We start from the raw sequence: 108,213 nt of genomic DNA on the forward strand, positions 1-108,213 counted from the left end.
CTCGAGCCATACCCCTAGGCAAGCATGCACGTACAAAATCTTAAGATTGTATTTAAATAGATATTGTTAACGATTTTGTAAAGTGCGGACGTCTAAGGGAATAGTATGTGTGAGAGACTACAGGCTCGAACCATACCCTAGGCAAGCATGCACGTACAAAATCGTAAGATTGTATTTAAATAGATATTGGTAACGATTTTGTAAAGTGCGGACGCCTGAGGGAATGGTATGCGTGAGAGACTACAGGCTCGAGCCATACCCCTAGGCAAGCATGCACGTATAAAATCGAATACTTTATAAAAATATGCATATCTCTGGAAACTTAAAGAAATCAAAACAAATGAGTAATTTTTCATATTTTTTAATTTATAATTATAATTATTTTTTGATTATTCACAATTTTAGAACTTATTAAAATTTTATTGAATTTTCTAAATTATAGGGTTAAAATGTTCAATAAACTCACTTGAATTTTCGGAGAAGTTTGGAAAGGAAGCGATTTATTATGAGCAAAATGACGCGAGAGGAAATGGTAAAAACAGTTCCTCAGCATGGATTTTTTGGTCATCCACGCGGGCTAGGAATTTTATTCTTTGTAGAATTTTGGGAACGTTTTAGTTATTACGGAATGCGTGCAATATTACTTTATTATTTATACTTTTCTGTAAGTCAAGGCGGACTTGGATTAGATAAAATTACAGCGCAACAAATTATGGCAATGTACGGTTCACTTATATTCATGACAGGTATTTTAGGTGGATGGGTTGCCGATAGATTAATCGGTTCTCGTAGATCACTCATGTATGGTGCTGTATTAATCATGTTAGGTCATTTAGTCTTATCTTTACCATTCGGTTTAGGTGCCTTTTTAATATCTATGATACTTATAATCGTAGGTTCAGGATTAATGAAACCTAATATTTCAAACGTTGTTGGAGGTTTATACCACAAGAACGATAATAGATTAGATGCAGGATTCGTTATATTTTATATGTCAGTTAATATGGGTGCGTTACTATCACCACTTATTATTGACAAAGTACGTGTAAGCGTAGGCTTCCATCAAGGTTTCTCTATCGCAGCCTTTGGTATGCTTCTAGCTTTAATAGCATACGTATTATTCCAAAGAAAAAGTCTTGGAGAAGTTGAAAATCATCCTTCAAACCCATTGAATCATAAAGAAAAAGTAAAATATGCTAAAATTTTTACATATAGCACGATAGGAATCATTATCCTACTAGGTATTTTATATCTAGTTGGACAACTTACATTTAATTCAATCAGTTTAATCGTATTAATCGTTGGTATAGTTGTACCATTTATATATTGGTCAATTATGTATCGAAGTCCTGATATTGATGGAACTGAAAAATCAAGACTGTTAGCATATGTACCATTATTCTTAGCTTCCGTGTTATTCTGGAGCATTCAAGAACAAGGGTCAAATGTACTGGGCGTATTTGCGCAAGAGCATACTCAATTAGATTTAAACGCTTATGGTATTAATTTTGTTATACCAGCAGGTTGGTTCCAATCTATAAATCCATTCTTTATTGTTATATTTGCACCAGTTATCTCATTCTTGTGGCAAAAGTTAGGGAAATACAATCCCTCTACCCCACTTAAATTTGTAATTGGTTTAGCATTTGCAGGTATTTCATTTATTGCAATGATGATTGCAATGTCTATGCAACAAGCAGAACTTATGAACCCAATATGGTTAATACTTAGCTTCTTCTTATGTGTTATTGGGGAACTTTGTTTATCACCTACTGGATCAAGTGTTTCAGTTAAACTTGCACCAAAAGCATTCTCAGCCCAAATGTTAAGTCTATGGTTCTTAACAAATGCAACTGCACAAGGTATTAACGGACAACTCGTTAAACTTATAGAACCACTAGGACAACAAAATTACTTTGGATTGATTGGTGCAATTGCAATCGTCGTGTCACTAATCGTATTATCCATGACACCAAAAATCAAAAAACTTATGCAAGGTATACATTAGTATATTTTAATTTAAAACGCACGATATCTCGTGAGTCTTCGTGCGTTTTTGCCCGATTTAGTCCGAATCGCACGATATCTTCTGAGTCTTCGTGCGTTTTTGCCTGATTTAGTCTGAATCGCACGATATCTCGAAAGTCTTAGTGCGTTTTTGCAGGAATGGAATCGTCATCCACCTATATCAAAAAAGCACGACATCAGCCTGAATGTGCCGATGTCGTGCTTTTATTTATTTTGATGTTTCTGATACTGCTTCATTAGATTTAGCATATTCGCCGTTCTCGCCTAAGAAATATTCTTCTACTTCTTTCCAACTATGAACTTTTGGCCATTTATTATAATCTCTATTATGATCTGCTGCATACATAATAGAGTGATTGTTAAAGCTTTCTAATTGTTTAGGATTGTCATCAATTAGGTAGTCTGTATTGACGATGCCTTTATCACCACAAAATACAAAATGTTGTGGGCTTAAAAATGGCATATGTTCTCTAAGCCAAGCATATTTATCTGCAAATGATGTTGGTACGTCCATTGCAGCTGTAACAATATATACATCATAATATTCGTTTAATTTTTGAACCACTTCAATCGCATTTGGAAATACTTCTAAATCTCTAAAAAATCCATCTTCCCTTAAAATCTCAGTAAGAACGCCTTGATGTTCAGGCATCATATTACGGATTTTTGTACCTTTAAGTTCTTCCATTGTAACATTTGAAGATGTTTCTTCATTGTAACGTCTTAGTAATTTTTTAATAGTGTCAGCTAGGACTTCATCCATATCAATACCGATTGTTTGCTTCGTCATTGTACCTTCTCCTTTATATATCAATGTCTACTAGTATATCAAAGAAGTTACTGACTTTCCTTTCTTATGACCCCTACTCCTCAAAAAAAGTTTCTAATACTTGTAACATTTTATCATTATGCTCACTAAATCCTATCGTGATTCGAACACCATTCGGAAATGGTCTTGTTATAAATCCTTCTTTAAGTAAATAATCATATAATACTTGAGGTTGGTCAGTATTTACATAGATAAAATTCGTCTGACTATCATATATATGCTCTTTGAAAGAAGCATTTAAAAATTTCTCGATTTCTTGTCTGTTTCTTTGTGTAATATCTTTTAAATAGCTTTGATCTTTTATTGCTGCATCTGCCGCAACTGCTGATAATGATGTTACGTTAAATGGTAGTCTTACTATATCTAGCTGGTCTAATAAAGATTCGTTTGCTATTGCATATCCTATACGTTGCGATGCTAATCCATACGCTTTAGATAAAGTTCTTAATAGGACCACTTGGTTATATTGTGACAACAATTCTAAACTGTTTGGAACATCATGAGCAACCGCAAATTCTATGTACGCTTCATCAATCAACACAATAATATCGTCAGGCACTTTTTTAATAAAAGCTTCTATATCATCATGTGATAAATAAGTACCAGTTGGGTTATTAGGATTACATATCCATATTAATTTTGTCTTATCTGTAATTTGTTCATACATAGCATCTAAATCAAAATAACCATCTTTAAGAGGTGTTGTTTTAACTTGTGCGCTTTCTATGATGGCATGATGTTTGTATTGTCCAAACGTCATATCACTCGTTAATATTTCATCTCCAGGCTCTAATACAGTTCTAGAAATAATCATGATAACTTCATCCAAACCTGAACCGAAAAAGATTTGCTCTTTTTTTACGTTGAGGAATGTACTTAATGTTTCTTTTACTTCAAACTGTTTTACTTCTGGATAATAAAATAATTCATCTAAATTATTTTTAATGGCTTCTTTAACTTTTGGTGAAGGACCATATAAATTTTCATTTGAAGCAAGCTTGACCATTTCTCTATCTATGCCATACTTTTCTTTTAATTGTCTCGGTGATAATCCCGGTTGATATGCCTGTAATTCACTTAACTGTTGCTTCATAATCTAAGACCTCCAAATTGAAATATAAAAAACGGTAAATCGAAATTTACCGTTTTTTTAATTTATTAGTATTATAGACCTAATCATTTTCATAAATCAATGGTATTTAGTTAATCAGATCATTCTTCTCTAAATATTCTTTTGCTACTTGATACGCATCTTCATCTTTAATCGTTACTCTATGATTCATTTCTTGCATCTCTTCATCAGAAATTTTGCCTTTTAATTTATTCATTGCTTTAACAACTTCAGGATGCTCTTTTACAGTTTCTTTCTTCATCAAAGGCGCACCTTGATATGGTGGGAAGAGCTTTTTATCATCTTCTAAAACAACCATACCATATTCTTTAAGCTCAGCATCTGTAGAATACGCATCAATCAAATCAATATCTTTACTTTCAAGTGCTTGATAACGCAATTTAGGTTCCATAGTTTTTACATCTTTAAAGTTCAAATCATATTTCTTCTGAATGCCTTTATAACCATCTTCACGGTCGTTGAATTCTAATGTAAAACCAGGTCTAATATCATTTTCAACTTTTTTCAAATCAGAAATTGTTTTGATATCATGTTTCTTTGCATACTCTTTTTTAACAGCTAAAGCATAAGTGTTGTTATATTTCATCGGTTCAAGCAATTGCATATCAAACTTTTTGTCTAAGCTATTATTTGCTTGCTCATAGACGCCTTTTTCTGATGTAGATTTTGGCGTTTCTTTAGTTAATTCACCTAGCACCGTACCTGTAAATTCTAAATAACCATCTATTTCATCAGATTTTAATGCATTGAACAAGAATGACGTTTTACCCATACCTGCTTTAACTTCTACTGTATTATCAGTTTCTTCTTCGATTAATATTTTATACATATTCGTAATGACTTCAGGTTCAGAGCCTAGTTTACCTGCTAAAGTAATTTTGTCACCTTTTTGAGCAAATAATGGAATCGTTACGGATAATAAGAATATCAACAATATTGTGCCTAAAATAATTAATGATTTTTTATATGAGATTTTCTCTAATATTCTTAAAAATACATCAAAGAAAATAGCTAATATTGCCGCTGGAATAGCACCTAATAATATTAACGAAGTATTATTTCTATCAATACCTAAAAGTATTAAATCCCCTAATCCACCAGCACCAATTAAAGCAGCTAGAGTTGCAGTACCAATGATAAGTACCATGGCAGTTCTTATACCTGCCATCATAACTGGCATAGCAAGTGGTAGTTCAACTTTAGACAATCTTCTTCCTGTTTTCATACCAATGCCTCGTGCCGCTTCAATAAGAGATGGGTCGACTTCTTTAATACCTGTATATGTGTTCCTTAATATCGGCAATAAAGCATAAATTACAAGTGCAATAATTGCAGGAATACGTCCGATACCAAATAGCGGAATCATTAAACCTAATAAAGCAAGAGACGGTATTGTTTGTAATACTGCAGCTATATTAATAATGACTTCTGCTAATTTTTTAGTCTTAGTTAGTAAAATACCTAATGGCACTGCTATTACAACTGCTATTAGCAATGCAATAAATGATAGTTGAATATGTTCTAATAATGTCTCTAATAACTGACCTTTTCTACTTGCAAGTGTCTCAAATAATGCATTCATTATGAAACACCTCTATTCTTTTCTGCCAAATAGCTAAATACATATTGTCTAGTCACGATATGGCTAGGGACATTGTCGCCTTTATCCATTATGATAGCTTCGTGTTCAGCTAATAGCCCATATATATCATCAATTGTTTTAGATGGGTCTACTTTTGGATATTGTTCAATTGAATCTGTATGTACTTCTGATATCGGTTGTGCTATATCACCTAACTTAACTTGCTTTAATACATGTGCATCTACATTACCAATAAATGATTTTACAAAATCATTTTTAGGTCGATGAATAAAATCATCTGCCGTTCCAATTTGTTCTACATGACCTTGATTTAACAAACAAATACGGTCTCCCATTTTCATCGCTTCTTCAATATCATGTGTTACAAAGACGATTGTTTTTTTAATTTTAGACTGAAGTTCTAATAAATCATCTTGTAAATTTTTTCTACTGATTGGATCCAATGCGCTAAATGGCTCGTCCATTAATACAACTGGTGGGTCTGAAGCAAGTGCACGTATTACACCAATACGCTGTTGTTGACCACCAGATAATTCGCTTGGATATCGATTTCTAAAAGTTTCTGGATCTAAACCAACCATATTTAACAATTCATCTACTCGATTAGCGATTTCTTTCTTTTTCCATTTTTTCATTTCTGGAACTTGAGCTATATTCTCTTTAATCGTCATATGTGGAAATAGCGCTATTTGTTGGAGTACATATCCAATATCCCATCTCATTTCAGAAACATCATAATCACTAATCGGTTTATCATTAAAATATATATATCCTTCCGATAATGAAATGAGTCTATTAATCATTTTAAGAGTTGTTGTTTTTCCACAACCTGATGGCCCAATTAAAACAAAAAATTCTCCTTCGTTAATATTGAAACTTATATTATCTACTGCTTTTTTATCCCCGTATATTTTTGAAACCTCTTCAAATTGGATCATTCATAGACACCACATTTCTTTTTATTGTCTGTAACTAAATTACTTTTTAATTATTTACCCTAATGTCACAATAAAATGCCTATAACGCCTTATATTGGTTGTTTATAATTTTTAATAGTATCAATAAAAATTGGACAATAATGTTTCAACTTATAACTTCCAATTCCATCAATTAAAATCATTTCTTTTTTAGATTCTGGCAACTTCTTAGCAAATTGTTCTAAAATTTGATCTGAGAAGATAGATAAAGGTGACACTTCTAGCTCTTTACTTAAATCTTTTCTAACCTCAATTAAGCGTTCAAATAAAGAACGGTCAACATCTGTAATTGTTTGTATGTCTACTATTTCTTTTGGCTTAGTCTTGAATGGTGTGGTCATAATTTCGACATTTCCTCTAAGTACTTCCATAGCATCTTGGTCTACGCTTAATATTTCTTTATGCTCATTTAAATAACCTTTATAACGTAATTCATCTAATAAATGATGACATTCATTTGTTGTATAGTCTTTTAATATACCATACGTACTTAATTCATCGTATCCTAGTGATGAAATTTGAGGGGTTTGTTCACCTCTTAATACTTGTATAATCATATTTCTTTTTTCTTTTTGTTTTAATCTTGCTACACAACTCAATATTTTTTGAGCTTCTGTTGTCATATTGTATGATTTTTCAGATTGAATACAACTTGAACATCTACCACATTCTTCTAATTTCTCATCAGGGTTGAAATAATGTATCATCATTGCTTCAAGACATTTAGTTGTCTTAGTATATTGAATCATTTGTCTAAGCTTTTCACCTTGTTTTTCTTTATACTCATCATCAGCAGGGCTAGAAGATATAAAGAATTTTTGTAGGTCAATATCTCTATCTGAGAACAATAGAATACATTCACTATCTAATTGATCTCGACCAGCTCTACCCGCTTCTTGATAATAAGATTCTATATCTTGAGGCATATTGTAATGAATGACAAATCTTACATTGGATTTATCTATCCCCATCCCAAATGCATTTGTAGCGATTGCTAACTTTATGTCATCTTCAATAAATTTACGTTGGGCACGTTCTCTTTCTTCTTTAGGAAGCCCTGCATGGTACATAACATTTTTAATATTCATATCATCAAGCGTTTCACTCAACTGCTCTACTTGCTTTCGTGTGGAGCAATAAATAATTCCTGATTGGTTAATGTTTGTTCTCACATAGTCTTTAACAAAATTAAGTCTTTGATATGTATTGTTCACTTTAAATGTTAAATTTTCACGTTTAATAGATGTTTCAATAATATCATTTTCAGCAATCCCTAATTTTTGAGAGATATCTGCTTGAACTTCTTTTGTAGCCGTTGCAGTTAAAGCCACTAGTCTAAAGTGATGAGGTAAACTCATGACGTGTGTGATTACTTCTTGGTAACTTGGTCTAAAGTCATGTCCCCATTTAGAAATACAATGTGCTTCATCAAATGCTATAAGTTGAACATCACACTTATTAATCATTTGGATAAAATGTGGTTGGTTAAATCGTTCTGGTGCAATATATAGAAAATCTAACTGTCCTGAAATGAGCTCGCTCTCAACTCTTTTCTTTTCTTTACTCGTTAAAGTACTATTTAAAAATTCAGCCTTAATACCCATCGATCTCAAGCTATCAACTTGGTCTTTCATTAAAGAAATCAACGGACTAATGACAATTGTAAGTCCATCTAAATATAGACCTGGCACTTGATAACAAATTGATTTACCTCCACCAGTAGGCATAACACCTAAAGTGGGACGATGATTGATAACTTTATCTATAATTTCTTTCTGTCCATCTCTAAATTGCTGATATCCGAAATACTCTTTTAAAATATTTTGCATCTATATATACACCTCTATACGCTTATAATCTGTCTGATAAGGATGACCAACGCATATAATCTTCTTCATATTGCGCTTCAATCGATGTTTTTTCATTTGTTAGTTCGTTTAATTTTTCATAATTAGTCGCATGTTCAACCATTTCTTGCTCAAGCTCTACTAATCTTGATTCTATATATTCAATATTTTCTTCTAGTTGTTCAAGTTCTCGTTTTTCTTTAAATGACAATCTAGTAGTTGTTTTAGATTTTACTTCAGCTTTTTGAGCTTCTTTATATTGTTGTGTTGCTTTTTTATCGACTGTTTTTTTATATGCTAAATAATCTTCAAAAGTACCTAGCATTGGTTCTATTTGCTTATCATGGATATACCAATATTTATTAGCCACTTTATTTAAGAAATATCTATCATGGCTTACAGTGATAACTGTTCCACCGAACTCATTAATATAAGCTTCTAAAATTGTTAATGTTTCAGTGTCTAAATCATTTGTTGGCTCATCTAAAATTAAAACATTAGGCTCATGTACTAATAATTTAAGTAAGTAAAGTCTCTTCTGCTCTCCACCTGATAGTTTATTAATTTGTGTGCCATGTGTTTGACTTGGAAATAAGAATCTTTCTAACAATTGTGTAACTGACACAACAGTACCATCTTTCTCTTTAGCTACTTCACTTTCTTTTCTCAAGTAATCTATCATTCTGTCATCAGACGTCAAGCTTTCATCTTGCTGTTTGAAATAAGCTATTTTTACTGTTTGACCAGTAATCAAGTTACCATCAAAAGTCTGGTCTAAGCCACTTATAATGTTAAGGAGTGTTGTCTTACCAGCACCGTTTTCTCCAACAATTCCAATTCTATCGCCCTTTTGTATAATTGTCGTAAAGTCCTCGAATAAAGTTCTGTCACCGATGGACTTCGAGATATCATCTAATTCGAAGACCTGTTTCCCTAATCGAGAATGTGCTAAATTCAAGCTCGCTTCTCCTTGTGTCTTCTTGTTAGACAAATCATCTTCTAAATTATTAAATCTTTGAATTCTCGCTTGTTGTTTAGTTGATCTAGCTTTTGCACCTTGTCTCATCCAATGCAATTCTTGCTTATACAGTGCTTTTTTCTTAACATGTTGCTGAGCTTCTATTTCTTCTTTTTCAGCTCTTGCTTCAATATAAGATTCATAATTACCGGGATAACTTGTTAATTTACCATTTGAAAGTTCAACAATTCTAGTTGAAACTTGATTTAAGAAGTGACGATCATGTGTAACAAACATGATTGTATGAGGGTATTGTTTGATATAATTAACGAGCCATTCTATTCCTTCAATATCTAAATGGTTTGTAGGCTCATCTAACAATAATAAATCAGGTTTACGTATCAATTCTTTAGCTAGTGCAACTCTCTTTTGTTGTCCACCACTCAAAGTAGAAACCTTTTTAAGATAGTCATTTATACCTAGTTTTGATAGAATAGTTTTAACGTCTGCACTGTAATCCCAAGCATTTAATCGATCCATATCAGATTGGTATTGCATCATAAGATCTAAATCTTTAGATTCACCAGTTTGCTGATATCGATTTAAAGCGCTTTCGTATTGGGCAATGACTTTTGTCATTTCAGTTTCATTATTTAATACTTCATCTATTACAGATAAAGATCCATCAAGTTCAGGCTTTTGGCTTGCATATGCTATTTGATATTGGTTAGGATAAGATGTCTTTGCATCATAATCATCATCAATATTTGCTATAACTTTAAGCAAAGTACTCTTACCTGTTCCATTAATACCAACTAGTCCAATGCGTTCTTTGTAAGATACGGATAAATCTAAATCATTAAAAATAACTTTATCACCATATTGCTTATTAAGTTTTTCAATTTTATATGCTTCCATGAATTAACATCCTTTAATTTTCTCAGTTTTCAATTAATATATTATACACTTTTTTTCAAACAAAAGATACGAAGGAGCAAAAACTATGCAAGACTTTTTTACAGAACTACCCCCATATTTACAAGCATTATTCGCAGGTATTATCACATGGCTGTTAACTGCATTCGGTGCATCATTCGTTTATTTGTTTAAAAATATAGACACAAAAGTAATCAATACGATGCAAGGTTTCGCAGCTGGCGTGATGATTGCAGCTAGTTTTTGGTCACTATTACAACCTTCAATTGAGCAAAGTTCTGACTCGGCAATGCCATGGTTACCAGCGGCAATTGGCTTTTTATTAGGTGGATTATTCATTAGATTATTAGACTTTGTTATACCACACGCACACCAAAATGCTGTAGACAAAAGTCAAAAAGTCGAAGGACCTGATACTAAATTAGGTAAAAATACATTACTATTTTTAGCAATCACACTTCATAATATTCCAGAAGGTCTAGCAATAGGTGTTGCTTTTGGTGGAGTAGCAACTGGTAATGATGGTGCTACATTATTAGGCGCACTTGGTTTAGCAATAGGTATCGGTATCCAAAATATCCCTGAAGGTGCAGCACTTTCAATGCCAATACGTGCCTCAGGTTTAACAAGATGGAAATCCTTTAACTACGGACAAGCATCGGCATTAGTTGAACCTGTATTTGCAATGTTAGGTGCATTATTAGTCGTTGTAGCGACACCAGTTTTACCATATGCACTCGCATTTGCAGCTGGTGCTATGATATTTGTAGTTGTAGAAGAATTAATACCCGAATCACAGTCTGGAAATAACACAGACTTAGCCACATTAGGTCTAATGGGTGGATTCACTATTATGATGATTCTAGACGTAGCATTAGGATAAAGACAATCCCCGAAGTTTTGATCAAAACTTCGGGGATTTTTATGAATATATGCTGTAACTAGAGATTTCAGTATGGAAATAGTATTCTATTTATCATGTTGGGCAAGTCTTGATAAGTTCAGCTCGTCTATTTATCATGTTGAGCAAGTCTTGATAAATTCACGGGCTCTATTTATCATGTTGGACCTGTCTTGATAAATTCACGGGCTCTATTTATCATGTTGGACCTGTCTTGATAAATTCACGGGCTCTATTTATCATGTTGTGCCAGTCTTGATAAATTCACGGGCTCTATTTATCATGTTGTGCCAGTCTTGATAAATTCACGGGCTCTATTTATCATGTTGGACCTGTCTTGCAACATTCAGCCTCTCTATTTATCATGTTGGACCTGTCTTGATAAATTCATTTATTCACAATAGAAAAGCCGGGACAAATTAATTTGTCCCGGCTTTTTAATATTAATTTTATTCTTCTTGATAGCCATTACCTGATTTATACTCAAAGTCTGATGGCTTGATTTTCTTGAAGTCTGGATTGTCATAGAACCTGAATAAGTCTCCGTGTAATAATTGATCGGATAATTCTAGTTCTTTTTCAACATTACTCTTGTTTTCTTCTAAATCTTTAGGTTTAGTCTTCATAGGTTTATTGGTCTTGTTGTCGTATGTTGTCGTTCCAATCGATTTATATTCTGGTGTGATAAAGTCACCATTTCTAAATGCGACTGTTTCATCATGTCCTTTAGATAATAAATCTGTACCAAACATTAAGTAGTTATTTGATTTTATACCTAAAACATCAAGTAAAGTAGGCATAACATCAGTTTGACCACCGTATGTTTCATCAACTCCACCTTCTAAACCTGGAACTTTCATAAAGAACGGTGTTCTGTTTAAGTCCATAAATTTAGCTGGTGTGATTTCATCTTCACCTAATAAGTTAGCCATTGCTTTATTATGGTTCTCTGAAATACCATAATGGTCACCATAAATGATGATAACTGAATCATCATACAGGCCTTCTTTTTTAAGTTGTGTCATAAATTTCTCTAATGACTCATCTAAATAACGTGCTGTTTGTACATAACCATCTAATGTTGTACTACCAGTATCTGGTTTCTCAATAGTTGCGTCTTCTTTACTCACTGTGAATGGGTAATGATTTGTTAACGTAATTAAATGAGAATAGAAAGGTTGTTTTTGTTCTTTTAAATGTGATATTGATTCATCAAAGAATACTTCATCTTTTAAACCTAAGTTTTCAAGATTTTTTTGTTGCATATCGTAATAAGTTGCATCATAGAACTTATCTACACCAAAATGTTTGTACACTTGATCTCTGTTCCAGAATGTTTTGTAATCGCCGTGCATGACTGATGTTTCATAGCCTTGCTTTTGATTTAATATTGCTGGTAAGGATTGATAAGTATTGTCGCCTTTCAACGAGAACGCTGATCCTTGTGGTAAGCCATAAATACTATTATCCATCGTTAATTCTGAATCGGCAGTTTTACCTTGACCGGTTTGATGGAAGAAGTTTGGATAATATTTATAACCTTTATTACCTTTTGCTAACGAGTTTAAATAAGGTGTTACTTCTTCCCCATTTACTTTAAAATCAATTAGGAAAGATTGAAAACTTTCTAAATGAATCTTAATAACGTTTTTATCTTTTGCGATACCAAATGTTTCTTTGTTTGGTTCTTGATATTTTTGTTTCGTAAAGTTTTTAACTTCTGTTAAATCATCTTCACTTGCTAAAGCTTTTTGTGAATTATTTTGAATCGTTTTAACACCGTCATATACAGTGAAGTTGTAAGGCCCTAAATATTTAACTAAATATTTATGGTCAAACGTTCTTGTTAATAATTCTGGTCTATCTGACTCAGCAAAAGCTAAGTTTAAGAAAAATAGTGCAACTGCTACGCCCATAACAACTGGGACGAATTTTTTCGGAAATGCTTTTGTAGTAAACCATTTGCTTTTAAAGATAAGTACAAATAAAAACACAATTGTATCTGTAAAATATATAAAATCGTACCAAGAGAACGAGCTATATACTGCACCAGACATAGATTCAACATTACTCACTTGGTTTAAAGTGCTGAATGTTAAGAAATCAGAAAAGAATCTGAAGTATACAACGTTTGCATAAAGCAAGAACGATAATACAAATCCCGTTATAAAAATAAACCAAAATGACTTCTTCCCTTTAAAGAATAAGAACACACTTAGAATTAACGCAATTAAGCTATATGGGTTCATTAATAAAATCAAGTTCTGTACGAGTCCCTTTACCCCGAGTGACAAGTCTACATAATAGGCAAAATAAGTCTTTAATGCTATTGCTAAAATCGTTAGCAAGAAGAATGTAAAGACGCCTATCTTCCTATTTTTAGTTTTCATACCTTTCCTCCGTATCTCAACTCATATCAATTATCATTATTATTTCATTACATATTATTGAAGGTTGTAATATTCTCGTAATATTTATTTATGTTCAGTATTATAATTTATACTACTTTACAATAAATTTCAACTAATAACCATAAATTAATCCAAAAAATGTGTAAAAAGTGCATACAAAAGACACAATTTACACATGTGCATTATTTATTTAATTCTTCATTTAACTTATATTTTATCCCTGTTTTAATTTGTTTTATAAACTGAGCGTGTTTTTTTAAATTTAATTCAGTTTCTTGAATTGTGAGTTTCTTAAAAATCATTTTAGAGTTATGTTTTTTTTGCGCTAATTTATCAATATGATAAGAAGCAATTGTACCTATTTGAGGATAACTTGATAATGATTGATGATCGTTTAACATTACAACAGGTTGATTTTCTTGATTTAATAAAACAGTACCTTTTTTTACACTTAAGAATGGTTGATCCACAATTTTACGATTGATAACAGACTTACCTTCTAATGTTAATCCTGTTCTATTAAAACGATTTGTTACTTTATAAACTTGATTTTCAAGATGCTTTATTTCTGCTTCATTAAAGTGCGTCATGCCTTCTCCAGAAACTACATGGAATATATCTGTAAAATAATTTAAGGCTAACGTATATTGATCAACACCCCAATCAGCAGTCTTAGTTTCTTCTAAGTTCTCGAATAGTTTCTTTTGTAATGATGTATAATTTCTACACATTTCTATCTCATCACCTACTTGCAGTATACGACCGTTGTGGCCACCCATTTGCAAGCGTATACTCGTTGACTTAGAACCTAACCATTCTTCTGCTACAATGCCACCAGCAATCGCTAAGTATGCTCTTGTGCCTTTTGCGGCTTCACCAAAACTTAGTACCTCACCTTTATTCATTAAATGAATCTTATATGGTGTTATTTTTTCATTATCTTTATATGCGGGGAAATTAGCGCCAGTAAAAGCAATTAAAGTTGGTTCAGTAAATTGAATGGCTGGTAACTTAAATGTCATTTCAATTAATGCTTCATCTTCATTATTTCCAACTAGCATATTAGCTAATCTATGATTAAATTGATCGATAGAACCATTTTTAACAATCCCTATATGTTGATACTTTTGTCTACCTAAGTCTTGTATTGAAGTGTATAATCCAGACTCTCTAATAATTACTGACATGGGTTATACCCTCCATCCTTGCTTTCTAATTGTTCAACTACATTTAAAATGACATCATCACCAAAATTAAGTTTACATTCACTACTCTGTCTATCAAAGATCTCAACGTTCGTCCAACCAATAACTGGCCAGTCTCCGCTCGTATCAGTAGTAGTGATAAATAACTTATCTCGTTCTATACATAATGAGCCTTTAGGAATAAATTGTTTGTAATTGCAGTTGTCCGAAAATAAACGGTGACTTAACCCAGACAAATAAGGGCATCCTGGTGTGTGACCTATCATGGAAACAAAATAAGTTCTCGATTCGAGTACTTGTAATTGTTCGTCTGTTGATAAATCTGTTAAATGGTCAAAATCAATACCATACTTACCACCAATTACGACATCTATTGCAATAGATTTTTTTATGATTTCTCTATTATTTAAATCCTTTTTCTTCTGATAAATAATACGTTCAACAAATTCTGTCATATATTTATATGGCTCATTGATTTGATGATTCATCATCATACTATATGGATGGTAAACAACCATTAAACTATTTTCACTTGGAATGACCTCATCTATAAAAGGCATTTCTTGATTCAATATTTCTAATCTAAATTCATTTATTTCATGCGTTAACTGTCTTGAAGGTTCACGATCACTCATTACTGTGAGTGCAGAATCCCCCTTAGGATATATGCGCATTTAAAGACACCTCATTCTATTTTGCTATATAAAGCATCATTGTTTACGATAAAATACATCTGTTAAATCAATAAAAACATGCGTTAACTGATTAACAAATAAGCCTACAAAAACAATTGCTACGGCAAATCCAATATATAAATACGCAAAACTTTGCTTATTTTTTTCTTGTCTTAATTGACTCAAGACTACACGTTTTAAGTAAAATGCTATTAAGATCACTATTACTAAATATAATAATGCTAAGAACATATCTTTTCACCCGTCCTTATATGATGTTTACTATTTTACTATTTGTATCTTTAGATTACCATCAAAATTTAAAATCTATTTTAGTCCATTCTCTCAAACTATTAATCATAAATACTTCGTAATTACCATTTTTTATATGTTCTAACATTGTATTCTTATCAATAGTTTGTTCTTTAATGTATCCTTCTTCTAGCAGTTCTTGTCTCATACAACCATTTAAAATTTGTTCTTTATATAAGGGTGTTATGTAAGTTTCTCCATCTTTAATAACAACATTGCCTATATCAAATTCGGTTATTTCATTCTCTTCATTATAATATAATATGACATCAGTATCCTGTTCATGAATAAAATGATTACGTTCAGTTGTTTTATTTCTAATATACTTAGAAGCGATTGGCTTAGCTTGTTTTAATTTTGCTGTTAGTGGTTTCATAGATTCAACTAACTCTTTAGTTTCCATATTAAATACACCATCTGAAGTCAGTTCTATTCTTAATTTATACGTTCCATCTCTTTGACTTTGTTCGGCATTATCAAGTAATTCGTTCCATTTTTCAAGTTCAAATGGTATTTCTAAATCTTTAGCACTTTTTAAAATTCTTTCTCTATGCTTATAACGTCTTTGTATAATTCCCTGTTCTATTCTCATCGTTTCTATCAAATTCACTTTAGGTATCTTAAGAATTCTAGTTTTCATTTTAAATTCCTCGATTTCCGCTTCAGCAACTGAATCAATTGTTATACCTGAACCAACTCCATAAATAGCTCTATGCTCATTATTATGTATCGTTCTAATAGGCACATTAAAAATCATTTTCCCATCTGGTAATAATACACCAATCGCGCCACAATAAATACCTCTAGGCTTTTTCTCTAAACTTTTAATAATTTGCATAGTGGATTCTTTAGGTGCTCCCGTTATTGATCCACATGGGAATAGCGCTTGAAGAATATTAAACAAAGTAAGTTCATGTTTTATTTGGCTACGTATTGTGCTCGTCATTTGATAAACCGTTTTATATTTTTCGATTTTAAACAAATCTATCGTTTCTACTGTTCCAACTTTTGAAATTTTACTTAAATCATTTCTTAATAAATCAACTATCATTACATTTTCTGCTCTATCTTTTTTAGAATGCTTTAATGTATTGAGATTTTCTTGATCTTCAGTTTCATTATTACCTCTAGAAATCGTACCTTTCATTGGTTTAGTTAACAATGAATTTGCTAAATGCTGATGCGGCCCAAGTTGAAAGAAGAGTTCTGGAGAAATAGAAATAATCGTTTCATTATCGTGTTCAATATATGCTTGGTAATCACCATTAGATTCTTCAGTTAATGATTTAAAATAAGAATACCCATCTTGAATTGAATTAGAAGTTAATTGCGTCGTATAGTTCACTTGATATGTATTACCTAATCTTATTTCATCTTGTATAGCATGTATATTATGAGCTAACTCGTCATTAGTGTTCATTGCATGCCATTCAATATTGTTATTGGATTGATTATGACTAACTAATTCACTAAATTGTTGAACAGGTTTGTCATACACTTGAATTGAGCCATAATTATCCCCAGTTCCGTACACCTCTAGAGATGGATCAAACGCTATAGCACTTTCATATGGCAAAGTTATCACAACGTAGAATCCTTTACGTTGATAATAACTCGCTTTATCAACTAATGATTGCACTTCATCTATACTATTAGCAGTAAGTGTATCAATTGGATTTTGAAATTTTAAGTCTAATTTTTCTTCATTTTGCAAGTCACTAATATATTTAAACTGAATATGTGTTTTCAATTTGAATACCTGCTTTCCTTAAGAAGTTCGCTAATTGTTCTAAACCAAATTCACTTAATATTGATTCAGGGTGATATTGAACAGCTTCAATTGGTAAAGACTGATGTCGAATTGCCATTGGTATTCCGCTCTTTGTACGCGCCGTGACAATAAATTCTTGCGGAATCTGTTGATTATCAGCTATTAAAGAATGATATCTAGTAACTTGAAATGATTGAGGTAAGTCTTTAAACAACCCCATTCCATCATGTGTTATTTGAGCAGTATGCCCATGAACTGGTCGTTCACCTTTTATCACTTTGCCTCCAAATGTAGAAATTAACAATTGAAAACCTAGACATACGCCAAGTATCGGTACATCTTTATAAATATTGTAGATACAAGACTTTAACTGTGTATAATCATCAGGATGCCCAGGTCCAGGCGAAATAATAATCACGTCCGGATTAATAGCCTTAACTATTTCTGCAGTTACCTCTTCAGACTTCAAAACTTTTATTTCAATATTTTTAGTAATTATTTTTATATATTCAATAATGTTATATGTAAATGAATCGTGGTTATCTATCATCATAATCATAAGTTTACACGCTCTTCTTTCCTTAATTTCAAATTAATCATACCATATCATAAACTTGCTTTTACAAAATGATTATATTATCATTTGTATATTCAATAAACTAAGAGGTTACTAGCTTACACCCTCTATAAAAAACTAGACTCCTACGTCTACCTTTTTATAGAAGGCAGGCTTTTTTTATGCCTTTATAAAGGAGAAACATTATGTCAGAAACATTAAAAAATGCAAAAGCACTTGTCGTATTTAGTGGAGGACAAGATAGTACAACATGCTTATTTTATGCAAAAGAACATTTTAAAGAAGTAGAATTAGTTACGTTCCAATATGGGCAAAGACATGATTTAGAAATTAAGGTTGCTGAGGACATTGCTAAAGAACAAGGATTAAAACACCACGTACTTGATATGTCTTTACTTTCACAACTTTCTCCAAACGCATTAACAGATCATAATATGAAAATAGAAAATGATGAAAATGGAATTCCAAATACATTTGTACCTGCTAGAAACTTACTGTTCTTATCATTTGCTGGTGCGTTAGCCTATCAAATAGGTGCTAAACACATTATTACAGGTGTTTGCGAAACAGATTTTAGTGGCTATCCTGATTGTAGAGATAGTTTCATCAAATCTATGAATTTATCACTTAACTTATCAATGGATAAAGACTTCGTTATACATACACCACTTATGTGGTTAAATAAAAAAGAAACATGGGCATTAAGTGACCAATTAGGCGCACTAGACTATGTTAGAGAAAAAACATTAACATGTTATAACGGTGTTATGAGTGATGGTTGCGGTGAATGTCCTGCTTGTAAATTAAGAAACCAAGGTCTAGACCAATACCTACAAACGAAAGGAAGTTTATAATGCTACAACAAATTTATCCAAGTGTTCAACATCCTTATGCCTTTGAACTCAATAAAGATTTCAACTTTTCTAGTGCTCATTACATTCCTTATGAAGAAGCTGGAAAATGTGAAAACATCCACGGTCATACTTACTTTGTAAACTTAACAATCGCAGGTAACGAGCTAGATAAGATGGGATTTTTAGTAAACTTCAGCGAACTTAAGACATTAATCCATAAAAGATATGACCATAGACTATTAAATGACTTTGAAGAATTTAAAGATAACAGTCCTTCTACCGAACAAGTTGCACAAACAATATACAATATCGTACAAGAATCTTTAGACAAAAGAGTAAACAAACCTAAATGTGTGCAAGTCTTTGTCAGAGAAACACCAACAAGTTATGTCGTTTATCGTCCTTTAAAAAACGGTGACAATAATGCCTAAAATACCTGTATTAGAAATTTTCGGTCCTACCATTCAAGGTGAAGGATCAGTCATCGGACGAAAAACGATGTTTGTTAGAACAAGTGGCTGTGATTATAGATGTAGCTGGTGTGATTCTAGTTTCACTTGGGATGGTTCAGCTAAAGATGATATTCGACTACTTGAACCAGAAGATATTATATCTGAATTAGACGCACTTGCTCCAAACAAATATCAACACGTAACTATATCAGGTGGTAATCCAGCACTAATAAAAAATATAGGTCCATTAGTAGAAACTCTTAACGACAGAGGTATTAAGACTGCACTCGAAACACAAGGATCAAAATTCCAAGCTTGGATGACACTAATCGATGACTTAACAATTAGTCCAAAGCCACCTAGTTCTGGAATGAAACCAAATTTACCAATTCTTGATGAAGTTATAACACAATGCGTTCAAGACAGTCTTTCACTTAAAGTTGTCATTTTCGATGAAGACGATTATCAATTCGCAAAAGACATACACAACCGTTACCCTTCAATACCATTTTATCTACAAGTTGGTAACCCATATTTAGACGACAGCGTTTCAAATCATACAGAAAAACTATTAGAAAAATACGAACAATTAATAGATAAAGTCATGAACGATACATTAAATGACATTTACGTCTTACCACAACTGCACACTTTATTATGGAGTAATAAAAAAGGCGTTTAATATTTCTCAGGAAATAATTTTTAATGATGTGAGTGGGCTAGAATTAAGATTCTTGAAAAAATGAGATGAGTTGTAGATTAAGTCAGGAGTTAATCGAAGAGTTTGGCCAAGTTGTAGATTAAGTCAGGAGTTAATCGAAGAAATCGACCAAGTTGTAGATTAAGTAGGCAGTTAATCGAAGAAATCGACCAAGTTGTAGATTAAGTCAGGAGTTAATCTAAGAGATCGGCCAAGTTGTAGATTAAGTCAGGAGTTAATCTAAGAGTTCAGCCAAGTTGTAGATTAAGTCAGGAGTTAATCTAAGAGTTCAGCCAAGTTGTAGATAAAGTCACAAGTTAATCTATGACATTCTCAAAATCAACACTATAAAACGAAAGCCTGGGACAACTATTTTGTCTCAGGCTTTCATTATATTGAGATTAGACTTCTGTCCAACCCTCTTTTATGCTATTTTCTTTTTATTCTGCGACATTTTATATAGTCCAAAAATAGCGATACCTATTAACATGAATATCCACCATGGAATATAAACTTTCATCATATCTTTAAATATAATGTTTGGTGTTAATATTAATAAAGCTGGAATTACGCCAACTAATAAACCTGCATAAACTGTTTCTTTCAGTGTCTTATATTTAGATTTATCAAATATATATCTTTGAATAATATTGAATAGAATTTTCACTATAAAGAATCCACCTATTGGAACTAGTATTAATAGCGAAATCATGGATATTATCGGTGACTTATAGTCTGCAAAAATACCAGCTATACCTGAGACAATAAAATAAATACTATAGAAGTAAGCAACACCCATCATTACCATCTTCATAATTGCTTTGTTAGATTCATTAGGCAGCTCTTCTAAAATTTCATCAGCATGTCCTTTAACGTCATGTCCAAAAAATGTTATAGCTGATGTACCGTGAGAAGTAGCTTCTAATAAATGATCTAATACATCCATCAAAATAACTTCTGTCTCATGTTCACTAACTCTTAAGTCTGTTCTTACATATAATAAGAAGTCTTCATATACTTCTAAATCTCCTTCATTTAATTGCTTTCTTTTAGTATTATTTTCATCAATCAATTGTTTAGTTGTTCTTGTCATCGTCAGTACTCCCTTTTAACAATTTAGTAATTGGGTCTTTTATTTTTAGCCATTCGTTACTAACTATTTCTAACTCTTCTCTTCCTTTATCAGTTATATAGTAGTATTTTCTCTTTGGTCCTTGTTCACTATATTTAAATTCACTATAAATAAATTCTTTGTTCAACAACCTCAGTAAAATCGGATAAATCGTTCCTTCGCTTACTTCTGTAAATTGATGTTCATTTAGTTTACGAGATAATTCATAACCATATACTGGTTGAGATTGAATAATAGACAAGATACAAGCATCTAACAAACCTTTTCTCATTTGTGTCTTTATAGACGACATAGTAATAACCTCTTCCAATTTTTACTACTACTTTGTATTACAAGATAGCTTACTTCAATACTAGTAAATTACACTTATAATGTCAAATACTCTTGCAAAATCTTTACATAAATATATATTTAGTGATTAAATGTTAAGGAATTGTTATAATTCGTAGATGAGACTAGTTTAAGGTAGGAGACAGATATGGCATTTCTCGTTTCAATTAATATCATTCTGTGTATCGTCCTAATGTCATATAACTTTATAGTAATGAATAAGAAAAAGCGTATAAATCATTTCGCTATTTCAATAACAATTGCTTTGAATGGTTTAGTTTCCTTTATAATCATCAAAGAAATTAACTTCATCACGATAGCTGTAACAATTATGTTACTTATATGGGCATTCTTGCATACATGGATTCAAATTAAATATGCTCCAAACTATATTGAAAATCAATTTTTTGTACTTTATATCATTACTATTGTATTTAGTGTGTCTTTAAATGTCGTTTATTTAGACAGTAAACTTTCAATATATCAATCTGTGCCATATTTTGGTGTCAGTTTATTTATATTTGGGCAAATCATTGCTTACCTTTCATTGTTTACTCAAGCAATCGAAGCAGATGGTAAAAGACTTTCAAAAATCTACCAAAAAGGTATATACAGATACTTTATACATCCTCGATTAGTAGGAGAAATCTTATCAATTGTAGCAATAATATGTATGATTGTACTTACTCCACACTGGTTTATATTAATACCAGTATTCCTGTTTTATATTTTGTTTATTTTATGGCAAAAGTTATTTAAAACATCTTATTATGTTTCAAATGCAAAATAACTGGGTACTTAATTATAGAAATAGAAATATAATAAGGAGGTACACTCAATGGGCTTTATATTAATGTTAATCGTAGGCGGACTTATAGGTTGGCTAGCAGGTGTTATTTTAGGTAAAGATATTCCAGGCGGTATTATCGGTAACATTATTGCCGGGTTAATAGGTTCAGTAATTGGTGGTTCTTTACTAGGCGATTTAGGTCCAGTATGGGGTGGAGTAGCAATTATACCAGCACTTATCGGTTCAATTATATTGATACTCGTACTATCATTTATCTTAAAATTGATTAGAAAATAATATTTATAATTTTAAATAAAAGAAAACACAAAAGAGCAATCATCCATACAGATGATTGCTCTTTTGTGTTCGTTAACCGGTTCAATATAGTCATTAATGTAAATAAATCGATCCAATGATTAACACGAATATAGAGTTTGCTATTTCTATCAACCCTACATGCATTATTTTTATTTTCTTTCCATATAAAACTATTGCACGAATTAAGCTAGGTAAATACATTATCATTATTAAAGGGTTTACTAGTAATCCTATAACTACGATACATAAATGATAAATCCATGAACTCCATTTATATTTAATTGATTTTTTCTCTCTTATCATTGTTTTTACATATAAGATTGTTCCAAAGAAATACATAAAGCTCAATATAAATACAGGTAACCAAGCATTAATATTAGATAATGCTGTATTTAGTAATACACTTATTACGCCAAACAAACAAAAGATAATGACAGCTATTAAATCATTTGTAAATGCTCTCTCGTTTTTCTTTTTAGCGAAAAATGCATTGATTAACGATAATGGAATCATTAATAAAAATATCCAAAATGTTTCAAATTTATAAAGTACTATAGGTATAAATGATATAAGTACTATTATTCCAAATAAACTCGCTGTATAGATGTAGCCAATTTCTTTTTTTCTTTTCTTTAAATAGAAAAACACTTGATCACTCATGAAATAAGCTGCTAATACGCCCAAATATAAAAATATATGTAAAAATGTAAAGCCGCTTACTGCTATACCGAATGCGATGGGCAATATAATCATTGACCAAACGCCATGTTGATTTGGTTTCTTAAATTTAAACAAAAAAAACACCTCCACACATTTATTCTACTAAAAGATATATATGAAATACATCTTAATTCAAACAAATATGTGAAAGTTTTTTATATTATTTCATATCTCCAATTTTAACTTCATCAGGATCTCTAAATTGTCTTTCGTTTGTATGAAAACTATCAATTTCAGCTAAATCTTCTTCAGTTAATTCAAAGTTAAATACATCAAAGTTTTCTATAATTCTTTGGTCATTTTGTGATTTTGGAATAACGATTCTGCCTTGTTGTAAGTGCCATTTAATGATGACTTGTGCTGCAGTTTTATTATATTTGTCTGCTATTTCTTTCAATACTGGGTTATTGAGCCATTCTCCTCCTCTCATTAACGGACTCCACGCTGTAATTTTAATACCTTTACTTTCGCAATATGCTTGTAAATCCTTTTGATTAAATATTGGATGGAATTCTACTTGATTTACTGCAGGTACGATTTCTGTTTCGGCTAATAATTTTTCTAAGTGATGCTCTTTAAAATTACATACACCTATAGCTTTAATTTTGCCTTCTTTATACAATTGCTCCATCGCTTTGTATGTTTCAATGAACAATTCATCTTCTGGACACGGCCAATGAATTAAATACATATCTATATATGTTAGTTGTAACGATTCTAAAGAGTCATTAAAAGCTTTAATTGTTTCTTCATATCCTTGAAAATCATTCCATAATTTAGTCGTTATAAAAAGTTCTTCACGGTCTATATTAATTTCATTTAATGCTTGACCTAATGCTTTTTCGTTTTTATAGAACCAAGCAGTATCGATTGCTCTATAACCTGCTTCAATTGCCGTATTCAATACTCTCTCAACATCTGCTTCATCTATTTTATAAATACCTAATCCTAATTCTGGAATATTTACATCATTATTTAATTTGACCATTTTAATAACCCCTTTATTTAGATATCATTCGCTCTCTTTTTGGTTTATAGGAAAGTGACTGCGTTAGTTCTTCAAATTCTTCTTTTGTTAAATCTCTCCATTCACCATATTTAATTCCTTCAAGTTTAATATTCATAATTCGTATTCTTTTTAATTTTTTAACTTCATATCCTAAAGCCTCACACATACGTCTAATTTGACGATTTAATCCTTGTGTTAAAATAATTTTAAATGTTCTATCATTTAGTTGCTCTATTTTGGCTGGAAGCGTCTTCTGCTCTAATATTTCTACCCCTTCAGACATTTGTTTAACGAAATCTTTAGTGATTGGTTTATCTACTGAAACGACATATTCTTTTTCATGATTGTTCTCAGCACGTAATATTTCATTTACGATATCTCCATCACTCGTAAGCAACAGCAGCCCTTCAGAATCTTTATCAAGTCTACCAATATGAAAAATTCTTTCTTGATGATTCACATAGTCAACAACGTTACCTTTAATATGTCGTTCTGTAGTGGATGTAATACCACGAGGTTTATTTAATGCGATATAAACATAGCCTTTATCAATCGTTATGATTTCATTATCGACCTTAACAATATCGAATTCTTCTACTTTTGATCCTAAGGTTGCCAACTCATCATTGATCTTTACACGATTAGCACTTATCCATTTATCTGCACCACGCCTTGAACAAACGCCTGCTTCACTTAAATATTTATTAATTCTCATACACATGTGTTCCTCTCTCAAACAATCTACTATGATTTCTATTTTACATGATGCGCATCGTTAAGACAAAAAAGACACGTTTGTATTTAATTAAAATAAGCAGTAGAAGTCCAATTATTATGGATTTCTACTGCTTGATAATTAAACTATTTTTTAATCTTCATCTTCTTCATCGTCATCAAAAATACTTCTACGTTCTTTCATGAATTCTTTGTGTAATGCTACCGTTTTAATTTGGTGATTCTCAACATCAATTACAACCCATTTGTCATATTCAGTGTCTACGTAATCATCTTTTTCAATTTCTGGTTTATGTGCTTGTAACCATCCACCGATAGTATCTATATCATCTGAATCTTCAAATTCAATTCCGAACTTTTCTTCAAGTTCTGATAAAGTTACACGACCATTAATTTGGTAAGTATCTTCGCCAGTCTTAATGATGTCATTTACCTCATCATCATCAAATTCGTCTCGTATTTCCCCAACAATTTCTTCTAGAATATCTTCCATAGTAATGACACCAGCAGTGCCACCGTACTCATCGATTACTAATGCCATATGGACATGATCTTTCTGCATTTTCACTAATGCATCACTGATTCTCGTAACTTCGTGAATAAGTGGTAAATCATGTATATAGCTATTAATTTTAATTGAGTTACCAGAAGCATATTCTGTTAAAAATTCTTTAACGTTAATAAAGCCTTTAATATGGTCTTTATCGCCATCTTCAGAAATTGGATAACGTGTATAATGATGTTCGTTTATAATTTCTAATAATTCTTCGATATTAAATGGTTCAGTTAAAGTAACCATTTGCGTTCTAGGTACCATGATATCTTTGGCTAATCTTTCATCGAATGAGAAAATATTTTGCATATAAGCTAATTCTGTATGGTTAATTTCACCACTTTGATAGCTTTGAGTCATGATAAGCTTTAGTTCTTCTTCTGACATTGCCTGTTCTTCGTTAGTAGGTTGAATACCTATTGCTCTTACTAAAATACGTGCTGTTCCATTCATAGACCAAATTAAAGGTTTCATAACAACACCAAAGTAATATAGCGGTCTACCAAAAACTAGTGTTAATCTTTCTGCTTGTTGTATAGCAACCGTTTTAGGCGCTAATTCACCAACTACAACATGAATAAATGTAACAATTAAAAAACTGATTACGATGGAAAAAGTTGTTGTTAATGCATCTGGTAAACTAAAGAAATCTAGTACTGGATGAATAAGTACTTCAAATGTTGGTTCACCAATCCAACCTAATCCAAGTGATGTAACTGTAATACCAAGTTGACATGCAGATAAATAATAATCTAGTTCTTTTACCATCTTGTGAACAATTTTAGCTGTTTTACTACCTTCAGATATCAACTGTTCAATTCTAGTCATACGTACTTTAACAAGTGCGAATTCAGATCCTACAAATACCATTGTAAATGCAATTAATATAAAGAATACAATAAAGTTCATTATGGTCGAAATTTCCAATTAGTTCCCTATTTCTAGGGATTCACCTCCAAATATTTTGCGGTGACACTATGGCCACCTTTTTATTACGTTTTTCTATAGGTTTTATAATAAAATATGAATTTAAAACTAAATCCTTCCCATTGAGTGTCACCTCCCCCGATATTAGCATATTATTTCCAGTATATCACAATTTAATCTCAATTTAAATAATCTATAAAAGAATAGGCTTTGCTAAATGCTTCATAATAAATTCAGAACTTACTTGGTTAAAAGCTTCAGGCTGATCAATATTACATACATGACCAGCTTCTTCTATTATTTCTAAAGTAAAATTTTCATTCTCTTTAACTAGTTTCTCAACTGGTGGCATAAATAAATAATCTTCCTCACCCATTATAAATAAAGTTGGAATGTCTCTCGTAGCAACTTGTAAATGGGCTAAATATGGATTCACTAGTTTTGTCAGCTTAACCCATTTAATAAAATGCTTTTGGGAAACTTTTTTAGCTTCGTTCACAAACCTTAATCTTGATTCTTCATGTGCTTTTTTCGGCATAATAATGTATGCAAAAAGTTTATAAAGTAACATGTAAGGTACAAAATTCATTATTGTACGTCCTACAGCAAGTAAAAACTTTGTTCTTAAATTCACATTTATAATGGCTCCGCCTAACACTAAAGTTGAAATTCTTTCTGGATAAGATTCAGCCATTGCTTGACCAACTATTGTACCTAGACTCATACCAATAATATGAGTTTTATCAATTTTTAAATAATCTAATACATCTACAACTTCTTTCGCCAGATGTTTAAAAGAATCATTTTTCTTCCATTCTTTATTTGCAGATTTTCCATGGCCTCTCAAATCAACTAATAAAATATTAAAATGCTTTCTATAATATCTCATCTGCTTAAACCAAATCGAAGAACTACCACCTGCTCCATGTAATAATGTAACCCACTCTGATTCATTTGATTTTATTATCGTCTTGTAATATAACATTTTTCGCTCTTTCCTTATATTTACCATATTCTACTTAAATGAGAATATTTTAAATTAATCATATAAAATATTCCCTGAGAATTCAATTTTAAACACGTGATTTTAGTATCATACTTTTGACTGAGACGAATGTATTTGCATGTTTACAATACAAAATTATTTATAGACCACCTATATTCACACAAGTTGGGAGAAGTGTAAGCATGGGTATCTATATTCACACTAGTCAAAAGAAGTGTAAGCATAGGTATTTATATTCACACTAGTCGAAAGAAGTGTAAGCATGGGCATCTATGTTCACACTAGTCAAAAGAAGTGTAATCATGGGTACCTATATTCACACAAGTCAGAAGAAGTGTAAGCATGGGTATCTATGTTCACACTAGTCAGAAGAAGTGTAAGCATAGGTATCTATATTCACACAAGTTGGAAGAAGTGTGAAAGGTTCTTATAAAAAAAAGAGCAGAATTTCATTTTTACAATGAATTTCTGCTCTTTTTTGATTTTATTATTCTACTTCTTCAACCATTTCTAATTGTTCTTGAGTTAATTTTGGTTTAAGTAATCCGTACATTATGGCAGCTACTAATGCTCCAATTACTACTGCTAATAATGTTTGTAGTACGTGTCCAAAGTCAGTTGCAAATATTACAAATATTCCTCCGTGTGGTGCTTGAATACTTGAACCTAATCCTAAAGCAATTGCACCACCGATTCCTGAACCTACCATCATTGATGGTATTACACGTAATGGATCTGCTGCTGCGAATGGAATGGCACCTTCAGTTATAAAGGATAATCCCATTACATAGTTTGGAATGATTGAACCTTTTTGTGCTTTTGTAAATTTTCTTCTGAAGATAAGCATAGCTGTTGCGATAGCGATTGGTGGAATCATACCACCAACCATAGCTGCTGTTATCGCAGCTGCATTACCTTCTGTTAAGGCTGCTGTAGCAAATACATAAGCTGCTTTGTTAAATGGTCCACCCATATCAATTGCCATCATGGCACCTAATACTAAGCCAAGTAACACTATATTTGAGCCTGATAAATTGTTTAATCCATCTAATAATAAATTATTCAACCAAGATGTTGGTGGATTTATAACATACACCATTAATAGTCCAGTTAATGAAACTGATAAGATTGGATAAATTAAAGTTGGTTTTAAACCTTCAAACATTTGAGGTAGATTTTTAAATGCATATTTAACACCTTCAGTTAAATAACCTGCAAGGAAACCTGCAATAATACCACCTAAGAATCCTGAACCACCGGCTACTGCTAACATACCACCGACAAGACCAGATGCGAATCCTGGTTTATCAGCAATACTTCGAGCGATAAAACCAGCTAATATAGGTACAATTAATTGGAATGCACTTTCACTACCAATAGCCCATAAATTTGCAGCGAATTCATTGTATTGATCACTCTTAGGATCAAATGAATTCTCTCCAAATAAAAATACAATTGCCATTAATATACCACCAGAAATTACAAGTGGTAACATATTAGAAACACCATTCATTAAGTGTTTATAAATTGTTTTAGATACACTTTGCTTTTCATTGCTTGTAGAACTACTTTGTTTTCCACCTTTTGCAACAAATGGTTTACGTGAAGTATCTTGTGCCATATTTATAAGTTCTTCTGGTCGTTTAATACCATCAGCTACTGGAACTTGCACAACATTCTTACCATCGAAACGAGCTGTTTCAACATGTACATCTGCAGCTACAATAATACCTGAAGCTTTTTCAATTTCTTCGTCTGTTAAATGATTCTTAATACCACCTGAACCATTTGTTTCTACTTTAATAGGAACGCCCATTTTTTTAGCTTGATTTTTCAAAGAATCTGCAGCCATATAAGTATGTGCAATTCCTGTAGGACATGCAGTTACAGCTAGCACTAATCCTTCTTCTTGAGAAGCTGTTCCATTAGATGCAACAGCTGGTTCTTCTGATTGTTCGTCCGTTGCTTCGTCATCATGCTTGTTAATAATGTTTAATACTTCTTCTTCATTTTTCGCTTGTAATAATTCTGCTCTTACATCTTCGTCCATTAAAATTCCAGAAAGTTTTGCTAATGCATCTAAATGCGTTTGAGCACCACCTGCAGGAGCTGCAATCATAAAGAATAAGTGTGCTGGTTGCATATCTAAAGATTGATAATCAACACCATCAATCGATTTACCGAATGCAATAGCTGCTGATTGAACAGCATCTGTTTTTGCATGAGGAATTGCTATACCTTCACCAATACCAGTCGTACTTTGTGATTCTCTACTATGAATTGCTTCTTTAAAAGTAGCTTCGTCACTTAATTTACCTGCTTTATTTAACTGTGTAACAAGTTCATCTATTACTTGATCTTTACTAGTAGCTGATAAATCCATTGCTATCGTTTCTTTAGTCAATAGTTCAGTAATTCTCATTTTAATGACCTCCTTATTTTAAATATGTTTAATAACCACTTCTGAAGTTATTTTTTCTATATCTTGATATTCTGCTAAATCAGCATTGAAAGCTGTTGCCGTTCCACAACTTACTGCTAATTTAAAAGCTGATTCTATATCTTTACCTGTCTCTAATCCAGCTACCATACCTGCCACAGTGCTATCTCCAGACCCGACAGTATTGACCACTTGTCCATTTGGAACAATTGCTTTTAATTTTGTATTATTATCTACATAAATAGCACCTTCTCCACCAAGTGATACAATCACAGCTTGTGCACCTTCTTTTAATAATGACTGAGCACATTCTATAACTTCTTGGTCCGTATCTATTTGCTTATCAAATATTTCTTCTAATTCTGTCTTGTTAGGTTTCACAAATTTAGGTTTATAAGCAAGAATAGATTTCATTAAATCTTTTTCAGCGTCTACTATTAAATTTGCCCCGGTTTCTTTAAGTACCTCTGCAACTTCTTGGTAAACGGGTTTTTCAAGTGTACTCGGAACACTTCCAGCAATAATCACAGTATCTTCTGAATTTGTTCTTCTCATTTTAGTTAAAAACTGTTCATAATGTTCTGGTTCAATATTTGGTCCAGGTCCATTAATTTCTGTTTCCAGTCCAGATTTTAGCTTCACATTTATTCTAGTGTCATCTTGTACTTCTACGAAATCTGTTAGTATGTCTGATTTAGCGAGTGCATCTTTGATGAATTCTCCAGGGAACCCTCCAACAAATCCTGTAGCTGTGTTATTGACGTTTAACGTTTTAAGAACTCGAGATACATTAATCCCTTTACCACCAGCAAATTTATTTGTCTCATGCGCTCTGTTCAATTCACCAACTTCAAATTGATTAGTAAACATCACATAATCAATTGATGGATTAAACGTAACTGTGTATATCATCATAATCCTCCATTAATATTATATTTTTCTTTAAATTGATCGAAATTACTTATAGTTTGAATTGCTTTTTCAGAAGTCAGTAGTTCTATTGATTTTTCATAAGTTACTACTGCAAACGAGACTTCATTAAATTTAGAATGATCAAGTAGAACATACACTTGTGATGCTAAGTGGATAGCCTTTTCTTTCATTTCAGATTCATTCGGATCTGGTGTTGATAATCCGTAGTTTAAATCAATTCCATTCATACCGATAAATGCTTTATCAAAACGATATCTTTCAAGTGATTTAACTGCATTTACGCCTATATTGGCAAATGTAGTTGATTTTACTTCTCCACCAGTCATATAAACTGGAATGCCTTTTTCTAATAATGGTCTCACATGTGTCAAACCATTTGTAACTACTATAATGTCTTGTTGTGTAATAAATGGAATCATTTCTAAAGTAGTTGTTCCAGCATCTAAGTAAATAGTATCTCCATCAGCAATAAGACTTGCTGCTAAACGAGCAATTTCTTGTTTTTCATCTTGAAATCGCAATTCCTTGTCGGTCATATTTCTTTCTTCATGACGCTTCGCAATTTGAGTAGCACCACCATGAACTCTTTTAAGTAAACCTCTTTGTTCAAGTTGCGATAAGTCTCTCCTAATCGTAGAAGTACTTGAATGCGTTAAATTAATAAGTTCTTGCAGTGTAACCGTTTCCCGTTGATTAATCTCATCTATAATTAATTGGTGTCTTTCAGTCGTTAACATACAATCTCCCCTGTTCAATTTTAAATAATAAAACGTTTTCATTAAAATGTCAATCACATTCAATCATAAACATTCAAAATCAATCAAAAATTTCTTTCAAATTTATAAGTTCAAATATTTTATACAGAAAAAGATTACTGTTATACTTCTTTAGTATATTTTTAGGAGGAAAAACATGAATAATTTAAAAGAAAAACTATTTAAACTTATCGAAAATAAAGAAAGTGAAATGATTGAAATTAGAAGACATTTGCACCAGCATCCAGAATTATCATTTGAAGAAGTGCAAACTGCTGACTATATTAAATCATTTTATAAAGACAAAGACGTTAAAGTGACTCAACCTTTAGATGATGAATATGCAATCATCGTTGAAATAAATGGCGGACGCGAAGGACAAACAATTGGATTAAGAGCAGATTTCGATGCTTTACCAATCGAAGAAGAAACAGACGTTCCATTTAAATCAGAAAATGAAGGCGTTATGCACGCTTGTGGACATGATGTACATACAGCATATTTAATGGGACTTGCAGATGTATTAATTGAAAGTAAAGAAGAATTACCAGGCACAGTTAAAATAATTCACCAACACGCTGAGGAAAAACCTCCTGGTGGCGCTAAGGCAATAGTAGAATCAGGTGTACTAGATGATTTAGATGAAGTTTATGGTATTCATATTGTGCCAGTAGCTGGACCAGAATTTATTGGATATAATAAAGGACCATCTTTCTCAGGAAGTTCTACATTCAAATTGACTATCAATGGTTTAGGCGGTCATGCTGCCAGCCCACATAAAACACATGATGCTTTAATAGCAGGAACAAATTTTGTAAACGCTATTCAAACAATCGTATCAAGACGTATCGATCCTTTAGATATGGGTGTTGTTACAATCGGAGCATTTGAAGCACCTGGAGGCTATAACGTTATTCAAGATAGTGTCACAATTAAAGGTACAGCAAGATATTTAAATCCAGAACTAGAAGAAACAATGTATCAAGAAATTAAAAAAATTGCAGACAGCATAGCAGTAGGATTTGATATCGAATATGACCTAGATTATCAATATGGTTATCCAGTACTTTACAACCATATAGAACAAACAGAAAAAGTAGCTGAAATTTTATCAGAAAGCAAAGGAGATTACTTCCAACAATTAGTTGAAATCCCTCAAGTAACAGGATCAGAAGACTTTGCTTATTATTTACAAAAAATCCCTGGATCATTTTATATCGTAGGAAGCAAACCAGAAGGCGTAACCGAGCCATATATGAATCATCACCCTAAATTTGATGTGAATGAAGATTGCATGCTCGTAGCTGCCAAATCACTAGCTGAAATTACGTTAAATAGATTAGAAAATAAATAGCAGTAGATTTGTTGCTGAGGTCAGGAATTAATTACACTTCTTCTGAGTTGTGTGAACAAAGCTAATGAACAACATAATAAAAACTATTAAAAACAGGCTGAGACTTTAAAAAGTCCCAGCCTGTTTCGTTATATTGTGAGTAGCTAATCGATTTGCAGTTCTTAGGTTGCGCTTAGTGGCAGAATTCTGAATTGTGCTCCTTAGATACTACCTCTTACGGACATTTCTCGAAATTTTGTCCCTTACACTACCTCTAACCTCTATATAAAAAACTATAATATATCTTCTCCACGTGAAGCGACGTATATATCAAACCATTCTTGGTCAGTTAGTTGTAACTTAGTTGCTTTAACCGCTTCATCTACTCTATCTATTTTGCTTGATCCTACAATAGGCATTACGTTTGATGGTAATTTTAATAACCAACTATATACTACTGTACTAACACTCACATTATATTTGGAAGCTAATGGTTGTATAACCTCTAATATGCGTCTAGATTTTTCGTCGTTAGCATCAAATATTTTACCACCTGCTAATGGGCTCCACGCCATCACTTTAACGTCATGTTGAAGCATTCTATTTAATGTACAATCTTCTATATTTTCTAGTTGATATGGTGATACTTCTACTTGATTGACTGAGATATGTGACATTTCTTTTTTCAGACTTTCATTTAACAACTCATATTGATTACATTTAAAATTAGAAACGCCAAATGCTTTAATTTTACCTTGATCTACTAGATGCATTACTGCTCTTGTCATTTCATCTGGGTCCATTAATGGTGATGGACGATGTATAAGTAATGTATCTATATAGTCTGTTTTTAGATTTAATAGAGATTGATCAACCGATTCAATAATATGTTCATAACTTTGATCATATCGATGTCCTGTGTTTTTAGGTTTATTTTCATTCGGCAAAATAATGCCACATTTAGTAACAATTTCAAGTTTCTCTCTTAAATTCGGTGTTAGGGCTAGTGCATCACCAAATAAAGATTCACACGTATAGTTACCATAAATATCTGCATGGTCCATCGTCGTGATACCTCTATCTACAATTTCATGTAAAAAATCATTCAACTGCTGATTACTATATCCCCATTCATTTAATCTCCAAAATCCATGTACAATTCTTGAATAACTAACATGTTTATTTATACGAATACGTTCCATCCCATCATCTCCTATGAAAAATTCAACATATCTAATTTATTACGTAAATGCGCTTTATCTAGCTCTTCTCCTATTATGACAATAATTAAAGGCATATTCATTATTTCTGGTTCGTATTGAGGAACCCCAAATGCATATTGAAATAAATAGGTTTGTTCTGGTTCTTCATCAAATTTAAGAAATCCCTTTATTCTAAGTATAGAATCAGGTAACTGTCTCAAAAACTGAATTAATAATTGCATATCTATTGGTCCACTAAATGTATAGTTCATTGACTGAATACCGTGATGATGACTATGTTTACCTTCAATAGATAACACTTCATTCACAGGTATTTCAATTCCATCTATATTCGAGTAATTCGTAAAGTGAAGTTTAGGTGGATGCTTAAAAGATAGCAAAGATTGTTCTAGTTCTTCTCTTTCATTTGCTGATAACGCATCAGATTTATTTATAACGACAATATGCGAATACAACATTTGTTCTTCCATTAAATGTTTCGTTTGTTTAGTATATCGTGTTCGTTCTAAGTATCTTTTACCATCCATCACGCCGATAATTGAGGGCATTTCAACTTTATCAATTAAAGTTGGATTTTGACATGCATCTACCACCTCAACAGGATGCGCAATTCCAGTAGCTTCAATTAATACTAAATCAGGATTCTCTTTATGATATAAATTATGTAAGACTACTTCAATATCATCTTTTAATGAACAACATATACAGCCATTTAATAAGCTTTGAGTAGAAACATCATCACCTAACAATTTACTATCGACATCAAAAGAACCAAATTCATTCATAATAATTGCGACTTTTTGTCCAGAATCTTTCGCTTTTAAAATCAACCTTTGAAGTAAAGTTGTTTTACCACTTCCTAAAAATCCCGTCAAAATTGTAACAGCCATTTTGTTTTTATTTTCATTTCTTTGACTCATGTTCAAACCACCTTTCTGTAATTATATGATATAACCTAATAAACTACAAAGACTTCAAATTTATACGTTGTTCCACCTTATAATTAGTACATTTAATCCACATATTTTTAAACATATTTACAAACTAAATTTATTCATTATATAATGAATAGGAAGCTTATAAAAATATGAACCATTGTATTTGTAGTTTGGGGGAAAGATTATGGGGGATAATTTAAATATCCATAACCAATTGTGTTTTAATTTGTATAATGCACAGCGACAAGTCAATCGTTATTATTCAAACAAAATTTTCAAAGAGTACAACATTACTTATCCACAGTATTTAGTACTAACCGTTTTATGGGAAACCGAACCAGTCAATGTCAAAAAGCTAGTAACCGACTTAGCCTTAGATACAGGAACAGTATCCCCTCTATTAAAAAGAATGGAAAATTTAGACCTCATTAAACGTGAACGTTCTGAATTAGATCAAAGAGAAGTATTTGTTCATTTAACAGAGAAAAGCAAACAAATGAAACAACATTTACACCAAGCATCTCAACTTATTCAAGATGTATCTGAATTAAATGATGAAGAAACAAAGCAACTCAATAGCTTATTACAAAAATTGATAAATAATGTAGATAAAATTAATCATGAGAAATAGAAAACCCAGGACATAATGTCTTGGGTTTTCTCATTTCACACTAACTGCTCATTATAATGGATTACATCATACAAATATCCTCGGTCTTCTATCAATGTTTCATAATCACCTTGCTCTAGAATCTCTCCTTCATTCATGACAATAATATGATCGAAGTTTTGTAAATATTTTAAGTTATGCGTAACAATGATAATTGTATCTTCTTTATTTAATAATACATTCATAATGTTCTCTTCATTCTGTTCATCTAATGATGCTGTTGGTTCATCAAGCATCCAGATTTGTGCACTTCTTAATAGTAATCTTGCCATTGATAACCGTTGTCTTTCTCCTCCAGAGATATTTTCTGCATTTTGTGTTAAATGTTGGTCTAAATCTAAATAGCTTAAGTTTACTGTTGATAATGCTTGTTTCATTTCTTTATCTTCAGCTTCATTTAATAAATTCTCTCTCACTGTGCCTTCAAAATAATGATTATGTTGCAACATTGTATTGATTTCGTCTACATATTCTTCTTTATTTATTCGTGATAATAATGCTCCGTTATAAGATAATGTACCTTGATTCGCACTATATAATCCCATTAATAAATTGAGCAATGTTGTTTTACCTGAACCTGATGGACCAATGATTGCAACATGTTGTCCTTTTTGGATATTAAAGTCTATATTTTTTAAAGTTGGTCTTTCTTGAAAATCATATTTAAAAGTTAAATTTTCGGCATTGAATAAAGCTTTATTTACTACTGAACTTTCATCTGTTTCATCAAATGATTGATTAATGACTTCTTCGATACTTTGAAGACTTCTTTCTGTATCTGCTTTATAAAATGCAACGTTCGTCATAGGAATTGCTTGTTCAAATAATGTTATTGTAATCATTAATATACTTGCAAAGAATACAGCATTTAATACGCCATCTTGAATTTGCCATATGCATAAGATGGTCATACACCATATACTTACCATTGAAGATAAGTTCAACATAAAATCATACGTACTTAAAAATTTCTGTTCTTTATATTTTTTCGCTTCATATTGATTTTGTTTATTTAATACTTTTTCTTTAAAAGGTAAAAATTGCTGAAATCTTTTTAATTCTGAACGACCATTTTCGAAATCAAAATATTCTGCTACATAGTCCTCTTCACTTTGTTGAACTTGCACCGCGAGAATATTTGCTCTTTTTGCTGATAAATATGGAATTAAAATAACTGAAATAAACATTGATATACCAATGATGATACCGGCATAAATGTTGAAATTAATCATAACTAAAATCGTGATTACAGTCGTTAAAATAATGACAATTGGTGGATAATACACTCTTAGTAATATATTTTGTAATCGCTCGACATTATTAACCATTTGAGTAAGCAAGTCACTTGAACGATATCTTCTAAACACGTTTGGAACGATTGGTATTAAATGATTAAATAATTCCACCCGTATATCTCTTAACATTGTAAAAGTAGATCTATGTGAATATAATCTTTCGAAATACCTAGTTATCGCTCTAACAAAACCAAATAATTTAATCGTTACGATTAAAATCATTAAAGCATATAGTGGTGTTCCAAGTGCACTTTTAGAAATCATATAACCACTTAACGCAAACATACCTAAGGCGGTCAACATACCAAAGACACCTATTATAATAGATAGATAGAAATCTTTATCAAATTTTATAGATAATCTTTTCATTGTATGACACCACCTTTTCTAGGCAAATCTATTTCATGAACCTCTCCATTAAGTACTTCGATATAGTGAGTGGCATATTTCAGAACTGCTTTTCTATGTGCTATTGTTATAACTGTTTTTTCATGTGCAAATTGATTAACTGAATCAACAATAAGCTGCTCTGTTTTTATATCTAGCCCTGTAGTAGGTTCATCAAAAATAACAACGTCTGGATTAAGCAATAGCAATCTTGCAAGTTCTATTCTTCTCATTTCTCCACCAGATAACAATTCGTATCCATCACCTATCATTGTATTGATACCTTTAGATAATTGAGACACTTTTTCCGTAAGACCCACTTCATCTAATACATTTAATACATGATGCTCATCATATTTTAGGAACATCGTGACATTTTCTAGTAAAGAAGCGCTAAAAATGTAAGGTCTTTGGGACAGATAACCAATTTTTAAAGGTTTCTTATAACTGATGTCACCTTTTTTGGGACTCAATTCATTTAATAACAATTTAATCAATGTCGATTTACCTGCACCACTCGGACCTATAATTGCAGTATGACTATTTTCTTTTATATTTAAGTTAATATTTTCAAAAGAAAAATCGTCACGCTTAGGGTAAGAAAAAGATACATTGTTAAATTGAATAATATCTTGATTGTCCATATTTGGATTAATTTGAATAGATGATTGTTTCGTTTGTTCTTCGTTATTCATTTCTTCTATCATTTCTATATAGCCTTCACTTTGTTTACCAGTGTGAAATGCCTGTCCTAAATCTTTAATAGCATTATAAAATTCAGGTGCTAATAATAATGTCGTAATTGCTACAACAAATGATACATCATGGAATACGATGAGTCTCAAACCTACCTCTAATGCAACAATACCTATACCTAGCATTGAAATAAATTCCAACATTAATCCAGATAAAAAAGCACTCTTTAAAATTTCCATCGTTAAATCTCTAAATGAGGTACTGGATTTGTGAATTTTTTCAGTCGTTTGATTTGTTCTATTAAATAGTTTTAATGAAACGAGTCCTTTCGTTAAATCTATGAACTCACTTGCAAAACGGTCTAAAGATTGCATTTGATCTTTCGCTTTATCACGCGTTCTTAAACCAAACACAATATAAAACAATGGAATGAACGGTGCAGTAATCATCATAATTACAGCGGCCGGCCAATGTATGAAAAATAAAGTGATAATAATAACAATTGGGATAATGGTTGATTTAAAGACTTGAGGCAAATAGGATTCATAAAATGGATGTATACCTTCAACTACTTCTGTTAATATTGTGACTTTTGATCGTTTTGTATCTTTATCCATCAATTTATTTCTTACATCTTTTTTAACTTTAAAAGAAAGTTTCTGACCGGATAATTGATTCAAATAGTTAAAGCCTGCTCTTAATAACAGCACAACTAATAATATCGCTAGCCATAAGTAAAGTTGCTCATCCTTTGATTTAACAACGAGCATTTGATTTATAATTTTTCCTAAATATATATTTTGAAATATGACAGTTAAACTAAGTAATAATGATGCTAAAAACATAAAAATTTGCAAGCGTTTATACTGCATACTGTACTTTGTTAATTCTTTCACAATCTCACCACCTTTTTCTATTATAACGTCTTTAATTAAAAAATAAACTAAAATGTATTATTAATTATTCACATATTATTATGTAATATTTGGTACAATAATGATACAGTGATTGTCTACTAATAACCACAGACTTTCAGAAAATTTGAGGAGCTAAAATATGATTATAATCGAATTAATAAAAGCAATAATTTTAGGTATTGTAGAAGGCTTAACGGAGTTTGCACCAGTTTCATCTACAGGTCATCAAATATTAGTAGATGATATGTGGCTAAAGTCTACATCATTTCTCGGAAGTGAATCTGCATTTACATTTAAAGTTGTTATTCAATTAGGCTCTATTCTTGCAGCAGCATGGATATTTAGAAGTCGATATATAGAAATGTTACATATTAAAAAGAATGAACAGAAGAAACGTCGATTAAAGTTATCACACATTATTGTTGGTTTAGTACCAGCTGGAATACTTGGTTTATTATTTGATGATTTTATAGAGGAGCATTTATTTAGCGTTCCAACCGTTTTAATTGGTTTATTGCTAGGTGCTATCTATATGATTGGAGCAGATATTTATTCTAAGCGTGTTCCAAATCCACATAAAGTAGACGATATGAACTATCCAAAAGCGTTTGTTATTGGTTTATCACAAGCGATTGCTTTATGGCCAGGATTTAGCCGTTCAGGTTCTACAATTTCAACAGGTGTATTTTTAAAATTAGATCATAAAGCAGCTTCTGACTTTACATTTATTATGGCAGTTCCAATTATGTTTGCTGCCAGTGCAAAAGCACTTTTAGGTAATATACAATTTATCACTTTAGATCAAATACCATTTTATATTGTTGGCTTTATAGCATCATTTATATTTGGTCTTATATCTATCAAATTATTCTTAAAACTTATCAATCGTGTCAAATTAATACCCTTTGCTATTTATCGAATTATCTTAGTTATCATTATAGCTATTGCTTATTTCGGTTTCGGTATTGGCCAAAACATAGGTTAATACTTAGAAACTACAGTTTGAAGTCGTTGTTTAAGGGTATTTAAATAAGATATATAATTAGAAATTAATACGGAGGAATGACTCATGAATGATAAAGTAAAATTAATCGTCAATACACTACCATTAGTACTAGTACCATTAATTAAAGAACGTAAAAAAATCAAAGAACACCCAGATGTGAAAAACGTAACTGAAACAACAGTTGACCTTTCTCATAAAGTTAAAGATAAAACGATTGAAACAAAAGATAAAGTTGCGGAAAAATCACAACCTGTTAAATCTTATGTTGTCCAAAAGAAACGTTTACACGACTATAACAAACAAATGAAACAACCATTTAAAGAAGAGAAGAAAGAGGAAAAAGAATTGCAAAAACAAATTGACCACCTAGATAAAAAACTACAAAAAAATATTGATGAACGACATAAAGAAGAAGAAAAAGCGCGTAAAGAAAACAAAAAAGACCGTATTAAAGAACTAGAATATTATCAAAAGCTTGAAAAGAAACAAGCGAAAAAAGGCGAAAAGCTTGAAAAAGAAAACAAAAAAGATGTACCTAAGCTAGATAAGAAGCTACAAGATAATATCGAAGCACGTGAAGAAGAAGAGCAAAAGTTAGAAACTGAAAACAAAGAACAACGTATTAAAGAAATCAAAAAGTATCAAGAAAAAGAAAACAAACAGAAATCTTCGGAAAGCACTCAACCAAAATCATTAGCTGATGTTAGTTCAAAACAAGCTAAGCCGAATATTCAAGAATTAGTTAACGAACGAGTTAGAAATGAGAAAAAAGAAAAATCTAGCCACAAACTATTTAATCAACATAAAATATCAATGGAACAACATATCGATCAGTTTCCATATGACGAACATACAGTTGAACATAAAAAATCTAAAAAAAATTTACGTCGCAATAAATGATTAATCGAATCATTATAGATGGGGATGCATGTCCAGTTACGGATGATGTCATACGTATAACTCAAGATACAGACATCTCCGTTCTGATAATAAGAAGTGTTAACCATTTCTCTTTAAAAGAATACCCTGAAAATGTCTCAACCACTTATGTAGATCATGGTGTAGACAGTGCTGATTTTAGGATTGTTAAACTAACAAAATCAAGCGACATTGTTGTCACACAAGATTATGGACTTGCGAGCCTTATATTAAATAAAGCCCAACACGTTATTCATCATAAAGGTTATGAATACACAACAAACAATATAGAACAGTTGTTAACACAAAGACATGTTTCAGCACAAGTACGACAACAAGGTGGTAGAACAAAAGGACCAAAAAAACTTACTCAAGAAGATCATTTAGTTTTTTCGGAATTTCTAACTAACCTCATAAAATAAGACAATGTCAGTTTGTGACATTGTCTTATTTTATAGATGAAGCTTTTCCCGACTAACGGGCAATAATTTGTGAACTAGCTCATTACAACTTAATATATTATCTACTTTATCTTTCTATGAGCTGGCTTTTAGCTTTCTCTAAATTAATATTATCAGTATTTTTCATTTGTTCTAGTTCTATACGCATTTTGTCTGTTTCTAATAAATAATTTTCATGTTTTATTTTTTCTAGCTCTAATTCATCTTTAACTCGTTGTGATTTAATTTTTTCGATTTTAACTGCTTTCGATTGATGATTTTTGACAAGTCCGGCTGTAGTTGAAATGAGCACGATAAGTACTACCATTAGAAATACGTCCAATTGATAGACCCCCTTTTAAAATAAATGGAATTCTCTATTTAAAATCATTATACTACATATGTGAAAGGAGTAATATATATGAAAAGAATTGCTGTATTTTGTGGAGCTAGTAAAGGTAACGACCCTATCTACACAGAACAAGCTTATGCGTTAGGTAAATACTTAGCAGAAAATAAATATGAATTAATTTATGGAGCTGGTTCAACTGGAATGATGGGTGCTGTAGCAAATGGTGTATTAGACCATGATGGGATTGCAATTGGTATAATGCCTAGATTTTTAGGAGAACGTGAAATAGCACATGAAAACTTAACTGAATATCATGTTGTGGAAACGATGCATGAAAGAAAACAAATGATGTCTGATATGGCTGATGCATTTGTCATGTTACCGGGTGGAGCGGGTTCATTAGAAGAATTTTTCGAAATATATACTTGGTCGCAAATAGGTTTACATCATAAACCTATTGCCGCATTGAACATTAAACAATTTTTCAATCCTTTATCCTCAATGATTGAACACTTGATTTCTACTGGATTTGTTAGTAAAGACTATAAAAATTTAGCTATTATTAAAGATGATATTCAAAGCATGTTTGATTCAATGAAAGTTGCTCAACCTGTTAAACTTCGTGATTATCAAAAGTAGCATGAAATGATTTTTCATCATAAACTTCAATAGCATTTAATTTAAAGAGGGCTGTCGTTACACCGACACCTTCTTTTTTAATTCCTTTAAATGTTCCATCGTAAACGACAGTTGAGCCACACGATGGACTATCACTTTTTAATATTACTGTTTGGGCATCTAAGTCCTTTATTATGGAAAGTGCTCTTTTGGCGCCTTCTTTAAACTGATGCGTAACATCTTGGCCAGTTACTGTCATAACCTTAGCTTGATTATTCCAGACATCATAGCCATCTCCTCCAGTAATCTCTGCAGGCTCTCTCGGCACTTGAAGTCCGCCTAGTATTTCCGGACAAATACTTATCGCCTTTTTTTCATCTATTAAATTCTTATAAAATATATCTAATTTATGATTGCCGTCGTATCTTACTTGTTCACCTACTAAGCATGCACTAATAACGATCATATAATCTTCTCCTTATAACACTTTATGATATAAAACGTGAGCCGCTAATCGTTCATCATGTACTACTTTAGGATGTAAGAAATCTCTAATATGCTCCATTTCTAACTTTTCCATCACTCTTCTAGAAGGTTTATTAATTTCAGATGTAAAGCTATAAACTTCATCAATACCTTGTTCTTTTGCGTAGGTTAAGACAGCTTCTGCCGCTTCAGTTGCCAAACCATTTCCCCAAACATCTTTATCAATTCGCCATCCAATTTCATAAAAAGGCAACTCAGGAAAACTCAATTCACTACCCTCTGGTATATAGTTAAGCCCTACCATACCTATGAAAGACTTTGTTTCTTTTAATTCCACAGCAAATAAACCAATCTCATGTTGGTCAATAATCGCTTTCATTTGATCAACAACATTTTTAGTTGCATCATAACTTAGTATATCTGGAAAGTATCTTCTCACTTCGGGATTTGCATTCATGCTTTGAAATTTAGCTACATCCTCGTCTTTCCAATTTCTTAGTATTAAACGTTTTGTTTCAATGTAATAACTCATTTTCTTCACCCAACCTTTATCAAATTAAAAAAAGGATGTACTATTATTTTAGCACATCCTTCTAAAAATTATGACCTTACTGAACTTCTAATGTGAAATCTCTTACCAGTTGGGCCTTCTATACTAAACATTCCACCTTTACCATCTACAACATCTAACTCTAAGTTAGTATGTTTCCAATATTCGTATTGCTTCTTGTTCATATAGAAAGGTACACCTTCAATTTCACCTAACTTCACATCTACATCTCCAATAATCAATGTTCCTTCAACGAATAACATTGGAGAGCTACCATCACAGCATCCACCTGATTGATGAAAAATAAGATTTTCACCATGTGTCTTTTTTAAATCTCTAATGAGTGATTTGGCTTTTTCTGTAGCAGTGACTTGTTCAGTCATTTAGAACAGTCCTGCTGGCTTCTCGTCATAACTAACGAGTAAGTTTTTAGTTTGTTGATAATGATCTAACATCATTTTATGGTTTTCACGGCCAATACCACTCATTTTGTATCCTCCAAATGCCGCATGTGCTGGATAAGTATGGTAGTTATTTACCCATACACGACCTGCTTGGATACCTCTACCAAAACGATAAGCTTTATTTTGGTTTCTTGTCCAAATACCTGCACCTAATCCATATAAAGTATCATTTGCCATTTCTAATGCTTCGTCGTCATCTTTGAAAGTAGCTAATGATAAGACTGGTCCAAATATTTCTTCTTGGAAAATCCTCATATCTTGAGTACCTTTAAATATTGTTGGTTCAATATAGAATCCATTTTCTAAATCTCCAGATTCTTCACGAACGTTACCACCAACTAATACTTCTGCACCTTCTTGTTTACCAATATCTAAATAACTTTTAATTTTTTCAGATTGTTCTTGAGAAGTTTGTGCACCAAGCATTGTTTCAGTATCAAGTGGATTACCTGTTTTAATTTGTTTTACACGTGCTATACATTTTTCGATAAATTTTTCGTAAATATCTTCATGAACTAATGCTCTAGAAGGACATGTACATACTTCACCTTGGTTTAATGCGAACATGACTAAACCTTCAACAGCTTTATCTAAGAAGTCATCATCTTCATCCATAATGTCTTTGAAAAAGATATTTGGTGACTTACCACCCAATTCTAGCGTTACAGGAATTAAGTTTTGACTTGCATTTTGCATGATAATACGACCTGTAGTTGTTTCGCCAGTAAATGCTACCTTATTAATATCTTCATGAGTTGCTAAAGCTTGACCAGCTTCTGCACCAAAGCCATTTACTACGTTTATTAACCCTTCAGGTAATATATCTTGAATTAATTCCATTAAATGAAGAATAGATACAGGCGTTTGTTCAGCTGGTTTAAGAACAACAGCATTACCCGTTACGATTGCTGGCGCCAATTTCCATGTTGCCATTAATAATGGGAAGTTCCACGGAATAATTTGACCAACTACTCCGATTGGTTCTTTAAAATGATAAGCTACAGTATCATTATCAATTTGTGAAATTGATCCTTCTTCTGCTCTCACTACACCAGCGAAATATCTAAAATGATCTACAACTAATGGTAAATCTGCTGCTAGACATTCTCTAATCGGTTTACCATTATCAAATGTTTCAATTACAGCTAGTTCTTCTAAATTTTCTTCTATACGATCTGCTATATCTAAGAGTAATTGCGAATGTTCAGCAGGTGACTTTTTAGCCCACTCAACTTGTGCTTTATGTGCTGCCTTTACCGCTTCATCTACATCTTCTTTAGTTGAACGCGGCATTTTAGCATAAACTTCACCAGTTACCGGAGATCCATTATCAAAATACTCACCGTTTTTTGGATCAACCCATTTACCACCAATAAAGTTTTGATACTTATCTTTTACTTTGTATTTTGCATTTGTTGCAGTTGGATATTCAAAAGCCATATTAAAACGCCTCCCTTAAATTGATTACATATTAATTTTAATTGACGCAAGCGCTTTCATCAACTAAAAAGCATTTTACAATATTAATACAAAATTATATAAATAGTTACAAATATCACTGTACACATTTCAGATAATTATTTGAAATATGATATTGAGAGATGAGATTTGATAAATTCAGACGTGCTATTTATCATGTTGGGCTCGTCTTGATAAGTTCAAGGGCTCTATTTATCATGTTGGGCCAGTCTTGATAAGTTCAAGGGCTCTATTTATCATGTTGTGCCAGTCTTGATAAGTTCAAGGGCTCTATTTATCATGTTTGACTTGTCTTGCAATATTCAGCCACTCTATGTTGCTAGTCGACACTGTCTTGCAATATTCGGACGCTCTATGTTGCTAGTCGCACCCGTCTTGCAATATTCAGACGCTCTATGTTGCTAGTCGACCTCGTCTTGCAATATTCAGTCGCTCTATGTTGCTAGTCGCACCTGTCTTGCAACATTCAGCCCCACTATTTAGCTTGTTGACCTCGACTAGCAATATTCAGTCACTTCAATCTCCCTCATATTCATTACATTTCCACTTATTCCACTTTCAAACATAAAAAGACACCTCTAAAGTTGGATTTAAATTCAACTTTAGAGGTGTCTTTCATTCTACTTGCATTGTTGTCTTAGCTATAACGTTTCCACCTGATAAGACTTCAACGTCTACTTCATTATCAGCTTCATTGGCGATTTTAGTTTTGAAATACCAATCTGTTACTCCGTTATTAATTTTAGGATTTACTGAATCAGATACGCCTGGTGCTTGTCCATTAAACATTCCAACTTCTTGTCCATCTTTATTCTTAATGGATAATTGAAATTTTTGATTAAATAATTTTGATTCGTCTACATGTACTGTTATTTCGAATTTCTCTTGTTTTTGAACAGATGTTGGCATATCGAATTCACTTTGATTTCCTTGATTCCCTTGATTATTACTATTATTACTTGTTGATGAATCTTTACTGTCACTATTTGATTCGTTACTTTGTTTTTCATCAGTAGCGCCATAACTGCCTGATGCATATGTGGAAGCATCGAACCATTTATAACCTTGCTTTGGTGTTCCCCAAGGTTCTTTCTCAGCTTCACTACTATTTTCAGGTTCTTCAAAATTTAATAATGGTGTCTTGTCATCTAGTTGTATATCCATTGAAGAAAAATCTTTATTATCTTCTTTGTTATTTAACCATTCAACAATTTGCATTATCATTTTTTGATTATCTTCTTCTTTAAAGCCATCATATGTTTTCTTAGTTTCACCGTTGTCTTCACGTTTGTACTTTGGTGATTTGTCTTCTACCATGGAAGAATCCCCAATAAATGCACCTTTACCTTCTCCAGCTTTACTAATTGCTATATACGCACCTTCATCTTTTCCGCCGCCATTATAAATGCCTTGGTCGACTGCGTGATTCCATGCATCATCTTTCGATAAATTTGGAACAAATGCTATACCTTTTGCTTTATTAGGATCCGTAATTGCAATGGTAGATCCCGCATGCATCGATACCGCATTAACACCTTTTGTAATTCCAAAGCTATCTTTTTCATCAGCTAAATCATCTACTTTTATATTTCCTAAAGCATTATATCTGAATCTTAAACCAAATACTTCATTTAAAAAGTCTCTACTTTCAACGCCATTCATTTTTTCAGAAGCACTTTCTTCAGAAGTCATACCTTTTGTAGGATTATCAAAAGCCCCTCTTCTATAGCCATTCATTACTTCAGATGAGTCATATCGATTAAAGTTTCGATCAGCATTATAATGATCACTAACCATCAAAATGCTTCCACCAGACTTCACATATTGCTCAATAGCATCTTGTTCACTTGCTTTAAGAGGATTATTTGCTTCAGGTATTACAACTAAGTCATAATTTTTCATTTTGTTATATTCTAATAATTGATTAAATCCTAAGTCTGTCACTTCATAGTTCTCTTTCGTCAATGCTTCTGCAAAATCAGAAAACCCACCATTAATAACCCAATCTGCACTGCCTGCAGTTTGACCGTGAGCACTATCAAAAAGTACTTTACCCTTTATATCATCACTGTTTGGTGATAGAACTATTTTTCCATCTTTTCCTTTGTCTTCACTAACATTATTTGAACAACCAACTATTACAAATGCCATTAATCCTATTAAACTAATCATGATGATTTTTGATTTCATTATAATCTCCTTATGTATAAAACAAACCCCTAACAACTCATTATGTTAGAGGTTTGTTCATATTCTATGCTCTTCTAATATAAGTCAACAATTTAACTGTTACAGGGTCTGTATCATAGTCTTTAAATCCTCTAGGAACTTCAATCGTTGCATCAATTATATCATTAACATCATTAAATCGATATGTTACTTGATTAACGTTAGATTTGCGATCGAAAACAACTGCTTCTGATGGCCAACTTCTCACTTCACCTGTTGTTACTTTCAAAGTACGACCAGTTATATTCTCGATTTCTTTGCCTAATTCTAATAATGTTATTTTCTTTCCTTCTATGAGAACAAATTCTTTTTCATGCACGATAACATCCCTCTTTTCAAATAATCATTTATAGTTTATTCCCTAATACAATTCAAACTAAACCAAACCTATATATTCAATTTAAAAGATTTAACTTTGTCAGACGCATCATCATATGTAGATGTCTTACTCACACCGCCATGAATATTGAATGTTGCACTATTATCTTTAATTGCTTGATACACTTTTTTAGAAATAGGAATAGACTTTAAACTTTTAGTCTTTTCACCTGGTTGATATTCATCAGTATTTTCTTTAGATTTCTTCATATATTTCTCGTTATGAGAATCTGGTATAAATGAAGCATAGTCAGAACGTTGTGTTTGTTCTCCATGTTGGATAGATGCTGTGTTGTCATAGAATAACTTATCATTTGTTGTATTTTCAGTTACGACTTCATACATGACAACATAACCATCTTTAGCTCCATTGAAGAGCAACACCTGACCTTCTGGCATATTATTCACTTGGAAAATCTGTAAATGGTCAATGCTTACCTTCATACCACTATCTTCAAATTGAAAATGTTTACCATCAATGTCATCTACTACTTCAACTTCACCATTTGTTGAAGTACGAATTGTATTAGGAAAAGGCTTTTTTGCTGATTGCTCTTTTTCTGTACTTGATGTTTCCTTTTTATCTTTAGAATCTTCTTTACTGCTCTTTGACTCTTCTGTATCAGATTGATTTGCTTTAACTTCATCTTTGAGTTTTTCCAACTCATCTTCTTTGTCTTTAATACTATCTTTTAATTTTTCATTCTCTTTTTCTAAAGACTTTTTATTTTTTTGATAATCTTTAGATGATTGTTCTAAAGACTTAATTTCTTGTTCTAAATTCTTCTGTTCATCATCATTGCCACATGCAGCTAAAATAATTGATGAGCTCACCATAAGTAAAAGTGCTTTCTTCATAGGTGTCGCCTCCTATATATAGTCTTAAATATTTTACCACACTACATGTAAGCTATCTATTGAAAACAAATTAGATACTATTGCCTAGTACTATCATTTCATCGTAATTAACGGATTCTCTTAATTTTATAGCCATTGCACGCCCAATTTTACCTTCTTCAGTTAACTCATTAATCATTTCTCTTTGAATTCTTAAAGCGTATATTTCCATTTCTGTATAGACAGCTGAATGGTTACCTTTAAAATGATTAGGTGTTAATCTTTCAACTTTATTTAAATAAGAATCACAAACGATGCTAATTTCAAACTCATTATCATCATTCATTTCTTCAGTTAATCTTTTTACAACTTGGAAATGAACTTCTCTAGTTATAAATCTCATCTCTTTTAAGTTTGCTTCAATTGAAAGTGAACTTGTTGCATTGACAAATGTTTTAATTTTTCTACGTCGAACAAATAACTTCACCATTAGTTTAACTTTCGTATACAGTGATGCATTCTTAAAGGTAGTTGAACGTTCAGTAATTTGTCTATAGTTATCAAATGTATTTTGTGAAATTTTATCATCTTTAATCAATTTATCTAACGTTCTAAATTCTGTATCAATAGCGATTCTTTGCATACGCTCTAATTCTTTAATATCTTCATCTTTTTCATCGTTCTCTCTTAAGAATGATAATTGCATATGATAACTACGTGTAATTTTCCCGTAAATATAACTTGTTTCTTTACTGTAAAATTCTTGTAAGTTCTCTAATGCACTTTCTATAAGTAAGACTTTAGCTTCATTAAACGTTAGTAAGCTTTGTTCTTTCGGTTTAGTTTTAGGCGTTACAAGTGGAAGTACTAATTGTGCTAATACTAAACTGATCAAAATAACACCTGTCGCTATAAATAGTAAATTATCTCTATAAATAAAGTCTGTGTGTTCGGATAATTTAAATGGTAGCATTAAAGCGATTGCCAATGAAATTGTACCGTGCACCCCACATATCGTCATAATAAATGCATATTTAAAACGATTCGGCTTATCTATTTGAGATTGTGGTTCTATATCTTTCCCACTATTTAACATTCTAGAAAATCTACTTTCAGGTAAGTAGAAATACGGGTATGAAATAAGCACCCAAATGAATCTAAATGTATAAACTAATGCTGCTACAAACAGTGTCATGCCAATAACATGCATTACTTCCTGTTTTGGTTCTTCTAAAATGTTAAATAATACTTCTGGTATTAAGAAACCTAATAAAATAAATACAAATCCATTTAATAAGTAACTTAATAAATCCCAAGTATGATTATAAGTAACTTGTTCCTTCGTAGTTGCTTGTGCGATTCTATCCTTTTCAACACCATGAATTAAACCAGCGACAACAGCTGCAATAATGCCTGATGAATGGAATGTTTCTGCAACGATATATACTAAAAATGGTGTTATAACCTGTATAAACGTCAACATATTCCCATTATTAATACCATTTCTAGTTAAGTAAACGCGCAACTGCACTACACCATAACCAAGTATAAGACCAACAATTGCGCCTCCGACTGCCGTGATAAGAAATTGTCCAACTGCTCCTGATAATGAGAATGATCCACCTACTAAAGCTGCTAAAGCAATCTTAAATGATAAGATACCTGCTGCATCATTTAATAAAGATTCACCCTCTAATATTGTCATAGAACCTTTTGGTAACATCTTACCTTTTGCAATAGCTTGAACTGCCACCGCATCAGTTGGAGAAACAATTGCACCAATAGCAAAACACGCTGCTAATGGTAGTTCTGGCCAGATTAAATGTAATAAGAATCCGACCCCTAGAACTGTTGTAAATACGAGTACAAGTGCCATTGACATAACGGGTTTTAAATACCGAGCTAAATGGACACGCGAAACTGAAATACCTTCTAAAAATAGTAATGGCGCGATAATGCCCACCATAAACACTTCTGATTCAAAGTTTAATTCAACTGGAATTGGAGATAGAAATATAACAAAACCAATAATAATTTGAACAAAACTTAATGGTATTTTAGAAATGTAATGATGAATAATTGAACTTAGGATAATTCCCATAATGAACCATAAGAAACCTTCGAATATGGCCATAGAATTCCTCTCTTCTATTTAAAATAACTTTTTACGCATAATAATTTTTTCAACTTCATAGTCCATTGATTCATTAATATGAATCATATTTTCATTGTGGGCATGGACAGTTGAAACTATGGAATATGCACCCATTTGTTGAGCCCACTTTTCTACTTCTCGCTTTAAAGTTTTAGCGATTCCTTTTTTTCGATGATTTTCAGTAACAAGAAGGTTATAAATTTTAACTTCTTTATCCTTATAATCAAATTTAGCCCATATGAAGCCAACACATTCTTCTTCAATAAAAGCACCAATCAAGATACTTTTTTCGTATTCAAGAGAGCCTTTGATTGCTTCATATTCTAGCGACACTGCCAATTTCATACTATATCTCTCATCTTTAAAAGCCTTTGCAGCCATTTGGCTAATCTTATAAATATTTGCATCATCTTGAATGTATTTTATGATAAACATTGTTCTACCTACCTAATTGTTCTCTATCAATAATTTAATTGCTAAAATAAATATAACGATAAACATAATGATTTTTAATTTCTTTTCAGGCAACGAAACAGTCAAACGACCACCTATAAGTCCACCAATACCTGATCCAAGTGCCAAACTGATTGCAAATGGCCAATTAACATACCCTTGAAAAATAAATACAATTGTCGATAACGATAAGTAAATCGTTATGACTAAAGTTTTCATACACTGAACTTCAGCATAATTTAATTTCGGCATAATTAAATTTAAAGCTATAATGAATAAAAATCCTACAGCAGCTTGAACAATGCCACCATATATACCTAATGCTAGAAATACAATAATAAGAAGAACGATTCTAAAGGCGGATAATTTTTCAGTTTGCTTGTTTGCACCTTTCCATCTAGTTGGAATGATCATAATAATTAAAACGAGAAGCATAATAATACCTAACATGCGGTTGAAAATTGCGTCTGGGAGATTAATTGCGTAATGTACGCCAATAAAAGAGCCAATAATAGCGGGTATACTCAAGATAAGACTTAACTTAACGTTGCGCATTCCTTTTATGTAAAATACATATAAACCTAGTATATTCTGAACTAAAATTGCAACTCTGTTCGAAGCGTTCGCAACTGTAGTAGGTAATCCAAAAAATATAAGTAATGGTAAAACAATTAACGATCCACCTGCTGAAACTATATTAATCGTTCCAGCAAAAATACCTACTAAAAATACAATAAATAAAGTCAACATCTCCAAGCATTCACCACCTGTCATATTTAATAATATCGGAAATTTAATCATCTGTAAAAAGTATAAACCTCAAATTAGTAATGTTTTATAATAAAATACTTGGTAAAATGAAATTATTGAACAAAGAAAGGAAAACGCTGATGAAAAAATCAACACGCGACCTTATAATTGAAAACAATGTAAAACGACTAAGATTAAATAGTCACGATAGAGAAGTATATGAAAACTATATAACATATGTCCGTGCTAACTTAAGTATTAACGAACATGATTCAGAAAAAATGTTACTTAACATACTTAATCATTTATTAAGTGCAGAAAAAGACGGCATGCATGCAATGGAATTCTTTGATCATGACCCAAAACAACATGCAGATAATATGATTAAAAACATGCCTAACCGTACTTTTCAAAATATCTTTAAATTTATAGGCTTACACATATTAATGTTATTAGGCGTATTTTCATTTATACGAGGATTTACAGGATTCTTCACTCAAATAGAATACACTTACCTATATACATTTCTTATAACGTTTGTAACAGGATTTACGATGATATTCATTTTTATATGGATGATATTCAAAGTAGTACAAATAAGGATATATAGCGAATCAAATTGGACCACAACAATAACGAATATTTTAATATCAGGCACATTCGTACTAACAATATTAGCCTTCTACTTACCAGGATTTTACTTGCAACTAGGACCAAAAATTTATACATCCAATTGGGCTTATATCATTATCGCGCTCATACTCACACCACTAGGACTTTATATAGACCATCATAGAAAAATCGACCAACCCGACACAAGGTAAAGTGGAATATAGGAAAAATACGGACCGATAATTTATTTTATCGGTCCGTATTTCGTGTTTCTGGACCGCTATTTTATTTTATCGGTCCGTATTTCGCGTTTCTGGACCGTTAATTTATTTTATCGGTCCGTATTTCGCGTTTTCGGGTCGATAATTATTTTTATCGGCCTGTATTTCTCGTTTTCGGGTCGATAAATTTTTTTATCAGCCTGAAAAATTTATATCACCAATATACCTATAAACAAAATAGCAAAAATCAAAAAAGTTTCTCCATTTATAAATACTGTATTAGGTCTTATTCCTCTATTTTGTTTAGTATAATAGTTAATTAAAATATTGAAGTAATAAATTATCAATAATCCCCATATTAATGTTATAACTCCTAAAATATAATAATGATTTTGAATCATTAACATTCCCAAACTCAACAACCAAATTGATTTCACTATATGACTCATAACTTCAATAGGGTCTGATACAATTTTGAATATTTTATCTACTATTTCATTTCTTACAAGTTGTGTAGCTAATAAAATATCACATATCACTTGTAAGAACATAGATACACTCATCATAAATATAAATAACAAACCAAGTACTAAAGTATACACATTCAATTGTCCATTTAAATTTTCAAAATATATAATGGATACTTGACTAAAACATATAAAAATCAAGGTAAACATTAAGTGAATAAGCATGAATTTCTCATTTTTAATGAGATATTTAGAATATAAAAATAATACTAAATAGATTATTAATCCTGATAACACCATCCACAATACTATTCCACATCCTTAAAAGTTCTCATTTACGATTGCGTATAAATAATGGTCTTTCCATTCTCCTTTGACTCTAACGTTTGATCTGTTTAGTCCTTCTCTTATCATTCCTGCTTTTTCTAATACTCTTACTGATCCTACATTTGTTGGTTGTGCGCCTGCTTCTACTCTATGAAATCCTAGCTCATTAAATGCTATTTTGATTACTTTTTTTGCAGCGATTGTCGTAATTCCTTGCCCACTATATGCTTCGTCTAATGCATATCCCATCATGCAACTTTGGATATTATGTCTAACCACTGCGAATAAGTCGATCGTACCTATTATTTTATTTTCTTCTTTTTGTATGATTACGTAATGGTAACCATCGTCATTTTTCATATCTTGTAAGTATTTTTCTATATTTTTTCTATAATTATATAGTTGATAATCTGAGTCTTTTCTATCTGCTGCTGAATATGTTTCAAATAGTTCTCTATTTCTAATATCTATTTCTAAAAGTTCATTTGCATCTTCTATTTTAACTGGTCGAATTTCAATCATGATGTACCTCCAACTTATATTTATAATATTAGTATACACATCAATTGAAAAAATTTATAAAAAAAGGAGGTCCTGCATTACTATTTTCGCACAAACGTAATGCTGACCTCGTTTTTTTATGTTTGATATAAGTATTTCCCAACTCTTGCTTCCATTTTTCCGAAAACCCATTCGAAAAACAGCGCCATAATCCAATATATTACACTTGCGATGATATACACTTCGACAAATCTATAACCGTCATTAGCTATAATTTGGCTAATCGCTAATATTTCTGTTACTTGAACAACAAATGCAATTGCTGTTCCCTTTATTAAAGCTATAAATTGATTCCCTAAATTCGGTATCGCATATCCTAGTGCTTGTGGAATTACAATTCTCATCAAGATATGTTGTCTTCTTAGACCAACTGTTATAGCCGCTTCTATTTGCGAATCGTCTACACTTTTCAATCCACTTCGCATAACTTCTGTTAAGTATGCTGCTGAATGTAATGTGAATACAAAGAGAACGATTGTTAATGAACTGACGCCATCAGGGTCTAAACTCAATTGCCAAACTTTATTCAACCATTCTATTAGTACAGGCGTACCATAGTAAAATGCAAACAACTGAACAATGAGAGGTGTTGATCTAAAGAATGACACAAATACAACTATAACTTGATTGATAACAGGTACCTTTCTTTTTCGAATTAACGCAAATATAGTACCTATTACTAAACCAAACACCATACTTATAACTGCAATTAATAATGTTGTTGGAACACCTTTTAATATATCTCCAACATGTTCATACATAAAAGGAAAATCTATAGACAATTTATTCACCTCATTTGTTCAGTTTGATATGGTATATTATATTTTTTCTCTAAAAGCATGACGATAAATTCTACTAATATACAAATAACCCAGTAAATAATACATATCGCCACATATACAGGAAACATTCCTAAACCGTAATTATTCCCTATAATTAAGTTAACTTGCCCCATCATGTCAATAAGTCCGATAGTAAATGCAAGTGAAGTATCCTTAATCAGTTCTATTACTTGATTACCGATGTTTGGTAAACTATTTCTAAATCCTTGAGGAATAATAATTCTCGTCAATATTGTTCTATCACGTAAACCAACTGTTTTTCCTGCTTCAATCTGTCCTTTATCAACTGAATTATACCCAGCTCTCATCACTTCAGATAAGTATGAACCTGTATGCAGAGTGAAGGTTAATATGACAAAAAATAGACGACTAAAATGATTAATATCAATGTAAATCCATTGCAAGACAATCGGCAATGCAAAATAAACTAAAAATAATTGCAAAATAAGCGGTGTACTTCTCACGAAAGAAACATACAGTTTCACAACTTGAGTTAATATCGGTATTTCTTTTATTCTTATAACTGCTAAAATCAGCCCTAAAATTAAAGCAAATAGAAGAGAAATAATAATGATGAATAGCGTAATTGGTAATTTATCTAAAATTTGCATAAACAAATCTGGCCAAGTTGTCGTTCCCATTTTTCTCCTCCTTATAATCTATCTTTAATGTCATTTAATGAATCTCTGTCTTCAAATACATTAAATCCAAACCATTTTTTAGATAATTTCACAAGCGTACCATCTTCTTTTAATTCTTTAGTCGCTTTATCAATATCTTTTTGTAATTGCGTATTTTTATTGTTATATAAGATATGAATAGATTCTTTTGAAACAACGCCACCTACTTTAACATCAGCATTTAATTCTTTTTGAATCGCTTGATATGTTGTTAAATTTAAGAACATTGCATCTCGACGTTTTGATTCAATCATTTTAAAATTTTCACCATTAGATACTTTTTGAATTTCATCAATATCTATCTGTTGTTTATGAGACTTGTTATACCCAGAAAGAATAGAATAAAGCCCACCACTTGGAGCCATAGGTGTAAGTCTCTTATTATGTAAATCATCCAATGTCTCAATATCATTTGTATCATTATGTACAATTAGAGTCGTTAAAGAATATACGTAAGGTTCTTTTTGATATAAAAATTTTTCTTCACGTTCTGGCGTTTTGAAGAACCAATTGATCCCCATATCAAATTTACCTACACCAATTCCGACGACGTTTGATTCCTCTTCACCAAATTCATATTGAAAATCATACTGTGGCAACTTCTTTTCAAGAGCTTTCATATAATCCATATCATAGCCAACTGGATTGTTATCACTGTCTGTATATAAAAACGGCGGATTTACTTCAGCTGATAATGCTACTTTTATAACTTTTTTATCATTATTTTCTTTAGAAATTTGACCACAACCAGATAATGAAATGATTAATGCACTTACAATTAGAAATTTGATATACTTCATTTCATACCTCCTATGCCCCAACTGTTGAAGTTAAACGACTTAAAAATTTTCTTGTACGTTCCGATGATGGATTATCAATTACATCCTCAGGACTACCGCTTTCAATAATTTCTCCATTATCCATGAATATGACTTGGTCTGAAACTTCTTTAGCAAACTGTATTTCGTGTGTCACGATAACCATCGTTCTACCTTCACTAGCAATTTCTTGAATAATATTTAGCACGCCTTGTACAGATTCAGGGTCCAATGCTGAAGTTGGTTCATCTAATAAAAGCACTTCTGGTTCAATGCTTAATGCTCTTACGATACCTACACGTTGTTGCTGCCCACCTGATAATTGTACTGGGTATGCATTTGCTTTATCTTTTAGTGAAACTTTGTCTAAATATTCCATACCTTTAGCATTTGCTTCTTTCTTGCTCATGCCTTGTCCATAGATCAAACCTTCAGTAATATTTTCTAAAATTGTACGATTTTTAAATAAATTATATTGCTGAAATACCATAGCCGACTGTTTTCTTAATTTTGCTACATCATTTTTATTAAAATTTTCAATATTAAATAACGTATCTCCCAATTCAATTACACCTTTATATGGTGTTTCGAGCATATTTAAACTTCTTAATAAAGTGGTTTTTCCTGAACCACTTGGTCCTATAATTGCTGTAACTGTCCCTTTTTCTTGTTCAAAATTAATATCTTTCAAAATTTCATTATCCCCAAACTTATGGTGTAACCCTTCAACTGTTATCAAGTCATTCACTCCCGAACAAAATATTAAGTTGAATTTATCACAACTATTCCTATAAGTAAAGTCGGTTTTAATTTAAAATCCCTAATTCAAGCCATTTATAAAATTTTCTTATCTTTTTACTCGGATTAGATTGAATTTTTAAAATTGTCTGACTATAATGACATATATAACTTAAGGAGGTATTTATTAATGACACAAGAAAATTGGAATAAAGAAACGCTTGCAATTCACGGTGGTCAAGTACCTGATCCAGTTACTGGTTCAACAGCCGTTCCTATTCATCAAACTACGTCATTTACATTTAAATCAACTGAACATGCTAAAAACTTATTCGCCTTAGCTGAAGAAGGTAATATATATTCTCGAATTATGAATCCGACTAATGATGTCTTTGAAAAACGTATCGCATTATTAGAAGAAGGTTTAGCTGCATTAAGTGTAGGTAGTGGACAAGCTGCCATTACTTTAAGTATTTTAAACATTGCCGAAAGTGGCTCTGAAGTTGTTGCATCTACTAATTTATATGGTGGTACATATAATTTATTTGCAGTTACACTAAAGAAATTTGGCATTAAAGTACATTTTGTAGATCCAGATGATCCAGCAAATTTCGAAGCTGCAATTAATGACAATACTAAACTGATCTTCGCTGAAACTATCGGTAATCCACGTATTGATGTACTGGATATTGAAGGTGTCGCTGAAGTAGCACATAAAAATGGCATTCCTTTAATAGTAGATAATACATTTGCTTCACCTCACCTACTACAACCAATTAAATATGGTGCAGATATTGTTGTACATTCAGCAACTAAATTCATTGGTGGTCACGGAACGTCTATCGGTGGCGTAATTGTAGATAGTGGTAAATTTAATTGGGATAACGGAAAATTCCCAGGATTAGTAGAACCTGACCCAAGTTATCATGGCGTTTCTTACGTTAATGACGTAGGTCCAGCAGCTTATATTACAAAAGCACGTGTTCAATTATTAAGAGATCTCGGACCATCATTATCACCATTTAATGCCCAACAATTCTTAATAGGACTTGAGACATTACATTTAAGAACAGAACGTCATTCTGAAAATGCCCAAAAAGTAGCAGAATTTTTAGAATCACATGATAAAGTAAGCTGGGTGAACTATCCAGGACTTGAATCAAATCAATATCATAAACTCGCTAAGAAGTATTTACCAAAAGGACAAGGAGCAATACTAACATTTGGAGTTAAAGGCGATTCCGAAGCAATTCCAGACTTTGTAGAAGCCCTATCACTATTCTCATTATTAGCAAATGTAGGAGACTCTAAATCACTTGTAATACATCCAGCAAGCACAACCCACCAACAACTGTCCGAAGAAGAACAAGTTGCATCAGGCGTAACAAAAGATTTAGTCCGCCTTTCAGTAGGAACAGAATCAAGTGATGATATTATCAAAGACTTAGAACAAGCTTTAAATAAAATTAAATAATATTTGTTGGCGAATACGTCTGAAAATATACTAAAAAAAGTAGTGAAGAAATCTACGACAGCAGATAATCTTCACTACTTTTTTATTTTCTTATTTATGCTGTTGGTAAGATATACAAGAATGTGAGAAGTACATATGCTTGTGTATTTACAGATGATATAATACTGATGTCGCCTATCTCTCAGGCGTCTATTTGACGTAGAGAGGAGGTGTTAATCTATGCTAGAAATCCTTGTTCAGATCACGATTGCAGTCATCAGTGGTTGTATTATCGCGTTATTCACGCATTGGCTACGCAAACGCGATGATAAGTAAAATAGGCGACTAGTCACACCAAAAAAACCCTTCACTATTGAGAGTAGTGAGGGGGTTGGTGTATCTATGCTAGTTCCTTGTTATGTGTATTATAACATCATAGTGGTTTGGAATGCAAAGTACATAATAGAATAGGATATAATTATTAATAATCCTTTGTACTTAGACCTACTGACTTCTGTCACTTTTATTAAATATACTTAACGGGTTATTTATTTTAGAGTGAAGAATATTAAAAACTTTTCCATTCTTCTCTTAAAATCCCCATTTGTATTCCATCATGGAATTCACCTTCAACTACGCGCCCTTTTCGTATGCGTGCCTCTTCTATCATTCCAGCTTTATTTGCTACTTTCATCATTCTAATATTGCCAGACCATGTTGAAATACCTATTCTATTAGCATCAGTTTCTTTAAATAGATAATTAATCCATTCTTTGAATACTTGAGAACCTAATCCCTTTTCCCATTTGGTATTTTTATATATAACAATACCGCATTCTAACCATCTGGATTTCTCATCTTTCCAATATGATGTGACAACACCTAAAAAATCATCTTCATATTTTATTGCTAAAGTTGATAACGTATTTTTATAAAGATATTTACTTTCTCTATAATTCTTTTCGAATTCAGTAAATGTAAAATGCTTTTCTTCGATATATGGACCGTTCCAATTTTTAGCTTCTTGTAATGGATCTAAATATTTCCAATAATAATAATCGTTTAAATCATCTTCATTTAATTCTTCTAGTCGAGTTTTCTTATTTATGTTTTCCAACTTTAACATGCTCCTACATTGTTCAGAATTTGTTGATAGTATATGCTTTTTACTGAATTAATAATATTATTGATTGCTTATATTTATATTAGGTTATTATCTCATAAAGATTTTTGAAATTCTAACCTAAGAGTAAAAAGTTACTCTAATACCACTTTAGATACTAAAAATCGACCTATAAATTCTTCTCTCAAAATCCCTTATAAATAATATACTTAAGCCTAATAAAAAGTGCATATGCTTGTGTATTTACAGATGATATAATAATGATGTCGCCTATCTCTCAGGCGTCTATTTGACGTAGAGAGGAGGTGCAGAAAATGATAGATATTCTTGTTCACATCATGACCACGACAGCAAGTGGTTGCATTGTCGCATTCTTTGCGTATTGGCTTCGCAAACGTGGCGATAAGTAAAATAGGCGACTAAGCCACACCAAAAAACCCCTCACTATTGCGAGTAGTGAGGGGTTTGGTGCATCAAATGCAGATATTCTTGTTAAATGCATTATAACATCATTGTGGTTTCGAATGCAAAGTACATAATAGAATAGGATTTAATTATTAATAACCTAATACACTGTAGATCTACTAATTCCAGTCTCTTTTGATTTCTTTTGCAGAATCCAGTTCTGCAATTGCACTCATCATAGTAAAGAACTTCTCGCCCATTGTATCTTTGACCGATACATTCATATCTTTAATATCCATAAAAAATGAAAATAAGTGCTACTTTATTTCTTTTTCGCTTTAATTAATATAAACGGAGGAAACTGTTTTAACTTGTTTATACGTTCTTCATCATAGTATTTAAATACTTCTTCTGATTGTCCAAGGTCCTTAATACATTCGATTACAAAGCCACTATTTATTAAACTATTGAAAATAGTCTCAATCGTATGATGGTATTTGAAGACGTCTTGTCCTATCCAGTTAGCAGAACGTATAGTTTCATCAAAATAGTGTTCCATTCGCAAATAAATGCCGTTTTCATCTTCTTTGCTAACTTCTGGATCCATTGTAGCAGTTTGTATTGGATGTTCCATAGTAAATAAAAGAGTTCCTTCGCTTTTTAATAATTGATTTAATTTCTGACAACATTTTTTAAAGTCTTCTATGTAATGAAATACTAGTGAAGACACTATGACATCAAAGGTTTCATCTATATTAAGTTTCATAAAATCCTCATGATATAATGTCACAGGTTTATCTTTAAATTTCTTACTACTTTCATCAATCATGTTTTTTGATTGTTCGATGCCTGTTATATGGTTTGGATTATACGTTAACATGTAGGTTATAAGATTCCCCATTCCACACCCAACATCAAGTATTTGCTTTCCAAATAAGTCAGGCATTAATCGTTTCATTTCAGGCATTTCCACTACCTCATTATAACTTAAATGGCTATTTCTCTTATTCTTATACCCTTCAAAAAATGCTGAGTCATCATAAATATTATCCATTTTTAATATACCTCCTTATTAGTTAATAAACAGCAAAACGATTTCCATAAATTAAAATAAGTGCGCTCTTAAATATTTTCTTAATTATTCATCTTCTATATGTTCTGAACCCCATTTACAAAGCTCCTGTAACGCAGGCATTAATGACTTACCTCGTTCTGATAAATAATATTCTACTTTGGGTGGGACTTGTGGGTACTCATGGCGGATAATAAGTGAATCGAACTCTAGCTCTTTTAATTGATTACTCAACATTTTGTGAGTAATGCCTTGAAGTGATTTTTTCAGTTCTCCATAACGCATAATTTCTTCTGTTAATAAACAGAATAGTATGTGCATTTTCCACTTCCCTCCTATAAGCGATAACGTATAATCAAAGCCTTTATTGTTGAGTACTTGTCCATTTGTAGTTTTAGAGTAATTCATACAATACTCTCCTTTTTGATAGTATCTTACTAAAAAGTGCATACTAGTTTTTTTATATCATCATATTATACTAGCAATTAGAAATAAATTGAAATAAAAGAGGAGAATATATAATGGCAATTAAACCTATTGAAAGATCTAAAGCTTACCGTTTATTACAAGTAGGACCAACAACAATGATTTCTGCCAAGCACGATAACGTTGAAAATGTAATGGCGGCAGCTTGGGTTGGCCTTGTTGGAAACTATAAAGTTATGGCGTATATTGGCAAACAAGCTTTTACACGTGAACTTATTGAGCAGAGTGGTTATTTTGTAGTGCATATACCAACCGTTAAACAAATGGAAACAGTCTTATATGTTGGTGAACACAGCTCTAAAGAAATGGATAATAAACTTGATAACCTTTCTATATTTTATCAAGATGACGTTGACATCCCATTAGTTGAAGGTAGTGCTGGCTGGATTGTATGTAAAGTAATGCCAAATGAGCAGAATGAACAAGAACACGACTTGTTTATGGGCGAAATTGTTGGTGCTTGGAGTGACGATCGTGTCTTTAACAATGGTCATTGGATCTTTGACGATGCTCCTGATGAATTACGTACCGTACACTACGTAGCTGGAGGACAATTTTATGCTATAGGTAAAGGAACAAAATTCAATCATGGTCCAGGAAAAGACTAAAGAATAAATGAAAATATTATATATTCATAGTTCTCTTACAAATCGTATTTCATTATAAAAAGCAACTTAGTCAAAAAAAAAACCTCACTACTGCGAGTAATGAGGGGATTGGTGTATAAGTGAATACTATGCTAATTATCCTATTTTTTTCATTTTCTTTCTTTTAGATAATTGTATAATCAGTGGATAAAACAATGCAAAAATAGTCATCAATGATAACACGATACTAATTGGGGATCCCAAAAATATATCTGCTACATTATTATTACTTACTATTAAGCTTTTACGAAAATTCTGTTCCATATCTGAACCTATAATTGCTGCCAAAATCAAAGGTGCAAGTGGAAAATCTAATAATTTCATAACTAATCCAATAATGCCGAAAATAATTAAAATATAGAAATCAGTTATACTATATCCTAATGTATATGTACCGATAAACGCTAGCACCAAAATAATTGGATATAAAACTTTAGGTGGTGTACGTAATATCTTTAGTAATAAGCCTATTAAAGCAATGTTTATAATAACTAAAAATAAATTACCGATAAACATGCTGTTAATGAGTGTCCATATCATTTCAGGTTCGTTTTCAAATAATAAAGGTCCCGGTTGTAAGCCTAACATAACCACCGCACCTAAAATTACAGCTGTTGTCCCTGATCCTGGTACGCCCATCGTTAATAAGGGGATTAAAGCGCCTACTGCAGCCGCATTATTAGAAGCTTCTGGTGCAGCTACGCCTTCTATTTGGCCTTTCCCAAAATTCTTACCATTTTTCGATATTTGTTTTTCTGATGAATAGCTTAACATTGCCGCAATAGCACCACCAGCTCCTGGTAAAACACCGATTAGAAATCCAACTGGACTTTGTCGAAACATAGTACCTCTTGTTCGTTTCCAATCTTCTTTTGATAATTTCATTGATCCTACATCAGCATTAGGTGGTTTCAATGCATCTAAATGCAAATAATTATATAATACCTCTGCTACTGCATATACACCAATGATAACAACTAAGAAGTCGATACCTTCACTTAAGTGAGGATTGTCAAAAGTGAAACGATAAATACTTGATTGTAAATCAACACCTATTGTACTAATAATTAAACCGATACTTGTAGCAATAAAGCCTTTGACCATCTTCCTAGCCGATAAAGTTACAATTGCTGAAAGTGTAAATAAGAATAGTAAAAAATATTCTTGTGGACCAAATTTTAAAGCAAAGTCAGACAACGGCTTAGCTAATATAATAAAACCAAATACTGCAATAATACCACCAATTAATGAAGCTATGGCTGAGATCGTTAGTGCTTTACCAGCCTCTCCATTTTTGGTCATTGGGTAACCGTCAAATGTAGCTGCAATCGCTGAACCATCACCTGGCGTATTTAATAAAATAGAGCTTCTCGAGCCACCGTACATGGCACCATAATAAATTGAAACCATTAAAATCAATGCGCTCACTGGTTCCATACCAAATGTCATAGGTATGAGTACTGCAACCGCAGTCGCAGGTCCTAATCCTGGTAGCATACCTACCACTGTACCTAGAAAACCACCAATAAGCACCCATAATATATTCATTGGATGAAACGCAGTTGATAGTCCTTCTAAAAAACTTCCTGCATCAATTCCCATTTAAATTACCTCCTTAAGGTAAGCTGACATCCAAAAATTGTGAAAATGTGTACCATGCAATGCCAGAAAAAATCACCGTAACTAAAATATTTTGTAACCATCTTTTATATCCATTAATTAAGAACATAATGCCACCTAAGAACACAATTGTTGAAATTAAAAAACCGAGACGTTCGAATATTAAAGCGTATATTACTGTTAAGACAATTGTTAAGATGATACGTATGAATGTTTTTCTCTCTAGTAATTGTGAAAATGCTATAAATGATTCGTTACGTTTTTTAAATTCTTGAAAGAAATAAGCAATACTCATTATAAGAAGTAATAATCCAACTAACATTGGAAAATACATTGGGCTATTTGGATTGCCAATATTTGATTTAGGTATATTTAAAGTCAACACTAAATAAATAACGCCAAATAATATTAATAATACTGGAAAGACAAGTCGTGACATTTATACTCCCCCTTTATTTCATTCCTGAATCTTTGACTAATCCTTTATATTTCTTACGTTGATCTTCTAAAAATTCCTTGCTTTCTTTACTGTCTTTGTAAAAGTTTTGCCAATCATTATTCTTTCTTATTTTTTGCCAACTTTTCGATTTCACTACTTTTTTCATAGTTTTATCCCAATAGGCAATTTGTTCTGGTGTCATATCTTTCGGCCCCATCACACCACGCCAATGTGGAAAGACAACATCAACACCCTGTTCTTTCCATGTAGGTACCTCTTCAATACCTTCAACAGGTTCATCAGAAGTCACTGCCAATATTTTTAACTTTCCAATCTGGTGCTGTTCTTTCACTTCAGAGACAGAAGTAGAGGCAACATCTACATGTCCTCCTAATAAAGCGGTTTGTAAGTCTCCACCACTTTTATATACAAGGAAATCTATTTTATCTACATCAACGCCATACGCCTTAGCTGCCTGTACAAAAGCTAAGTGATCATTGTTGCCTAAACCTGGTGCAACACCTATAGTTAAAGATTCTGGATCATCTTTTAGTTTTTCCATCACTTCTTTACCAGAACTTAAGTTAGATTTATTGGATGCTGTTAAACTAATCCATTCAGTTGCTAAAATAGCAATAGGAGTGAGATCATCTGTACTTAAATCACTTAATCCTAATTCGTTATTAGATAATAATAAACTGGAATTAATAGATATAGTGTTCGGTGAACGTGTTTTTAAATATTGCCAACCTATTTCTCCGCCACCTCCAGGTTTATTAATAACATTGATGTTTTGCTTGGTTAAGTTTTCATCCATCATAATTTTTTGGATAGCACGAGCTGTTGTATCCCAGCCGCCTCCAGGTGAAGCCGGTGCAACAATTTCTACCGTTTCATTGGGAAATTGATTACTTGACGCCTTCGAATTATTATCTTTGCCACAACTTGCTAATATAATTTAAAAAACGATGATTAAAATACCCCATCTTTTCATCGAACCACCCCTTATTTTGAAAGCGTTTACAAATATTTGTATGATACTTTATTAAAAATGTTAAGCAGAACATAATCAGTGATTAAATACAGTGATTTTAAGACTGAAAATTCTGATTTTTTATAATAGTAAAATGTTAGCTATGTATGCTAATATAATTAGATTATTTATTAAAACATCCAGAGCGATCAAGGACAAATGCTTCTATAGAATTCATTATGCACGCTTGTCGCTATTGGATATTTATTTGTAACATCTAGTCAATTGGGCTATTACAAAGCAAAATAAAACTTGTTTTTTTACAATATATAAAAAACTATGCTCAATTTTCTAATTTGTTCATTTGTACATACTCAGCAGCTGATTTCCCAGCTCTTTTACCAAAAACTGAACCTGACATTAAACCAGATCCTCCTGGATAATTATGATAAAACAATCCCCCTACCATTTCTCCTGCTACAAATAATCCATCTATAGGATTGTTTTGTTCATCTAAAACTTCAGCTTTAGTATTTGTAGAAATACCTCCAAAAGCAAAAGTAATGCCGCATGTAATAGGGAAAGCATAATAAGGTGCTTGGTCAAATTTTAATGCCCAATTCGTCTTTTCTGGGCTAATACCTTTTGTAGATTTACCATCTTTCACACTTGGATTGTAGTCTCCATCTTGAACACTAGAATTATATTTCTCAATCATTTTAATAAAATTATCAGGATTTATCTCCATTTTTATAGCTAGTTCTTCTAAAGTGTCCGCTACAATCTTAGTCGCTTCTTTTAAATTATATTCTTTTCTCAACATAGGGCTGACTTGAGAATCAAAAATTTGAAAAGCTTTTTGATCAGGTTGTCTCAAAGTCTCTTTTCCATATTTTGCATAAGTATAATTTCTAAAATCAGCACCTTCATCTACAAATCTTTCTCCATTTTTATTAATGATTAAGCCCAGCGGATAAGATGATTTTTTATAAATATCACCAGGTTTTGAAAAATCACCCACCTTAGGAGCGTTATAATCTGTAGTATGAGCATGACAACCATCGTAGTGACCTGCTTTTTTAGCTCCAATTGCTGTAGCTATTTCTATTCCGTCACCTGTGTTATATTCAGTACCTCTAACAATTGCTTTTTCCCATTCTTCACCTAAGTTTTCAACTCTTTTTTCTATACTCGCTTCAAAACTACCACATGCTAATATAATTGCCTCAGTATTTACAGTTACCCCTTGCTTATTATTATCCAGGTAAGTTACTGCTGATACTTTATTATGATCCATTTTTATTTTATTAACTTCAGCACTATATATAATATCGATACCTAGTTCTTGGGATCTTTCAAATAAAGTGTTCATTAATCCTATCCCTTTATCCATTGTCTTTATAGGTAAGCCACCCCAAAAATTTCTATTTCCATTAATTTCAAAGTACTGATTTTCATTTAATTGAAACTCTACTCCTTGTTTTTTCATCCATAAAATAGTTTCAAATGATTCATTTGATAAAAATTTTGCTAATTCTGGATTACTCTCACCATTAGTTACTTTTAAAATATCTTCATAAAAGTCTTCAGTATTATAATCAGGCATTTGTATTTTTGATAAATCACTTTCTGATAGTGCTGTGACAACTTCATTGATTCCTTGTAAATCATTGTAAGCAAACCTTATTGCTCCATCAGTAAATATTGAATTTCCTCCTCTTTTTTCTTTGGGAGCTTTTTCTAATACAAGCACTTCACTTCCATTCTCTTTTGCTGATATCGCTGAACTTAGTGCAGCATTTCCTGTTCCAACTACAATTACGTCATATTTTTTCAAAAATATCCCTCCATAAAAAAAGTAATCTAAAAGTATTTAACTTTAGATTACATAATAAAATAGTAGAAAGGAAATACATATATTCTATTCACTATCATAAAATATTTTTATGACACTTTGCTCATACTAATCAATATACTTATAATATGATTTAATGTGTCTAATGAACTTTTGCATTAATGGATAATCCACTTCTTCCCTGTATAATAACCAAGTATCCCTATAAATTATTTCATTCTTTTTGTTTTTTATAGGTACTATATTTAAATTTTCATGGTCTCTGATACCGATATTAGGAGCAATTGCATAACCCATGCCTTTTTCTACTAGCTTCAAACAAGACTCTATGTTATCAATTAACATCGCTTCATTCGGAGGCTCATTGTAAGATTCCTTCCACCAGTTATCAATAGTAGTTTGTAATCCAATATCAGTCTTAAAAGCTATCCTTGACTTTGTAGGTAAGTTTTCTATATCAATCTCATCTTTGCTGATTATACATATAGGTTCTTGATCTAATAGAATTTTATAGCCTTTCCAAGATACATCTCCTCTTACTATGGCAAGTAAAATTTCGTCAGATGCTATTAATTTATAAATAGATTGGCTCCAAGAAGTAATAATTTTGAATTGAATTTTATTAAAATCATCCGTAAAACTACTAAGTAATTCAGGCAAATCATATCTCGCTAAATTATGAGAAACACCAAGTCTGATTACGCCCTCATTTTCGTTATCTATGCTATGAAGATTATCCTTCATCTCATTGAATCCATTCAAAGTTTTCTTAGCATACTCAACGAGATGAAGACCTTGAGGAGTAAATCTAATGCCTTTTTTAGTACGTATTATTAAAGACACTCCAAGCTCTCGTTCAATAGTATTAATTTTGTAACTTAACGAAGGTTGAGATACATATAACTTTGTCGCAGCCCTTGTAATATTTCTTTCATCATTCAGCGTTTTTATTATTTCTAAATCTCTAAAATCCATAGTTAGTTCCCCTTTCGCGTAAACAAGTGGTGCCATAAAATTATCAAATAACGAAGAAATAGATAAAGGGATTATCCATAAAAACCATATAACTTCATTATGTATAAAAAGTGCTAATATAATAGTACATAAAAATTTAAAAGTAAAAGCTAGGTTTAAAATTTCAGTATTATTAATGAAACGGCTGACTTTACTTAATATATACACCTAAAAAAGAAAAGTTAATAGTGAGTGGATTGGTGTATAAGTGTATACTTATTTTCGTTACATACATTATAACATCATCGTGATTTGGAATGAAAAGTACATAATAGAATAGGATTTAATGATTAATAACCCGATACACTGTAGATCTACTAACTCCTATTTGTTTAGCAATTTCTTCGCCGTTGAGCCTATTGCTCTTGCAGCTTCCAATCCTTTATTTTTTAATCATAAGTCAGCTAAAATGAATAATTTTTATAAATTTGATAACATTTATATATCATATGTATCAAAAAGGAGAACTAAGTAATGAAACAATCTGTATATGATTTAACTCAACAACATAGATCTATTCGCCAGTTTAAAGATGAACCTCTATCTAAAGAAACTGTCCAAAAATTAGTCGAAGCTGGACAAATGGCTTCTACATCTAGCTATGTACAAGCGTATTCTATTATCGGTATTACTGACCCTGAAATTAAGAAAGCTTTAAAAGAAATTTCTGGACAACAACATGTTGTAGACAATGGCTACTTATTCGTTTATGTAATTGATTATTATAGACATAGTTTAATTAATAAAGAGACAAATGGAAATATGGAAACAAGTTTTGAATCTGCGGAAGGTCTTTTAGTGGGTACAATTGATGTTGCATTAGCAGCACAAAATGTAGCACTAACTGCAGAAGATATGGGTCTTGGAATTGTATTTTTAGGTTCTTTACGAAATGATGTTGGTCGTGTAAGTGAAATATTAGACTTACCTGAGCATGTCTTCCCATTATTCGGTATGGCTGTAGGCGTGCCAAGTGATGATGAGCAAGGTTCACCAAAACAACGATTACCATTTGAACATGTCTTTCATGAGAATCAATATAACTCAGACAAAGAACAACTTGAACAAATCAAACAATATGACAATGATATTAAAGATTATTATGAACAACGCTCTAACGGTAAACGTTCTGAATCATGGTCTGAACAAATTAGAAAAATGATGAGCCAAAAAACAAGACCAGATATATTAGAGAAATTGAATATTAAAGGATTTATGAAAAAATAATATCGTATAAATTGGCTAAGTTGATTGGTTAACAGTAAGCTAACGAGCTTGTTTCTCTAGTCTTGCACGTTAGATTTTTTAACGTGCTTGTTCACAATTTCTTGCTCGTTAGAACTCTAAATCATCTTTATTTAGTGTTATTTTATACTTTTCTAATGCCTTTTTAGTCGCTAACGAGCTTGTTTTTCTAGTCTTGCACGTTAGATTTTCTAACGTGCTTGTTTACATTTTCTTGCTCGTTAGCGCGATTTCACATTCAACATATTCTATTTTAGTACTAAAAATAAGAGGCGGAGACAAATTATTTGTCTCCGCCTCTTTTCATTATAATGCTAGTGTTTTTTATTTTATGATGTTTTATCTTCTATTCTGCCATCACTTAATTTGATCACTTTATCTGCAAATTCAAATACTCTTTCATCATGTGTAATCATAATACCGATTGAATTATTTTCTTTTACATTATTTTTGATCATTTTAACTACTTCAATTGCTCGTTTTGAATCTAAACTTGCAGTTGGTTCATCTGCTAAAATCATTTTTGGTTGGTTCATCCACGCTCTCATTATAGCTACACGTTGTTTTTCCCCACCTGATAAAGCGTTTGGATATGATTTCAATCTATGTGATAAACCTATTTCTGTTAATAATTTTTCTGCTCTTTCTTTTGCTGCTTTTTTACCCATTCCAGCCATTTGACCTACATAAGTTAATTGGTCTGTTACATTTAAATAAGGTATTAAATGTGATGATTGGAAGATAAATCCTATTTGGTTTAATCTCATATCTGTAAGTTTTTTATCTGATAAATTCACATAATCTAAATCATCTAAAGTGATTTCTCCTGAACTCTTACCTAAAAGTCCACCGATGATTGATAATAATGTTGATTTTCCTGATCCAGATGCACCGTTTAATACGATTAATTCACCTTTATCTGCTGTAAATGTAATATCATTTAATACTTGAGTTTTTGCTTCTTTTTCACCGAATGATTTTGTAACATGTTCAACGACTAATCCCATAATTATTCTCCTCCTATAGCTTCTAGTGGTTCAATTTTCATAACTTTAACAAGTGATAATACTGCTCCGATTAATGAAACGACAATGAATACTGCAACCATCAATAACATCAAGTTCGTATTTAGGAAGAATGGCATTGTTACTGGCATCACGCCACCTAAAATTAAAATTACTGCGATTGCTAATGCAACTCCGATTAATGTAATAATTAATATTTGAAGCATTAATGAAGATATTAAATTTTTATTTTTCGTACCGATTGCTTTTAAAATTCCGAATTGACTAGTTTTTTGAATTGTCATTACGTAGAAGAATGCTGTAATAACGATTGCTGAAATTACGAATAAGAATACGATCATCAAGTTTAATGGTTGTTGTTCTGCATTATAACTTGGAATTGAATTTAACATATCATCTTGTGAAATAACTTTTACGTCATCTAATTTGTTGATTTCATCTTTTTGGCTGTCACTTAAACTATCGTAAGCAACAACTGAAATGTGATTACCTTTTAAATCGTTCATTCCATCTTCATTAACGTATGCCATTGAAGTATGTGAGAACATGATATTGTTAGCAAATCCAGAGATTTTAAATGATTGATCTTTATCTGCTATTTTAATTTTGTCCCCTACTTCAAATCCTTCAGCTTTCAATTTCTCGTTTAGTAATACTTCATTGTCACTTTTCGGTATGTGACCTTCTGAAGGATCAGGTTTAATGTTATCTGTAAGTTGTGTAAACATTAAATCTGTTTTACCACTATCTGTTTCAACTTTCTGCATTGCTGTCTTGATTGTGTCACCTTTTGCTACATTGTTAATTGCCTCATCTGATTTATCAGTGATATTTGATTGGCTTAAATTATTGTCTGCGTCACTCGCTATGACATATTCACTTTTATTCCATTGTTCAATTCCTGAAACGTTCTCTTTCGCTAACCCTTGTGCTAATGCTGAAATAAATAATACTAAAAATGCTAATAAGAATAGAATTAAAGTTACAAGTAAATATTTAAATTTGTAATAAGTAAGTTCTTTAAGTGCTAATTTCATGTTTATCCGTTCCTCTCTCTTAATGTATAAATTTATAATAACGACCCAATGTGAACTGAATATGAACAATAAGACATAAAACAAAAAAACTTTATAAAAAGTTAAAGACCTTGAAGATAGATATAATACAAGCTATTTAATTAATGTTCATTTATAGACAATTTACTAGTGTGCCTTACTTTAAGTTGGTACAATTAAAGCAAATATGAATGATATGGAGGTTATCTTTATGATTAAATCTACATGGCAAGGTAAGAAAACTTTTAGAGCACAATCAAAATTCGGTCATAATATAGTTTCTGATGCCCCTACTGAATCTGGTGGAGATGATAATGGCCCTTCACCAGTTGAATTAATGTTAAGTGGTTTAGCTGGATGTACGGGAATAGATGTTACAAATCTTATGAAGGAACGATTAGCCAATGTTACGAAATTGGAAATTACTGTAGATGATGAAAGAGAAGATATAACATCTCGTGCAGTTAAACATGTAAATTTAATTTTTGATGTTGAAGGCGAAGTTGATTTAAAAAAATTAAAACGCTCAATTACATTAAGTGTAGAAAAATATTGTACAGTTGCACATTCACTAAAAGCTACAATTGAACCGAAACTTATATTTAATGGTAAAGAGGAAACTTTATAAAAAAAACAGTTTGGACTGGGATCTACGTTATTAAACGGTTTCCCTATCCAAACTGTTATTTTTTAATATATGGTGCTCGCCAAATATAAAATGTTGCGTAAGAACTCCACATTTCCCATCCTTTATTCAGAGCAATCATTTGTTCTTTTGAAGGCTTTTGCTCTAAATTTAATATAGCTTTCAAAGCATTTTGTAAACCAACATCTCCAATAGGAAAAGCATTCTTAACACCTATTGACCTCATCATGACATAATGTGCAGCCCACGGCCCAATGCCTCTAATATTAACAAGTGTTTTTTCAATTTCTACCTTATCTTCCATATTCAATAACATATCTTTAGTTAACATTTGTGAATGGATTATCTTTGCTACATCGATTAAATATTCAGCTTTTCTTCTAGAAAATTTTAAATCCATCAATTCTTTTACAGTAATTTTGGATATCACATCAACTGTTGGGTGAATATAATATGATTTATTTTCAAACGTCATTTTTTCACCATAACTTTCTACTAATCTCTTCTTCAGTTGATAAGCAAAAGTTAAATTAATCTGCTGTCCAATTATCCCCCAGGAAATAGCTTCAAAAAAGTCAGGTATTCTGATTAATCTCAATCCATATAATTCATTTATTAAAGGTTCCAATATCTCATTTTTTCTACCATATTGATAAAATAAAGATAAATCTGCAGAAAAATCAAACCATTCTTCAATAAAATTTACTAACCTTTCTGTATTTTCAGGTGAGATAGATATATCATTTAAAATTTCTACTATTAAATAGTGGCGTTCATAAGAAATAGACAACAACAATTTAATATCATCAATCTTTATTGCACGATAAATTTTGTCATCCACTATATCAAAGAGCACTTCATTTTCGTCCCTTTTTAAATAAGCTAAACATTGTTCATAGTCGAAAATATCTGGACACTCAATTCTAATTTCTTCCATAAAGCATCACTTCCTTAATTACTCATATTATGAATCATATGTTTTTAATAAACAAATTAGAAATTTTAAAACATAAAATCAATTCATAGAAATTACATGTTATAATTGCAAGTAATTACCAATTAGGAGAGAAAAATATGTCAAAAAAATTATTCGTATTAATCACTACATTGTTACTTATTTTAGCAGCTTGTGGAAATAAAGATGACGATTCATCAAAAAGTAATACACATAAATACAAAACAGACGAAGGTAAAACTGTTGAAATTCCAGATAAGCCAAAACGAGTTGTTGTATTAACAACGGATCAAGGTAGCTTCCAAAAGCTTGGTGTAGATCCAGTTGGGACAGACGCTGATTTCCCTAAATCTAAATATGTAGACGATAAAGATGCTAAACGCGTTGGATCAGAAGACATCGAAGCTGTAACAAAATTAAAACCTGATTTAATCATCACGTATAACGCAAATCCTCAAATTAAAAAATTCGAAAAAATAGCACCTACAGTTCCATTTGATCATAGTAAACGTACATTTAAAGAAGTGCACGTTGAAATCGGGAAATTACTAGGTAAAGAAGATAAAGCAAAAGAACAAGTAAAAGAATTAGAAGACTTAATGTCTAAAGAAGGTAAAACAGTAAAAGAAGAAATCGGTAAAGATAGCACAGTTTCGATTATGGAAGTTGGTCCAAAAGAATTAACTTTAATAGGTAAAAACTTTGGCAGAGGTTCAGAAGTCATCTATCAAGGCTTTGGATTTAAACACCCAGCAGCCGCAGAAAAAGATATACCAAAAGAAGGCTGGTTAACAACTTCATTTGAAAACTTCAGCAAATATACAGGTGATTATTTACTCATACCAACTGAAGACGGTAAAAAACCAACCTCTTCATTAATCGACGGTAGCATTTGGAAAAACACAAAAGCAGTTAAAGAAGATCACGTTTATTATTATCCAAAAAATGAATTTATGTATTCAGACCCAATTTCAATAGAGAAACAAACTGAGTATTTAAAAAATATGCTAACAAAATAATAAATAGGAGGCTAGGACATTTAATGTGTCCTAGCCTCATTATTTTATATTTAATATGATATGTGTTGAATCGCACGATATCTTCTGAGTCTTCGTGCGTTTTGACCGAATTTTGCCTGAATCGCACGATATCTCTGAAGTCTTCGTGCGTTTTCGATTCAGAGCTTCACGCTCCTATACAACATTACCTATAATTATAATTCATCTATTTATTTTTTGCATTTTTAAACATTTATGCATACACTGTATAAAAAAGGAGTGGGATTTATCTTGGCCAAACAAACTGATTTACGTGTCATCAAAACTAAAAAAGCGCTCAATGACACATTACTCGAAATATTAACTATTAAAAATTTTTCTGATATCACTGTTAATGAAATATGCAATAAATCTCTCATTCATCGTACAACTTTTTATAAACATTTTATGGATAAAATTGATTTATTACAATATGCATTAAAAGAAAATACTAAGGAGTTCTTCATATTAGATATTTATGATCGACTTCACAAACCATTTCAATCTATGGAAAAATCTTTCGTAAATAAATTAAATGATGTATTTGAAAAACAAATGAATAATGATAAAGAATTTATGGATGAACTTATTAAGCATTTCATAGAAGTATTTAGTAAAGATTTCAAAAATAATATTGATAAAGTCGCAACCCCAACCCATATACCACAATCTCTACTTCCATATATTTATGGTTCAAATTTATCAGCCATCATACATTGGTCTGATTCATTACAAGGCGACTTAGACTACTCAAAGCTAGACGAAATATTTAATGAAATTAATATCATTAGTTTAAATGAAGGAAATTAAAAGGCCGAGACAATTAATTGTCTCAGCCTTTTATCATTATATTGGCAGTGGAATTCTATCCCACTGTTTTATTTTTGGACTAAATTATTTACATAATCTTTGAATTCTTCTTTGTTACCTTCTTCTATATCTATCATGGCAACTTTACCTTGAGGGAATTCAATAAATAATACGCCTTTGTCTTCTATTGTTACGGCTTTAATATCTTGATAACTAAATACTCTTTTATAAGGTTCGCCATTCATATCAACACTCATAATTACACGTTCGTTTGTTGTAATGTATGCACCTTTATACTGTGTTTGTTCTCCTACTTTATATATGATTGTACCTAATACGCTTGGTCCAACTTTTTCAGTAGGATATAATTCATTTTCATCAATTTCATTTAATTTCATGCTTGAAACCTCCATTCATTACTCTCTCTATTGTACGAAATAAATAGAGTATGAAACAAATATTATGATTGACGTTCTATCAATTATTTAAATTAATGTAACCTGCTCTAATTTTTTTGCCTTTTTCATCAAATGATTCTACATAACCATCTTCGCTCACATTATATGATCCTAATAATTCCCCTTCTTTACTCGTATATGAAAAACCAAATTTATCTCCTTGTTTCTCTGGTTCTTTCCAAACTGTTTCATCTGTATCGACTTTATCTATACCTTCAAATGCTTCTACAGCATCAAACACGTTATCTCTCGTTATGACAGTATTTTGATTTTCACTAGAATTTACAAATTCAAAGTCATCAGGATATTGCATAATATATTGAATGTTATCATTATCATCATTCCCGTTTGTATATACTGCAATTTGATATCCATTGTTCGGCGTATTATTATAAATAACAAATGAATGGCCTTGTCCCGTTCTTAAATCTTGAGCTGGCTCACCATGAAAGTCTATAAATTCTTTATAAGTTACATGGTCTGTTGGAACAACACTAAATTGTTCTACAGGTCTACCTTCACTCAAATAGTACATGACCATGAAACTTCCATATACATGCCCTTCTCTACCTAAGAAGTTACGCACATCTTCTTCCTGCCCAAACTTTGATTCTATATTCTCTTTATTCATCGTTTTCATCATACCTTTATACCCCGTTACATGATTTTCATTCATATAATGATCTGAAAAATCTTGTGACAAAATATCAATTTTCGGAGCTGATTCACTCTTATTACTGTTATTATTTTTTGATTGAGATGATTTATTATGATTATTTTTATTTGGTGGATCTCCTATAGTAATACTACATCCCGATAAAAGTAGTATCGTCGCAATGATGAATAAAAATTTATATTTCATTAATATAAATCCCTCCTAACTCAATTAAATAAATAATACTAAATTTATTAAAATTATTATTCCCTATTTCAAAGATAATATTCAGAAAAATTTGAAAACGTTTGTTTACTTTTATATAATGGTCATTAACTAGTTGAAAGGAGTCCTTTTACAATGACTGAACGAATTTATGGTAATACGCCTTGCTTTTTAGGTGGTAAAAATTTAACTAAAGAAAAAGATTATTCGACAGATGTTCTCGTATATGGTGTACCTTTCGAAGGCCCATGCACATGGGGAGACTATACGGGGTGTGAATTAGGCCCTAAACAAATCAGATTATCATCTGCTAGATATAGTGGCTATCTCCCTGAATTAGATCATATAGATGTTAATCAACATTTATCAATCGGTGACGTTGGAGATGTTTCAACTGTACCTCATGATGTTGAACAAACAGTAAATAATATTGAGACATTTGCGGAAGATTTATGGCGATCTAATAAATTTTTAGTTGGATTAGGCGGAGACCATGGTATTACATATCCAATTTTAAAAGGTTTAACAAATACCGGAAAAAAAGTAGGTATTATTCACTTAGACGCACATTACGATAATATGCCACACTATGAAAACGAACGATTTGCACGAAACACACCATTTATGAGGTTGTATGAAACTGAAGGCATTCGTAATGAAAGTTTAATTCATACTGGTATACACGGACCTCGAAATCAGCCTGAAACTGGTAAATTCGCTAAAGAAAATGGTGCTGTCACGATCACGATTAACGAAATCAAAGAAACGTCAGATTTAAGAAAATTTGCAAGAGATATCTATGCACAAGCTAGTAAAGATGTAGATGTTGTTTACTTAACAATTTGCAGTGATGTATTAGATTTCGCATTTAATCCAGGTGGTCCAGTTGATGGTAACGGACTGACAAGTTACGAATTACTTACTATGATATACGAATTTGGTAAATTAGGCCTTGTAGGTATGGACTTTGTTGAAGTCTATCCTATGCAAGATGCTAACCAAAATTCATCTCACTTTGTATCAACAGCTGTGCTTTATGTATTAGCCGGACACATTAAATACTTAAATAAAATTTAATGCCTGACATACGAAGGGATGGATTCATATGGCAGAACAGAGAGAAAGAAGTAAGTTCAGCATATTTGGTCCTGGCATGATTATAACCGCTTCATTTGTGGGACCAGGGACAGTTACGACTATGACTCAAGGTGGAGCCGGGTTTGGTTATAGTCTACTTTGGGCAGTGTTATTCTCAATTATTGCTACAATTGCATTACAAGAGATGGTTGCTCGATTAGCACTCGTTACAAATGAAGGTTTAGGTGAAGCCATACGTGATATTTTTAATCATCACCTCCTAAAAATCATCACTGTTTGGTTTAGTATGGTTGCTGTCGCAGTAGGTTGTGCCGCTTATATATCTGGTGATTTACTAGGTACTTCTTTAGGTGCTGCCTACTTACTTGATATACCTGAACATATCATCGCACCAGTAATCGGTATTATCATCTTATTAATAGGATTAAAAGGAAGTTATGATTTAATAGAAAAAGTCATGACCGTGCTCGTTCTTATTATGGGTGTTATTTTTATAACAACTGTAATTGTTATTCAACCAGATTTTGGTGCTGTTCTTAAAGGGGCATTCGTACCAAGCATACCTAATGGATCACTTCTAACAGTGATTGCGTTAATTGGTACAACAGTCGTTCCGTATAACTTTTTCATACATGCGACGTCTATTCACGAACGTTTTAATGGTGTTAAAGATTTAAAAATCGTTAGAACAGATACAATTCTAGCTATTGGGCTAGGCGGTCTGATTTCAGCTGCCATTCTAATAACTGCAGGTACATTAATAGAAGGCAGAGAAGTTAAGAGTTTAGTTGAATTATCTGAACCGCTTAAACCAATACTTGGTGATTTTGCTCCATTATTTATGAGTATCGGTTTATTCTCTGCAGGTTTATCATCTGCCATTGCCTCTCCTATGGGTGCTGCAGCTACTATAAGTAGTTGTCTTCGCTGGAAAGGTGGCCTAAAGAGTAAAAAATATCGACTAGTCTTTGCTATCGTGATATTTATCGGCATAATTACTTCTTCTCTTGGATTTGAACCATTAGAAGTATTATTAATTGCTCAAGCATTAAATGGTATTATATTACCGCTTATTGCAGTATTAATTTTTATTATCTTGAACAAGAAAAATATGATGGGCAAATTTGCAAATGGCATCGTGCTTAATATCATTGGAATATTCGTTGTTTTAGTCGTTTCGTTCTTAGGTATTTATAGTTTAATAGATGCTATTCAAAGTTTCATGAGTTAATTATCAAGAATTTATAGGGGATGAAATATTTTATGACAAAATTAACAGTCTATCTAGCAGGACAAATACATGATAATTGGAGAGAAGAAATCACCCAAAAAGCACAAGAAAGTAATTTACCATTAACTTTTGTTGGGCCACAAACAAATCATGATCGTTCTGATAATGTAGGTGAAGCCATATTAGGAGAACAACCAAACAATTATTATAAAGATAACGCAGCATCAGACATCAATAATTTGCGTACACAAGTATTGATGAACAAAGCAGATATCGTAATTGCTTTATTTGGAGAAAAATATAAACAATGGAATACAGCTATGGATGCATCAACTGCAGTTGCACTCAACAAACCATTGATTCTTGTACGTCCAACAGACTTAATCCATCCATTAAAAGAACTATCCAACAAAGCTAATGTCACTGTAGAAACAGTCGATCAAGCATTAGATGTTATTAAGTACATTTATGAGTAAAAATTTTAAAAAGGAGTGGAACAGAAATCTAGTTTTAAAAAATAGATTTCTGTTCCACTCCTTTTTATTCATCATTTCAATTTCATTTTCATTTTCATTTGTTTCTTATATTTAAAATAAACTTTTGATAATAAATCTGCTATGAGCAACCCAAGTGCAATAGAACTTGATATTAAAGCTACTTTAATCATTGTTATCAAAGCTTCATGATAGTCATTGAGCACTAAATTTTTAATTGCTTCATAAGCGGTTCCTCCTGGTACAAGTGGAATAATTCCAGGAATGATAAACAAAATAATTGGCGAAAAGAATCGCTTACTCATAAAGTGACTCATGATTCCAATAAAGAAACCACCTATAAATGAAGATTGTACATCTGAATCATTAAATAATAGACTTGATTGAAATGCCATCCATCCTATTGCACCAACTATTCCTGCAGGTACTAACAAGTATTTAGGTGAATTAAATAATACGCCAAATAATAAAGATGCTCCAAAACTAAATACAATATTTAATATTATTGTTATTATCATAACTCACCTCTCAAGAGAAAATTAATAATACAACGCCTACACCTACTCCTATCGCTATTGAAGTAAATGTTGCTTCTAAACCTTTAGAAATACCAACTAACAATTGTCCAAGAAATAAATCTTGTATCGCATTTGTTATTAATACCCCTGGTACAATAGGCATGACTGCAGATATTATTGAAATATTTACTGTATTCCCACCAGTTATGATTTGATTCCATATAGCTATTAAAGCAATTACACTAGCAGCAACTATTTCTGCTATAAACTTCACATTCGTCCATGAATGTAATAACTCTACGATACAATACCCTATTGCGCCGGCAATGAAAGTTGCGATGATATCTTCTTTAATTCCACTAAATAAATATAGGAAAAATACTGATATAAGCCCTGCAGCAACCATTTTAAATGGTAAAGAATATGGATATGGTGAATTATGTATAGTAAGTATTCTCTTTAAAGCCTCTTCTGCCGATATTTGTTCTTTTTCTAACATTCTCGATACATTATTTACACGATGAATATTGCCTAAATTAGTATCTCTCTTTTTCACTCTATAAACTCTTATATTATCATCTATATCTAAAGCAAAATTTATAAAAGTTGAACTTACATAACATTGATTATTAGGATATCCTAGACGTTTAGCCATTCTAAACATCGTATCCTCAACACGAAATGCCTCTGAACCCGCTTCTAAAAGAACTAGACCCGCATTCATCACTATTTCTTGAACTAATTCTTTTGAATGCTTTTTTTGATTCATACTATACACACCTCGTTTCTTAGTTACATCTATATAAGAATATCAAATATAACATTACATTTTAACTTTAAAAGTAATAAAAATAAAAAAATTTGGGATTTCAAAATATTTTTCAAAAACTACATTTAATATGCTAAATTTTTCTATTTTATGAACATTTACGATACAACTTGACTTTACATTAATTTCATAATAGGCTTAATTTTGACGTAAGGAGGAAAATAAAATGGAAACACCACCAATCAACAAACAACTTGGTTTCTTATTATATGTTGCGTCAAAAGAGCTTATTAAAAAATATACACCGATATTGAAGAAATATAACTTAACTTATACAGGTTATATCGTTCTTGTAGCTATAGATAAAAACGAAGTCATCAATATTAAAACTTTAGGCGACAGACTATATTTAGATTCTGGAACATTAACACCATTATTAAAAAAACTAGAAGAAAAAGGATTCATTAACCGTGAAAGAGCGATTAATGATGAAAGAAATTTACGCGTTTCACTAACTGAACAAGGCATTGAAACACAATCTGAAATCTCAGAAGAAATCGTAAAAGTATTTCAAGGATTAGAAGTAGGCTCTGAGAATTCTTTAGAAATAAGAGATTCTATAGAAAAATTCATACAAACAACTCTTAACAAAGACATATCAGAATAAATTAATTAACTACCTCATTGTATAATGTCTTTTGATATTTAATAAGCAGTAGAAATTCATTGTAAACATTGAATTTCTACTGCTTTTTCTAATAATGCTGATTAGAGTGTGCTTAGATTGTGCTTACTGGCAGAATTCTGAATTGTGCTCCTTAGATTGTTCTTACTAGCAGAATTCTGAATTATGCTCCTTAGATTGTGCTAACTAGCAGAATTCTGAATTGTGCTCCTTAGATTGCGCTTACTGGCAGAATTCCGAATTGTGCTCCTTAGATACTGCTTCTTACGGACATTTCTCGGAATAATGTCCCTAACAACACCTCTTACGGACATTTCTCGGAATTATGTCCCTTACACTACCCCTTACGGACTTTTCTCAGAATTATGTCCCTTACAACACCTCTTACGGACTTTTCTCAGAATTATGTCCCTTACACACCCTCTTACGGACATTTCTCGGAATTATGTCCCTAACAACACCTCTTACGGACTTTTCTCTGAATTTTGTCCCTTAGCCCCTTGCACTACCACTCACACTCTCTTACCTATTATAACTATGATATGGGCATGTGATAATGTGATCGTCAATAATACCTATACTTTGTAAAAATGAATAGACAATCTTTGGACCGACAAAATTAAATCCAATTTTTTTTAAGTCTTTACTTAATTTAATTGAAAGTTCTGTTTCAGCTGGTATGTCTGTTGTATTATGCCATTCGTTGATTATAGGTTTGCCCTCTACATAAGACCATAAAAAGTTTGCTAAACTTCCATATTGTTGCTGAATGTTTTGCACTAATAATGCATTGTTTCTTACGGATTTGATTTTTCCTTTATGTTTTATAACGTTATATTCTGTTCTAATTTCCTCTAATTCATCGTCTGTTAATTGTGCACATTTTTCGATATCAAATTGTTTAAATGCTTCTTGATATGCATGACGTTTTTGTATAACAGTTTCCCAAGACAAACCTGCTTGAGCGCCTTCTAAAGAAAGCATTTCAAATATATATTGATCATCTTTATTTATTCTACACCATTCTTTTTCATGATATACTTTCATTAAATCACTACTTGGCCACGTGCATTCAGTCATGCTTAATCACTCATTCCATATTTTTTATCTAACTTATGATTTCGAATCATAAATATTATAATTGTAATTCCAAATACGCTTAATATTAAAATTGCCTCCCAAACGCCTAATTTAAAAGGCATCCCCAATGCTGTATATAAATCTTTAACTACGATAAATGTAAATAACGCCATAATTTCAAATTTTATAAAATAAATAAGTAATTTAGCATTTTCTATTTGTTCTTCGTTTGGCTTACCATAAAGTGATGGAACATGTATGTATTGATCTAATTCAGGTCTACTTACAATAGTATGTAATATTAACCAGATAAATATTCCTAATGCTGGCATAAAAAAGATAAATGCTTTTGTTGCCCATGCATCTGGATTACCTGCAAAATCATAATGACTTGGTATATTATCGGGCAATACGTCAAAATTAATTATAATTAATATTATAGAAAATAACCACATAACAATACTTGAAATATCTAGCACACGTCTGAGCATGATATCTCCCCCTTATAAAAAAGCAACAAGTACATTAAATGTGCTTGTTGCTTTTAAATTTAATCTATATAAGTATTTATTAAGCTTACCAAGCAAATAATCCAACGAATGCAGCTGTTAACAGTGATACTAAAATACCTGAAAGCAGCATCATTGGTACATATTTAGATACAAAATTAGATACATCGTCTTTGACAATGCCCTTGAGTGTTCCTATTATCATACCAATTGTAGAGAAGTTAGCAAATGATACTAAGAAAGTACTAATTACTGCCGCTCTATGTGTTGAATATTCACTTATCTCTTTACTGATTGTACTCATCACAACAAATTCATTTGTTACAATTTTAAGTGCCATTTGTTGAGCAACTACCCAAGCTTCGCCAACTGGCATACCGAGTAAAATTGCAAATGGGAACATAAAGATACCGAGTATGTACTCTAATCTTATGTTTGGTAAATATGGAATAGGATCCATAATACCTAATAATTTATTAATCAAGTCTGCGATTGCAACAAACGCGATAACAAACGCGATAATGATTAATACAAGTTTACCTGCATTGATTACTGAATCCCCTAAAAATGAGAAGAATGGTTGTCTTTCCCCTTCGTCTATCTCAGCTACAACATCTTCTTCTGGATCTAAATCAAATGGATTTAAAATAGTTGTTACAATAATTGCATTAATTATGTTTAATGGTATAGCAGTTAATACATATTCCCCCGGTATCATTGTGACATATGCACCAACAATTGCACCTGAAACTGAACTCATAGACATCATTGCAACTGTCAGTACTCTAACTTTATTCATAGAAGTTAACTGTTTAGATGATACTGCTAAAGCTTCTGTATTTCCTAAAAACATCATTTCAATCGAGAAGAATGACTCGAACTTAGGTTGTCTTGTTACTTTTGAAATAACCCAACCTAAAATTGAAATAAATTTCGGTAAAATTCCTAAATACATTAAAATATCAAATACTGGTACAACTAGTAGAATTGGTAGCAACGCTGAAACTGCCATATCCATATTCCCTGGTCCTGGTGCTGTAAAGCTACCAAATGCAAATCCTATTCCCGAAAAAGCAGATTCTAAAAGCCACGACACACCATCAGCCGCACCTTTAACGAATTTTGCTCCAAATGAAAATTGAGTGAAGAACCATGCTAATACTAAGTTAATTACGATTAGTATTGAAACAGATTTCCAATCAATATTCTTCTTATCCCTAGAAAAAAGAAAAGCGACACCAATGAATATCAACAAACCAATTATATTGATGATTAGAAACATTGTTTTTGTCCACCCTTTTTTATTATTAAAATCAACATTATTATAACATGCAAATTAAAAGTATGTTACTACATTTTAAAGTCACTTTTACAATTTTTTATAATAAATAAAAATAAGAGGCAAAGAGATAAATAAGTTTTTTGAAAAAATGAAATAAGATGTAGATTAAGTCAGGTGTTAATCGAAGAGTTTGAGCAAGTTGTAGATTAATTAGGAAGTTAATCGAAGAGTTTAACCAAGTCGTAGATTAAGTTAGGAGTTAATCGAAGAGTTTAACCAAGTCGTAGATTAAGTTAGGAGTTAATCGAAGAGATTGACTAAGTTGTAGATTAATTAGGAAGTTAATCGAAGAGTTTGACTAAGTTGTAGATTAATTAGGAAGTTAATCGAAGAGTTTGGTCAAGTTGTAGATTAACTCCATCATTAATCTAAGACATTCTCAAAATCAACTCCATACAATGAAAAAATCATGGGACATAAATAATTTTCATAAAAAATAGGAGGCAAAGACAATTAAATTGTCCTTACCTCTTATCATTTATTATCATATACTCGTTAATTATTATTAATTTGAATATTGATCAAATTGATTAATAGATTGATCACATTTCATACTTATAGCTAAATACACTATATAACCAGAAACCAGTACCATGATTAAAGCATAAACTGTTAACACATAAATATTAGATATTATCATTGTATTAAACAGCAACAACATGAGTATCATTATCGCATCTACAATGCTTAATGAAATAACACATACGCGCTCCATTCTAACCCTTCTTTACTCCATAATATGACTCTAGCTATTAGCTACTTGTCTTTCGCAATGAGACTCATATTACTACATTCATTCTATGAATTCAATACGTTTTACTAAAATTTTAAAAAAGAAATTTTTGATTTGAAATTTTTGAAGTAAGCTTATTACTAAAGTACGTTATAAAGGATATGATATAGTTTACAAATGTAGAGACTTTACATTTTAAATAGGAGGCATTTTTCATGGAAAATTATCATTTAAATGACGGACAAGTATTACCACAAGTTGGATTTGGTACATATAAACTGAATGGATCAACTGGAGTACGTGCAATTGTAAATGCCTTGAACAATGGCTATCGAATTCTTGATACTGCATATAATTATGAGAATGAAGGTACAGTTGGAAAAGCAATACAAGAAAGTCACGTAGATCGAGATCAAATTATTGTAACTTCTAAATTACCAGGACGTTATCATAGTTATGATCAAGCAATCACTGCTATCCAAGAGTCAATATATCGACTTGGTGTTGAGTATCTAGACTTATATTTAATACATTGGCCAAACCCTAAACAAGGTAAGTATGTCGAAGCATGGAAAGCACTCATTGATGCTCAAAAACTTGGACTCATTAAATCTATTGGTGTATGTAATTTCTTAGAAGAACACATTGAAACACTAGAAAAAGAAACAGGCGTATTACCAGCAGTTAATCAAATAGAGTTACATCCTTACTTTAATCAAAAAGATGTACTAGAATATCACAAAGAAAAAGGCATTATAATAGAAGCATGGAGTCCATTAGGTCGTGCATCAGAAGTAATAAACGACGAGAAAATTGGAGAAATTGCTAAGAAATATAATAAAACGATTCCACAAATTATCTTGAAATGGCATGTACAAAACGGTGTAGTACCGATTCCTAAATCTACATCAATCGCCAGACAAATACAGAACAAAGATATCTTTGATTTCTATTTAGAATCAGAAGACTTAGCTGAAATTGATTCATTAACAAAGAAAGATGGACGTCTTAAAGGCCAAGACCCAGCAACTCACGAAGAATTTTAAAAGGAGCGATTCAAATGGCAAAACTAGCAAAATTAGGTAAATCAAATATTGAAGTCAATCCGATTGGTTTAGGAACGAATGCAGTAGGAGGACATAATTTATACCCTAACCTCAATGAAGAACAAGGTAAAGATGTTGTCAGAGCTGCTATTGATAATGGTGTCACTTTACTAGATACAGCTTTTATTTATGGTCCAGGCAGATCAGAGGAACTTGTAGGTGAAGTTGTTAAAGAATACGATAGAAAAGATGTTGTTATCGCTACTAAAGGTGCTCATTATTTCGAAGGAGACGACACGAAACTTTCTAATGACCCAGAATTCATTAAAGAACAAGTTGAGAATAGCCTTAAAAGATTACAAACTGACTATATAGATTTATATTATATTCACTTTCCAGATGAAGAAACACCGAAAGATAAAGCTGTTGCTGCATTACAAGAATTGAAAGAAGCAGGCAAAATTAAAGCAATTGGTGTTTCTAACTTTACTTTGGATCAATTAAAAGAAGCGAATAAAAATGGAAATGTTGACGTAATTCAACATGAATATAACTTATTAAATCGTGAAAATGAACATATTTTAGAATATACAGCTGAACATAACATTACATTTATACCATACTTCCCATTAGCTGCAGGGTTACTTGCTGGTAAGTATGACGAAAATACAACATTCGATGATTTAAGAGCGAGTAAACCTGATTTCCAAGGTGAACAGTTCAAAGAAAATCTTAAAAAAGTTAATAAACTAAGAGATATTGCTAAAGAACACAACGTCGATGTTGCACATATTGTACTTGCCTATTATTTAACTAAACCTTCATTAGATGTTATTATTCCTGGTGCTAAAAGAAATGAGCAAGTAATAGATAACCTAAAAACATTGGATGTTCAGTTAACTGAAGACAACATTAAACAAATAGAATCTTTATTCCCAATTTCATAATTCACATCATTCAAAGCTGAGACAAAATAATTGTCTCAGCTTTTTCTTTTATCTCACAAATGTGTTTAATTAAAATAACAAAACATTTCTTCTATTGATATTGATTATCATTTGCAAATGTAGGATAATGAAACCAAGTAGAAGTATAGGAGGAATCATGACTTATGAATATGACAGACGTTACGATTATTGGCGGAGGTCCTGCTGGTTTATTCGCGAGTTTCTATTCCGGGTTAAGGGGAATGAGCGTCAGAATTCTAGATTTTCAAGATAAACTAGGTGGCAAAATGCATGTATACCCTGAAAAAATCATTTGGGATATTGGCGCGATAGCTCCAAAACCATGCTATGAAGTCATAGAAGATTTAGTGAAACAAGGTACTCATTTTGGACCTGAAGTTTGCTTAGAAGAAAAAGTTATCGATATCAAAAAAGTTGAAGAACAACATTTTATTTTATATACAGAAAAAGGGAATGAATACCATTCAAAATCTATTATTATTGCTGTTGGTGGTGGGATAATCAAACCACTTACGCTAGATATTGAAGGTGCTGAGCGCTTTGAACTTTCGAATTTGAATTACGTAGTCCAATCTATTCAAAAATTTAAAGATAAACATATTCTTATTTCTGGAGCTGGAAATTCAGCACTAGACTGGGCATGTGATTTATCTGAATATGCGAAAAGTGTCACGATTTGTTATAGAAAAGATGAAATTTCCGGTCATGAACATATGCGTGAATTATTAGATAAACTCAACATTACTAAAAAGCCGAGTATGACAATTAAACAACTTAACAGTCACCCAGACAAGCCTATTATTTCAGAAGTTGTATTAGAACATGTTGAAACAAAAGAACAAGAAATCTTACCAGTTGATGAAGTAATTATTAGTCACGGATTTGATTATGAGTCAGAATTACTCCACAATGCACAAACGAAAATTAACTTAGTAAATGATTTCTTTATAGAAGGCTTAGGAAGCAGCAAAACTTCTGTTCCAGGTATATTTGGAGCTGGAGACATCCTTAAACACGAAGCAAAAGTACATTTAATAGCAGCTTGCTTTACAGATGCAGCTAATGCAGCAAACTTAGCAAAAAGTTATATCGATCCTGAAGCACAAGAAGGCGGTCGTGTTTCAAGTCATAATGATGTATTTAAAGAAAAGAACAAAGACATAATCAAAAATTATATCGCACAATCATAAGTTCAAACTACGGGCGGAGACAATTTGTGTCTCAGCCCTTTTTTATATTAAGCATATATGCAGAGCGTTTTTGTATACTTTTGTTTAAATTTTCTTAAATAAAATTTAATTTCTTCTAAAGTAAGGTTTCTTTCATTATCCACTTCATTAAAGAAATTTTGTCTCTCAAATTGTGCATGTTTATTTTGTATCATATTTCTATATTTCTTTGGAGTGACACCGTAATATAATTTAAAAGCGTGAATATATGCGGACACATTATAGAAACCGTGCTTTTCAGATATATCTATGATCTTTTCACAAGTATGAATTAAATCATATATGCTATTTAGTAATCTAATATCTGTTAAATAGTCTTTAAAATTAACACCCAATTGTTCTTTAAACATTTTAGAAAAGTAAGATTCAGACAAACGATATTTGTTTGTAAATGTATTAATTGTAATACGCTCATTATAATGTTCATGAATATAATTTCTAATTTCTTCAATAATCGGATTAACATCTTTATACATATTCGAACTATCTTCGTTATCTATATGCAATTGTCCTTTATAAATTTCTAATATAGCAATGATTTGCTTCATAATTTTAAAATTCCGGTCATTTTCTTGTGTTAAATATAAAGAACAAAGATATATAAGTTGATTTCTTAACGGTATCATTTCTGATTGTGTTGTCACATGACTATGATTACATAATAATTCAGGAACCATCGTTTCAATTAATGATTTGTAAAAATGTATTTGTACGACGATATTCCCTTCCCTTACATCAAGTTTGTAACACTCATTATGCTTTACAATAAATGTGTCACCTTCCTCATAAAAAGTGCTCACATCTTTGACTGGAATCATAGCTTTTCCTTTCAGCACTACAAAAAAAGAAACCCCAACATGATTACGGTATTTAGTGGCAGAACGCTTTAGGTATTTGATTTCATATATATTTCTCACAACAAATCTCCTAATTAATTTTAATCTTTTTGTACATTTGAAAATCATTCATGGCAAAATATAATATAAAATATTTAATTACAACAATAATATTATAATTGGAAAACTTTAATGAGTAAATATATAAAACCAAAATTATCAGATTTTTAATTTTATATATTGTATGACGATATACACATAATAAAAACGCCCTAAAAGATAGACCATAAAGTCTACCTTTTAGGGCGTGCTATATATTTTTTTAAGATTTAACTACTTCTTGTCCACGTTTATTCCAAGTAAATATGAAACTCAACATAGCTAGTATACTAACAATCGTTAATAATAAGAATCCTGAATCCCATCCTAATTTATCAACTATTAACCCCATAATAATATTAGCCATTACTGCTCCACCTAGATAACCAAATAATCCCGTTAATCCTGCAGCTGTTCCTGCTGCTTTTTTAGGGACATAATCCAGAGCTTGTAATCCAATAAGCATAACTGGACCGTAAATTAAGAATCCAATAGCAATTAATGCAATATTATCAACTAACGGATTTCCAGGAGGGTTTAACCAATATATGATAACTGCTATTGTGACACCTAGCATAAAGATAAATCCTGCTGGTCCCCTTCTACCTTTAAACACTTTATCTGATATATATCCACATAATAAAGTACCAGGAATACCAGCCCATTCATATAAGAAGTATGCCCAACCGGAAGCATTTAAATCGAACCCTTTTTCTTCATTTAAATAAGTTGGTGCCCAGTCAAGTACACCGTAACGTACGAAATAAACAAAAATATTGGCAATTGCAATCATCCAAACCCATTTATTATTTAATACGTATTTAAACAGAATATCCTTCGTTGTAAGTTCAACTTCTAATGTTTGTTGTGATTTATTAGGATAATCATTTCTATACTCCTCTATAGGTGGTAAACCCATTGATTGAGGTGTGTCTCTAACAAGAATGTATGACACTACTGCAATAATTAATGCGATAATAGCTGGATAAATAAATGCACCTTCAAATCCTTTTAAATAACCAAACGATAGTGTTCCAGTTATAGAAATACCGAGCAATGCGATTGGTGCCATTAATCCTCCACCAACATTATGCGCAACATTCCATATAGCTGTTTTGCCACCACGTTCACTTACACTATACCAATGTACGAGTACTCTTCCTGATGGCGGCCATCCCATACCTTGGAACCACCCATTTAAGAACAGCATGATAAACATAATAAATACACTTGAAGTTAATACAGGAATAAACCCCATTAATAAATTAACGATAGCGGTTAATACTAAACCTAACGTTAAAAATATTCTTGCATTACTCCTATCGCTCACTGTACCCATGATAAATTTACTGAATCCGTATGCTATTGAAATTGCTGATAAAGCAAACCCTAATTCTGTCTTAGTGAAGCCTTCATCAATTAAAGCAGGCATAGCAAGTGAAAAGTTCTTTCTTAATAAATAATAACCAGCATAACCAAGAAATATCCCTATAAAGACTTGTAGCCTTAATTTCTTGTATGTATCATCCACCTGTTCTTCTGGTAGTGGATCAATATGCTTAGCTGGTTTCAAGAAATTTGCCATAGTTACCCCTCCTAATGTTAATTATTTGTAAGGATTGTAAACTTTTTGTAAATTTATTAATTGTAGTTTCATCATAGATATTGTATACATTAAAGTCAATGAAATTTGTAACATTTTACAAAATAAAGGATAATTAAGCTAACTTAAACAGGAGGAACAATCATGAATTTTATAATATGGCTTATTATATTTTGTGAAGTAGCTTTTTGGGTAGTTATATTACTCGGCTTAGTCAGCAGATATATATTAAAGCAGAAAGCACTCGGATTATTCTTTCTAGCACTTACACCTGTTATAGATTTAATTTTACTTATAACAACAAGTGTAGATTTAATGAATGGCGCAATAGCCAAAACAACTCATGCAATTGCTGCTGTTTATATTTCTGTATCTCTTGTATTTGGAAAAAGTATGATAAAGTGTGCAGATGATAGGTTCAAATATTATGCTATGAAAGAAGGTAGCAAACCTGAGAAACCCAGTGGATTCGCAATGCTAAACTATATGCGAAAAGTTGGATCAAACATTTTCTCTCTTACATTATAGGGATAGGTATTCTACATTTAATCATTTATTTAATTCATGATATAAGCGTACTTTCAATCCAGTCATCTACTGCCAATACAATGATAAGAGGCAGGGACAATTAATTTGCCTCTGCCTCTTCTTTACGTTTATTTATCATGTTCATCTTCAATATTGCCGACAATATTTTCAAGTATGTCTTCCATTGTAATCATACCTACTAATTCACCATGATCATTGTGAACTATTGAGATATGCGCACGTTGTTTTTTCATTTTATCTAATACGTTTTGAATGGCGTCTGCCTCTTTGACAAATATAATTTCATGAATCAATTCAGTTATATCTTGTATGTTGTCTTTCAATAAGTCTTTCGCATGTAAATAACCAATAATGTTCGCTTTGTGATTTTGATACACTGGATATCTCGTATAATATCCATTTTTCACAAATTGAATAGCTTCTTGCTGACTAGAATTACTATTGATCATTGTCACATTTTCTTTGGAAATCATACAATCTTTGACAACAAGTTCATCATAAATAAATACTTTATTAATTTGTTCTAGTTCTGTTGATGAAATTTCTCCACCTTGATGACTTTCTTTAATCAGCATCTTCAGTTCTTCTTCAGAGTGATATAATTCAGACTCTTTCGCAGGTTTCATACCAAATAAGCTCAATATCATTCTTGCAGACCCATTTAAAATAAAAATAAAAGGATATAATAATTTGTAAAACAGTATAATCGGTCTTGCAAAGAACAATGTAACTTGTTCAGCTTTTTGAATTGCGATAGTCTTTGGCGCCATTTCACCTACTACAACATGTAAATATGTTGCGATAATAAAAGCGCTGACTAATGTTAAGACATGAATAACAGTTTCTGATAATCCAAAGCTACTATATAGTGGATGCAGAATAAACTCAAATGTTGATTCACCAACCATACCAATTCCAAGTGCTGTAATGGTAATACCTAGCTGACATGCCGCTAAATATTCATCAAGATGGTCAACTACCTTTTTAGCTTGTTGAGCGTTCTTATAATTCTGTTCTGCTAAATAGTTAATTCTAGATGACCTAACCTTTACAATTGCAAATTCAGTCGCAACAAAGAATCCAGTTAAAGCGAGTAATACAATAAACGTGATTAAACTAATTGTAGTTCCCAATTATTATTTAATTCCTCCATATAATAAAAAATTACAACCATATTTGGTTGTCTTTAAATTTTACACTATTTCGAATAAATTTTATAATATTACACATTGAAATAACTTAGATAAAGGACTATACTAGTTTTTGATAAGGAGGGATCTTAAGATGCTACTAAATGTGTCATGTTCTCTACAATTATTCATACCCAACGAGCAAATTAATTAAAGAAGGGATTTTTTATGAATAATTATATAAAACCATATCAATTCGTAAGTATAAAAGAAAAATCAGAACAATTATTTAATGTCTATAAATCAGTCAATGATTTCAAAACAATCGATACTTTCCAAGCAATTACGTATGACCATATTTCACAACTTTTTAGTGAAAAGCATACTGAAATAGAAGAATTCACAAATATAATCATGAATAAAAGAATTTCTCGAGCTCAAATTGAGAAATTGTTATTCGGACTTAAAAACTATGTCATCCCATTTGAACAACCATCAAATAAACAATTGGAAAAACTTTTTATAAAAACTAAGAAGTTAAAACAACCAGACTGGGATAACATTGATTTGAAAGAGTCATCTTATATAGGATGGAATGATTCAGGAAAACAAAAGAAATTTATTATAATGTATGAAAATGATAAATTGACAGGCGTGTCAGGAGAATTATCACCTACCATTAAACCTGGAATTTGTAGCATATGTAAGAAAGAATCAAATGTTTCTATGTTCTTATCTACGACTAAATCAAAAGGCGATGGAACATATACGAAAAACGGCAACTATATTTGTCATGATAGCGAAAGATGTAACCAACAACTCGATCAACTTGACGGATTGTATGAATTTATACACACAGTAAAAACAAAATAATAATAAGAGGCAGGGACAAATTAATTTGTCCCTGCCTTTTCTGGTATATTGTTGACTTTTTAGGATGTCGTAGATTAACTTCAGACTTAATCTACAACTTGGTCAATTTCTTCGATTAACTCCTGACTTAATCTACAACTTAGTCGATTTCTTCGATTAACTACCGACTTAATCTACAACCTGGTCAATCTCTTCGATTAACTTCCGACTTAATCTACAACTTGGTCGATCTCTTCGATTAACTACCGACTTAATCTACAACTTAGTCGATTTCTTCGATTAACTTCAGACTTAATCTACAACTTGGTCAATCTCTTCGATTAACTTCCGACTTAATCTACAACTTAGCCAATCTCTTCGATTAACTTCCGACTTAATCTACAACTTAGACAATCTCTTCGATTAACTCCCGACTTAATCTACAACTTATCTCATTTTTGGACCGGTAATTACTTTTATCGGCTGTAAATTCACTTTCTTCTACTTAACATATAATAAATCACGACAATCATAACAAGTACAAGTTGTGGTATGAGCGTTTCATATGTTGGATAGAATCCTATTAAATCGATAAATGGTAATTTGTTTATCGTATGTTGTGGCACAATGTTCAATATTTGTAATGTATGAATACTCACGCCTAATATTTTAAATGCCAATATAAAAATAAATAATGACATGATTAAGAATAAACGATGTATTGGAATCCATTTTGTTATTTGGTTAAAGAATGTCGCAATGATTGCCAATATTATCAATGCTACTATAATACCTAATATAAGTGACCATGTTGATATTTTCCCTACTATTCCTAAGTAGAATATAATTGTCTCAGCGCCTTCTCTAAATACTGATAAGAAAGCGACTAGTCCAAATGTTATGATACTACCTGTAGACATGGCTTTATCCATATTCTTATTAATGAAGTTCTGCCATGATGCTAAGCTTGATTTAGAGTGCAACCATATGCCTACGATAATCATCAATACGACTGATGCGATACCGACGATACCTTCAGTTAACTCTCTTGTTGATCCTAAGTTGTCGAATACAGATTTAAATATAAATGCTAAAGCGATACTTATCATAATTCCAACTATACTACCTATAACAATCCAATTTGATGCTTTTGTTTGTTTTGATTTACTTGTAACAGTTAATAAAGCCATAATAATAAGTAATGCTTCTATCCCTTCTCGTAACAGTATTAGCGTGGCATCCCAAAATGTATAGCTCGTCTTAGATATGGTAGATTTAACTTCTTGATTAATTGTTTCTAAGTTAGTTTGAATTTCATCTTTATTGTCTTGATCAAGTTGCCCTACGTATTGTGGGATTTTTTGTTCTATTTTTGTATATAACGCCCCATTTTTAGTGCTAATTTCACTTTCTACATTTGGCCATACAATAATAAACTGTTGTAAATCTTGTTTAGCTTTAGCTAAATCATCATCTTTGATATTACTAATAGCTTGATCTAAATGCTTATTTAATATAGTTGCATCTTGATTGGCTGATTTAGCACCTGATTTATTACCTGCATGATATTCATCTAACTCTTTTTTTAACTGATCAACTTGCATTTGTGCACTTGTCGCATCAACTTTATCTTTAGTTAACTCAATTCTAGTAAACATCAGTGCAGTTTCAATTTGGCCATATCTTCCTATATCTTCCTCACGTACAATTTTTTCATTTTTCGTCCAAGTAGCATTTAATTGATTATTGATAGACTTTGCTTTTTCAAAGTCTTTATCAGATATTGCTTTTGATATATTTTTAATGAGTGGCTGCATCTCATTCTGCAATTGATTTCTTTTCTTTTGTTTATCGACAGGATTCAATACTTTTTCGTAATCAATTAAATCTGAAGTAAGTGCATTTAACGATTGTTCTTTTTCTTTTGATGACTTACTTTTTTTAACTTTTTCTATATCGTCATTAATTTTTTGAACGAGTTTATGCTCTTTTTTATTTGTTTTTTGCCAGTTATCTTTAATTTCTTTAAAATGTTTATCAAATGCATGGTTATCTTTATCTTGTAATGCTGACTTCGCGTCAGTCACACTAATATAAATATCACTTAAACTTGTTTCTGCTTTTATCGTTAAGGGTGCAATTAAACAAATTAAAGTTGCTATACTAAAAACGATTAAATAGCGTTTCACCTAGATATTCTCCTTCTTGGACACCAGGTAAACATAAGAAAATACCTGAGCCTCTATGTGTAATGTATTCATTTAATTTATCTACTGCACCCATTTTATTTTGTATTTTATTGAACTGTTCAGGTGACTTTTGAAATGATAAAAATAATAACCCTGCATCGAATGTTCCAGTTTGTGAATTAATACCATCTGAATAGGAATAAGATCTTCTTAATAAATTGGTCTTTGATGCTTTTGCTAAGCTAACGTGTGATTCTTTTTCAATTAAATTCTCACCATTTTTATCTTTTACATTCGGATCAAATGTATCAAATTCTTTTTCTTTTCCTATTGGTGCCCCAGAATGACGATATCTTCCAAATGTTGCTTCTTGTTCTTCTAAAGCTGTTCGATCCCAAGTTTCCAGTAACATTTGAATTCTTCTCGCCACTAAGTAAGAGCCGTTTTTAGCCCATCCATCTTGAATAAAGATATACTTATCTAATTCGGATTGCTTATGTAAGGAAGGATTACCTGTTCCATCTTTAAATGAAAATAAATTCCTAGGCGTTTCTATTTTTCCATCTTTTTCTTTATATGAATTAAATCCTGCCTGACTCCACTTCATTGAAACTTCACCCTTAGCAACTCTAATTAAGTTTCTAATTGCATGAAAATTAACTTGAGGGTCATCTGAGCATGCTTGAATACAAATGTCCCCACCTGTATAAGCATCGTCTAATTGGTCTTTAGGAAAATGAGGTAAGTCTTTTAATAACTCTGGTTTATGTTTATTTAATCCCACTTTTTCAAAAAATGAAGGACTAATTCCAAAAGTAAGAGAGAGTCGATTAGCATCCAAACCAATTGTTTCTCCAGTATCAGGACTCGGCAACATTTTATTATCTCCAAGTTCTTTTACAAATTCACCATTCATCAAATGCACGCTATAATTCGTCCACAGTTTAAACATTTTTTTAACATCAGAAACGGACATTTTGTTAATAGTTAAAACTACAAAATAAATATGTTTCTGTGCATCAGTAGTGATACCAGATTGATATTTACCATAAAAATTAATTTTATTTTTAACATTCTTTTTATCTTTCGCGAAGTATTGAGAAGCCAGTATGCTTCCTCCAACTCCAGTAGAACCTATTAATAATCCTGCTCCTCCAACTCCGGCAAGCTTAAGAAAGTCTCTTCTAGCTATATAGTTCTCCTCATTAGACATCCTTTATCACTCCGTAATTACTGCCATTTGACTTAATGATTCACCTAATTTATCAACAGCTTCTGAAAGTTTTTTCGTTTCTTCTTTAGAAAGTTTTGTATAATCTTCATATCCACCATTGTCAGTTTCATATTGAGCTAATAATTTATTTACATTTTCAAATCTTTCTTGAGTGGTATCGGCAAGTTTCTTATCTTTGCTCGTAACTTTATCTTTAAAGATTTCGAATATTTTTTCTGCGCCTTCAATATTTGCTTTAAAATCATATAAATCTGTATGAGAATAAATTTCTTCTTCGCCTGTTATTTTAGAACTTGAAACTTCATTCAATAAATCAATTGAGCCTTGTAACATCAATTTAGGCGTCACATCAACAGTATCAACTTTAGCTCTTAATTCTTTAGTATCTTTTAACAATTGATCAGCAACAGGTCCCATATCTTTCGTTGTATTGTCTTCCCATAATGCTTTTTCAATTTTATGATAACCTGACCACTCGTCTTCTTTATTTTCTTCTTTCATATCCGCTAAACGTGCATCAATCTTTGGATCTAATTCTCCAAAGCTCTCGGCCACTGGTTCTGATCTTTCATAATACATACGTGCTTTAGGATATATTTCTTTAGCTTTTTCCATATCATCAGCTTTTACTGCTTCAACAAATTTCTCAGTATCCGCTAAAAAATGATCTAATTGCTCAGTGGTAAAGTCTTTATAAGCTTTAGTTTCTTTAGAAAAATCAACTTTGGCTGTTTCTTTCGTCTCTTTTTTGTTCTCAGATGTCTTTTTCTCTTCATCATTACTACATGCCGTTAAAATTAAGGCAGTCGCTAAAAATGTTGTAGCTAACTTCTTCATAATTCTACACTTCCCATCTAATTGATTATCATTATCATCTTTAATTTATTCCTATAAAGTGAAATAGTCAATAAAAATTTTATATAATTCATTAAAAATACAAATTTAACCCCTTACCTAAAGTGATTTTAAATGTAGAAACTCAATTAAAAATAATCGTCATTTATAATTGAGAATGATAATCATTAATTAAATATAAAAAACCAACAAAGTTTTATAACTTTGTTGGTTTTTAATGATATGCTTTTTGATTTAATCTTGTTCTTGCTCAAGAATTTCTTTTGATTTAGCATCTATTTTAAATTCTGTTGAATCATTATTACCTTCTTTAAGATCAATAGAATATACAAGTTGGCCATCATCTTCACTTAATGACCATTCTTTTAAGTCACCTTTTGCTTCATCTTGAGCAACTTTTAATACATCATCAAATTTTGCTACGTCGGATAATTTAAATGTTTGTTCATTGTCATCGTCATCTGTTTCTTTCTCAACATTAGCAACAGATTTATCATCAGCATTAACTAATACTTTGTTTTCATTTTGACCATCTACTAATTCTACTTTGTAGTTCCAATCGCCTGTTTCTTTTTCAAAAGATAAATCTTTCAACTCACCTTCAGATTCTTTCTGGGCTGTCTTAACAGCATCTTCAGGGGAGACTTTAACATCATCCCATTTTATAGTATTTTGAGTTGTTTTATTTGTATCTTCATCATCTTTGCTTTCATCCTTTGTTGTTTGTTCAGTTGTTTGTTCAGTTTTCTCTTCTTTTTGATCATCTTTTTGATCATCGCTTTTATCATTTCCACATGCTGCTAAAACGATGCCTGACGCTAATAATAGTGAAATCATTTTAAACTTCATACTTAATTCCTCCTTAATATTTCTTTACTTTATATATAGACCTTCCTAAATTTTCCAAACATATAATTTTAAAATTAGACAAAATTTATATTATTCGTTATGATAAAGAAACAATAAAATAGCTCGTAGTCTTATTAAGAGTAGGTGGAGGGAATTGGCCCTGCGAAACCTCAGCAACAGGCGTAAGTACTGTGCTAAATCCAACAAGTTTAACTTGAAAGATAAGAAGATTCTCTAAACAGCTCTTCTTAATCTTAAGATGAGCTGTTTTATTGTAACTAAAACTTTAGGAGGCAATATAAATGAGAACAAGAGAAGATATTTTAGCAGAATTAGCAGAGTTGAAGGCAAACCCACCAAAGAGCTTTTCAGGATCAATTGCAAAAACGGCTAAAAAGAACGAATTAATTTCAGAACTTGTAAGAATTGAAACAGAAGAACAATATTCTAGCGAATCAAACAATCGTAAATTATCATTTGATGACTTAGAAATTAATATTAGTATCACTAGAAAATAATCAAACAAAACGCCTTATCGGCTATATTAAGCTGATAAGGCGTTTTTTAAGTAAATAATTTCATATCCTTTTATTAATTAGATTCCATAATAATCTGCATTGCTACAAATTTAGCAATTTGATTACCATTTGCTGCTGCATCGATTAACTGAGATGCCATTGTATCTTTACTTTCTCCTGCTACAAACAATCCTGGAACTGATGTTTCTCCAAATTGTTCAATTTTAATTTTTCCATTTTCTTCTCTTTCAATATTTAAACCATTTAAAAATTCAAAACCCGTATCCCATTTAACACCAATTAACGCACCACTTCTAGGTATCCTTTCTCCATTTTCAAAGACAACTTCATTAATGTTTCCATCACTATGTTTAAATTCAGTTACTTCACTTTCTATTAATTTTATTTTTTTCTTATCCATGAAAGCTTTATCCTCTGCTGTTAATACAGAAAAATCTTTACTGCTTATAACTATATCTTCTGACCAGTTACTTAAAAGTAATGCCATATGCTTTACTTGTTCTGGTTGTACAGAAATGAGCAAAGATTTATTTTTTAATTCATAACCATCACACCAAGGACAGTAAAATATAGATTTACCATAGCTTTCTTTTAAACCTTTAATGTCCGGCAAAGTTTCTCTCAATCCAGTACATATCATCACTTTTTTCGTAGTATACTTTTGTTGTTTTGTTTCAACAATGAAATGATCATTTTCTTTTATCAATTTAACAACAGTGTCATTTACACGAGAAACATCTTTATATTGATCTACATCATGTTCTGCTTTAGCTCTCAGTTCTTCTGGTGTTACACCATCTTGTGTTAAAAATGCATGTGATTTTCGAGTCACTTTATTTCTTGCATTATTATTATCTATTACTAAAGTTTTCTTCAAAGCTCTACCTAAAGTTAAAGCACTAGCCAATCCTGCTGGTCCTCCACCTATTACGATACAATCAAACATTTTATACGCCGCCTTTTCTCATCTATTATAGAGTGCTAATATCTATGATTAGTCCAAATAAAAAGATTTAACTCACATTAAATCTTTTAAAGTTTTATTTTTTAAAGCTTTAGTCATTTCATCTTCTGCAGATAATAAAATTGCTTGAATTTTACATTCTGGTCCATGATTAAAGCTATCTTCTAATGTACTTTGATGTCCATCAATCGCTGTTATAATGTCATATACAGAAATTTGTTCCCAATTATTCACTAAATAATAACCACCTTTAGCACCAGAAGCTGATTTAATAACACCCGCTTTTACTAATTGAGTTAAAATTTTAGATAAATATGTTATAGATATATTTAATACTTCAGATAAACGTTTAACATTAATAGGTTGTTGCTCTTTTTTAGCAATTAAATATGCTAATGCATGCAAACCATAATCTGTCCCTTTTGAAATTTTCATAACACACCTCTTAATCATAGATATTACAACTCTATAATAGCACTTATTTAAAATTTGTCTATTCTTTTGTTTTTATGATTTGATATTTGGTAGTACTGATTACTTTTTCAGCCAGTATTTTACGTTTTCTTATTATTATTTTCACAATGCTATGACATTTAATCGATATAATTGATGTAATATCCAAAATTGGAGGCTTTAAAATATGAATGAAATCGTTATATTAACTGTCAGTGATATTCATGGTTATATTTTCCCGACTGATTATCAAACAAGTCATCAAGATTTACCTAAAGGACTATTAAAAATAAAATCCATGATATCAAATATAAAATCGCAACATGAACATGTCATTTTGATGGACAATGGAGACTTTTTACAAGGATCGCCTTTTTGTTCATATTTACATTCACAATTACATTCTAGTAAATATTTAAGTGATATATATAATGAAATTGGTTTCGATTTTGCAGTAATTGGTAATCATGAATTTAATTACGGCTTGCCTTATTTGTATGAAACGCTTAAATCTTTTGATTTTCCTGTACTATCAGCAAACATTTTTAAACATAACAAGCCTTTTACAGGTCACGACGTCATTTATATTGATAAAAACGATACAAAAATGGGCATCATTGGATTAACAACTCAATACATACCTAATTGGGAGCAGCCAGAAACAATCAAAGATTTGTCTTTTTACTCTGCTAAAGAAACTGCTGCTAAGTTAATTGAAAATGTTCGTGAGCAATCAGATATTGTCGTCGTATGTTACCACGGCGGATTTGAGAAAGACCTTCAAACTGGTGAACCAACAGAATTAATAACTGGAGAGAATGAAGGCTATGATTTACTCAATGAAGTAGATGGAATTGACGTTTTAATTACTGGTCACCAGCATCGAGAAATTGCTGAAAAGATCAATAATACTCAAGTAATTCAAGCTGGTTCAAAGGGAGATTGCTTAGGGAAAATCACTTTAAATATTGACGAAACATCCCAACAAATCATTTCATCTCAGAGTGAAATTTTATATGTAAAAGACGCCAATCCAACTATTAATGATGAAGGTACTAAGAGAAAAATAAACGAAGAAGTTAATCAATGGTTAGACCAAAAAATAACGCATTTATCAGAACCAATGTACATTGAAGATGCTTTTACCACAAGAATAAAGCCACATCCCTTAATTAATTTATTAAATTATGCTCAGATGGAAGCTAGCGGTGCAGATATTTCAGCAACAGCATTATTTGATTCTGCTACTGGATTTGGAACAGATGTCACAATGAGAGATGTTATTAATAATTATCCCTTTCCAAATACTTTTAATGTATTAGAAGTAACTGGCTCTACCTTAAAGTTAGCATTAGAACGATCCGCTTCATACTTTGCAATTATTGATAACGAATTAACCATTAATCCTGAATTTTTAGAACCAAAGCCACAACACTTCAACTATGATATGTTTGGTGGATTATCATATAAATTAAACATAAGACACCCTATAGGAGAACGCGCTCAAGATATTTATATTAAAGACGAACCATTGAACTTAGACACAACGTACAAAATAGTCGTTAACAATTATAGATCAGTTGGCGGAGGTGGCTACCATATGTTTAATGACAATCAAATAGTAAAAGAAATACAATTAGAAGGTGCAGAGCTTATCATTCAATATTTACAAAACCATTCGATTGAAACATTACCATCCATTATGGACTTTGAAGTAGTTTATTGATGATTTAATGATGACTTGTAGATTAAGTCTGGAGTTAATCTAAGGGTTCGACCAAGTTGTAGATTAAGTCTCTAGTTAATCTAAGAGTTCGACCAAGTTGTAGATTAAGTCTCTAGTTAATCTAAGAGTTTGGCTAAGTTGTAGATTTAAGTTAGGAATTAATCTAAGAGTTCAGCCAAGTTGTAGATTAAGTCTGGAGTTAATCTAAGAGATCGACCAAGTTGTAGATTAATTAGGCAGTTAATCTAAGAGATTGACCAAGTTGTAGATTAAGTCGGAAGTTAATCGAAGAGTCGGACTTCAACACCAAACAATAAAAGGCTGGGACAAATTAATTTGTCCCAGCCTTTCTTATTTCTACCCTATCGTTTCTATTGAATATTTACAGGCTTTGTAATTATATTTTTACTACCTTGTTTCAATCTTAAGTTAGCTGTTCCAGATACACCAGACTTCACTTCGACTGTATATGATACTTTAGCATTTCCTTTACTATCTGTATTTACGGTAATAGGCTTACTATAACCAAAGTCACTAGCTTGCTCGCCTTCTTTGCTTATTTTGCCTATTTGATTACCACCTTCAGTATACATACCTAACTTCAAATCTTTAATTGTACTATTTGCAGCATATCCACTTAATGATGTTGTTACTGTAAAAGTTTCACCGTTTGTTACTGAATTAGGAAATTCTAATGTAGCTGTTCCTTGAGTATTTCCTGGGTTATCATTCCCACCAGAATCTTCTGAACCGCCATAACTTCCTGGTGCAAATGTTTCACTATTAAACCATTCGTAACCTGCTTTTGGTTGTGACCAAGGTTCTGCTTGTGTTTCTTTACTGTTCTCTGGCTTTTCTGAATCTAGTAGTTGCGTTGTTTGATCTAATTTAATTCCTAATTCTTCAAATGTTGTATAGTCTTCTTTTTCACCTAACCATGTTGTTAAATTATTCAGCATCTTGCCGTTATCTTCTTCTTTAAATCCATCATATGTTTTCTTTGTACTTCCATCATCTTCTCTTTTGTATTTAGGTGTAATATCTTCAACCATGGAAGAATCTCCTATAAATGCAGCTTTACCTCTACCTACTTTAGATACGGCTATGTATGCACCTTCTTCTCTACCTCCGCCATTGTAGACACCTTGATCTACAGCATGACCCCATTTATCCGCTTCGCTCAATTTATCGGGAACGTATACTATACCTTTTGCAATTTTAGGATTTGTCACTGCAATTGTTGAACCTGCATGCATGGATACAGACTGTATGCCATTTCCAAGACCAAGTCCTTCCTCACCTTGAACAACATCAGTTGCATTGAGGTTGTTTAATGCATTATATCTAAATCTTACGCCAAAATTCTCTGATAACCAGTCAGAACTTGTAACACCTTGCATAGCTTCAGAATTCTTTTCAGCTTCAGTCATATTTTTAGTCATATCATCATATGCGCCTCTTCGATATCCATTCATCACTTCTGAAGAATCAATTCTATTATAGTTTCGGTCAGCATTATAATGATCAGAAACAAATATGACACTGCCACCATTTTTAACATAATTTAAAATGGCTTGTTGTTCAGTTGATTTAAATGGAATGTTTGCTTCAGGTATTACAAGTATCGAAACACCATTTAAACGCTCAGTCGTAATGCCTGTCTTATCTCGTAATTCTTTAACTTGGTAACCTTGTTCAGCGATTGAATTTGCATAATCTGAGAATGCGCCATCTATCACCCAATCAGCAGCACCAGCTGTTTGTCCATGCGTATTATCTACTAGTACTTGTCCTTTACCACTATCGCTACCTATAACTGGTGCTTCATCTGCATATACCGCTCCAGTTGATAATGTTGAAATTGATACCATACCTGTTAATACTAACTTTTTAAAATAAGACATTGTGACACTCCTTTATCTTTTATGTATTCATTTTAGTTTATAAAAATTTAAATAAATGAATATTAACCATATATTATATAAAAATATACATAACTCTATTGTACTTAACACACATAATGAAACTTTTACATAGTTTACCAATTTCAAACAAAATATGTATTTTCAGTGTGATAGGATTTCATATGTAGGGCATTAGAATACATATTCGGAGGCGTAAAATTATGAGGGAAAAGAAATATTTTAGTCGTCTATTCATCTTTTTATTAGGCGCAATTTTAGTATTAGCAGCATGTGGCAACGGGGAATCTAGTATCCAATCGAAAGAGTCGGATAATAAAAAAAGTGGAGATTATAAACCTGAAGAGTTAACGATTCAATTCGTTCCTTCTCAAAATGCAGACACATTGGAAGCAAAAGCAAAACCTTTAGAAAAGCTACTATCAGATGAATTAGATATTCCAGTCAAAGTATCAGTATCAACAAATTACAATACTATTGTAGAAGCAATGAAATCAAAAAAAGTTGATGTTGGTTTCTTACCTCCTACAGCATACACATTAGCACATGATCAAAAAGCAGCTGATGTTCTATTACAAGCACAACGTTACGGTGTTAAAGAGGACGGTTCAAATAGTGATGAATTAGTCGATGAATATAAATCACAATTTATTGTTAAAAAAGGTTCATATATTAAATCTTTAAAAGATATGAAAGGTAAGAAAATCGCACTACAAGATGTTTCATCAACTGCTGGTTACACATATCCTGTTGCAGAACTATTAGATGCAGGAATCGATCCAATGAACGATATGGATATTACGAATGTGAAAGGTCACGACCAAGCAATTATTGCTTTATTAAATGGAGATGTTGACGTTGCAGTTACGTTCCAAGATGCTCGTAACATTGTCAAAAAAGACCAACCTAACGTATTCAAAGATACTGAAATTGTAAAATTAACAGAACCTATTCCAAATGACACAATTTCAGTTCGTAGTGATATGGATAATAAATGGCGCGATAAATTGAAAAAAGCGTTTAAAGATATCGCTAAAACTAAAAAAGGTCATGATATTGTAAGTGAAGTTTATAGCCATGAAGGTTATGTAGACAGTAAAGACTCTAAGTTTGATGTTGTACGTGAATACGGTAAAAAAGTTAACGAAAACGAAAAATAAGATTTAAGCATGAATATTCTAATATAAAGGCTCAGCTCCTATTTAGCGAGCTGGGCTCTTTATTTAAACGAAAGGTGATTCCATATGAGTCAAATAGAATTCAACAATGTCACTAAAGTATATAAAAATGGTCATAAAGGTCTCGATAATATCAATTTAAATATAGAAAAAGGTGATTTTGCTGTCATCGTTGGTTTGTCTGGTGCTGGTAAATCCACACTACTCCGTTCAATCAATCGTCTTCACGATATCAGTGAAGGAGAAATCGTTATTGAAGGAAAATCTATATCTAAAGCTTCTGGTAAAAATTTATTAGCAATGAGACGTAATATTGGTATGATTTTTCAGCATTTTAATTTAGTAAAACGTTCTTCAGTTATTAGAAATGTCCTAAGCGGACGCGTAGGCTATCACCCTACATGGAAAATGGTACTCGGCATGTTTCCAAAAGAAGATAAACTTAAAGCATTAGAAGCATTAGATAGAGTTAATATTTTAGAAAAAGCATATAGTCGTTCAGATGAATTATCTGGAGGTCAGCAACAAAGAATCTCTATAGCACGTGCCCTTTGCCAAGAACCATCAATCATACTTGCAGATGAACCAGTAGCTTCTTTAGATCCCCTCACTACTAAACAAGTCATGGATGATTTAAAACGCATTAATGAAGAGCTCGGAATTACAATTATTATCAATTTGCATTTTGTAGATTTAGCTAGAGAATATGGCTCACGCATTATTGGCTTACGTGCCGGAGAATTAGTATTTGATGGTCCTACTTCAGAAGCAGATGATGATACATTTGCAGAAATATACGGACGTCATATTAAAAGTGATGAAAAGTTAGGAGTGAGATAAATGGACAATGACAATGATCATTTAGCACCTTATCTAGAGCGAAAATCATCATTAAAACAAATATTTTCAATATTAGTAGTAGCTGCCCTAGTTATTTGGAGTTTTTTGTATACGAAATTTAGTTTAGGCGATTTAATGTATGGTATTCCTCAAATGATGGAACTGTTTAAAAGCATGTTTCCACCAGATTTAAATTATTTATCAAATATTACAAAGCCCATGTTAGATACAATTCGTATGGCAGTTGTAGGTACTTTCATTGGTGCAATATTATCCATACCTATTTCAATGTTATGTGCGAGCAATGTTATCAAATCAAATTGGATTTCTATTCCTTGTAGATTTCTTTTAAACATTGTTAGAACAATACCTGATTTATTACTTGCAGCGGTGTTTGTAGCTATTTTTGGAATAGGACAAATTCCAGGTATTTTAGCCATTATTATTTTATCAATCAGCATCATTTCTAAACTAATGTATGAATCGTTAGAAAGTATTGATGATGGACCTTTAGAAGCAATGACAGCTGTTGGTGCTAACAAATTAAAATGGATTACATATGCTGTTATTCCACAAGCCATTGCACCTTATATGTCTTATGTATTATACGCATTTGAAATCAATATTCGTGCAGCTGCCGTTCTTGGATTAGTCGGTGCAGGTGGTATCGGATTGTATTACGATCAAACATTAGGCTTATTCCAATATCCAAAGACATTAACAATCATTCTCGTGACACTTGTTATCGTTGTGATTATAGATTTCATTAGCACGAAAGTGAGGGAGAAACTCGTATGACAAACAAAACAGAGCAACTTCATTCCCCTACTCAACAGAAAAATTTATTATATCGATGGATTTCAACTATCGTCGTTGTGATTTTATTAATTTGGGCATTCGTAGGTGTTCCAGCATTTGAAATAAAAGAACAATCAGGAACAATTATGCGTTCAATTTTAGACGGATTAATCCATCCAGATTGGTCTTACGTATACATACCTGAAGGAGAAGATTTATTACGCGGACTTTTAGAAACATTTGCAATCGCTGTAATTAGTACATTTTTATCCGCTATATTCTGTATACCATTCGCTTTTATAGCAGCAAAAAATATGGTTAAATTCAAACCCGTATCAAGTGTCAGTAAGTTTATTTTAAGTGTTATACGTGTATTTCCAGAGATCGTTATGGCCATTATATTTATAAAAGCAGTCGGACCAGGATCATTTTCAGGTGTACTAGCCTTAGGTATCCATTCAATAGGCATGATGGGTAAGCTGTTTGCTGAAGATCTAGAAAATTTAGATTTAAGTCCAACAGAATCATTAGTAGCAAGTGGTGCAAACTCCATTAAGACTTTAATGTTTGCAGTAGTACCACAAATATTACCATCGTACATCTCATTAGTATTATATAGATTTGAACTCAATTTACGATCAGCATCAATTTTAGGATTAATAGGTGCAGGCGGAATCGGAACACCATTAATATTTGCACTACAAACAAGAACATGGGATCGTGTTGGTATCATACTTATTGGATTAATCATTATGGTAGCTGTGATAGACATCATCTCAGGTAAAATTAGAAAAAAATTAGTTTAACAGTGGAAGCGACCCGAAAATTCTTGGTTTTCGGGTCGATATTTATTTTTATCGGCCTGTATTTCACGTTTCCGGAATATGTCCATATAATTGTGTAATAAAATAAGAGCCATATATAGCTCACTTTAGTACAATGTAATCGACGAAGAAAAATTGTAGAGGTGACTATATATGACTCAATTAAATATTAACGTAGACTTTGAAGAATTGGCAAGTGCTATATTTGAAAGTAACTT

The 108,213-nt window shown here is 31.7% G+C and carries 108 protein-coding genes, 2 pseudogenes and 1 riboswitch; of the genes and pseudogenes, 37 read left to right on the top strand and 73 right to left on the bottom strand.

What is annotated here, in order from left to right:
- The first annotated feature begins 502 nt into the window (after nt 1-502).
- Nucleotides 503-2,008, top strand: a complete 1,506-nt coding sequence (locus LQ668_RS05200) for a peptide MFS transporter (protein ID WP_404932024.1) — start codon at nt 503-505, stop codon at nt 2,006-2,008.
- Between the two features lie 228 nt (nt 2,009-2,236).
- Here the strand turns inward: LQ668_RS05200 and LQ668_RS05205 are convergent, their stop codons facing one another.
- From LQ668_RS05205 to LQ668_RS05230, 6 genes are all read right to left on the bottom strand, one after another.
- Nucleotides 2,237-2,818 (bottom strand): 5' nucleotidase, NT5C type, encoded by a 582-nt coding sequence (locus tag LQ668_RS05205; RefSeq protein ID WP_107508990.1) that lies wholly within the window; start codon nt 2,816-2,818, stop codon nt 2,237-2,239.
- Between the two features lie 73 nt (nt 2,819-2,891).
- On the bottom strand, nt 2,892-3,950 hold the full coding sequence (gene hisC / locus LQ668_RS05210) for a histidinol-phosphate transaminase (RefSeq protein WP_107508991.1): 1,059 nt from the start codon (nt 3,948-3,950) through the stop codon (nt 2,892-2,894).
- Between the two features lie 106 nt (nt 3,951-4,056).
- The gene (locus tag LQ668_RS05215; protein ID WP_107508992.1) at nt 4,057-5,571 is read right to left on the bottom strand and encodes an ABC transporter permease/substrate-binding protein; all 1,515 of its coding nucleotides are present in this window, start codon (nt 5,569-5,571) and stop codon (nt 4,057-4,059) included.
- Nucleotides 5,571-6,530 carry an ABC transporter ATP-binding protein gene (locus tag LQ668_RS05220; RefSeq protein WP_078357358.1) on the bottom strand — a complete coding sequence of 320 codons (960 nt, stop codon included), beginning with the start codon at nt 6,528-6,530 and terminating at the stop codon, nt 5,571-5,573. Before LQ668_RS05220 ends, LQ668_RS05215 begins: the two co-directional genes overlap by 1 nt.
- An 89-nt stretch (nt 6,531-6,619) precedes the next feature.
- On the bottom strand, nt 6,620-8,398 hold the full coding sequence (gene recQ, locus LQ668_RS05225; RefSeq protein ID WP_107508993.1) for a DNA helicase RecQ: 1,779 nt from the start codon (nt 8,396-8,398) through the stop codon (nt 6,620-6,622).
- A 22-nt stretch (nt 8,399-8,420) separates the two neighbouring features.
- The gene (locus LQ668_RS05230; protein WP_107508994.1) at nt 8,421-10,292 is read right to left on the bottom strand and encodes an ABC-F family ATP-binding cassette domain-containing protein; all 1,872 of its coding nucleotides are present in this window, start codon (nt 10,290-10,292) and stop codon (nt 8,421-8,423) included.
- Between the two features lie 85 nt (nt 10,293-10,377).
- Between LQ668_RS05230 and LQ668_RS05235 the strand changes: the two genes are divergently transcribed.
- The gene (locus LQ668_RS05235; RefSeq protein ID WP_078357355.1) at nt 10,378-11,193 is read left to right on the top strand and encodes a ZIP family metal transporter; all 816 of its coding nucleotides are present in this window, start codon (nt 10,378-10,380) and stop codon (nt 11,191-11,193) included.
- A gap of 467 nt (nt 11,194-11,660) precedes the next feature.
- Here the strand turns inward: LQ668_RS05235 and ltaS are convergent, their stop codons facing one another.
- The 6 genes from ltaS to LQ668_RS05265 form a co-directional block, all read right to left on the bottom strand.
- Nucleotides 11,661-13,601 carry a polyglycerol-phosphate lipoteichoic acid synthase LtaS gene (gene ltaS / locus LQ668_RS05240; protein ID WP_115337719.1) on the bottom strand — a complete coding sequence of 647 codons (1,941 nt, stop codon included), beginning with the start codon at nt 13,599-13,601 and terminating at the stop codon, nt 11,661-11,663.
- 203 nt (nt 13,602-13,804) lie between these two features.
- Nucleotides 13,805-14,809 carry a 5-oxoprolinase subunit C family protein gene (locus LQ668_RS05245; protein WP_107508996.1) on the bottom strand — a complete coding sequence of 335 codons (1,005 nt, stop codon included), beginning with the start codon at nt 14,807-14,809 and terminating at the stop codon, nt 13,805-13,807.
- Complete coding sequence (locus LQ668_RS05250) at nt 14,800-15,501, bottom strand: carboxyltransferase domain-containing protein (RefSeq protein WP_107508997.1); 702 nt, start codon at nt 15,499-15,501, stop codon at nt 14,800-14,802. Before LQ668_RS05250 ends, LQ668_RS05245 begins: the two co-directional genes overlap by 10 nt.
- Nucleotides 15,502-15,537: 36 nt before the next feature.
- Nucleotides 15,538-15,753 (bottom strand): hypothetical protein, encoded by a 216-nt coding sequence (locus tag LQ668_RS05255; protein ID WP_078357351.1) that lies wholly within the window; start codon nt 15,751-15,753, stop codon nt 15,538-15,540.
- 61 nt (nt 15,754-15,814) lie between these two features.
- The gene (gene pabB, locus LQ668_RS05260) at nt 15,815-17,563 is read right to left on the bottom strand and encodes an aminodeoxychorismate synthase component I (protein ID WP_218702882.1); all 1,749 of its coding nucleotides are present in this window, start codon (nt 17,561-17,563) and stop codon (nt 15,815-15,817) included.
- Nucleotides 17,541-18,143 (bottom strand): anthranilate synthase component II, encoded by a 603-nt coding sequence (locus tag LQ668_RS05265; RefSeq protein WP_107508999.1) that lies wholly within the window; start codon nt 18,141-18,143, stop codon nt 17,541-17,543. The genes pabB and LQ668_RS05265 overlap by 23 nt, the downstream gene beginning before the upstream one ends.
- 203 nt (nt 18,144-18,346) lie before the next feature.
- Here LQ668_RS05265 and queC point away from each other — a divergent pair, with 203 nt between their 5' ends.
- From queC to queE, 3 genes are read left to right on the top strand one after another with little or no spacing between them, the layout of a single operon-like run.
- Nucleotides 18,347-19,015 (top strand): 7-cyano-7-deazaguanine synthase QueC, encoded by a 669-nt coding sequence (gene queC, locus LQ668_RS05270; RefSeq protein ID WP_078357348.1) that lies wholly within the window; start codon nt 18,347-18,349, stop codon nt 19,013-19,015.
- Complete coding sequence (gene queD / locus LQ668_RS05275) at nt 19,015-19,446, top strand: 6-carboxytetrahydropterin synthase QueD (RefSeq protein ID WP_078357347.1); 432 nt, start codon at nt 19,015-19,017, stop codon at nt 19,444-19,446. Before queC ends, queD begins: the two co-directional genes overlap by 1 nt.
- Entirely contained in the window at nt 19,439-20,149 is a 711-nt protein-coding gene (queE, locus tag LQ668_RS05280; protein WP_078357346.1) for a 7-carboxy-7-deazaguanine synthase QueE, read from the top strand. The genes queD and queE overlap by 8 nt, the downstream gene beginning before the upstream one ends.
- Before the next feature lie 442 nt (nt 20,150-20,591).
- On the opposite strand, the gene LQ668_RS05285 is transcribed toward queE, so the two are convergent.
- Together LQ668_RS05285 and LQ668_RS05290 are read right to left on the bottom strand one after the other, a co-directional pair.
- Nucleotides 20,592-21,260: a DUF1129 family protein gene (locus tag LQ668_RS05285; protein ID WP_239775922.1), complete on the bottom strand. Its 669-nt coding sequence runs from the start codon at nt 21,258-21,260 to the stop codon at nt 20,592-20,594.
- The gene (locus LQ668_RS05290; protein ID WP_107509553.1) at nt 21,244-21,591 is read right to left on the bottom strand and encodes a PadR family transcriptional regulator; all 348 of its coding nucleotides are present in this window, start codon (nt 21,589-21,591) and stop codon (nt 21,244-21,246) included. Before LQ668_RS05290 ends, LQ668_RS05285 begins: the two co-directional genes overlap by 17 nt.
- 186 nt (nt 21,592-21,777) lie before the next feature.
- Here LQ668_RS05290 and LQ668_RS05295 point away from each other — a divergent pair, with 186 nt between their 5' ends.
- A complete protein-coding gene (locus LQ668_RS05295; RefSeq protein WP_115337725.1) occupies nt 21,778-22,419 on the top strand; it encodes a hypothetical protein in 642 nt (213 codons plus the stop codon).
- Nucleotides 22,420-22,467: 48 nt separating this feature from the next.
- Complete coding sequence (locus LQ668_RS05300; RefSeq protein WP_078357342.1) at nt 22,468-22,716, top strand: GlsB/YeaQ/YmgE family stress response membrane protein; 249 nt, start codon at nt 22,468-22,470, stop codon at nt 22,714-22,716.
- Between the two features lie 93 nt (nt 22,717-22,809).
- Here the strand turns inward: LQ668_RS05300 and LQ668_RS05305 are convergent, their stop codons facing one another.
- The 8 genes from LQ668_RS05305 to LQ668_RS05340 all read right to left on the bottom strand — a co-directional run bounded on the left by LQ668_RS05305 (nt 22,810) and on the right by LQ668_RS05340 (nt 31,797).
- Nucleotides 22,810-23,532, bottom strand: a complete 723-nt coding sequence (locus tag LQ668_RS05305) for a YwiC-like family protein (RefSeq protein ID WP_107509555.1) — start codon at nt 23,530-23,532, stop codon at nt 22,810-22,812.
- An 85-nt stretch (nt 23,533-23,617) separates the two neighbouring features.
- The gene (locus LQ668_RS05310; protein ID WP_107509556.1) at nt 23,618-24,445 is read right to left on the bottom strand and encodes an aldo/keto reductase; all 828 of its coding nucleotides are present in this window, start codon (nt 24,443-24,445) and stop codon (nt 23,618-23,620) included.
- Between the two features lie 13 nt (nt 24,446-24,458).
- Nucleotides 24,459-25,181 (bottom strand): pseudouridine synthase, encoded by a 723-nt coding sequence (locus tag LQ668_RS05315; RefSeq protein WP_078357339.1) that lies wholly within the window; start codon nt 25,179-25,181, stop codon nt 24,459-24,461.
- 153 nt (nt 25,182-25,334) lie between these two features.
- Entirely contained in the window at nt 25,335-26,681 is a 1,347-nt protein-coding gene (locus LQ668_RS05320; protein WP_078357338.1) for a hemolysin family protein, read from the bottom strand.
- A 193-nt stretch (nt 26,682-26,874) separates the two neighbouring features.
- Complete coding sequence (locus LQ668_RS05325) at nt 26,875-27,666, bottom strand: alpha/beta fold hydrolase (protein WP_107509557.1); 792 nt, start codon at nt 27,664-27,666, stop codon at nt 26,875-26,877.
- A gap of 508 nt (nt 27,667-28,174) precedes the next feature.
- Entirely contained in the window at nt 28,175-30,109 is a 1,935-nt protein-coding gene (locus LQ668_RS05330; protein ID WP_107509558.1) for a PTS fructose transporter subunit IIABC, read from the bottom strand.
- Between the two features lie 18 nt (nt 30,110-30,127).
- The gene (pfkB, locus tag LQ668_RS05335) at nt 30,128-31,039 is read right to left on the bottom strand and encodes a 1-phosphofructokinase (protein ID WP_107509559.1); all 912 of its coding nucleotides are present in this window, start codon (nt 31,037-31,039) and stop codon (nt 30,128-30,130) included.
- Nucleotides 31,039-31,797 (bottom strand): DeoR/GlpR family DNA-binding transcription regulator, encoded by a 759-nt coding sequence (locus tag LQ668_RS05340; RefSeq protein WP_107509560.1) that lies wholly within the window; start codon nt 31,795-31,797, stop codon nt 31,039-31,041. The genes pfkB and LQ668_RS05340 overlap by 1 nt, the downstream gene beginning before the upstream one ends.
- A gap of 175 nt (nt 31,798-31,972) precedes the next feature.
- On the opposite strand from LQ668_RS05340, the gene LQ668_RS05345 reads away from it, so the two are divergent.
- Entirely contained in the window at nt 31,973-33,169 is a 1,197-nt protein-coding gene (locus LQ668_RS05345; RefSeq protein ID WP_107509561.1) for a M20 metallopeptidase family protein, read from the top strand.
- 272 nt (nt 33,170-33,441) lie between these two features.
- Here LQ668_RS05345 and LQ668_RS05350 read toward each other — a convergent pair whose 3' ends face one another.
- Together LQ668_RS05350 and LQ668_RS05355 are read right to left on the bottom strand one after the other, a co-directional pair.
- Entirely contained in the window at nt 33,442-34,350 is a 909-nt protein-coding gene (locus LQ668_RS05350; RefSeq protein ID WP_078357332.1) for an aldo/keto reductase, read from the bottom strand.
- Between the two features lie 11 nt (nt 34,351-34,361).
- Complete coding sequence (locus tag LQ668_RS05355; RefSeq protein WP_239775923.1) at nt 34,362-35,291, bottom strand: CobW family GTP-binding protein; 930 nt, start codon at nt 35,289-35,291, stop codon at nt 34,362-34,364.
- A 202-nt stretch (nt 35,292-35,493) separates the two neighbouring features.
- Here LQ668_RS05355 and LQ668_RS05360 point away from each other — a divergent pair, with 202 nt between their 5' ends.
- A complete protein-coding gene (locus LQ668_RS05360) occupies nt 35,494-35,940 on the top strand; it encodes a MarR family winged helix-turn-helix transcriptional regulator (RefSeq protein WP_107509562.1) in 447 nt (148 codons plus the stop codon).
- A gap of 35 nt (nt 35,941-35,975) precedes the next feature.
- Here the strand turns inward: LQ668_RS05360 and cydC are convergent, their stop codons facing one another.
- The gene (gene cydC, locus LQ668_RS05365) at nt 35,976-37,643 is read right to left on the bottom strand and encodes a thiol reductant ABC exporter subunit CydC (protein WP_107509563.1); all 1,668 of its coding nucleotides are present in this window, start codon (nt 37,641-37,643) and stop codon (nt 35,976-35,978) included.
- The gene (locus tag LQ668_RS05370; RefSeq protein WP_107509564.1) at nt 37,640-39,253 is read right to left on the bottom strand and encodes an ABC transporter ATP-binding protein/permease; all 1,614 of its coding nucleotides are present in this window, start codon (nt 39,251-39,253) and stop codon (nt 37,640-37,642) included. Before LQ668_RS05370 ends, cydC begins: the two co-directional genes overlap by 4 nt.
- A gap of 160 nt (nt 39,254-39,413) precedes the next feature.
- Here LQ668_RS05370 and LQ668_RS05375 point away from each other — a divergent pair, with 160 nt between their 5' ends.
- From LQ668_RS05375 to LQ668_RS05385, 3 genes and pseudogenes are all read left to right on the top strand, one after another.
- The gene (locus LQ668_RS05375) at nt 39,414-40,259 is read left to right on the top strand and encodes an undecaprenyl-diphosphate phosphatase (protein ID WP_107509565.1); all 846 of its coding nucleotides are present in this window, start codon (nt 39,414-39,416) and stop codon (nt 40,257-40,259) included.
- Between the two features lie 84 nt (nt 40,260-40,343).
- Nucleotides 40,344-40,925, top strand: a pseudogene (locus LQ668_RS05380) (hypothetical protein); the annotation flags it as partial.
- A gap of 254 nt (nt 40,926-41,179) precedes the next feature.
- The gene (locus tag LQ668_RS05385) at nt 41,180-41,620 is read left to right on the top strand and encodes a YaiI/YqxD family protein (RefSeq protein WP_170167652.1); all 441 of its coding nucleotides are present in this window, start codon (nt 41,180-41,182) and stop codon (nt 41,618-41,620) included.
- Nucleotides 41,621-41,726: 106 nt separating this feature from the next.
- On the opposite strand, the gene LQ668_RS05390 is transcribed toward LQ668_RS05385, so the two are convergent.
- On the bottom strand, nt 41,727-41,981 hold the full coding sequence (locus LQ668_RS05390) for a hypothetical protein (RefSeq protein WP_078357326.1): 255 nt from the start codon (nt 41,979-41,981) through the stop codon (nt 41,727-41,729).
- Between the two features lie 78 nt (nt 41,982-42,059).
- Between LQ668_RS05390 and LQ668_RS05395 the strand changes: the two genes are divergently transcribed.
- Complete coding sequence (locus LQ668_RS05395; protein ID WP_107509567.1) at nt 42,060-42,629, top strand: LOG family protein; 570 nt, start codon at nt 42,060-42,062, stop codon at nt 42,627-42,629.
- Here the strand turns inward: LQ668_RS05395 and LQ668_RS05400 are convergent.
- The 10 genes from LQ668_RS05400 to LQ668_RS05445 form a co-directional block, all read right to left on the bottom strand.
- Nucleotides 42,604-43,074, bottom strand: coding sequence for a 2-thiouracil desulfurase family protein (locus LQ668_RS05400; protein ID WP_078357324.1), 471 nt, complete (start codon nt 43,072-43,074; stop codon nt 42,604-42,606). The two genes, LQ668_RS05395 and LQ668_RS05400, sit on opposite strands and share 26 nt — an antisense overlap.
- 12 nt (nt 43,075-43,086) lie before the next feature.
- The gene (locus LQ668_RS05405) at nt 43,087-43,626 is read right to left on the bottom strand and encodes a GNAT family N-acetyltransferase (RefSeq protein WP_078357323.1); all 540 of its coding nucleotides are present in this window, start codon (nt 43,624-43,626) and stop codon (nt 43,087-43,089) included.
- A 68-nt stretch (nt 43,627-43,694) separates the two neighbouring features.
- Nucleotides 43,695-44,027 carry a DUF779 domain-containing protein gene (locus tag LQ668_RS05410; RefSeq protein WP_078357322.1) on the bottom strand — a complete coding sequence of 111 codons (333 nt, stop codon included), beginning with the start codon at nt 44,025-44,027 and terminating at the stop codon, nt 43,695-43,697.
- Nucleotides 44,028-45,548: an acetaldehyde dehydrogenase ExaC gene (exaC, locus tag LQ668_RS05415; RefSeq protein WP_078357321.1), complete on the bottom strand. Its 1,521-nt coding sequence runs from the start codon at nt 45,546-45,548 to the stop codon at nt 44,028-44,030.
- Nucleotides 45,549-46,202: 654 nt separating this feature from the next.
- Nucleotides 46,203-47,777: a Gldg family protein gene (locus LQ668_RS05420; protein WP_107509569.1), complete on the bottom strand. Its 1,575-nt coding sequence runs from the start codon at nt 47,775-47,777 to the stop codon at nt 46,203-46,205.
- 64 nt (nt 47,778-47,841) lie between these two features.
- Nucleotides 47,842-48,135, bottom strand: coding sequence for a hypothetical protein (locus LQ668_RS05425; protein ID WP_078357319.1), 294 nt, complete (start codon nt 48,133-48,135; stop codon nt 47,842-47,844).
- A 68-nt stretch (nt 48,136-48,203) separates the two neighbouring features.
- Nucleotides 48,204-49,052 carry an SA0632 family lipoprotein gene (locus LQ668_RS05430; RefSeq protein WP_107509570.1) on the bottom strand — a complete coding sequence of 283 codons (849 nt, stop codon included), beginning with the start codon at nt 49,050-49,052 and terminating at the stop codon, nt 48,204-48,206.
- 70 nt (nt 49,053-49,122) lie between these two features.
- Entirely contained in the window at nt 49,123-51,165 is a 2,043-nt protein-coding gene (locus tag LQ668_RS05435; RefSeq protein WP_107509571.1) for a cation:proton antiporter, read from the bottom strand.
- Between the two features lie 18 nt (nt 51,166-51,183).
- Nucleotides 51,184-51,621, bottom strand: coding sequence for a GNAT family N-acetyltransferase (locus LQ668_RS05440; RefSeq protein ID WP_115337735.1), 438 nt, complete (start codon nt 51,619-51,621; stop codon nt 51,184-51,186).
- A 12-nt stretch (nt 51,622-51,633) separates the two neighbouring features.
- Nucleotides 51,634-52,389, bottom strand: coding sequence for a sulfite exporter TauE/SafE family protein (locus LQ668_RS05445; protein ID WP_107509573.1), 756 nt, complete (start codon nt 52,387-52,389; stop codon nt 51,634-51,636).
- A 140-nt stretch (nt 52,390-52,529) separates the two neighbouring features.
- On the opposite strand from LQ668_RS05445, the gene LQ668_RS05450 reads away from it, so the two are divergent.
- Nucleotides 52,530-53,213: a DUF1129 family protein gene (locus tag LQ668_RS05450; protein ID WP_078357314.1), complete on the top strand. Its 684-nt coding sequence runs from the start codon at nt 52,530-52,532 to the stop codon at nt 53,211-53,213.
- A 218-nt stretch (nt 53,214-53,431) separates the two neighbouring features.
- Here LQ668_RS05450 and LQ668_RS05455 read toward each other — a convergent pair whose 3' ends face one another.
- The 6 genes from LQ668_RS05455 to LQ668_RS05480 all read right to left on the bottom strand — a co-directional run bounded on the left by LQ668_RS05455 (nt 53,432) and on the right by LQ668_RS05480 (nt 57,656).
- On the bottom strand, nt 53,432-53,824 hold the full coding sequence (locus LQ668_RS05455) for a hypothetical protein (protein WP_126577749.1): 393 nt from the start codon (nt 53,822-53,824) through the stop codon (nt 53,432-53,434).
- A 186-nt stretch (nt 53,825-54,010) separates the two neighbouring features.
- Nucleotides 54,011-54,538: a GNAT family N-acetyltransferase gene (locus LQ668_RS05460; RefSeq protein WP_107510027.1), complete on the bottom strand. Its 528-nt coding sequence runs from the start codon at nt 54,536-54,538 to the stop codon at nt 54,011-54,013.
- A gap of 116 nt (nt 54,539-54,654) precedes the next feature.
- Entirely contained in the window at nt 54,655-55,359 is a 705-nt protein-coding gene (locus LQ668_RS05465) for an amino acid ABC transporter permease (RefSeq protein WP_237687726.1), read from the bottom strand.
- A gap of 5 nt (nt 55,360-55,364) precedes the next feature.
- Nucleotides 55,365-56,060 (bottom strand): amino acid ABC transporter permease, encoded by a 696-nt coding sequence (locus LQ668_RS05470; RefSeq protein WP_078357311.1) that lies wholly within the window; start codon nt 56,058-56,060, stop codon nt 55,365-55,367.
- An 11-nt stretch (nt 56,061-56,071) separates the two neighbouring features.
- Entirely contained in the window at nt 56,072-56,899 is an 828-nt protein-coding gene (locus tag LQ668_RS05475; RefSeq protein WP_078357310.1) for a transporter substrate-binding domain-containing protein, read from the bottom strand.
- A 10-nt stretch (nt 56,900-56,909) separates the two neighbouring features.
- Nucleotides 56,910-57,656, bottom strand: a complete 747-nt coding sequence (locus LQ668_RS05480) for an amino acid ABC transporter ATP-binding protein (RefSeq protein ID WP_078357309.1) — start codon at nt 57,654-57,656, stop codon at nt 56,910-56,912.
- Between the two features lie 189 nt (nt 57,657-57,845).
- On the opposite strand from LQ668_RS05480, the gene LQ668_RS05485 reads away from it, so the two are divergent.
- Complete coding sequence (locus LQ668_RS05485) at nt 57,846-59,129, top strand: homocysteine synthase (RefSeq protein ID WP_078357308.1); 1,284 nt, start codon at nt 57,846-57,848, stop codon at nt 59,127-59,129.
- 219 nt (nt 59,130-59,348) lie between these two features.
- Nucleotides 59,349-59,444 carry a type I toxin-antitoxin system Fst family toxin gene (locus tag LQ668_RS05490; RefSeq protein WP_107510030.1) on the top strand — a complete coding sequence of 32 codons (96 nt, stop codon included), beginning with the start codon at nt 59,349-59,351 and terminating at the stop codon, nt 59,442-59,444.
- A 232-nt stretch (nt 59,445-59,676) separates the two neighbouring features.
- Here LQ668_RS05490 and LQ668_RS05495 read toward each other — a convergent pair whose 3' ends face one another.
- Entirely contained in the window at nt 59,677-60,225 is a 549-nt protein-coding gene (locus LQ668_RS05495) for a GNAT family N-acetyltransferase (protein ID WP_411815071.1), read from the bottom strand.
- Nucleotides 60,226-60,545: 320 nt separating this feature from the next.
- Between LQ668_RS05495 and LQ668_RS05500 the strand changes: the two genes are divergently transcribed.
- Complete coding sequence (locus tag LQ668_RS05500) at nt 60,546-60,641, top strand: type I toxin-antitoxin system Fst family toxin (protein ID WP_115337737.1); 96 nt, start codon at nt 60,546-60,548, stop codon at nt 60,639-60,641.
- Between the two features lie 317 nt (nt 60,642-60,958).
- Here the strand turns inward: LQ668_RS05500 and LQ668_RS05505 are convergent, their stop codons facing one another.
- Together LQ668_RS05505 and LQ668_RS05510 are read right to left on the bottom strand one after the other, a co-directional pair.
- A complete protein-coding gene (locus LQ668_RS05505) occupies nt 60,959-61,690 on the bottom strand; it encodes a class I SAM-dependent methyltransferase (protein ID WP_107510032.1) in 732 nt (243 codons plus the stop codon).
- 84 nt (nt 61,691-61,774) lie between these two features.
- Nucleotides 61,775-62,116, bottom strand: a complete 342-nt coding sequence (locus LQ668_RS05510) for a winged helix-turn-helix transcriptional regulator (protein ID WP_078357300.1) — start codon at nt 62,114-62,116, stop codon at nt 61,775-61,777.
- 113 nt (nt 62,117-62,229) lie between these two features.
- On the opposite strand from LQ668_RS05510, the gene LQ668_RS05515 reads away from it, so the two are divergent.
- On the top strand, nt 62,230-62,802 hold the full coding sequence (locus LQ668_RS05515; RefSeq protein WP_078357299.1) for a flavin reductase family protein: 573 nt from the start codon (nt 62,230-62,232) through the stop codon (nt 62,800-62,802).
- Between the two features lie 135 nt (nt 62,803-62,937).
- On the opposite strand, the gene LQ668_RS05520 is transcribed toward LQ668_RS05515, so the two are convergent.
- The 6 genes from LQ668_RS05520 to LQ668_RS12470 all read right to left on the bottom strand — a co-directional run bounded on the left by LQ668_RS05520 (nt 62,938) and on the right by LQ668_RS12470 (nt 69,121).
- Nucleotides 62,938-64,443 carry a tripartite tricarboxylate transporter permease gene (locus LQ668_RS05520; RefSeq protein WP_239775924.1) on the bottom strand — a complete coding sequence of 502 codons (1,506 nt, stop codon included), beginning with the start codon at nt 64,441-64,443 and terminating at the stop codon, nt 62,938-62,940.
- Between the two features lie 13 nt (nt 64,444-64,456).
- Nucleotides 64,457-64,900, bottom strand: coding sequence for a tripartite tricarboxylate transporter TctB family protein (locus LQ668_RS05525; RefSeq protein ID WP_239775925.1), 444 nt, complete (start codon nt 64,898-64,900; stop codon nt 64,457-64,459).
- A gap of 13 nt (nt 64,901-64,913) precedes the next feature.
- The gene (locus LQ668_RS05530; RefSeq protein WP_107510035.1) at nt 64,914-65,858 is read right to left on the bottom strand and encodes a tripartite tricarboxylate transporter substrate binding protein; all 945 of its coding nucleotides are present in this window, start codon (nt 65,856-65,858) and stop codon (nt 64,914-64,916) included.
- Nucleotides 65,859-66,216: 358 nt separating this feature from the next.
- On the bottom strand, nt 66,217-67,710 hold the full coding sequence (tcuA, locus tag LQ668_RS05535; RefSeq protein ID WP_203153847.1) for an FAD-dependent tricarballylate dehydrogenase TcuA: 1,494 nt from the start codon (nt 67,708-67,710) through the stop codon (nt 66,217-66,219).
- Between the two features lie 126 nt (nt 67,711-67,836).
- On the bottom strand, nt 67,837-68,703 hold the full coding sequence (locus LQ668_RS05540) for a LysR family transcriptional regulator (protein ID WP_239775926.1): 867 nt from the start codon (nt 68,701-68,703) through the stop codon (nt 67,837-67,839).
- 322 nt (nt 68,704-69,025) lie between these two features.
- On the bottom strand, nt 69,026-69,121 hold the full coding sequence (locus LQ668_RS12470) for an HTH domain-containing protein (protein ID WP_107510071.1): 96 nt from the start codon (nt 69,119-69,121) through the stop codon (nt 69,026-69,028).
- Nucleotides 69,122-69,216: 95 nt separating this feature from the next.
- Here LQ668_RS12470 and nfsA point away from each other — a divergent pair, with 95 nt between their 5' ends.
- Nucleotides 69,217-69,969, top strand: a complete 753-nt coding sequence (gene nfsA, locus LQ668_RS05545; RefSeq protein WP_239775927.1) for an oxygen-insensitive NADPH nitroreductase — start codon at nt 69,217-69,219, stop codon at nt 69,967-69,969.
- Nucleotides 69,970-70,316: 347 nt separating this feature from the next.
- On the opposite strand, the gene LQ668_RS05550 is transcribed toward nfsA, so the two are convergent.
- Together LQ668_RS05550 and LQ668_RS05555 are read right to left on the bottom strand one after the other, a co-directional pair.
- Nucleotides 70,317-70,994: an ABC transporter ATP-binding protein gene (locus LQ668_RS05550; RefSeq protein WP_078357292.1), complete on the bottom strand. Its 678-nt coding sequence runs from the start codon at nt 70,992-70,994 to the stop codon at nt 70,317-70,319.
- 2 nt (nt 70,995-70,996) lie between these two features.
- Nucleotides 70,997-72,049, bottom strand: a complete 1,053-nt coding sequence (locus LQ668_RS05555; RefSeq protein WP_107510068.1) for an ABC transporter permease — start codon at nt 72,047-72,049, stop codon at nt 70,997-70,999.
- Nucleotides 72,050-72,278: 229 nt separating this feature from the next.
- Between LQ668_RS05555 and LQ668_RS05560 the strand changes: the two genes are divergently transcribed.
- Entirely contained in the window at nt 72,279-72,695 is a 417-nt protein-coding gene (locus LQ668_RS05560) for an OsmC family protein (protein ID WP_078357290.1), read from the top strand.
- A gap of 55 nt (nt 72,696-72,750) precedes the next feature.
- On the opposite strand, the gene LQ668_RS05565 is transcribed toward LQ668_RS05560, so the two are convergent.
- Nucleotides 72,751-73,650: a DNA-3-methyladenine glycosylase family protein gene (locus LQ668_RS05565; RefSeq protein ID WP_107510067.1), complete on the bottom strand. Its 900-nt coding sequence runs from the start codon at nt 73,648-73,650 to the stop codon at nt 72,751-72,753.
- Between the two features lie 137 nt (nt 73,651-73,787).
- Between LQ668_RS05565 and LQ668_RS05570 the strand changes: the two genes are divergently transcribed.
- Together LQ668_RS05570 and LQ668_RS05575 are read left to right on the top strand one after the other, a co-directional pair.
- Entirely contained in the window at nt 73,788-74,687 is a 900-nt protein-coding gene (locus LQ668_RS05570; protein ID WP_078357288.1) for an ABC transporter substrate-binding protein, read from the top strand.
- Between the two features lie 270 nt (nt 74,688-74,957).
- Entirely contained in the window at nt 74,958-75,515 is a 558-nt protein-coding gene (locus LQ668_RS05575) for a TetR/AcrR family transcriptional regulator (RefSeq protein WP_119634301.1), read from the top strand.
- A 68-nt stretch (nt 75,516-75,583) separates the two neighbouring features.
- Here the strand turns inward: LQ668_RS05575 and LQ668_RS05580 are convergent, their stop codons facing one another.
- Both LQ668_RS05580 and LQ668_RS05585 read right to left on the bottom strand, forming a co-directional pair.
- Nucleotides 75,584-75,913: a hypothetical protein gene (locus tag LQ668_RS05580; RefSeq protein ID WP_107510065.1), complete on the bottom strand. Its 330-nt coding sequence runs from the start codon at nt 75,911-75,913 to the stop codon at nt 75,584-75,586.
- Nucleotides 75,914-75,992: 79 nt separating this feature from the next.
- Nucleotides 75,993-76,835: a hypothetical protein gene (locus tag LQ668_RS05585; protein ID WP_107510064.1), complete on the bottom strand. Its 843-nt coding sequence runs from the start codon at nt 76,833-76,835 to the stop codon at nt 75,993-75,995.
- A gap of 153 nt (nt 76,836-76,988) precedes the next feature.
- Between LQ668_RS05585 and LQ668_RS05590 the strand changes: the two genes are divergently transcribed.
- From LQ668_RS05590 to LQ668_RS05600, 3 genes are read left to right on the top strand one after another with little or no spacing between them, the layout of a single operon-like run.
- Nucleotides 76,989-77,930, top strand: coding sequence for an agmatinase family protein (locus LQ668_RS05590; protein ID WP_078357284.1), 942 nt, complete (start codon nt 76,989-76,991; stop codon nt 77,928-77,930).
- Between the two features lie 28 nt (nt 77,931-77,958).
- Nucleotides 77,959-79,182, top strand: a complete 1,224-nt coding sequence (locus tag LQ668_RS05595) for an Nramp family divalent metal transporter (protein ID WP_078357283.1) — start codon at nt 77,959-77,961, stop codon at nt 79,180-79,182.
- Between the two features lie 32 nt (nt 79,183-79,214).
- Nucleotides 79,215-79,658 carry a YtoQ family protein gene (locus tag LQ668_RS05600; RefSeq protein ID WP_078357282.1) on the top strand — a complete coding sequence of 148 codons (444 nt, stop codon included), beginning with the start codon at nt 79,215-79,217 and terminating at the stop codon, nt 79,656-79,658.
- A gap of 71 nt (nt 79,659-79,729) precedes the next feature.
- Here LQ668_RS05600 and LQ668_RS05605 read toward each other — a convergent pair whose 3' ends face one another.
- Nucleotides 79,730-80,194: a threonine/serine exporter family protein gene (locus LQ668_RS05605; protein ID WP_078357281.1), complete on the bottom strand. Its 465-nt coding sequence runs from the start codon at nt 80,192-80,194 to the stop codon at nt 79,730-79,732.
- A 10-nt stretch (nt 80,195-80,204) separates the two neighbouring features.
- The gene (locus tag LQ668_RS05610; protein WP_078357280.1) at nt 80,205-80,963 is read right to left on the bottom strand and encodes a threonine/serine exporter family protein; all 759 of its coding nucleotides are present in this window, start codon (nt 80,961-80,963) and stop codon (nt 80,205-80,207) included.
- A gap of 226 nt (nt 80,964-81,189) precedes the next feature.
- Here LQ668_RS05610 and LQ668_RS05615 point away from each other — a divergent pair, with 226 nt between their 5' ends.
- Nucleotides 81,190-81,630 carry a MarR family winged helix-turn-helix transcriptional regulator gene (locus LQ668_RS05615; RefSeq protein WP_239775928.1) on the top strand — a complete coding sequence of 147 codons (441 nt, stop codon included), beginning with the start codon at nt 81,190-81,192 and terminating at the stop codon, nt 81,628-81,630.
- A gap of 540 nt (nt 81,631-82,170) precedes the next feature.
- Here the strand turns inward: LQ668_RS05615 and LQ668_RS05620 are convergent.
- The 4 genes from LQ668_RS05620 to LQ668_RS05635 form a co-directional block, all read right to left on the bottom strand.
- A complete protein-coding gene (locus LQ668_RS05620) occupies nt 82,171-82,728 on the bottom strand; it encodes a DNA-3-methyladenine glycosylase I (RefSeq protein ID WP_078357278.1) in 558 nt (185 codons plus the stop codon).
- Between the two features lie 2 nt (nt 82,729-82,730).
- Nucleotides 82,731-83,219 carry a DUF1648 domain-containing protein gene (locus LQ668_RS05625; protein WP_078357277.1) on the bottom strand — a complete coding sequence of 163 codons (489 nt, stop codon included), beginning with the start codon at nt 83,217-83,219 and terminating at the stop codon, nt 82,731-82,733.
- Between the two features lie 85 nt (nt 83,220-83,304).
- Nucleotides 83,305-84,519 (bottom strand): NupC/NupG family nucleoside CNT transporter, encoded by a 1,215-nt coding sequence (locus tag LQ668_RS05630; protein WP_078357276.1) that lies wholly within the window; start codon nt 84,517-84,519, stop codon nt 83,305-83,307.
- A gap of 565 nt (nt 84,520-85,084) precedes the next feature.
- Entirely contained in the window at nt 85,085-85,294 is a 210-nt protein-coding gene (locus tag LQ668_RS05635; protein ID WP_078357275.1) for a hypothetical protein, read from the bottom strand.
- Between the two features lie 233 nt (nt 85,295-85,527).
- Between LQ668_RS05635 and LQ668_RS05640 the strand changes: the two genes are divergently transcribed.
- The 3 genes from LQ668_RS05640 (at nt 85,528) to LQ668_RS05650 (ending at nt 88,516) form a co-directional block, all read left to right on the top strand.
- Complete coding sequence (locus LQ668_RS05640) at nt 85,528-86,358, top strand: aldo/keto reductase (RefSeq protein ID WP_107510124.1); 831 nt, start codon at nt 85,528-85,530, stop codon at nt 86,356-86,358.
- 14 nt (nt 86,359-86,372) lie between these two features.
- A complete protein-coding gene (locus LQ668_RS05645) occupies nt 86,373-87,305 on the top strand; it encodes an aldo/keto reductase (protein WP_078357273.1) in 933 nt (310 codons plus the stop codon).
- A 170-nt stretch (nt 87,306-87,475) separates the two neighbouring features.
- Entirely contained in the window at nt 87,476-88,516 is a 1,041-nt protein-coding gene (locus LQ668_RS05650; RefSeq protein ID WP_107510128.1) for an NAD(P)/FAD-dependent oxidoreductase, read from the top strand.
- A gap of 47 nt (nt 88,517-88,563) precedes the next feature.
- Here the strand turns inward: LQ668_RS05650 and LQ668_RS12425 are convergent, their stop codons facing one another.
- Both LQ668_RS12425 and glpT read right to left on the bottom strand, forming a co-directional pair.
- Entirely contained in the window at nt 88,564-89,472 is a 909-nt protein-coding gene (locus tag LQ668_RS12425) for a helix-turn-helix transcriptional regulator (protein WP_203153843.1), read from the bottom strand.
- Nucleotides 89,473-89,713: 241 nt separating this feature from the next.
- Complete coding sequence (gene glpT / locus LQ668_RS05660; protein WP_078357271.1) at nt 89,714-91,075, bottom strand: glycerol-3-phosphate transporter; 1,362 nt, start codon at nt 91,073-91,075, stop codon at nt 89,714-89,716.
- A 162-nt stretch (nt 91,076-91,237) separates the two neighbouring features.
- On the opposite strand from glpT, the pseudogene LQ668_RS05665 reads away from it, so the two are divergent.
- Nucleotides 91,238-91,668, top strand: a pseudogene (locus LQ668_RS05665) (hypothetical protein); the annotation flags it as partial.
- A gap of 81 nt (nt 91,669-91,749) precedes the next feature.
- Here LQ668_RS05665 and LQ668_RS05670 read toward each other — a convergent pair.
- On the bottom strand, nt 91,750-92,775 hold the full coding sequence (locus tag LQ668_RS05670) for a hemolysin family protein (RefSeq protein ID WP_107510118.1): 1,026 nt from the start codon (nt 92,773-92,775) through the stop codon (nt 91,750-91,752).
- A 225-nt stretch (nt 92,776-93,000) separates the two neighbouring features.
- Between LQ668_RS05670 and LQ668_RS05675 the strand changes: the two genes are divergently transcribed.
- Nucleotides 93,001-93,645, top strand: a complete 645-nt coding sequence (locus LQ668_RS05675; protein ID WP_107510117.1) for a FusB/FusC family EF-G-binding protein — start codon at nt 93,001-93,003, stop codon at nt 93,643-93,645.
- A 470-nt stretch (nt 93,646-94,115) separates the two neighbouring features.
- On the opposite strand, the gene LQ668_RS05680 is transcribed toward LQ668_RS05675, so the two are convergent.
- The 4 genes from LQ668_RS05680 to LQ668_RS05695 form a co-directional block, all read right to left on the bottom strand.
- Complete coding sequence (locus tag LQ668_RS05680; protein ID WP_203153842.1) at nt 94,116-95,813, bottom strand: FTR1 family iron permease; 1,698 nt, start codon at nt 95,811-95,813, stop codon at nt 94,116-94,118.
- On the bottom strand, nt 95,788-97,026 hold the full coding sequence (gene efeB / locus LQ668_RS05685) for an iron uptake transporter deferrochelatase/peroxidase subunit (protein WP_107510115.1): 1,239 nt from the start codon (nt 97,024-97,026) through the stop codon (nt 95,788-95,790). Before efeB ends, LQ668_RS05680 begins: the two co-directional genes overlap by 26 nt.
- 6 nt (nt 97,027-97,032) lie before the next feature.
- Entirely contained in the window at nt 97,033-97,884 is an 852-nt protein-coding gene (efeO, locus tag LQ668_RS05690) for an iron uptake system protein EfeO (protein ID WP_107510114.1), read from the bottom strand.
- 252 nt (nt 97,885-98,136) lie between these two features.
- The gene (locus LQ668_RS05695; protein ID WP_239775929.1) at nt 98,137-98,751 is read right to left on the bottom strand and encodes a PepSY domain-containing protein; all 615 of its coding nucleotides are present in this window, start codon (nt 98,749-98,751) and stop codon (nt 98,137-98,139) included.
- Nucleotides 98,752-98,879: 128 nt separating this feature from the next.
- Nucleotides 98,880-98,979: riboswitch (SAM riboswitch) on the top strand.
- A gap of 74 nt (nt 98,980-99,053) precedes the next feature.
- Here LQ668_RS05695 and LQ668_RS05700 point away from each other — a divergent pair.
- A complete protein-coding gene (locus tag LQ668_RS05700) occupies nt 99,054-99,269 on the top strand; it encodes a hypothetical protein (protein ID WP_078357263.1) in 216 nt (71 codons plus the stop codon).
- A gap of 73 nt (nt 99,270-99,342) precedes the next feature.
- Here LQ668_RS05700 and LQ668_RS05705 read toward each other — a convergent pair whose 3' ends face one another.
- Nucleotides 99,343-100,236: an NAD(P)/FAD-dependent oxidoreductase gene (locus LQ668_RS05705; RefSeq protein WP_239734651.1), complete on the bottom strand. Its 894-nt coding sequence runs from the start codon at nt 100,234-100,236 to the stop codon at nt 99,343-99,345.
- Nucleotides 100,237-100,308: 72 nt separating this feature from the next.
- Nucleotides 100,309-100,689: an RrF2 family transcriptional regulator gene (locus LQ668_RS05710; RefSeq protein ID WP_078357261.1), complete on the bottom strand. Its 381-nt coding sequence runs from the start codon at nt 100,687-100,689 to the stop codon at nt 100,309-100,311.
- A gap of 205 nt (nt 100,690-100,894) precedes the next feature.
- Between LQ668_RS05710 and LQ668_RS05715 the strand changes: the two genes are divergently transcribed.
- The gene (locus tag LQ668_RS05715; protein WP_239775930.1) at nt 100,895-102,433 is read left to right on the top strand and encodes a bifunctional metallophosphatase/5'-nucleotidase; all 1,539 of its coding nucleotides are present in this window, start codon (nt 100,895-100,897) and stop codon (nt 102,431-102,433) included.
- A gap of 371 nt (nt 102,434-102,804) precedes the next feature.
- Here LQ668_RS05715 and LQ668_RS05720 read toward each other — a convergent pair whose 3' ends face one another.
- Nucleotides 102,805-104,337 carry a DNA-binding protein gene (locus LQ668_RS05720; protein ID WP_218702805.1) on the bottom strand — a complete coding sequence of 511 codons (1,533 nt, stop codon included), beginning with the start codon at nt 104,335-104,337 and terminating at the stop codon, nt 102,805-102,807.
- A gap of 221 nt (nt 104,338-104,558) precedes the next feature.
- Here LQ668_RS05720 and LQ668_RS05725 point away from each other — a divergent pair, with 221 nt between their 5' ends.
- From LQ668_RS05725 to phnE (LQ668_RS05740), 4 genes are all read left to right on the top strand, one after another.
- On the top strand, nt 104,559-105,515 hold the full coding sequence (locus LQ668_RS05725) for a phosphate/phosphite/phosphonate ABC transporter substrate-binding protein (protein WP_239775931.1): 957 nt from the start codon (nt 104,559-104,561) through the stop codon (nt 105,513-105,515).
- Between the two features lie 84 nt (nt 105,516-105,599).
- Nucleotides 105,600-106,373: a phosphonate ABC transporter ATP-binding protein gene (gene phnC / locus LQ668_RS05730; RefSeq protein WP_203153836.1), complete on the top strand. Its 774-nt coding sequence runs from the start codon at nt 105,600-105,602 to the stop codon at nt 106,371-106,373.
- Nucleotides 106,374-107,171: a phosphonate ABC transporter, permease protein PhnE gene (phnE, locus tag LQ668_RS05735; protein WP_203153834.1), complete on the top strand. Its 798-nt coding sequence runs from the start codon at nt 106,374-106,376 to the stop codon at nt 107,169-107,171.
- Nucleotides 107,168-107,977 (top strand): phosphonate ABC transporter, permease protein PhnE, encoded by an 810-nt coding sequence (gene phnE, locus LQ668_RS05740; protein ID WP_078357255.1) that lies wholly within the window; start codon nt 107,168-107,170, stop codon nt 107,975-107,977. The genes phnE (LQ668_RS05735) and phnE (LQ668_RS05740) overlap by 4 nt, the downstream gene beginning before the upstream one ends.
- The last annotated feature ends 236 nt before the right edge of the window (nt 107,978-108,213 follow it).

This window comes from Mammaliicoccus sp. K-M42, from assembly GCF_022386375.1.
Lineage (GTDB): Bacteria > Bacillota > Bacilli > Staphylococcales > Staphylococcaceae > Mammaliicoccus > Mammaliicoccus fleurettii.

Excerpts from the sequence above, each read along its gene's own strand:
- LQ668_RS05615 (WP_239775928.1), top strand. The coding sequence starts at position 81,190 with ATGGAAACACCACCAATCAACAAACAACTTGGTTTCTTATTATATGTT.
- LQ668_RS05440 (WP_115337735.1), bottom strand. The coding sequence starts at position 51,621 with ATGTTTATCATAAAATACATTCAAGATGATGCAAATATTTATAAGATT.
- phnC (WP_203153836.1), top strand. The coding sequence starts at position 105,600 with ATGAGTCAAATAGAATTCAACAATGTCACTAAAGTATATAAAAATGGT.
- LQ668_RS05565 (WP_107510067.1), bottom strand. The coding sequence starts at position 73,650 with ATGGAAGAAATTAGAATTGAGTGTCCAGATATTTTCGACTATGAACAA.
- LQ668_RS05640 (WP_107510124.1), top strand. The coding sequence starts at position 85,528 with ATGGAAAATTATCATTTAAATGACGGACAAGTATTACCACAAGTTGGA.
- LQ668_RS05580 (WP_107510065.1), bottom strand. The coding sequence starts at position 75,913 with ATGAAATTAAATGAAATTGATGAAAATGAATTATATCCTACTGAAAAA.
- LQ668_RS05255 (WP_078357351.1), bottom strand. The coding sequence starts at position 15,753 with ATGTTCTTAGCATTATTATATTTAGTAATAGTGATCTTAATAGCATTT.
- LQ668_RS05290 (WP_107509553.1), bottom strand. The coding sequence starts at position 21,591 with ATGTCGTCTATAAAGACACAAATGAGAAAAGGTTTGTTAGATGCTTGT.
- LQ668_RS05420 (WP_107509569.1), bottom strand. The coding sequence starts at position 47,777 with ATGAAATCAAAAATCATCATGATTAGTTTAATAGGATTAATGGCATTT.
- LQ668_RS05510 (WP_078357300.1), bottom strand. The coding sequence starts at position 62,116 with ATGAATTACTCTAAAACTACAAATGGACAAGTACTCAACAATAAAGGC.
- queE (WP_078357346.1), top strand. The coding sequence starts at position 19,439 with ATGCCTAAAATACCTGTATTAGAAATTTTCGGTCCTACCATTCAAGGT.
- LQ668_RS05445 (WP_107509573.1), bottom strand. The coding sequence starts at position 52,389 with ATGTTGACTTTATTTATTGTATTTTTAGTAGGTATTTTTGCTGGAACG.
- LQ668_RS05560 (WP_078357290.1), top strand. The coding sequence starts at position 72,279 with ATGATTAAATCTACATGGCAAGGTAAGAAAACTTTTAGAGCACAATCA.
- LQ668_RS05230 (WP_107508994.1), bottom strand. The coding sequence starts at position 10,292 with ATGGAAGCATATAAAATTGAAAAACTTAATAAGCAATATGGTGATAAA.
- phnE (WP_203153834.1), top strand. The coding sequence starts at position 106,374 with ATGGACAATGACAATGATCATTTAGCACCTTATCTAGAGCGAAAATCA.
- LQ668_RS05245 (WP_107508996.1), bottom strand. The coding sequence starts at position 14,809 with ATGTCAGTAATTATTAGAGAGTCTGGATTATACACTTCAATACAAGAC.
- LQ668_RS05515 (WP_078357299.1), top strand. The coding sequence starts at position 62,230 with ATGGCAATTAAACCTATTGAAAGATCTAAAGCTTACCGTTTATTACAA.
- LQ668_RS05725 (WP_239775931.1), top strand. The coding sequence starts at position 104,559 with ATGAGGGAAAAGAAATATTTTAGTCGTCTATTCATCTTTTTATTAGGC.
- LQ668_RS05435 (WP_107509571.1), bottom strand. The coding sequence starts at position 51,165 with ATGGCCATATTCGAAGGTTTCTTATGGTTCATTATGGGAATTATCCTA.
- LQ668_RS05595 (WP_078357283.1), top strand. The coding sequence starts at position 77,959 with ATGGCAGAACAGAGAGAAAGAAGTAAGTTCAGCATATTTGGTCCTGGC.
- LQ668_RS05500 (WP_115337737.1), top strand. The coding sequence starts at position 60,546 with ATGATAGATATTCTTGTTCACATCATGACCACGACAGCAAGTGGTTGC.
- LQ668_RS05470 (WP_078357311.1), bottom strand. The coding sequence starts at position 56,060 with ATGGGAACGACAACTTGGCCAGATTTGTTTATGCAAATTTTAGATAAA.
- LQ668_RS05610 (WP_078357280.1), bottom strand. The coding sequence starts at position 80,963 with ATGAATCAAAAAAAGCATTCAAAAGAATTAGTTCAAGAAATAGTGATG.
- LQ668_RS05620 (WP_078357278.1), bottom strand. The coding sequence starts at position 82,728 with ATGACTGAATGCACGTGGCCAAGTAGTGATTTAATGAAAGTATATCAT.
- phnE (WP_078357255.1), top strand. The coding sequence starts at position 107,168 with ATGACAAACAAAACAGAGCAACTTCATTCCCCTACTCAACAGAAAAAT.
- LQ668_RS05585 (WP_107510064.1), bottom strand. The coding sequence starts at position 76,835 with ATGAAATATAAATTTTTATTCATCATTGCGACGATACTACTTTTATCG.
- LQ668_RS05635 (WP_078357275.1), bottom strand. The coding sequence starts at position 85,294 with ATGGAGCGCGTATGTGTTATTTCATTAAGCATTGTAGATGCGATAATG.
- LQ668_RS05235 (WP_078357355.1), top strand. The coding sequence starts at position 10,378 with ATGCAAGACTTTTTTACAGAACTACCCCCATATTTACAAGCATTATTC.
- LQ668_RS05310 (WP_107509556.1), bottom strand. The coding sequence starts at position 24,445 with ATGGTCAAATTAAATAATGATGTAAATATTCCAGAATTAGGATTAGGT.
- LQ668_RS05490 (WP_107510030.1), top strand. The coding sequence starts at position 59,349 with ATGCTAGAAATCCTTGTTCAGATCACGATTGCAGTCATCAGTGGTTGT.
- LQ668_RS05460 (WP_107510027.1), bottom strand. The coding sequence starts at position 54,538 with ATGATTGAAATTCGACCAGTTAAAATAGAAGATGCAAATGAACTTTTA.
- ltaS (WP_115337719.1), bottom strand. The coding sequence starts at position 13,601 with ATGAAAACTAAAAATAGGAAGATAGGCGTCTTTACATTCTTCTTGCTA.
- LQ668_RS05340 (WP_107509560.1), bottom strand. The coding sequence starts at position 31,797 with ATGTTAACGACTGAAAGACACCAATTAATTATAGATGAGATTAATCAA.
- LQ668_RS05265 (WP_107508999.1), bottom strand. The coding sequence starts at position 18,143 with ATGATTATGATGATAGATAACCACGATTCATTTACATATAACATTATT.
- LQ668_RS05250 (WP_107508997.1), bottom strand. The coding sequence starts at position 15,501 with ATGCGCATATATCCTAAGGGGGATTCTGCACTCACAGTAATGAGTGAT.
- LQ668_RS05520 (WP_239775924.1), bottom strand. The coding sequence starts at position 64,443 with ATGGGAATTGATGCAGGAAGTTTTTTAGAAGGACTATCAACTGCGTTT.
- LQ668_RS05605 (WP_078357281.1), bottom strand. The coding sequence starts at position 80,194 with ATGATAATAACAATAATATTAAATATTGTATTTAGTTTTGGAGCATCT.
- LQ668_RS05590 (WP_078357284.1), top strand. The coding sequence starts at position 76,989 with ATGACTGAACGAATTTATGGTAATACGCCTTGCTTTTTAGGTGGTAAA.
- LQ668_RS05350 (WP_078357332.1), bottom strand. The coding sequence starts at position 34,350 with ATGGAACGTATTCGTATAAATAAACATGTTAGTTATTCAAGAATTGTA.
- LQ668_RS05345 (WP_107509561.1), top strand. The coding sequence starts at position 31,973 with ATGAATAATTTAAAAGAAAAACTATTTAAACTTATCGAAAATAAAGAA.
- LQ668_RS05430 (WP_107509570.1), bottom strand. The coding sequence starts at position 49,052 with ATGAAGAAAGCACTTTTACTTATGGTGAGCTCATCAATTATTTTAGCT.
- LQ668_RS05710 (WP_078357261.1), bottom strand. The coding sequence starts at position 100,689 with ATGAAAATTTCAAAAGGGACAGATTATGGTTTGCATGCATTAGCATAT.
- LQ668_RS05325 (WP_107509557.1), bottom strand. The coding sequence starts at position 27,666 with ATGTTATATTACAAGACGATAATAAAATCAAATGAATCAGAGTGGGTT.
- LQ668_RS05395 (WP_107509567.1), top strand. The coding sequence starts at position 42,060 with ATGAAAAGAATTGCTGTATTTTGTGGAGCTAGTAAAGGTAACGACCCT.
- LQ668_RS05570 (WP_078357288.1), top strand. The coding sequence starts at position 73,788 with ATGTCAAAAAAATTATTCGTATTAATCACTACATTGTTACTTATTTTA.
- LQ668_RS05695 (WP_239775929.1), bottom strand. The coding sequence starts at position 98,751 with ATGAAGTTTAAAATGATTTCACTATTATTAGCGTCAGGCATCGTTTTA.
- LQ668_RS05330 (WP_107509558.1), bottom strand. The coding sequence starts at position 30,109 with ATGAGAATTACTGAACTATTGACTAAAGAAACGATAGCAATGGATTTA.
- LQ668_RS05315 (WP_078357339.1), bottom strand. The coding sequence starts at position 25,181 with ATGAGAATTAATAAATATTTAAGTGAAGCAGGCGTTTGTTCAAGGCGT.
- LQ668_RS05720 (WP_218702805.1), bottom strand. The coding sequence starts at position 104,337 with ATGTCTTATTTTAAAAAGTTAGTATTAACAGGTATGGTATCAATTTCA.
- LQ668_RS05650 (WP_107510128.1), top strand. The coding sequence starts at position 87,476 with ATGACAGACGTTACGATTATTGGCGGAGGTCCTGCTGGTTTATTCGCG.
- LQ668_RS05705 (WP_239734651.1), bottom strand. The coding sequence starts at position 100,236 with ATGTTTGATTGTATCGTAATAGGTGGAGGACCAGCAGGATTGGCTAGT.
- LQ668_RS05540 (WP_239775926.1), bottom strand. The coding sequence starts at position 68,703 with ATGGATTTTAGAGATTTAGAAATAATAAAAACGCTGAATGATGAAAGA.
- LQ668_RS05215 (WP_107508992.1), bottom strand. The coding sequence starts at position 5,571 with ATGAATGCATTATTTGAGACACTTGCAAGTAGAAAAGGTCAGTTATTA.
- LQ668_RS05205 (WP_107508990.1), bottom strand. The coding sequence starts at position 2,818 with ATGACGAAGCAAACAATCGGTATTGATATGGATGAAGTCCTAGCTGAC.
- LQ668_RS05630 (WP_078357276.1), bottom strand. The coding sequence starts at position 84,519 with ATGTTTCTAATCATCAATATAATTGGTTTGTTGATATTCATTGGTGTC.
- efeO (WP_107510114.1), bottom strand. The coding sequence starts at position 97,884 with ATGAAGAAGTTAGCTACAACATTTTTAGCGACTGCCTTAATTTTAACG.
- LQ668_RS05600 (WP_078357282.1), top strand. The coding sequence starts at position 79,215 with ATGACAAAATTAACAGTCTATCTAGCAGGACAAATACATGATAATTGG.
- LQ668_RS05300 (WP_078357342.1), top strand. The coding sequence starts at position 22,468 with ATGGGCTTTATATTAATGTTAATCGTAGGCGGACTTATAGGTTGGCTA.
- LQ668_RS05525 (WP_239775925.1), bottom strand. The coding sequence starts at position 64,900 with ATGTCACGACTTGTCTTTCCAGTATTATTAATATTATTTGGCGTTATT.
- LQ668_RS05675 (WP_107510117.1), top strand. The coding sequence starts at position 93,001 with ATGAATAATTATATAAAACCATATCAATTCGTAAGTATAAAAGAAAAA.
- LQ668_RS05505 (WP_107510032.1), bottom strand. The coding sequence starts at position 61,690 with ATGGATAATATTTATGATGACTCAGCATTTTTTGAAGGGTATAAGAAT.
- pfkB (WP_107509559.1), bottom strand. The coding sequence starts at position 31,039 with ATGATATACACAGTTACGTTTAATCCATCAATTGATTATGTGATGTTT.
- LQ668_RS05295 (WP_115337725.1), top strand. The coding sequence starts at position 21,778 with ATGGCATTTCTCGTTTCAATTAATATCATTCTGTGTATCGTCCTAATG.
- LQ668_RS05410 (WP_078357322.1), bottom strand. The coding sequence starts at position 44,027 with ATGACTGAACAAGTCACTGCTACAGAAAAAGCCAAATCACTCATTAGA.
- LQ668_RS05715 (WP_239775930.1), top strand. The coding sequence starts at position 100,895 with ATGAATGAAATCGTTATATTAACTGTCAGTGATATTCATGGTTATATT.
- LQ668_RS05625 (WP_078357277.1), bottom strand. The coding sequence starts at position 83,219 with ATGCTCAGACGTGTGCTAGATATTTCAAGTATTGTTATGTGGTTATTT.
- LQ668_RS05360 (WP_107509562.1), top strand. The coding sequence starts at position 35,494 with ATGGGGGATAATTTAAATATCCATAACCAATTGTGTTTTAATTTGTAT.
- cydC (WP_107509563.1), bottom strand. The coding sequence starts at position 37,643 with ATGAAAAGATTATCTATAAAATTTGATAAAGATTTCTATCTATCTATT.
- queC (WP_078357348.1), top strand. The coding sequence starts at position 18,347 with ATGTCAGAAACATTAAAAAATGCAAAAGCACTTGTCGTATTTAGTGGA.
- recQ (WP_107508993.1), bottom strand. The coding sequence starts at position 8,398 with ATGCAAAATATTTTAAAAGAGTATTTCGGATATCAGCAATTTAGAGAT.
- LQ668_RS05550 (WP_078357292.1), bottom strand. The coding sequence starts at position 70,994 with ATGGGATTAGTCGTTGAACATGTTACAAAATCATTCGGTGAAAAAGAA.
- LQ668_RS05645 (WP_078357273.1), top strand. The coding sequence starts at position 86,373 with ATGGCAAAACTAGCAAAATTAGGTAAATCAAATATTGAAGTCAATCCG.
- glpT (WP_078357271.1), bottom strand. The coding sequence starts at position 91,075 with ATGGCAAATTTCTTGAAACCAGCTAAGCATATTGATCCACTACCAGAA.
- LQ668_RS05400 (WP_078357324.1), bottom strand. The coding sequence starts at position 43,074 with ATGATCGTTATTAGTGCATGCTTAGTAGGTGAACAAGTAAGATACGAC.
- LQ668_RS05285 (WP_239775922.1), bottom strand. The coding sequence starts at position 21,260 with ATGACAAGAACAACTAAACAATTGATTGATGAAAATAATACTAAAAGA.
- LQ668_RS05375 (WP_107509565.1), top strand. The coding sequence starts at position 39,414 with ATGATTATAATCGAATTAATAAAAGCAATAATTTTAGGTATTGTAGAA.
- LQ668_RS05485 (WP_078357308.1), top strand. The coding sequence starts at position 57,846 with ATGACACAAGAAAATTGGAATAAAGAAACGCTTGCAATTCACGGTGGT.
- nfsA (WP_239775927.1), top strand. The coding sequence starts at position 69,217 with ATGAAACAATCTGTATATGATTTAACTCAACAACATAGATCTATTCGC.
- LQ668_RS05220 (WP_078357358.1), bottom strand. The coding sequence starts at position 6,530 with ATGATCCAATTTGAAGAGGTTTCAAAAATATACGGGGATAAAAAAGCA.
- LQ668_RS05450 (WP_078357314.1), top strand. The coding sequence starts at position 52,530 with ATGAAAAAATCAACACGCGACCTTATAATTGAAAACAATGTAAAACGA.
- queD (WP_078357347.1), top strand. The coding sequence starts at position 19,015 with ATGCTACAACAAATTTATCCAAGTGTTCAACATCCTTATGCCTTTGAA.
- LQ668_RS05405 (WP_078357323.1), bottom strand. The coding sequence starts at position 43,626 with ATGAGTTATTACATTGAAACAAAACGTTTAATACTAAGAAATTGGAAA.
- LQ668_RS05700 (WP_078357263.1), top strand. The coding sequence starts at position 99,054 with ATGAGAACAAGAGAAGATATTTTAGCAGAATTAGCAGAGTTGAAGGCA.
- hisC (WP_107508991.1), bottom strand. The coding sequence starts at position 3,950 with ATGAAGCAACAGTTAAGTGAATTACAGGCATATCAACCGGGATTATCA.
- LQ668_RS05355 (WP_239775923.1), bottom strand. The coding sequence starts at position 35,291 with ATGAGTCAAAGAAATGAAAATAAAAACAAAATGGCTGTTACAATTTTG.
- LQ668_RS05475 (WP_078357310.1), bottom strand. The coding sequence starts at position 56,899 with ATGAAGTATATCAAATTTCTAATTGTAAGTGCATTAATCATTTCATTA.
- exaC (WP_078357321.1), bottom strand. The coding sequence starts at position 45,548 with ATGGCTTTTGAATATCCAACTGCAACAAATGCAAAATACAAAGTAAAA.
- efeB (WP_107510115.1), bottom strand. The coding sequence starts at position 97,026 with ATGTCTAATGAGGAGAACTATATAGCTAGAAGAGACTTTCTTAAGCTT.
- LQ668_RS05555 (WP_107510068.1), bottom strand. The coding sequence starts at position 72,049 with ATGAAATTAGCACTTAAAGAACTTACTTATTACAAATTTAAATATTTA.